Consider the following 115,343-nt stretch of genomic DNA (forward strand, 5'->3'; position numbering starts at 1 on the left):
TATAGCCTCATGGATTGTCTACCGGAGGTAAAGCACTGACAGAGCTAGGGGTCCTACCAGATTACCAAACTCTTTCAAACTCAGAATGCCGGTCAGATGTACCATGGGAGTCAGACAGTGGGTGCTAAGGTCCATTGTCGAGAGGGTAAGAGCCCAGATCAACAGCTAAGGTCTCCAAATCTATGCTCAGTGGTTAAGGTGGTGACGTTGTAGAGACACCCAGGACGTTGGCTTAGAAGCAGCCATCGTTTAAAGAAAGCGTAATAGCTCACTGGTCTAATGACGTTGCGCCGAAAATGTAACGGGGCTAAGCATAGTACCGAAGCTTTGAATTCCGCGTATGCGGTCTGGTAGGGGAGCGTTCTTCACGGGCTGAAGGTGTGTTGTAAAGCATGCTGGACTGTGGAGAAGTGATTATGCTGACATGAGTAACGATAAAACGGGTGAAAAACCCGTTCGCCGTAAACCCAAGGTTTCCTGGGTAAAGGTAATCTTCCCAGGGTTAGTCGGTCCCTAAGGCGAGGCTGAAAGGCGTAGTTGATGGGAAACGTGTTAATATTCACGTACTTGTATGTTCGCGCGATGGAGGGACGCAGAAAGGTAGATGGTCCGGGTGTTGGATTACCCGGTGCAAGCAGGTAGGCGTGAGGTGTAGGCAAATCCGCACTTCTTTACGCTGAGACGCGAGTCCGTGACCGTAAGGTCTGAAGCCATTGAGCCTATACTGCCTAGAAAAGCTTCTAAGTATAGAACATGCAAACCGTACCGAAAACCAACTCAGGTGGGTGGGATGAATAATCCAAGGCGCTCGAGAGAACTCTGGCCAAGGAACTCGGCAAAATAACCCCGTACCTTCGGAAGAAGGGGTGCTCCTTCGGGTGAAATTGATTCACTTAATGAGCCTGAGGGAGCCGCAGTGAAATGGTGGTGGCGACTGTTTACTAAAAACATAGGTCTGTGCGAAGTCCTAAAGACGACGTATACGGACTGACGCCTGCCCGGTGCCGGAAGGTTAAAAGGAGAGGTCAGCGCAAGCGAAGCTTTGAATTGAAGCCCCGGTAAACGGCGGCCGTAACTATAACGGTCCTAAGGTAGCGAAATTCCTTGTCGGGTAAGTTCCGACCTGCACGAATGGCGTAACGATCTCCACACTGTCTCGGCCAGAGACTCGGTGAAATTGAAGTCGCGGTGAAAATGCCGTGTACCCGCAGAAAGACGGAAAGACCCTGTGCACCTTTACTATAGCTTGACATTGGGATTTGGAACTGCATGTGTAGGATAGGTGGGAGACTGTGAACCCTGTACGCTAGTATGGGGGGAGTCATTGTTGAAATACCACCCTTGTTTTTTCAGGTCCCTAACCCTCTACCGTTATCCGGTGAGGGAACAGTGTCTGGTGGGTAGTTTGACTGGGGCGGTCGCCTCCTAAAGTGTAACGGAGGCATGCAAAGGTTCCCTCAGGCTGATTGGAAACCAGCCGTCGAGTGCAAACGCATAAGGGAGCTTGACTGCAAGAGAGACATCTCGAGCAGGTACGAAAGTAGGTGTTAGTGATCCGGTGGTCCCGAATGGAAGGGCCATCGCTCATTGGATAAAAGGTACGCCGGGGATAACAGGCTGATCGCATCCAAGAGTTCACATCGACGATGCGGTTTGGCACCTCGATGTCGGCTCATCACATCCTGGGGCTGAAGCAGGTCCCAAGGGTACGGCTGTTCGCCGTTTAAAGTGGTACGCGAGCTGGGTTTAAAACGTCGTGAGACAGTTTGGTCCCTATCTTCTGTGGGCGCTGGAGAATTGAAAGGGCCTGTCCCTAGTACGAGAGGACCGGGATGGACGCACCCCTGGTGGACCTGTTGTCGTGCCAACGGCACAGCAGGGTAGCTATGTGCGGAAGGGATAACCGCTGAAAGCATCTAAGCGGGAAGCCTGCCTTAAGATAAGTTCTCCCTGGAGCAATCCCTGAAGGGCCGAGGTAGACTACCTCGTTGATAGGCTGGAGGTGGAAGCGTCGCGAGATGCGGAGCTGACCAGTACTAATAGCCCGTGCGGCTTGTTTATGAAAAAAACTCCTTCCTTCCCTGTCAATTAAATATTTGACAACTTTGTTGGTAGCCATGGAGGAGAGGGTACACCCAATCCCATTCCGAACTTGGAAGTTAAGCTCTCCATCGCCGATGATACTGCATAACGTCATGTGGGAAAGTAGGCCGCTGCCAACATCTTTTAAAAAGCCCTTCGCTGCTACAGCGCGAAGGGCTTTTTGCTGTTCTGTAGCTAGATCTTCCTTTCATTTAATGCAGCCTGATTCCTTGCCGTTTCCCATATCCTTCATTTGGGCCGCCTGCGCGGCGGGCGGCAGAAGGGGCCTGTTAGGGGCTGTGTATACTGCCCCCCATTAACAAGGCCGTCCTGTTAAGGTAGTTTTCTTCCAGCCCTGGAGGAAACATGAAACGCCGTATCTGGGACAGTAAAAGCAAAGCTCGCATCGTGCTTGAAGGATTGCAGGGGCGTTCTGTGGCAAGCCTTTGCAGTGAGTATCAAATCACTCAGAGCATGTACTACCGCTGGCGAGATACGTTTTTGGCCAATGCCGCCCAAGCCTTCGAAACCGGCACGACAAACCGCCGGGAAGAGCGCCTCACGGCAGAGAACCAAAAACTTAAGCAGGCCGTTGGCGAGTTGACGCTGGAATTAAAAAAAAACGACTGGTAAGCGACAGGCGGCGAACCGGCCAGACTCAGCTTCAGCGCGATGCCGAGCTCTTGCCGCTGATCGAAGCCCTTAAAATGGAGCATCCTTTTTGGGGCTACCGCCGCGTGTGGGCTACTCTCCGGCATAAAAACGGCATGAACGTCAACGCCAAACGTGTGGAACGCTTGATGCGTCTGCATGGCCTGGGCGTTAGGAGAGCAACCTTGCGAGCAAAGCGAACCCCCGGCGGAAGCAAGCCGCGTCCTGTTCGGCCCTGCCAGTGGTGGGGCATCGATATGACCAAGGTCATGACGGAAGGTGGCTGGGTGTATGTTGTTCTGGTAGTGGACTGGTTTTCCAAAAAGATCGTCGGCCATCATGCTGGCTACCAAAGCCGAAGTCATGAGTGGCTGCAAGCCCTGGAGATGGGCATTCAAGCGCACTTTCCCGAAGGCGTCCGAGAACAGGGCTTGAGCCTGATGAGTGATAACGGCTGCCAACCGACAGGAAAGGCTTTTGTGCGTGAATGCGCGACATTAGGCATCACACAGGCATTCACCAGCTACAACAATCCCAAAGGAAACGCGGATACTGAACGGACAATGCGCACAATTAAGGAAGAACTCTTTTGGTTGCGCGAATGGCGCAGCCTTGAGCACCTGGCCGACGAGCTTTCTGACTGGATAGAACTTTTTAACACCACGTACCTGCACTCGGCGCTTGGCTGGAAGACCCCGCAATGCGTGCATCAGCAGGCTCGTAAAAACCGGAAGGATACTCCCTTAAAGGCTGCTTGATCCATGGGGGGCATTACATGTGCCCCTCCGAGGCCCCCTCTGCACTCCCCCCGGACGCCCCCCCGAGGCTTTCCAAAACTTTACGCCCGCGAGGGCTGCGCGGCCTCTGCTGCGGGAGCTTCCTCGTTACGCTCGGCGATCTCCCTCCGCGCCGCGCAACGCCAGCGAGCGCTTTTGCCTTGAATGGGAATTCGGTAAAGACATCTCCTTGATTGCTGGCTTCCACATCCATCCAGCATGACCGGTCTTTTTTTTTGAAGAGTTTCAGCGTATTCTGTATCCAACACAGCGTACGCATTGGAGTGATTTGGATGTCCATTTTCAGACAAAAAATACATATAGCCGACCATGATATCGACAGGCAGGGCCGGGTCAACAATGTTTGCTATGTGCAGTGGATGCAGGATCTGGCCACGGCGCACACTGCCGCCAAGGGATGGGACATGGCCCGCTATGAGGAACTGGCGCAGGGCTGGGTAGTGCGGCGTCATTCTGTTGTCTACAAGCGCCCGGCTGTACTTGGTGAGAACATTGTGGCGGCCACTTGGATAGCCTCATTCGCCTCTCGCCAGTGTGTACGCCGTTACCGCTTTGTGCGGGAATCTGATGATGCCGTGCTGGTTGAGGCCGAAACGCAGTGGGTATACATCGACCTCACCAGTGGGCGGCCGGTCAGAATACCCGATGAACTCAAGGCAGTGTTTGAATGCATTGCTGACGACAATGGGGCCAAAGATTTTTTGCTGACGTAAAGCGGTTTGCCTGTGGAACCACGCATCCGCAAAACTTGCTCGCCGGGTACGATTCCTGAACTCGCATGCGCATGCGGGATCTGTTCCCAACTGTAGACCCGGAAATAATGCGAACGGCTTTTGCGGACATGCAAAAATTGGTGGGGTCGCGGCAGCGTGGCGGCAGGTGGCTTCCGCCCGCTCCTCCTTGCTCTTTGTCGCATTTCTTGCGCCTGACTTGCTGTTGCCTCACAACTGCAGCCCTATTGTTTTGCGCCAGTTGAGTTTCGTTTGGTAAATACTGTAGCTGTTTTGCTTGCTTTTGTACTATTAAGCAACGAGGATAGGTGTTCCACGCAATTTCTTTTACTTCCGAAGGTGCAGCAATGAACACTGCCTACGCGCAAAGAATTTCAAATTTAAAAGCGTCTGAAATACGCGAGCTTTTAAAGATTACCGAACAGCCTGATGTTATATCCTTTGCTGGAGGCTTGCCCGCGCCGGAGCTTTTTCCCACTGAAGCCATTAGCGACATGTGTGTTTCAGTGCTTGCGCACGACGGACAAAGAGCTTTGCAGTATGCCACCACCGAAGGATACCTTCCTTTACGTCAATGGATAGCAGGCAGAATGAACGCCACATTGGGCACTGCTTTTGGTGAAGACAATATCTTGATAACCAATGGTTCGCAGCAGGGGCTGGATCTCAGCGGCAAGGTCTTTATTGATGAAGGCGACGTCATTCTGTGCGAAAGTCCGACCTATCTTGCGGCGATTACCGCCTTCAGGGCATATGGCTGCCGTTTTGTGGAAGTGCCCACCGATGAGGACGGCATGCGCATGGATGATCTTGCCAAACTTCTTGAAACCACCACGAGGGTCAAGGGGATTTATGTGATCCCCAATTTCCAGAATCCCACAGGGCGAACCATGAGTTTGGACCGTCGCCAGCGGCTTGCCGAACTGGCCGCCCAGCACAGGGTTGTGGTTCTGGAGGACAATCCCTATGGCGAACTGCGCTTTGAAGGTGAATTTCTTCCGTCAGTGCAGTCGTTTGACAGAGAAGGCTGGGTCATTTCTTTTGGGTCGTTCTCAAAAATACTCTGTCCGGGTTTTAGAATTGGTTGGGTAGCCGGCAACAAAAACATTGTGCAAAAATACGTTCTTGTTAAGCAAGGCGTTGATCTGCAAAGCAATACTTTTGTCCAGGCCGTAATCGCTGCCTATCTGGAAAAGCATGATATTGATGCTCACATCAAGAACATTCTTGGCGTGTATAAAAACAGGCGGGATGTTCTGCTTTCTGCTCTGGGGCGTCATTTTCCTCAGGGTGTTCGCTTCACGCGGCCCGAAGGAGGGCTTTTTGCCTGGGTGACCTTGCCAAAATCAATGGATTCCCGTGGTATCCTTGATGCCTGCATACAGCGCAAAGTCGCTTTTGTACCAGGCGGGCCATTTTTTCCAAACGGCGGGCAGGAAAATACCCTGCGCCTGAACTTTTCCAATATGGAAGAAGCCCGTATTGAAGAAGGCGTTGCCATCATTGCTGATGTGCTGAACGACCACCTGGCCGACGCGCAGTAAAAGTTGCACTCCCCCGGCAGGGTGCCGGGCCACGGCACAGGCGCACAAAAAACTGGAGGGCCATATGCCATTCGTGAATATCAAGGTGACAGGCGGCAAAGAGGCTCCAACTGCGGAGCAGAAGGCAGAACTCATCAAGGGCGTGACAGATCTGCTGGTTCGCGTGCTGAACAAAAATCCTGCCACCACCGTGGTCATTATTGAAGAGGTGGACATGGACAACTGGGGTATTGGCGGGCAGAGCATCACCGAACGAAGAAAGATGGGGTAGCTGTAACGGGGGCAGTACAGGCAAGCCCCTTTGTGTTTCCGGCAAGGATGCAGGGCAGCGTCAGGACTTTCGCCGTATGGCCCCCAGGGGCGCGACAAGGACGAGCTGCCCAAAGACTTCCGCCCTCTGCATGTGCGGCATGTCTATGCAAGCATGCTCATCAGCAGCGCCAGGTTGACATTTACAGCCTCAAAAGCTGCTCATGCACGAAAGCCCTGCCATGACCTAGTAGTATAGCCATTTGCGGGATGAGGCTTTGCGCAAGGCAGCCAGCGTAATTGATACCTGCATGGATATTAGCGCGGCAGGAACGGAGCTGAAAATTCACCCCTTGACGACTTACTAAAAAATAGTAAATAAAGGGCAAAAGGGGCAGGACATGAATTGGACTGTGACCATCCTGAAGCGTGCTCGGAAGCAAATTCAGGATTTGCCGCGACCTGCATACGATGCCTTGTTTCTTTTGATCGCCGACATACAACAATCCGGCCCGGTACAGGGCCAGTGGCCTAATTATAGCAAACTTTCTGACAGTCGCCATCATTGCCATATTAAAAAGGGCAAGCCCTGTTATGTGGCCGTATGGCAGGTGACGGATAAAAAGATCAAACTGATCGAGGTGCTTTATGCTGGAACGCACGAAAAAGCCCCCTATTGAAACTGTGAACCTTTCCTTCGCGGTTCCGCCGGCGCTGGTTTCAGAGGTGCGCGCCTTCATGCGCCTGAAGGGCATTGCCGAAGAAAAAGAAGCATATTCCATTGAGGAAGTGTTCCCCTTCAGCAAGGAGGAAAGGCCCACCGTTTATCTGAGGGGGGCGCGCTATCGGGAAGATTTGACCCAAGCGCAGCTTGCGGAAGCAACGGGCATTCCCGCCCGGCATATCAGCGAAATGGAAAACGGCAAGCGCCCCATTGGCAAGAAGAACGCCCGCCTGCTGGCCGATGCCCTGAACATTGATCCCCGCCGCCTGCTGACCGTATAGCATCAACATCACATAGTAGGTCTTTTGAAAGCCTTCTCGTTTCGTCGGGAAGGCTTTTTTGCGTTCTGTCAGTGCGTGGCGGGGGGATAGCATCCATCTATCTAAAAAAACTAAAACTTCTAGTTAGTGACAGCCAGGTAAGGAATTTCATTATAGCGTGTGTAATAGGGCGACTAAAAAGAAATGGGCAAAAGTCGGGAGAAGATTTCTGCTTAGTCGGCAGGTTAAAGCAATTACGCACGTAATGCCATGCTTGAAGTTATTTTTCATTGAGGAAAGTTGCGGATCTCAATGTGTGTCAAGCCTCCCTTTGACTCGGCATGCCTTGGAAACATTGCCGAGTCCGGCGGCGAGATTCAGAAGTCCGGTCTTGTGTTTGATGATGTTTTGATTGAAGCTTTTCATGTGAATTCTCCGTGGGCATGGTGCCTGACAGCAGACAACAGGCAAAATTGTGGAGTAATTTATGGATGGAATTAGCACAATGATTGGGCTGATTGTAGGAGCTATCGCTGGGGGATGCGTGATGCACGCGCGAGGCTACACACGCGGAAGACTTGACGAAATGAGCGGGAAAGATAGGCTGGATAGCATTGCCAATGAACTGCAAGAAGTAAAATCATCAATCGAAGACCTTAAGATCGGGCAAGAAGTTCTCGATATCATGGTTAAGGAAATCAAATCAGGTTGCTAATACTGCCGCCGGACAGATGGGTGGGGCAAAGGTGTTTGCGAACCTGCTGCAGGCAGGTTAGGTCAACCCTGCCCGAGCAATGGCGGGGCGTGTGGAATTGGACGGAAAAAAATGGGGAAGAAAGAGGGGACAGAAAAAGGGTTTACAGTTATATTACTGTAAACCCTTAATTTTATTGGCGCGCCCGAGAGGAATCGAACCCCTGACCAAGAGCTTAGAAGGCTCCTGCTCTGTCCAACTGAGCTACGGGCGCGTGATCCGCATGCATTGGCATCCGGCGATATGGCGCACCACTATAGGGACAGCGCCACTGCTCGTCAATATCTTACTCTGACGACAGGCATATTCGATCTTACCCTGACGAAAGGCATATGCGGGCAGCAGGCTGGCTGCAAGCAGCGATGCTTATAGGTTCTTCAAACCCTGACTCGCGGCTTGGGCTCTCCGGCCGGACAGACCTGCTTCGTTTTTCTGCCAGCCGTGCGTTGCCAGGCTTTGTTACTTGTTGAAAACAAGCGGCTCTTCAGCCAGGGTGGCCACCATCACGGCCTTGATGGTGTGCAGGCGGTTTTCCGCCTCTTCAAAGGCCATATTGCGCGGCGATTCAAAAACCTCGTCGTTGACTTCCATGCAATCAATGCCGAACCGCTGGAAGATTTCTTCGCCAACGGCCGTGCTGCGGTTGTGGAAGCTTGGCAGGCAATGCAGAAACTTGCAGTCGTCATTGCCCGTCAGGCGCATGGTGTCGCCAGTGATGCGGTAGGGGGTGAGCAGTTCTATGCGCTCTTTCCACACGTCGTCGGGTTCGCCCATGGAGACCCATACGTCCGTTGACAGAAAGTCGCAGTCGCGAACGCCATCTTCCACGCTCTCTGTGCGGCTGATACGGGCCCCGGTTTTTTGGGCGATCTGGCAGGCTATCTCATACACCTCGTCAGAGGTCCACAGCGCCCGAGGGGCCACAGAACGAAAGTCCACGCCCAGCAGGGCAGAGCCAACCATAAGCGAATTGCCCATATTATAGCGCGCGTCGCCGAGATAGGCCATGGTCTGACGGTTCAGCGGCTTGGGGCAGCATTCGCGCATGGTCAGTACGTCCGCCAGAAGCTGTGTGGGGTGCCATTCATTGGTCAGCCCGTTCCACACCGGCACAGAAGCATGTTCGGCCAGCGCTTCAACCCTTTCCTGGCCAAAGCCGCGGTATTCGATGCCGTCATAAAAACGGGAAAGCACACGGGCGGTGTCTGCCAGCGACTCTTTTTTGCCCATCTGCGAGCCGGAAGGTCCAAGATAGGTTATGTTCGCGCCCTGGTCATACGCAGCCACTTCAAAGGAACAGCGGGTTCTGGTGGAATCTTTTTCAAACAGGATGACAATGTTTTTGTCCCGCAAAAACTTTGGCTCCCGGCGCGCTTTCTTGGCCTGCTTGAGGTTGGCCGCCAGATCCAGCAGATAGGTGAGATCTTCCGGCGTGAAGTCAGTTTCCTTCAGAAAGTCTCTTTTTTGCAGTCTGTTCATGCGCTGTTCCGCCTTTGAATGGAGTGAGGGGCCTGCCTATGGTAAAACTGGCTGGCCCTGCTGTACTGATTAAAGCCGTTTTTTTCGTGCTGCCGGTCGCGCCGTCAAAACGGCGCGGTACGTCATAGCGGCAGAAGCATGGCTATTTCGTCACAGCAGTAGAATTTGGGGCATTTGCTGCATTCGACCCAAACGCTTGGGGGCATGTCGTCCCTGTCAAATTCCTTGAAGCCGCATTTGGCGAAGAAGTCCGGCACGAGAGTAAAAACAAAGACCCTCGGCAGTGCAAGGCTGCGGCAACGCTCCACCAGCATTGACACAAGGCGCTTGCCAAAACCCTGTCCCTGGCAGGACGGATGCACCGCCACAGAGCGGATTTCGCCCAGGTCGGCCCAGAGAACGTGCACGGCGCCACAGGCCACGATGACATCGCGGCCGCCGTCCGCTGCGGGAGCTGTGGCCACCATGTAGTCCTGTATGTGCTGGTACAGGTACTGGGGGCCACGGGCCAGCATGACGTTAGCTGAAGCATACTGGTTGATAAGCGCCGACATGCCGTGCACATCCTCGACCGTAGCGGACCGGATGACCAGCTTTGAAAGGTCGCTTATGCAGACATCGGGAACAATGGGCCTATCATCAGCGCCTGAGCGCGGAATGGCGATGGGCATCTTTTTTGCCTCTGTTTCTGGGGGGTAAAGAATTGAAAACCGCCAGCCTGGGAATGCCCGGCGGCAGGCACAACCTGAAAAACGCAAGCCGTATACGGCGAAATTTTGAAACAAAGATTTTACATAGCACTATTGGTTTTCGGGCGCAAGATACTTTTGGGCTGCGGGGTACTGGCGGGGTATTGGCCAGCGGCTGTGTGTGCAGGGCGAACCGCATGGCGTAAACTGGCCGGATGGGAAGGAGGGACAAGAGCAAAGTGGGCGTGCCGTAAAACAGCACTGCATGCGCTGTTGTGACGTGCCATGCGCAAAGATGCAGACAGCCTGCGGCTGCGCCGTGAGGCAATCGGCGCGCTCAGGCGTGCATGCCTAACGGGCGACTATGCGCAGACGCAGCAGCTTGGAGCATTCTTCCATTGAAGAAAGAACATGCTCTCACGCGACACTCGTGTGCAGCGTGAGGGCATGTTAACGTATTTCAAAGTGATAATGCGCTAGTTGCAGAAATTCAGGGCATGCTCGCAGATATCTTCAGTATAAAAGCGAAAAGTGCTTTCTTCCGCAGTTTTTGCCACAAGCAGGGCGATGCTGGCTCTGTTTAGCATTTCCATAAAGGGCAGCTCTTCTTCCTCAATGGTATCTGTCGTGTAAATGCCCGCATACAGGTGAAGGGAAAAACCATTGGAGGGCTGGTGTGCGCCGCTCTCTATCTCGCTGGCGGTTTGAGCGAAGGTGGCGACCATGTTTTCATGGCCTGTAAAAGGCATAATTCCGGCAAAAGTATCGCCCGTGATGTGGCAGCAGCGGGCAAGCGGGCCACGGCAGTTTTTTTCAAGTATGCGCGCGATACGCCGCAATTCTTTGTCGCCCGCCTCGCCCCCGAGCATTTTGTTGTAAAATTTGAAATTCTTTATGTCTGCCAGCCAAATGGCAAAGATCGTTTCCGGGTTTTTTTGCAAAAGTTCCGCTGCTTCCAGTTGCAGCCGATGACTGTTGATACCGCCGGTTACAGGGTCAACAAAAGCCAGCTTGTGCAGTTGGCGGTCGCGCCACTCGGTCAGCCGGTATACGCGCCAGGCCAGGAAGAGAAAGCAGATCAGCGCCAGAATGGTGACAATGCCTCCACCATACAGCAGCAGGGGAGAGACGAGATCCAGCGCGTCCAGCGGCACCGCGCAGAAAAGAAACCAGTTGTTGTTCTGAATGGGGTCAAACGCCGCCAGGTACTGCTTGTTTTCATCATGATACAAAAAATAGTGTCTATGCCCCTGAGTCAGCTTGTTCAAAGCGTCATGCTGGTCGGCCTCATTCATATGGCCAAGGTCAAAAATGCTCTCCACGCCGCTGGCGGGGCCAAGGTCTGAGGACAGAATAAAATGCCCCTGCGCGTCAATCAGCCCCGCAAAGCCTTTGGCATTGAAAAGGGGCGTGCTGAGAATGTTTAAAAAAACTTCCGCCCTGGTCAGCCCGATCAGCACATGGCTGACGTGCTCATCACTGGGCACGGGCACCGTGCAATAGATCACCTGACCTGGGCCGAAGGGATTTTTGCGCGGAGGGGAGAGCGCCGCTCCTCCCGCGAGGGCCGTGCGAAACGAATCCTCTTCGGAAAAGTCCACGTCGTGGGCGACAACGCCCTGCGCATCAGCCACATCGCCCCGACCCGAGGGCGCGATGAGTCCGATGTGGGTAAAGTTGCTGTTGTTGCTGATTTCTTTATGCAGCGGAAGCGTTTTTTGCTGCGGCATGTAGCTGACCGTGGTGGCGAGCCCGTGAAGGGTCTGAAAATTTTGCGCCAACTGGCGTTGCAGTAGTATTCGCAACTGCGTTGTGGTTTCATACAGGTGTATTATGTTTATCTGTTCGATTTGCCTGGTCGCGTGCCGCAGCAGCATGAGGCTGCAGACAAGGAAAAGGCCGCCGACAAGAAAGGCTATGGCGTAGATGCGTTTAATCTGCTGCTTGCTTCTGTACATGCCTATCCTCTACAGAATGATATGTATATTAAATACCTTAATCTATTTATTGGCAAGAAATAAAACAGCCGTGTCAAGTTATCGCCTGATATTCTGTTTTATTCCAATCTGTTAGTGTGTTTTTTTTAAAATTGTTCGAACCTGCGTGCGGCATCTGTTCAGGCGCGCGCAGGTGAGCTGCAGCGCCTGATTGTCCCGCTTTTGGGGCCAACTGGAAGGTGTGTGCGCGGAAGCATATGTTTTTGTTTTTTATTCAGGCAGATTTCATAAGGCTTGCCGTCCAGTATAAGCTTTGTGTCCCATTTTTGCGAACTACAAAAGTTTTAAAATTTTACTGGTAGGGCACTATGCGCCTTTTTTAGCATGAATTTTAATAGGTTTTCTTATAGGTGTTTTATTCAGGCGTGTTCTGAGAAGATGCCACAGAGAGGTTGGGATATTTTTGCCGGATGATTTTCATGCCAGAAAAAATTCTGTTCTTTTCCAGCACGTTATTAAGGCTATTTACTCTTAACCATGTGGTGCGGTAAGGTACAAGCAGTGTGAGCGACATGCTGTTTGATTGTGCAAACGGTCTGCAATGAACGGATGCCTCAGTCCTGCGGCCTGGCGGATATAAGGCATGGCCCCGCCCAGGTTGCCAGAGACATTCATTTACCTCTGAGGATTATTTTATGACGCAACAGTTTACCCGCAGAAAATTTCTGCAATCGGCCTGTATCACCCTCAGTGCGCTGACGGTGAGCGCCAGCGGCCTTGACAAGGCCCTGGCTGCCGTTACTGGTGTTGGCCCCATGGCCACATGTGACATCCTTATAATCGGCTCGGGCGGTGCGGGATTGCGCGCCGCTGTGGCCGCCATGAAAAAAAATCCCAAGCTCAACGTGGTGGTGGTCAGCAAATGCATGCCCTCCCGCAATGCCACCTGTATGGCCGAAGGCGGCATCAACGGGGTTACGGATTTCAGCAAGGGCGATTCCTACGATCTGCACTGCTATGACACCGTCAAAGGCGGCGACTACCTTGTGGACCAGGATGCCACGCTCAAGTTCTGCGAGCAGGCCGGCCCCACGATCCTGGAACTGGACTACCTGGGCATGCCTTTCTCTCGCACGGAAGACGGCAGGGTAAAGGCCCGGCCGTTTGGCGGCGCGTCCAAGGTGCGCTGCAACTATTCCGCCGACAAGACGGGCCATATTGTGGCCCATGTCTGTCTGGACGAGGCCCTGACCCATGGCGTGAAGTTCCTCATGGATTACGAACTGCTGGATCTTGGCGTTGACAGCGGCCGTTGCGAAGGCGCGGTGCTGCGCAACATCCGTACCGGAGAAATCGCCCCGGTGCGCGCCAAGGCCGTGGTGCTGGCCACGGGTGGATATACCCGCATCTTCTGGAACCGCACGTCCACCCCGTACATCGCCACCGGCGACGGCGTGGCGGCGGCCCTGCGCGCAGGCGTGCCTTTCGCGGATCCGGAAATGATCCAGTTCCACCCCACGGGCGTGGTGCACGGCGGCGTGCTTATCACCGAGGCGGCGCGTGGAGAGGGCGGCTATCTGCTCAACAACAAGGGCGAGCGCTTCATGAAAAACTATGCGGCGGCCAAGATGGAACTGGCCCCGCGCGACATCGTGGCCCGCGCCATTGAAACCGAAATCCGCGAAGGCCGTGGCTATGGCCATGGGCTGGAATCCTATGTGCTGCTGGATCTCGTGCATCTGGGCAGGAACAAGATCATCAATGACCTTCCCCAGATCCGCCACGTCGGCAAGCTGTTTGAAAACATAGATCTTGTGGACAAGCCCATGATCATCCGCCCCACGGCGCACTATTCCATGGGCGGTATTGCCGTGTCCAAGTTTGACGACATGTCCACCCCCATGCCCGGCCTGTTTACCGCTGGCGAGGCTTCCTGCGTGTCCATCCACGGCGCCAACCGCCTGGGCGGCAACTCTCTGGCCGATGCGGTGGTGACAGGAAAGATCGCCGGAAACGGCGCTGCCGCCTATGCGACCACGGCTGATCAGAGTGCGGGCAAGGGCCTGGCCGATCTGACGGACCAGTGGCAGAGCCGCTTCAGGAATGTCACAAGCGGAGGCGACGCCAAGGATCTGTATGCCCTGCGCGAAGAAATGGGCGCACAGCTCTGGGACAACATGGGCATCTTCCGTACCGAGGCCAAGCTTGCCTCTCTGGCTGGCACCTTGGACGAGATGCGCGCGCGCTATGATGCCCTGCGCGTGCCCAACGCCAACCCTGTCTTCAACTCCGTGTTCACGGAATACGTGGAGCTGGGGAATATGCTGCAACTGGCCCAGGCCGCCTGCCTTGCCGCCACAGAACGCAAAGAATCCCGTGGCGCCCACACGCGCGAGGACTATCCCAAGCGTGATGACGCCAACTACCTCAAGCACAGCATGGTCACCATGGATGAGGGCGGCAAGCTGCACATGGGCTGGAAAGATGTGCAAATCACCAAATTCAAGCCTGAGGAGCGGAAATACTGATGGCTACCCTTATTATTGACCGCTTTGACGGCAAAAAACACTATGAGCAGGCCTACACCCTTGCCACCGACGATGTGGCGGGCAAGACGGTGCTCAATACCCTGTTGTTCATCAAGCAGACCCAGGACCCCACGCTGAATTTCACGGCGTCCTGTCGTTGCGCCATTTGCGGCGCGTGCGGCGTGAGGGTCAACGGCCATGCCATTCTGGCCTGCGACACCAAGATGGACGACCTCATGAAAACCTATGGCACGGATACGTTCCGCATTTCGCCCCTGGCCAATTTCAAGGTCATTTCAGACCTGGTGGTGGACTGGGAACCCGCGGTGGACAACCTGCGTAAAATCCATCCCGGCATGGTGGCCAAGTCCGAATTCTCCGAGAAGGAAGGCTGCCGCCAGACCCAGGCGGAATTTGACCGCATCAAGAAGCAGTGGGACTGCATCATCTGCGGCTGCTGTGCTTCGGAGTGCAACAAGCTCACCGCCGACAACCGCGACTATATGGAACCCTTCGTGTTCACGCACGCCTGGCGTGTGGCCAATGACTCGCGCACCAAGGATCCCCTGCTGCACGGCAAGCCTTCTGTGGCTGGCGGCCTGTGGAACTGCGTGCACTGTCAGGAATGCGCCAACCGTTGCCCCAAGGGCATCAGCTCCGCCGACGACATCGCGGCCATGCGCGCCATGGTCATGTCCAAGGGCATGACCGAGGGCGTTGGCCCCGCCCATGCCAAGTCCTTCTATACGGACCTGGTGGACGATTCCGGCAGGCTTAATGAAGTGCGGCTTGCCCTGCGCACCGAGGGCGTCAGCACCCTGAGCAGAGCGGGCATGGCCATCACCCTGCTGCGGCAGGGCAAGATGAATCCGCTGGAAGTGTTCGGCGGCGAAACCATTGAGGGGCACGATGCCCTTGTGAAGATGATTGAGGCGGCGCACGCCGCTGCGAAGGAGTAACCGTATGCAGACCGAATATGCCTTTTTTCCCGGCTGCGTGCTGACTCAGGCCGCCAAGGAATCCAAGATGGCCCTTGAAGCTGTGGCCCCTGTCCTGGGCATCACGCTCAAGGAGATCCCCGGCTGGAGCTGTTGTGGCGCTTCGCAGGCTCAGGACGTGGACCACGTGGCAACCCTGGTGGCCAACGCGCGCAACCTGGCGCTGGCCGAACAGATGGGGCTGCCCATACTCACATCGTGCAGCACCTGTCTGCTCATGTTGCGCCGCGCCAAGGCGGAACTGGACGGCGGGCAGAAAGACCGCATCAATACCTTTCTGGCCAAGGGCAACATGGCCTACAAAGGCACCAGCGATGTGACCAGCCTGCTTTGGGTGCTGGCCCAGAATGCCGACGTGCTCAAGTCCAAGGTCGTCAAACCGCTCACAGGGCTTAAAGTGGCGGCGTTCTATGGCTGCCACAGCCTGCGGCCGGAATCGGCCCTCGGCTTCGAAAGCTCCGTGAATCCCTCAAGCTTTGAAACCATTGTCAGCGCCGTGGGCGCACAGACCGCGCCCTTTGCCAAGCGGCTGGACTGCTGCGGTTTTCATGCCGTCTACCCGGCGGAAAAATCCGTCATGCACATGACCAGCGAAATCGTCAACGACGCCGCTGCCGGCGGCGCAAACTGCATTGTCACCCCTTGTCCCCTCTGCCAGATGCAGCTGGACATCTATCAGGACAACGCACAGGAAATAAGCAAGTCCAAGGCTCGCGTGCCCGTGCTGCACCTTTCGCAGTTTGTGGGCCTGGCCCTTGGCATCCCCGGCAAGCAGCTGGGGCTTGATTACAACGTCATTGACGCCACCAAGCTCGGCTAAGGAAACGCTGATGTATTTCCTTTGGCGGCATTGCTTCATTTTTTTGAAACAGTGGAGGACGGAAGAGTCCACTGCCTGCTTCAAAATAAGATCGCGCCTTGCCAAAGGAAATACCAGCGCGTTTCCAGGAGGCTCTTTAATCAGTGCTTCCCTGACACCTTAGAGTTGACGGCGTTTTTAGAGCAGTTGACTCATGAAATGAGTTAACTGTTCTGCAAGGATTTTTCTGAAAATCCTTGCCACGAAATGCGAGTAGGCAGGCTTTTGCCTGCCGCACGCGAGCATTTCAGGTGTAAATGGTCTAGAGCCGCAATGTCAGGCGGTCCTTTTCATCCGGCAAGCGCGGCAATACCCGCTTCCGGCATGAAAAGGGCCGCCTTTGTGTTTTAACGCAAAAGGGGTACATGAGTGGCAGGTTTAGGGTCTGAATGGGGTGGGCGTCACGTTGCAGTGCTTTGTGGGGGAGGAGACCCTTTTGAAAAGAGTCTCCTCCCCCACGCCCCCACCCCTGAAACTTTTATGGTATTTTAGTATATTATAACGCTGGTTCCAATTTAAATGGGGATGTTGCAGACAGTCCCTTGCAGACAGCCGGAATCTCAACGTGTATCAGCTCCCTTCCGGCGCAAGGCGCATGCGCCGGAAGGACAGTGCACAGAACGTAAAAAATCAGACCGAAGCGCTGTACTTTCGTTCACTGCACAGATGAAACTGGCGGCGTGAGCATTTTTTTTCTGAACTGTGTCATGCTGCATCACTCTGTTAGGGCAACTGTTGCACGTAGGGCTGGACTGTACTTATTGTCACATGAACCGCCAGGATAGAGTTTGCGCGAAATGCCATTTGCACGACACTATGACCACAAAGTAACTTTTGAGGCAGGGCGGGAAAAGAAGCGCAGAGGGGAGCAGTGCAGGACGCGCTGTTTTGAAAGCAAAAAAAAGCAAGGCGTATTAAGCGAAGGGCAAGTAACGACACGAAATTTTTATGGACTGTTTAATCAATGAATGAAGAAATTTTCTTTCTTATTGACGCAAAATGCCAGTTCGTTTAACTCTAGAAAACGTGAAATGTATTGGGAAGGAAGGAGGAAGAACATTAGTTTTATGTTGTGAGAAACGATTTTAGGGTGAATATTTTCACAACTCGCAATGTAGTGGGGCAAAAATTATGAATACACTTGTTTTTTGCTGTGTGGCGCTGCCTTTCATTGTAGCGCTTGTACTCTATTTCACACAGCTTGACCGCACCCGCAAGCTTCTCGTGCCTGCAGCGGTTGCGGTAATGGCGCTGGCAGCCGTGATCATGGGATCTTACGGCACGTTCCGCCTGGAGGCGGAATCATTCTGCGGCATACCGCTGGACAGCCTGTTCAGCCTGCTTGATCTGTTGTTGCTGCTCTATATTCTGGGACTGGGCTGGAAACTCGGCAGCAGAACGGTCATGGGCATGACGGCGCTGCAACTGGTGGGCCTGCTCTATCTGAAGTTCGTTCTCGCGGACGGAGCAGCCCCCATCACGGCTTTTGCGCCTGATGGCCTTTCGCTTATCATGGTTATCATCATCTCCGTCGTGGGTGGTCTTATCACCATTTACGGCCTGGGCTATATGGATATTCATGAAGAACATCTGCATTTGCGCGTATCGCGCAAACCCCGTTTTTTCGCCATTATATTCTGTTTTCTTGGGGCCATGAATGGCCTGGTACTTTCCAACAATCTTTCGTGGATGTTCTTTTTCTGGGAAGTAACGACGCTCTGTTCCTATTTGCTTATCAGTCATGATCAGACGCAAGAAGCCAATGCCAATGCTTATCGCGCCTTGTGGATGAACGTTCTTGGTGGCCTCGCCTTTGTTTCGGCCATGCTTTTTGTCCAGAAGAGCCTCGGCACGCTGTCCACTGAAATCGTCCTGCAAAAAATGACGGCCATGGATGTAAAGAGCACGGCCATGCTGCTGCCTTTCGCCTTTTTCTGTCTGGCAGCCTTTACAAAGTCGGCCCAGGTGCCGTTTGAAAGCTGGCTGTGCGGAGCCATGGTGGCTCCCACTCCGGTTTCGGCCCTGCTGCACTCCGCCACCATGGTCAAGGCTGGCACCTATCTTTTGCTGCGCATGGCCCCGGCCTTTGCAGATACCACCATGTCCACCATTGTGGCGCTGTTCGGCGCATTCACCTTTGTGGGCACCTGCATTCTCGCGGTCAGTCAGAGTAACGCCAAAAAGATTCTGGCCTATTCCACCATCGCCAACCTTGGCCTGATTATCGCCTGTGTGGGCATAAACACCGCAGCGTCCATGATGGCGGCCACAACCATCATTATCTACCACTCCGTGTCCAAAGGCCTGCTCTTCATGTGCGTGGGCGCCATTGAACAGCGCATCGGTTCGCGCGATATCGAAGACATGCGCGGTCTGTACAGCAAGATGCCCCGCACGGCCATTATTACGGCCATTGGCATCTTTACAATGATGCTGCCGCCCTTCGGCATGCTCATAGGCAAGTGGATGGCCATTGAGGCCATCGCGCGCGCTACCCAGGCCATGACGCCCATCATCTTCTTCATTGCGCTGGGGTCGGCCTTCACGGTGCTGTTCTGGGCACGCTGGGCCGGCATTCTGGTTTCTTCGGCCAATCTGCACGAACGGCCGGTGCACGGTAATCCCAAGGCTTCGGTCATGTTCGCGCTGCGTTCGCTCTGCGGCCTTGCCATCGTGTTCTCCTTCTTTTCCCCGATGGTGCTGAAGACCTTTGTGGAACCTTCCGTTGCTGGCGTGTACGCCCGTTTCGGCCTCAAGCCCGAAGGCTTCATCCCCGGCGCGTCGCTCACGGGCGGTGCGGGGTATTTCTGGATATATATGCTCTTCATCCTGCTGGGCCTCGGAGCCTGGCTCGCCTGGCGGGTTGCCAGAAAGGTGCCCAACGGGGCGCACACGCAACCGTACTTCTCCGGCCTGACGCAGGAGCAGGCAGGGCAGATAGGCTTCAAGGGGCCCATGAACGCCTTTGAACCCGTGCGCCTGTCCAACTTCTATCTGTCTCAGTACTTTGGCGAAGGCACCATCACAAGGGCCATTGATATTATTTCCACGGCCTTTCTCATCGTCCTGGTAGGAGGTCTGCTCTGATGCTGTCCATCCTCAGTGCTATCGGCGGATTGATCTTGTCGCCCCTGGTAGGGGGGCTGCTGACCGGGGTGGACCGTCGCGTCACGGCGCGCCTGCAATCGCGTCTTGGGCCGCCTCTGCTTCAGCCTTTTTATGATGTGCTCAAACTGTTCGGCAAAGAAGCCTACGTCACCAACGCGTGGCTGGTTTTCAGCGCCTATATGACGCTTATTTCCTCGGCTCTGGCCCTGCTCATCTTCTTTATGGGCGGCGACCTGCTGTTGTTGTTCTTCGTGCTCACGGTGGGCGCGGTCTTTCAGGTGGTGGGCGCGCTGTGCGTGCCCTCGCCGTACAGCAACATTGGCGCACAGCGCGAACTTTTGCTCATGCTGGCCTATGAGCCCATTCTCATTCTGGTGTTTGTGGGCTTTGCCATGTGCACGGGTTCCTTCTCAATTGAAGCCGTCTTTGCGCAGGATCAGCCCCTGCTGCTCAAGATGCCCTTGCTGTTCCTGGCTCTCGGCTATGCCCTGACCATCAAGCTGCGCAAGTCGCCCTTTGATATCTCGGCCAGCCATCACGGCCATCAGGAACTGGTCAAGGGCGTGCAGACCGAATATTCGGGGCCGTTCCTGGGCATCATTGAAGTGGCCCACTGGCTTGACCTGATACTCATTCTCGGGCTTTGCGCCATGTTCTGGCATACCAGCGTCATTGGCATGGCCACGCTGGTGGTCGCCTCGCTGTTCACGGAAATTCTCATCGATAACGTCACGGCCCGGCTCACCTGGCAGTGGATGGTGCAGAAGAAGTCTCTGCTGCTCGGCATGGGATTGGCCCTGGTTAATCTGTTATGGCTGTATGTGGCGTAAGGAGGCAGGCATATGGGTTTTGTAGATAAGATGATAAAGCAGAGCCGTCTGAAGTCTCCCTGGATAGTCCACTTCGACTGCGGCTCCTGCAATGGTTGCGATATTGAAGTTCTGGCCTGCCTCACGCCCATTTATGACGTGGAGCGCTTTGGCGTGGTCAATGCGGGCAACCCCAAGCATGCTGACGTTCTGCTGGTCACCGGCACGGTCAACCACCGCAACCGTCACGTGCTCAAGCAGATATATGACCAGATGCCTTCACCCAAGGCCGTGGTTTCCATAGGCGCGTGCAACCTTTCCGGCGGCGTCTTCAAGGACACCTACAACGTGCTTAACGGCGCGTACAACATCATCCCCGTGGATGTCTTTGTGCCGGGCTGCCCGCCCAAGCCCGAAGCCATCATTGACGGCGTGGTGGAAGCGCTGGCAGTGCTCAAGGCCAAGATGGGCATGGGGCCCATGCCCGAAGCGACCTTCATGCCTGGTGACGAAGACGGAACGCCCGCTGGCGCGCGAGATGAACAAGCGCCCGTTGCCGAAGGCGACAAGTCACAGCAAAACGCGGGTTAGCCCGGAGAGGATGCAATCATGTTTTTTGAAGCCAAAGACGTGACGCCCGAGACGCTGCTTGCTGAAGTGCAGCGCCTGGCCAACGCCAAATGTCGTTTTGTCACCATGTCGCAGACGGTTGTTGACGAGAACACCCTGCGGCTGTTCTATCACTTTGACGAAAACCTCACCATGTCCGACCTGCGCCACAATGCGGAACTGTGCATGTGGGCGCCCACGGACGCCAAGGGCATGGTGCATCTGCGTATGGACGTGAACAAGGACGCGCCCATCCCGAGCATCAGTTCCATATACTTTTGCGCGGTGCTCATTGAAAACGAGACTCAGGACCAGTTTGGCGTGCGTTTTGCGGGCCTGCCCCTGGACTACCAGGGCGGCATGTATCTGGAAGGCGAAGTGACCCACGCCCCGTATTTCACTATGACCACCGTCCGGCGTCCCGCCGCGGCTGCCAAGGATGACGCCAAGGCAGAATCCGCCAAAGGAGATCAGGCATGAGCAACCGCACCACAGTGATTCCTTTCGGGCCGCAGCATCCTGTGCTGCCCGAACCTCTGCACATCAAGTTTGTGGTGGAGGACGAAACCGTTGTGGGGGCCATTCCCCAGCTCGGCTTCGTGCACCGCGGCCTGGAAAGCCTCGTGCGCACCAAGGACTATAACCAGATGGTTTTTGTGGTGGAGCGTATTTGCGGCATCTGTTCCTGCATCCACGCCAACTGCTACTGCAACGCCATTGAAGACATGATGGGCATCACGGCGCCGCCGCGCGCCCAGTTTTTGCGGGTCATCTGGTCGGAACTGCACCGCATCCATTCGCATCTCTTGTGGCTGGGCCTTTTTGCGGACTCCTTCGGCTTTGAAAGCGTGTTCCAGCAGTTCTGGCGCATCCGCGAGCATGTCATGGATATTTGCGAGGCCACGGCGGGCAACCGCGTGATCCTGTCGGTCAACGTGGTGGGCGGCGTGCGCCGCGACCTCGCCCCCGACCAGATCCGCTGGATGCTTGGCCGCCTGGACGAACTGCAAAAGGGCATGCGCGAACTCACCAGCACCATGCTGGATGACTATACCGTGCAGGAACGCACACGCGGCATAGGCTACCTCAGCAAGGAAGACGCCCGCCTGCTGGGCGCTGCCGGCCCCACCCTGCGCGGCAGCGGATGGGAAATCGACGAACGCATGCACGGCTACGCAGCTTACAGCGACCTCAACTTCATCCCTGTGGTGGAAAACGACGGCGACTGCTACGCACGTTCCAAGGTGCGCTTCTATGAAGTGCTGCACGCAATGGATCTTATCCGCGAAGCACTGAACCGCCTGCCGGAGAGCGAGCTTACCGTCAAGGTGCCCGGCAATCCTGATGGTGAATCCGTCTTCCGCGTGGAACAGCCCAGAGGCGAACTGTTCTACTACATTCGCGCCAACGGCACCAAGTATCTGGAACGCATGCGGGTGCGTACGCCAACATTCGCCAACGTCCCGCCCCTGTTGCACATGTTGCCGGGCTGCAAACTGCCCGACGTGCCGGTCATAGTGCTCAGCATAGACCCGTGCATCTCCTGCACAGAGAGGTAGCCATGTACATGCTTAAAAACGTATTGCGCAACCTGTCGGGCAAGCCCTCCACGCGGTTGTATCCGCTGGAAGAGCGTGAACCCTTCCCGGCTTACAGGGGCGTAATAACCAATGATGTTGAAAGGTGCATATTCTGCAGTACCTGCGCAAAGGTTTGTCCCACGGACGCCATCACCGTGGACGCCAAGGCAGGACAATGGGTGTATGACCCCTTCCTGTGCGTATACTGCTCGGCCTGTGTGGAAAAATGCCCCACCAAATGCCTGATGCAGGTTCCAACGCACCGCAAACCCTCGGTAACCAAGTTCCGGGTCTTGCGCACGGGCACGCCGCGCGTCAAGAAAAGCGCCGGAGCCAAGGCCAAGGGAGAGGGCAGCGCCAAGGACAAGACTGAAAGCGAATAGCGCCACGGCACCACCCATGCCGTAGCCGGATACAAAAAAAGACCGCCTTTACATGGCGGTCTTTTTTTGTTTTTACTATCGGCCCGCACAATTTCCGGCAGAATGACAAATTGAAATGCAAGCATTTCAAAGGGAATCCGCATCCAGGGCTGAAACGCGCGAGTCCTGCTGGCAAATCCCTGGCCTGGGCGCGCAAGGCCCGGGGCTGGCATGCCCAGGCACTATGTGAATTTCAGCCCGCATGGATTGGCGGCGCGACAGCCGCAAAGGGGCAGCCGACGCTTGATCGTAAAAATATCTATTACTTATACTGGCGGGTACTGGTGCAAAGGGCATTGCTTTGTCTCAAATTTTCACGTGCACATATATTGATGTTTATGGTGAAGCACTAAAGCAAAATTGTAAAAATAAATATAATTACTATATTTTTATTTTTTTATATAACAGGAGAAAAATGATAAATACCTGTTAGATTTTAGTCTGCAATTTTGTATATAAAATGATATAAAAAATGCATTGCGTATATTTAATCTCCAATATGTAAATACTGTATTTGATGGACATGCACTGCCCACGTGGTCGTGATAATGTTTTTCGGCAATATGGTATTGCAAAATGAATGTTTATGCACGATACTTTGGAAAGCACCCCTGTACCTCAAACACCGTGACCGACTCTGGCACCACAGGTTTGCGGCAGTGCTTGCCTTTTACAGGGCGAGTGCTGATTTTTCAGTTATCCCATGTGAATTGTTTAACTTTTATCCAATGATTCTGGGCTTGGGATCATATCTGCGCTGCCTGAACTCGGGCGCGCATGATCTGGTGTATATAAAGTAAACCTGGAGGAGAAACTTTATGAAAAACAGATGGATGGTTGGCGGCAGTCTGGTTTTGTTGTTGCTGTTTACCGTAGGTCAGGTCTTTGCGGCTGAAGGACAGGCCCCGGCTGCCGATCCTGCTGCTCCGGCTGCTGAGGCCCCCAAGGCTCCGGCCATTGATCCTGCCATCGCCGCACAGATGCAGTCGGCGCCGGCCGGGCTGAAAAAAGCCATTGCCGAGCAGCTCAAGGTCGCCCCCGAAACCTACAATGCCACCGCCGAGCCTGGCTACCTGGGCATCCCCGGTGGCCCCAAGGTTAACATCATACTGGCCTTTGGCTGGGCCCTGTGGGTGGGCTGGATATTCTCCACCGTGGGCGCTTTTGGCGGCGTTATGGCGGGCGTGGGCCACATGACCGTGCACGGCCTTGGCAACTACGCAAAGTCGTTTGGCAAAACACCCCTCAACAAGGCTGTTACCGACTCTGTGCGCGCCTCCAACCAGATGCTTGCCGGTCTTTCAGCCGTTATCAGTACCTTCAGCTACTACCGCATGAAGCGCCTGGTGCTGCCCCTGGGTATTGCCCTGGGTCTTGGCTCCATCGTGGGCGCGTACCTGTCCACCTCGCTTACTGCGGGCAAGCTGAACTTCTCGTCCTATCAGGGCTATTTCGGCATGTTCGTCCTGGCCCTTGGCCTGTACCTGATATGGGAAACCTCACCCATAGGGCAGCGCTCCAAAGCCAAGGCCAAAGAAGCCGCCAAGGCTTTTGAAGCCGCTGCCAAGAGCAAAAACACCGGTGACAAGGCGCCCACTGGCGTGAGCATGATTTCCTTCAGCATCACCCGTTGTGTGTTCACCTTCTGTGGCGTCGAGTTTTCTTTCAACCCGCTTTTGCCCTTCTTCGGTGGCGTCGTTATCGCCAGTATCGCGGCCTTCCTTGGCGTGGGCGGCGGCTTCCTGCTGGTTCCCTTTATCACCAGCGTAACCCAGCTTCCGATGTATCTGGCTGCAGGCACTTCCGCCCTGGCCGTTCTGGTGAGCATGATCACGGGTATCACGACCCTCATGCTGCACGGCGCCCTGGTGGACTGGAACCTGGTGAGCATCGAATTTCTTGGTATCGCGGTAGGCTCCATCGTTGGCCCCTATACCTCTCGCTTCTTCTCTGAAATCTGGCTCAAGCGCCTCTTTATCGTGCTGGCTCTCTATGTGGGCACAGACTACGTGCTGCGTGGCTTCTTCCAGATCAAGATGTTTGGCTAGAGAGAGCGCGGCCGCCGAGGAACGCGAAATTCTCAAGGTCGGTGACCCGGCAGTTGGTCAGCCCGACCCAGAGGTTCAAGTATAACGGCAGCCCCGGTTCCGGATGCAAAAATAATGGCGCGGCGGAGAATTGTCTCCACCGCGCCATTGCGCTATGGTGTGGGCATACCGTTTCAATCACCAGCAAAGCCTGAATGCGTAAGGGGCTACCGAACACCTCATGATAGATACTTTTCTTGTTTGGCTCGATCCTGTCCTGGTTCTGCCTTTCCGTGTGATACCGCACCCGGAAGTGGGCTACTTTTTTGGCGTGGGCTGTCTGGCGCTCATTACCGTGCTTCTTGGTCTTGTCACCCTGAGCGTGGCCAACAGGCTGCATGCCAAACGTCTGAAGAAGTATCAGGATCAGATGCAGCACTATCACACGCTGAGCGAACAGGCCCTGTCCACCGGAAGCAAGGAAACGTTCAAAGCCGTCAACCGTCAGGGGCACGAAGCCTTTGGATACCATTTTTCCTTGAGCGGGGCGCTTTTTGTGGCCTCACTATGGCCGATTCCCATTGTGTTTGCCTGGATGCAACTGCGGTTCGGCCTGTTAAGTCCGGTTCTGCCCTTTAATCTGCCGCTCTTCGGCAACCAGCCGGGCATGGTTTTCTGGTTTCTGCTGTATTACATTCCGCTGCGCATGTATTTTTCGAAAGTCTGGCGTAAGCTGCAACTGCGCCAAAGGGAACCACTTTCAGAGCAAAAGGTCATGTACCCCTAGAGTATTTAACACTTGAAATGCTCGCGTACGGCAGGCAAAAGCCCGCCTACTCGCATTTCGTGGCAAGGATTTTCAGAAAAATCCTTGCAGAGCATTTAACTCATTTCATTCGTAAACTGCTCTAGAGCAGATTAACTTTGAAATGCTTCACATTTCAAAATTTTCATTCAGTCGAAAAATGCGATTTGCGACAGCCATCTGCAGGCTGTACATTCTATTAATTAATTGCTGTCTTTGCGGCAGCCGTTGCCGCAGGGCTTGCCTGAACCGTTGGCGGGAACCGCCTTACGGGGCAGGACAGCATCGCTACGGATGGCGACAGCGATTGTATAGGACAAGACGTGTCGTTACACATGCTGTCTTCGCGGCAGTCGTTGGCGAGTCTGCGAGCCTTACGAATGGCGACAGCGATTGCACAAAACAAAATTGATAGTTACTCATGCTGTCTTTATCCGTAGCTTCCTTCGTCGCAACGGCTAAAGCTCAGCTGAATCCACGCCACGTTGTGGCGCGCTGTACTTCCGTACAGCGGTAGAGCAGTTACACTTTTTCAAAGTTAAAATGCTCTAACGGCTCTCCCTGCTATCCCCACCTGAGGAGGACGTCGTGCTACGCGACACCGTGACGAGATTTTTGTCGCAAAATCTGTTAGTTGGCTGACTTCTTGAGATGCGGCGATTGGTCCAGTGGTCAGTGTTTTCCGTGACGTAAGCTTGTTTGGCTGGAAGAATGAGGGTACAGTAGAGCTGCAATGTTGAACGGTTGTTCCGCATGTATTTTATGTTGACAATGAAATTCGTTTTCATAATGATGGGGCACGCCGCGCGAACCGGCTTTGCCCCGGCTCGTCACCATAAGGAGATCCCGCATGTACACACGTTTTGGCACGACAGAAGAAATGGTCATCCAGACTGTTGAAGAAAACAACGCAACCTTTCTGCTGGCCATCGACAGCACCGGCCTGTATATGACGACGCCCAATTACGTGGGCAAACAACTTGCCGATACCAATCGATACAGCGCCGCGCGCCAGAATGTTAACGAGAGGCTGCGCGCCCTGGGGTTGAATCCCGAAGAACTGTGGGCCAACAACCAGAATCTTATCAAGAGCGAAACCGTGTCCGCCAAGAAGGTCAACCCGCTCAAGGCTTCCAAGCGCGGTTCCAAGGCCTAGGCAATTTTGGTTTGAGCTGCTTTGTGGGGGAGGGCCCCTACGGAAACGCTGATTTATTCCGTTTGGCGGACTTGCTTCACTTTTTTTGAAACAGTCGAGGACGAAAGAGTCCACTCCTGCTTCAAAAAAAGATCGCGCCTTGCCAAGCGAAATAACTGCGCGTTTCCAGGAGGCTCTTTAATCCGTGCTTCTCTTTTGCACATAAAAAGGCGGGTTCGTACGAACCCGCCTTTTGCGTGATATAGAAGTGGGTTCACTTCTTATAGAGAGCCGACAGCCTTCATGATGGCGTGATGTCCGGGAGGCGCATTTTTATGGCTGCACTCAGGAACAGGTGGCTTACCTGTTGCCGACTGACGTATGAATAAAAGTTTTAGGGGGTGGGGGTGTGGGGGAGGAGACTCTTTTACAAAAGGGTCCCTCCCCCACAAAACATCATCCACAACGTTACAAAAGGGTCCCACCCCCACAAAACACTATCCATAACCCTCCAACTCTACAAAACAACTATACAAACAGGGTTTTCAGTTTGTGCGGTTGGCAGCGCAGATATTGCGAGGGTGCATCGGCAATGGACGCGCCAAGGGCTGCCGCCGCATGCCAGGGCCAGCGGGGGTCGTACAGCATGGCGCGGCCGATGGCCACCATGTCGGCCTGTCCGCTGACAATAATGCCCGAAGCCAGTTCAGGTTCGGTAATGAGCCCGACGGCAATGACGGGCAGGGTTGTGACCGCCTGCTTGATGGCCTGGGCAAAGCCGACCTGATAACCGGGGGCCAGGTTGATCTGCTGATCCGGCGAAAGTCCGCCACCGGACACGTGAATGTAGGCTGCCCCGGCCTTTTCAAGTTCCTGCGCCAGGATGGCGCACTCCGCCACATCCCATCCGCCGGGGACAAAGTCCGAGCCCGAAACGCGCATGCCGACGGGAACGCTGGCGGGCAGGGCCTTGCGCACAGCCGCGAACACACGCAGGGGAAAGCGCATTCTGTTTTCCAGGCTGCCGCCGTAGGCATCGTCCCTTTTGTTGGACAGGGGCGAGAGAAACTCGTGCAGCAGATAGCCGTGGGCCGCATGCAGTTCAATGGCCTTGTAGCCCGCGCGAACGGCGCGCTGCGCGGTTGCCACAAAGGCTTCCAGCAGGCGGTCGATGTCGGCCTCGGTGAGCGCCAGGGGCGTTTGCGAGGCAGCGTCAAAGGGCAGCGCGGAGGGCGCGTACACGGGCCAGCCGCCATCCTGCGGGGTGATGGGGCCGCGTCCTTCCCATGGGCGGCCTGTGGAGCCCTTGCGGCCTGCGTGTCCTATCTGAACGGCCACAGGTATGGAGGAAAATGTGCCGATAAATTCCAGCATGCGGCGGTGCAGGTCTTCCTGCTCGTCGTTCCACAGACCCAGGTCCCCCTGAGAGATTCTGCCCTCAGGCTCCACGGCGGTGGCTTCGACAATAAGCAGGCCTGCGCCCGAAACGGCCAAATTACCGTAGTGCATATGGTGCCACTGCGTCGGGCGTCCTTCATCCGCGGAGTATTGGTCCATGGGGGGAATAACGATACGGTTGGCGAGCATGAGCCCGCCGAGAGTGATGGGAGAGAAAAGGGTATTCATGCAGACTCCTGCCTTACGGCTACGAGGCCGTAAATGCGTTGTCCCTGGCTCTTCCGTGTCTGGTACAGCCAGGGTAAACAGGCGCACGCCCGCTGTCGCGGGTCAATGCGGTTTCAGTATGCGCTCAGGCCCTGCCCAGGGCAAGTGCGACGCCAGGCTGCCTGTGGACGCGGATTTTTGCAGCAGGGTCAAAGAGTTACGCTGCTGCAGGATCTGAATGCGTCACGTTGCAGGCGTTTTGTGCGTGGCATGTTTCAGGGACGCTACGGGATTTCTTTTGCACCTTGTTTGTAATGGTGGTATACTAGCTAAAATTATTTGCGATTGTGTCAAGCCCGCAAAACGCTAAAGGTGGATGTCATTGGCGGTGGCATGTCGGCTACGCCAGGCTGCTATACCAGGCAGCTACGCCAAGTGCCACGGCGGCTTGTTGTAAACAGATATGCGGCTACGGACGCTTGCGCCCGCACGACGCCAACGGAGGCTTGCGTTAAGCAGCACTTGGGGGCCGTCGCAGAAACGGGGGAAGAAGGGGCGCGCCTTCTTCCCCCGCAGCTATTTGAACCCCACAGATATTTCAGGCCTGCCGCTATTTCTGCCTTGTCGCCCGCCGCTCGATAACTCTGGCGGGAAGCCACCGGGAAACTCTTTGCCTGTGCCCTTTGATGGCCTATTCCCTGCGGTTGACAGCCCCACCAGCGGTGTTGCGTCTCGCGCACGGAGGCCTTTGCCCCCCCCAAAAAAAAATATCTTGTAATTTCAGTCAATGAGCTGTGTTGCAAAAAAGCACTGCCACAAAGCGGGCAGTGCTTTTTGCTTATGGGCTGCGCAATGACCGCCGCCAGAATAATTCCGTGTGGAAATTGCTCTGGTGGCTGCGTGAACAGACGCCCGCCGCGCTAACATAATATACCAAGAGTTTTAGGGGGTGGGGGTGTGGGGGAGGAGACCCTTTTGCAAAAGGGTCCCTCCCCCACAAGGTCTTTCAAAAAAACTGTTCTAGCCTTTATTGGCGGCGTTCTGGGCGGCGCTGAGCGCAGCCTGGAGGCGGCTTTCATCTTCATGCGACAGTGAAGACTGAATGATTTCACCGCCGGAACCGCGCAGTTCGGCCAGCACCTTGTCGGTAATTTCAGAATCCACCAGCACGAAGAGCGCTGACGAACCCGGCTTGAGCTTTTCGCCAAGCTGCTTCATGAAATCGTCGTTGATGCCCACATCGCTCAGCGCGCCGCCCACAGCGCCCGCGCCCGCGCCCACCACCAGGCCCAGCAGGGGATTCAGAAAGATCAGGCCGATAAGGGTTCCCCAGAAGCCGCCGCTCAGTGCGCCGGTGGCCGTGAGGTTGAAAAGCTGATGCAGCTTGACCTTGCCGTCCTGTTTACGGATCACTACCACCGCGTCTTCGAGGTCCACAAGGTAGGATTTCTGCATCTTCAAAAACTTAACGCGTTCTTCACTGGCCTGGGTTTCGTTGGGATAGGCTACAGCAATAAGTGTACGCATGAATGCTCCTTGGTTGTCAACGTCGCCGCGCAAAAGGCGCAGCAGTAAGCAATCATTATGATAATTAATGATTATGGTTAGTAGTGTACCCCGACCCGCGAGGCAAGGCAACCGTAAGCGCCGGAGGCCGCCTTGGGTGCGCCTGTGGTGCCTAGGGGCCGCCTTGGGCGAGCCTGGGACTACAGTTTGTTCACAGGCAGCTTCACGTACTGGATGCCGTTGACCGCAGCGCCGAATCTGCCGGTGCGCATGTTGGCCTGGATGGACGGCAACAACAGGGCGGGCACGGCTTTGCCTGTGTCATCGGCCTTGCGCTGCGCGACGAAGCTGTTTTTATCAATACCGGTATGCAACCTGATGTTTTTTGATTTCTGTTCGCCGACGGTGGTCATGCACTCGGGGCCGCGCGTGCCTTCAGGCGGATAGTCGTGCCCCACATAGATGCGGTAGTGATCGGGCAGGGCAAAGAGCTTGCGCGACGAATCGTAGGAATCCTCGGCGCTGCCGTTGGGGAAGTCGCAACGGCCCGAGCCGACGTCCGGCAAAAAGATGGTGTCGCCCACAAAGACGGTGTCTTCAATGATGTAGGTCGTGTCCGCCGGGGTGTGCCCAGGTGTGTGGATCATTCTGGCCTTGAGATCGGCTATGGTGAATTCTTCATTATTGTCAAATAGATAGTCGAAGTCTGAACCATCGGCGGGGGTGTCGGCGGCCGTCTGAAAAATGGGAACCCAGGTGCTGATAATGTCCAGAATATGCTTGCTGATGGCAATTTTACCGCCCAGTTTTTCCTTGATGTAGCTGGCGGCGGTAAGGTGGTCGGCGTGGATGTGGGTTTCAAGAATCCACTCAACCTGCAACTGTTTCTGTTGCACAAAGGCGATGACGGCGTCGGCGGACATAGTGGTCGTGCGGCTTGAGGGCATGTCGTAATCAAGAACGCTGTCAATGATGGCGCAACGCTTTTGGGTATCTGTATCGGACCAGACCACGTAGGTCCAGGTAGCGGTAATGGGATCAAAGAATCCGCGCACATTAGGTGCAGCCATGGTAAACTCCTTGGGCATCGGCGGTACTTTGCCGGAACGGGAACGTTTGAGTGACCTTGCAGACAGGGGCTTTATGCCGGTCTGCCAACTGCCGGAGAAAGGGCGTGGGCTCCCGCCTACTGGCAGCTCGCGCCGGGGCTTTTGCCGCCCTTGCTGCCGCCGATGGCGCATGTGCCGCCACTGGAGCACGAAGCCCCCTGCCGGTTCCACGGCGCATACATGAGCAGCATGGCCATGCCGCACCAGTTGGTGAGGCCCGAAACGGTCAGCCCCGCGCCGACAAACAGCGCTCCAAGATAGAAGGCCCCATGGACAAAGAAGCCCATCAGCACAAAGAACAGGATAAGGAGTCCCGCCGCGAGGCGCACCTGCTTTTCCAGCGAAGGAACAGAACCACTGGTTGCGGCAGGGGCCGCGCCCACGGTGGCGAATCCTTCTTTCTGGCAGGCGTCCAGGCCGCCCTCAAGAAAACGGACATTGTTGAAGCCGGATTCGGCGAATTTTTCAGCGGCGGTTTTGGCGCGCGAGCCAGAGTGGCACAACGTGATAATGGGCGTATCGGCGAGCACGCCGTTGCGCAGGGCCGTATCGCGCGGGGCCAGGTCCAGCAGAGGAGCAAGGGCCGTTGGCATGGCCAGGCGTTTTTCAGCGTATTCCATAGGCGTGCGCACATCCACAATGAGCGTCTGTCGCAGGTCCATGCTGTGCAGCTCTTTTGCGGTGATGCTTTGAACAGTAGACATATCATCTCCTTTGACGATTATGCCGGGATGTATGTGGCGTGAAGGGGTTTCAGGATAAGGCAGAGAGGTTTTTCGAGGTAGTATCCTTTAGAGCATTTTCGCATTGAGAATATTCATTCTCAATGCTTCCAAGACGCTCGCTTCGGCGCATAACAGCACAAATAAATAGCGGTGCTGTCTTCATCCGTAGCGATGCTGTCCTGCCCCGTAAGGCGGTTCCCGCCAACGGTTCAGGCAAGCCCTGCGGGCAACGGCTGAAGCTGCGCTTACGTCTCTGCGGCGGGCGTCTGCTTTCGCATCCGCCAAGGCAATTTCAAAGTGAAATTGCTCTAAATATAGTGATATAGTTTGCACGGGATTGCAACAGCGGTACGGACTGTTCTTCATGTGAAGAAAATGGCGTACCGCAGTGGCGGCATGATTGTCCCATTTTACAATAAATAAATTGTAATATCGAGTTGTAAAGTATGATTTGAAGCGATACCGCTTTGAACCATTCGGCGAGCGCGGGAAGAGACATTGGGCTTCGGCCGTGCGGACAGCGGGAACGGCGCAGCGCCAGACAGGCAGCGCTGCGGGAGTTTGCGGGGAGCACGCGTACGTGCGCGAGGGCGGGCGAGACGGGGCGGCGGGGTCCGCGCCTCCAGGGGCAGTCTGTCTACGTGATCTGTGCGCGTTCACGCATGGCCATGCGCAGCCTGTCGGCCAGCATGCAGCAGCCGCACAAGAATACGGAAATGGCGGTGGCCGTGAACACGCCCCTGTAGCCAAAGCCCGCGTTGACCACCATGCCGCCAATGAGCGGGGCCAGCATGCCGCTGGCGTCAAAGGTCGCCATCATCACGTTGGAGTTGATGGAGCGCGTGGACGGCGTGGAACGATCGTACACGGCGGCGGCCAGCAGCGGGTAGAGCAGCCCGAGACCAAGGCCGTACAGGCATGTGAGGGGCACAAAGGCCCACAGCGGCCCCCAGGCCAGCCCCAGCATGCAGAACGTCAGCACAAGGCTGCACAGGAGCGTCACCCGGTAGCGGGGCAGCGCGTCCAGCCTGTTGCTGCCCGCAAGGCGCACCAGAATGATGGTGATGGTGTACACGGAAAAGAACCATGCAGGGTGCGCGCCCGTGACCGCACACAGGCCCTTGATGAAAAATATGGCCAGGATGGTCATGATGCTGAAGGTCAGACAGGCCATATAGACGAAGAACAGGCCGGAATGGCTTACGGACTGCCACAGCGCCCGGCGGGAAACGCCGCCGCAGTCCTCGGAGGACATTTCGGGCGTTTTCAGGCGGGGGGCCAGGGGAATGAGCATGAGCAGCGAGGGCAGGCCCAGCAGGGCGGAAACGGCAAAAAGGCCCGACTCGCCGCCCAGGAGGGGCAGGAGCGGTTCCGCCGCAGCGGGTATGATGGAATAGGGCAGCAGCATGGTGAGCGAAAAGATGGCAAAGCCTCGGGCGCTTTGCCCCCTGGGGATGCAGCTTACCAGCACGGCCACGGTGCAGCTTGAAAAAACGGCCAGGGCAATGCCCTGCACAATGCGCAGTATCCAGATCAGGCCGATGACGTGCGGGCCGCCCACATGCGCATAAGCCAGCATGACGCAGCTTGACACGAGGATGGAAAGGGTCATGGCCATGAGCTTGCCGCGCCGCAGCAGAAACACGCTGGCCAGCGGGCGGAACAGCAATACCATGGCAAACATTGACGACAACAGCACGCCGCGCCAGTTGGGGCTGATGGTCATGGCCTCGAGCCACTGCTCAAAGCAGTAGAAAACGGCGATAAAGCTGTTGCAGAACATGGTCATGCAAAACAGCAGAATAAAATCACGGCTCAAAAGCGTTTGCGGCGGCTCCGGGGATACGGGGCGGCACTCGGGCGGCAGGGGCGAAGCGGCAACGGACGGCATGGGGCCTCAACGGGTTTATGTCGCGACCGCCGCAGCCACAGGCTGTTGGCGGCTGCTTCGGGTGAAGCTGCGACGAGACCAGATTACCTTTGAAATGTTTTACATTTCAAATTGTCATTCTGCCGAAACATGCGATTTGCGGTAGAATCTGCTCTAATGATACTCGCCCTTGAGAAATTTATCGGCGCAGACGGCAACAGCCGTCTCATCCACCATCAACATGTCCATCTGGCGAGTCATGATAAGCAAACGCCCCAACTGATCCAGCCGGGAACACAGTTCGGGCTTGGGATACTTCTGGTAGCGTGCGCGTATCCTATCACCCGTAAGCTCAACGGTAAAGCCGAGTTCTTTGAGTATCAGGCCGATACAGCGAACCCTGCGCACCCTTTGTTCATCGCTGGCCGCTCCGCCCGCAAACTCGAAGCGTATGTAGTTTTTGCTCAGGGAGTCGCCGCACCATGTGTCCAGAATGGCGTAATGGTAGCCCACACGGGAGGAAAAATTCAGATATCGGTCGGAAACAATGGCGTAACTGCGCTGGCCAAAGCGTGAACAGCCTTCCTGATTGCCGCCGATAACGCTTTGCCCCATGACGGACAAAAAGCCTCGCATGTTTACGGGGCGTGGGCCGCGCGCCTGCACAGCGGGATTGAGCATGCCGTCAAGGACATGCCTGAAGGGCACGCTGGTCACATCGTCAGGGTGTACGCGGCGCGATTCCGGGTTGCGCAGCCCGCCGCCGAGATCGATGACATACAGGTCCAGTGGTATGGAACTCACAAGCTCGCTGGCTACACCCGCGCTGTTGTCGGTGACGCTGTCGGATATCTTGAACATCTCGGAATAGCTCATTTCATGAGCATAGCGCATGATGTCGTGCAGCGAGGTGCAGTGCCTGGGGGTAAAGGTATCGGCTCTGGGGTCCACCAGATGCAGGGGCAGAATATAGGGAGTAATGCGGCGCAACAGCATAAGGGCGGGGCTGTCGGCCCTGACTTGTGGGCGGGTAAGCCGCAGTTCCAGCAGTTCCGGCACTTCGCCGTCAAATATGCGGCCCATGAGGGCGTCAACCGTTACGATCTGGCCAGCGGCAAGCACGCCGGTGACGCCGGGGATGTTCATGAGCGTGGGCACGCCGAATTCCCGGCATATGGACGCCATGTGCCCCGTGAGGCTGCCTGTCTGGGCAATGATGGCCGAGGCCCGGCGCATGACCGACATGGCGCTGGGCGAGGAGTGATCCATAAGCATCACGGCGCCTTCAGGAAAATGCGTAATGTCCTCGCCGTCGCCCACAAATACCACGGGGCCGCAGCCCACGCCCCTGGCCGCCACATCCGCTCCTGAAAGCAGGGGCCGCAGATGCCCCAAAATGGGGGCCGTCTTTTCTTCCGCCATGCTGTCGAGCCCCATGGGGCGCGTTTGCAGCAGCACAATCTGGTCGTCCTCGTCCACGGCCCATTCCATATCCTGCGGATACTGGTAATGGCGTTCCAGCTCCATAACCATGTCCGCAAGCCGACGCACCTGGTCGTCGCTGAGGCACGGCACGTCCTGCAGGTCTTCCGGCACGGGCGTGAGTTCGCTTTCCACCCCGGCTTCGGTTCGCACCAGCCGCAGCCGCACGGCCTTGTGCGCGATGGCGGCCTTGGTGATCTTGCCCGTGGCCCGCGACACAAGCCACTGGTCGGGCGTGCCGGAGCCGTCCACCACCATTTCGCCCAATCCCCACAGGCCGTTGATGACAATGCTGTTGGAGCGCAGGTCCACGGGGTGGCGCGAAAAAGCCACCCCGGCTGCGCGTGAACGCACCATCTCGAGACAGCACAGGCCCATGCCCGTGGCGTCCAGGGCATAGCCGTGCTCGGAGCGATAGGCCAGGGCACGGGGAGAAAACAGGCTGGCCACCACAGACTTGAAGGCGGGTATCAGTTCATGGCGGGTAACGCCAAGCAGACTGCGGTATTGCCCGGCAAAGGATTGCACCCCGTCTTCGGCTATGGCGCTCGAGCGCAGGGCCGCGACCATCTGTGGAGCGTCGCCGTAGGCCATGTCCCAGGCCTTGAGCAGGGCCTCCTCGACCTCCTGCGGCACAGGCGCTTCACAAATGATCTGTTCCACCTGACGGGCAATGGCGTTGATGCTTTCCGGTTTTTCCGGGTCTATGGAGCGCAGCAGGGAATATATGCTCTTGAAAAGCCCGGGAGTGCGCAAAAGAAAAATGCTCCCGGCCCTGATGGTGATGGCGAATCCGCGCGGTACCGGCATATCCAGCATGTTGCGCAGTTCGCCCAGGTTGGCGTTTTTGCCGCCCACGCTGTAGGCCATGCTGGCGTCTACTTCAGTGAGATCAAGGGTGAGGGTGGGCACATCGCCGCTGGCGCGCTGGTCCAGCTCTTTTTCAATGCGCCTGGCAATGTTTTGCAAGGCGGCATGCAAGTCCTGATGCCGTTGATTGGAAATGTCATTGAGCGTGGTCGCCATGCGGTCGCAGCGAAAGATGGCCCGTCGGGCCTCCTTGCGCACCTGGCTGGTTTCCATATGGCGCTCGCCCTGCTGCGTGGCGTTGAGGCCGGCCAGAATGCCAGCAAGATCGGCGTTGGCCTGCAGCAATTCCTTGAACGAGGCGTACCGCCGGTGAAAGGCGACCATGGCCTGCTCGCGCGTGATGCGCGGCTTGCGGCCAAAAAGTTTTTGCAGCTTGCTGACCACGAAAACACCCTTGGTATGCTGTTTGAGGCGTTGTATCAGCCTTCGGAAAGAGATGCGCCCACAACCACATAACGCTGTGCCGGGCCGCGGCCTTCCTTGCGCACAAGGCCCATCTGCACGAAGAGTTGCAGATCGTACTGCGCCGTACGCATGGAAATGTCCTTGCCCAGCATCTGCTGATATTCCTGGCGGCTTATGCTGCCCATGGCCACAAGGCGCGGCCACATCTCCGTCTGGCGGGAGTTGAGGCGGGCCATGGCCGTGTTCGTCATGCCGCCTGCGGCCTCAGCGGTGTTCGCGCTCATGCCCGAGGCCGATGCAAACGCTGATTCCTGACCGGGAGCGCGCTCAAAGCCAGGGGCGTACTGCGGCGTCTGGCGTGGCGGGCTGGCGGACGCGGTGAAGCCCGATATGGGCGCCGCAGAGCCAGACATGGAAGAAAAAGTCTGCCCTGTGGTCTGGTTTTCTGTGGCATCCGCAGGGGCCATGGCGGCTGTCCCATTGGACGACTGCGGGTCGCCCCTGGTTGCAGCGCCGTTGCCGTCGCTCTCCGCGCCATCGTCAATCCGGCCTTGCAGACCGTCGCGGCCGTCCTGCATCTGCGGGTCAGCCATATGGGCGGCCGTCTGCTTTCCGTGGACGTCAGCGGTCTTGCCCCCATTGGACAGGGTCATGGACCCCAACTGGATATTTTCGGCATAAAGGATGTTTTCTTCGCAGAACGTCAGGGCGCGGGTCAGCGTATTTTTCAGTTCGCGCACATTGCCGGGCCAGGAGTAGGCCACGAGTTTGGCCAGCGCGCCCCTGCTTAGTTGCGGCATCTGCGCCGCCTGGGCCATCCTCGCCCCCTTGGTCATGCGGGACGGCGTCGCGGGCAAAGAATCGTTGCTTTCGGCATCGGCGTCGTTTGCCGTATCCATCTCTTCCGCCTTGGCTCTGGCCTTTACGGCTTCTGTGAGAAAATACACGGTCAGCTCAGGAATGTCGCTCTTTCGCTCCCGCAGGGGAGGCGTGTGGATGGTAATGACGGCAAGGCGGTAATACAGGTCTTCGCGGAAGGAACCCTCGCGCGCGTCTTCAAGCAGGGAGGCGTTGGTGGCGGCGATGATGCGCGTGTCAAAGGGAACCTCCTGGTCGCTGCCAAGGGGGCGTATGCGCCGGGTGGACAGTGCGCGGAGCAGCGCCTGCTGCACCTTGGGCGCGGCGTTGCCCACTTCGTCCAGCATGAGGGTGCCGCCTTCCGCCGCCAGAAACGCGCCTTTTCTGGCTTGCCGGGCCTCGGTGAAGGCTCCTTTCACGTGGCCGAACAGGGTGTCCATAAGCAGGTTTTCATCCAGCGCGCCGCAGTTGATGGTGATGAACGGGCCGGAGGCCCGCGAACTCAGGCGGTGTATGGCTTCGGACACCAGTTCCTTTCCTGTGCCGGTTTCACCGATGACAAGCACGTCGGCCAGAACCTGAGAGGCTTTGCGCACCTGATCATACAGGATCTGCATGGCGGGTGACGTTCCCACAAGACCGCTGGCGGGCAGGTCTTCGGGGTGGGGCAGGTCGGGCGTGGGTTCGCGCTGCCATTGGGCGTCCTGCAGGGCCTCGTGGCTGAGGCGCTGTATCCTGGCCTGGCGCAGGCGTCCCAGCAGGGCGTTGATGTCCGTCTTCACGCCCTCCAGTTCTCTGGGCAGGGGCGGCAGGTCAAGGTCGTCGGAAACCCCCGTGATGTTGCTCTTGTGCAGCGCCCACCCCAGGGTGTTGAGCGATTTGCTCATCTGGCGCGCCAGCCACCACAGGCTCAGCGTCAAAAGCAGCATGCCCCCAAGAAAACTGACGGCGTATGTGCCCATGACCTGCATGCCGGTGCGGGTGGTCGTAAAGCTGGTATCCAGAACGGCCAGGCCGCCGAGCACAATGGGCGCGCCGCCAGAGCCGGGCGTAAAGCTTATGGGCACGTAGCTGACCCGCTCCACCCGCATCTGACCGTTGCTCCATACGGTGCTGCTCTCTGTCATGGGCAGCTGGCTGGCCTGCCCCGCCTGAACGTCGGCAACCATGCTCCAGTAATTGATATGTTCCGGACTTGGTCGAAAAGCCATGCTGAAGCCGGGACGCCCGTAGTCTCCCCAAAATCCCGCCCGCACGGCGTCGTTGGCCAGGCTTTTGCCCGCCAGAGCCGCGTCGGGCGTTTCGGACTGAAACAGCATCCAGCCGTCCCTGTCGAAAAACAGGCTGCGCACGCGGGTTTCGGCTCCTGACGCGGCTATGGGGGCCTCGGGAGATGAATAGCGCGAGACGATGTCCCGCAGGTCCTTCATATCAAGGGACAACAGCAGGTAGCCTTTGAAGTTGCCCTCGCGGTCCTGCACGGCCGTAAAAAAGCGCAGCACATGAAGGGACAGGCTTTGCAGGGATTTGTTGACCGGCACCATTGAGTACACGGCCTCCATGGGTTGCCCCACATTGACATAGCCCGGCTGCTGTTCGCCGCTGAGGTTGTGAAACGGGCTTGAGGGGCTGTCCAGCGCCACATGCATGGGCACATTGATGACCTGCCCCTCGTGGTTGAGCAGAAGATAGCGGTTTTCGGGGGCAAGGCCCACGTAGGCCACCTCGCGGTAATGCAGACCGTTGGCTCTCGCGCGGAACTCCAGCCTGCTTTTCATGTCAGCCGGCTCCATAGATCCGGCGGCCAGAATAAGGAGCTGGTTGCGTGTTTCTGCCAGCGCGTGCTCAAGGGCCAGCCTCATGCCCTGGGCCTGAAGCTGCGCGTTGCGCGCTATTGCGCGATTGACGATGTTTTCGATGCTGCTGCCGGTGGCGACAAAGATAAGAAGCAGGACCACGGCCAGCAGGGGGAGGCCCAGTATGAGCATGCGGCTGACAAGGCTGCGGTTCATCAAAAAGGAGGTGATATCCAACGTGCTGCCGCCGGGAAGCGTTCTGTAGAAGCGCATCAGGGAGCCCCCTTTTGTGGTTGCGCAAAAAAGCGCAATCTTTGTGGCGACTATAGGGCAGTTGCGAAAAAGTGGCAAGATATTTCGTGCAAACGGAGGAAAAAACGGCCAATTACGCCAAATATCATGCAATGGCACGGGTATTGCTAACTTTTTCACATTCACTGCGTGACAGTCGGTGTGGCCCGGTGTGGGAACAGCCGAAGAGAGTCCAAGGGAACGCAAACAGAGTGGAGGGTTTTATGAAAAAGATGCGCAAGCTCATGACGTGGCTGGCAGGCTGCGCGCTCATGCTTGCCGCCATGCCTGGCCTGGCCCTGGCAGCTGGCGGCAAGGCATCGTCGGTGGTTATTGTGGCCGATACGCGCAAGCTGGACGGCATCCTGTACTGGTGGGCCGAAATGTACAATGAAAGCCATCTGTTTTTCGCCATCCTGACCATGCTCATCATTCCCATCGTGGGGTGCATTCTGGGTTGGCTGGCCGACATCGTCATGACGCACATCGGCATTGACCTCAAGCACCGCGAACTGGCCGAAAAGTAAGGGGGCACAATATGGAATGGCTGTATATTTTGATGCCCATTTCCGGCGTGAATATTTTTTGGCCGGGACTGATCATTCTTGGATTCGGCGTGGGTATTATCGGCGGCTTCTTCGGTCTGGGCGGCGCATGGATGGTGACCCCCGGTCTGAACATCCTGGGCTTCCCAATGGCTTTTGCCATCGGCACCGACGTTGCGCAGATGGCCGGTAAATCACTTATTTCGACCATGCGTCACGGCAAGTTCGGCAACGTTGACTATATGCTGGGCATCACCATGCTCATCGGTACGGTCATCGGCGTTGAAATCGGCGCGCAGATGGTCATGTGGCTTGAGCGCATAGGTTCGGTGGACAAGGTCGTTCGCTGGCTCTACGTGGTGCTGCTCATCTCCATTGCATGGCTGGTCTTCCACGACGCCGCCGTGCGCCGCCGTAAGGAGCGCGAGGCCAAGGCGCAGCACAAGGAACTGGACGCCACCGCCGTGGGTATAGACTGGGCTTCACGCCTTCAAGCTATCAGGATTCCTCCCGTTGTACACTACAAGCACGCCAACATCACCTGCTCTGCGTGGCTGCCCATCACGGTCAGCTTTTTCACGGGCTGGCTGGCCGGTATCCTCGGTATCGGCGGCGGTCTCATCCGTATGCCCGCTCTCGTCTATCTTGTGGGCTGCCCCACCCATCTGGCAGTGGGCACGGACCTCTTTGAAGTTGCCATTTCCGGCCTGTACGGCACGGCGTCCTACGCGTACAAGGGTCGCGTGGAGCTCCTGGCCGCCCTCATCATGCTGGCTGGGGCTGCCGTTGGAGCGCAGATAGGCGTGGTGGCCACCAAGTACGTCAAGGGTTACGGCATCCGTTTTGTCTTTGGTCTGGCCGTGCTCGGCTGCCTTATGTCAGTCGTGCTCAAGCTCCTTCAGGCTGAATTTCCGTCCTGGGGCTGGCTGCTTGGCCCTCTGGCCACAGTTGAAGTGCTTGGTTTCGTGAGCGCCATTTCCATCTACATCGCGGTGAAGATGGTGCAGGGCGCCAAGGCGGAATTGGCCGCCAAGAAGATGCGGGCAGCGAACAGCTAGGAGGAACACAGCCATGAAGATTCGTAGTTTGCTGCTTATAATGGTTCTTGGACTGACCACCTTTCTCGCCGCCTGCAACTTTGAAGGCGGAGTGGAGCAGGGCCGCTGTGTGGCCTTCAATCCCGAAGCCAAAACAATAACTATCATTGTTGACGTTACCCATGACCAGTTCAACCCCCATTACAGTGGCGGCGCGCACACGTACAAGTTGCCCGCATCCCCCGACGAAATGGGCCCCACTCCCGTAGTGGGCGGTCGTCTGATGATCGATCTGGCCAAGAACACAGTGCTCATTTATGACAACAACGCCAACGCTGTGCGTGAAATACCCGTGCAGTTCGTGGACGTGGAAAAGAACATCCAGCCCAAGCATCCCAAGGTGGCTGGCAAGACGTTCCCCATCGTGGACAAGGAACAGCAGACCGTTACGGTGTATTCCAGCCGTCTGAGCGCCCTGATCACCTTCAAGGTGCCTGCCAGCGAAATCGACCTGCCGGTCTATGCCTGGACGGCCGGCAACGAGATGCGCATCGCCTTCCGCACCAGCGCCAAGGATCAGGCCATCCGCATCATGAACGTAAGCAAGACCAACATCTTCAGCAAGTAAGCATATACAGCGTCACACTGCCGGGGCGGGCCATAAGCCTGCCCCGGCAAAAGCCTTTGGAGAGCAGAATGAACAGCTACAAGCAGCACCTGTATATCAGTGGCATCCGTATAACGGCCAATGCGCTCATGGTGGCGGCGGTCTTTGCGGCCATGTATCAATCGTCGCACAGCTTTAATTCTGCTGAACTGGTATTTTGCGTCTGGTTTTTTGGCATCACTATCCCCCTGTGGGCCGGCGCTTTCTGGCTGACGCGGCTGGTGCGGCGGCGTTTTCCCGCTGAAGGGGAGAGCATGGTGGAGTTGCCGCGCAAGGGGCTCAGTCTGGTCAGCTGGCGCGTGCTGGAGTCTTCGCGGCATTCCTTGACGGTGCAGCGCTCATGATTGCCGCCCCCACGTGCAGAGGATATGATGTGCCCATGCAGACCGTTCTTGACGCCAGCATCTGGGAATCCTGCCAGGACATCCGCCAGCGCCAGCACAAGCTGGGGATGGTCTGCGCGGTTTTTCTGGTTGTGGCCCTGCTGGGACTGGTGGACGGGCTTCAGGGGCTCATGCGGTCAGGGGCAACGACGCTTGAGCTTTTGCCGGGAAAAACAGCGGCGCTTTCAGGCCAGCTGACGATCAAAAATCCCGTGATGCGGGATATCGAAGTAAGTTTCACCCCGGCGGACGCCCCACTGAGGTTCAATCTGGAAGGGTTTTTTGCGGGCTACTGGTTTGGCAACGGCATGTGGCGCGGCGCGGTAACCGCCGAAAATCAGGCGGAACCCGGTGAATACCACATGCGGGTGGCCTTCAGGGGCGCTGCCGCCAGCACCTTTCAAAACTATACCGTGCTGGTGCATGCCGATGCCAATGATATGCGCGCCCAGTCCACGTCCTTTGTCCTGCGGTTGACCGGGGTCAATCCTTTTGTGCTGGCGGTGGGCTTTGTGGGCCTGGCGCTCCTGGTTGGCGTGGGCGTCTACCGGCAGGGCAGCAGGCTCATACGTATGCTGGTACGCATGGGCTGCGGCGAGGTTGTGCGCGTGCAGGAAGAAAAGGACGGCGTGCGTTTGTGGTGCCTCCTTTACGGCTCACGGCCGCCGTATGAGGGCACCGTCTGCGCTGTCATCACCGCCGAAGGCGGGGTGCTGGCCCATGCCCGCGCAGGCACGGCGGCCAAGGGGCTTCTGCAGCTTTTCATCTCGCGGCGAGCCCCCGAAAAAAATGAATCCGGCCCTGTGCACAATGAATCCGGCCCTGTGCAAAAAGAAAAATATTTCGCCGTGCGGCCTGGCTGCCTTGTCTGCCTGCGACCTCCGTGTCCGCAGTCTCCTCCGGCCCCTACAAGCTGAGCCAACCGGCGTTGAGCGGCATGCACATACGCGCCTTTGTGCATGCCGCATTTACCATCTCCTGTCCGCCCTGGAGAGGCTGTTCCTGCGAGGGAGCGCCGCCAGGGCGGTTTTTTTGCGCTTTTGCCGGTAAAGCCCGTCGCAAACCCGAAGCCCTGCCCCTTCCCGCTCTTGCCGCCCGAGCGGGCATGCGTTAATATTTGTGGGTTATATGCCCATTGCGGGCGCAAAACCAAGGCGGATTTCATGCTACAACAGTGCCCTTGCGGCAGCGGACGGTCTTTGGACCAGTGCTGTGCCCCCCATATGGATGGGTCGGTCTGGCCCAACGATGCCGAAACACTTATGCGTTCACGGTATTCGGCCTATGTATTGGGCCGTTATCAATGGCTTGTGGACAGCACGCACCCGGACTACCGGGATGACATTTCTGTGCAAAAGCTGACGGAACAGGCCAAGGATGTCCACTGGCTGCGCCTGGATATCGGGCGGGTGGAAGACGGCGTGCCCGCAGGGCGAAACGGCGAACTTTTCGATGTGGTGGAATTTCACGCCTACTACGAAATGGACGGCGTACCCCGGCAGCTTGGCGAACGCAGTTTCTTTGCCCGGCACGAAGACAAGATTTATTATGTGGACGGCGTCGGCCTGCGGCCGGAAGCCTACCGCAGGCCGGAGGTCAAGGTCGGGCGTAATGATCCCTGCCCCTGCGGCAGCGGCAAAAAATACAAAAAATGCTGTGGAGCCGAAAAAGCTTGAACCAGCGAAGCACAGATACGTCTGCCCGGAGCGGCGGCAAAAGCGGGCCGCTGACGGCCATCCGCCAGTTCTGTCTTGAATGCCAGGGCGCATCGGGCAGGGCTGTGCGCGCCTGCGCGGACAGGCACTGCCCCCTTTGGGAATGGCGTCTTGCATCCTTGCCTGACGAGCCCTGCCCCGCGCCCGAGGCGGAGGCGGGGCTTCAGGCTTTGCGCGCCATCCGGCGGCAGTGCATGCTGTGCGCTGGCGACAGGGAAGAAGTGCGCGCCTGCGCCACCCGTGAGGCCTGCGCGCTGTGGCGTTACCGTTTCGGCGTGCGCCCCCAGACCTACAAGCTGGTACGCCGCCGTTTTTTTGCCCCCAAGCCGCTGAGTCTGCTGTGAAACGCGCTCCGCACGCGGGCTGCGGACAAACTGGCTACGCCCAGGTGGATTGCGGTCAGCAATCGTGCGCTGGCCGTGGTGCAGACGCGGGCTGCGCCAGGCAAATACAAGCCGCGCCGCTCTTTTTCAGGGCGCCAGCCCACGGAGCCGACAAAACAGTTGAGTTATGAAATTGCTTTAAGGAAACGCTGATTTATTCCGTTTGGCGGCGTTGCTTCACTTTTTTTGAAACAGTCGAGGACGGAAGAGTCCACTCCTGCTTCAAAAAAAGAGCGCACCTTGCCAAACGAAACAACTGCGCGTTTCCAACAGGCTCTTTAATCAGTGTTTTCTTAAACCTTGGGCTGTTATAACCACAGGCAAATGGTATAAGGGAGAAGCCTATGTCTCATTATCTTGAATGGTCACGGGCCTACAGCCACAGGCTGAACGCGGCGGACGCCGCCCCCCTTCGGGCCAGGGCCGCCGAACTGGGCGTCCGCTTGGAGCGTGAGCTGGCTCAGGGCACCCTGCCTTTTCTTTCAATGCCGTACAGGGCGACGCTTGAGCGGGATCTGCCGCCGGTTCTTGAAAAGGTGCGCACCCGCAAACACATGGTTGTTCTGGGCATAGGCGGTTCGGCTCTGGGCGCGCGGGCACTGCAAAAAGCCTTTGCGCCGGGGCAGGACAGGCCGGGACATGACGGCCCGTGCCTGTGGATTGCCGACAACGTGTGCGCTGAAGAATTTGAAGCCCTGCTTGGCAGTCTTGACGCGGCGGACACGTCCGTGGTCTGCATCAGCAAGTCTGGCGGCACCATTGAAACTCTGGCCCAGTATTTTCTTGTGCGCCAGTGGCTTCAGGACGCTCTGGGCCAGGGCTGGCATGACCACATGGTGGTGGTTACCGACGCCACATCCGGCTATCTGCGGCAGGAGGCCACCCAGCACGGTCTGGCTTCGCTGGAAGTTCCGGACTATCTGGGCGGGCGCTATTCGGTGCTTTCCGCCGTGGGGCTGCTGCCCGCTGGATTTCTGGGCATTGACTGGCAGGCCCTCCTGGACGGCGCGGCCAGTGTGGCCCGTCATCTGGTGGAAAACCCGCGCGCCCTGGGGCAGCACCCGTCCTTTGCGCTTGCCTGCTGGGCCAGGGCGCTGGAACTGCAGGAATACAGCCAGCTCATCCTGTTCTGCTACGTGCCGCAATGGGCGGCCCTTGGCCCGTGGTTTGCGCAACTGTGGGCCGAAAGTCTGGGCAAGGACGGCCAGGGCATTCTGCCAGTGGCTGCCACTGGGGTTACGGATCAGCATTCGGTCAACCAGATGTTTTTGAGCGGCCCGCGCAACAAGGGCTGCATCTTTTTGACCAGCCGGGGGCAGGCTGCGGGCCGCGTCTTTGGTCAGGATCTGCCGCAGGAATGGGCCTGGCTGCGGGGCAAGCCCCTGGGCGCGCTGCTTGAGGCCGAGGCCCTGGGCACGCGCATGGCCCTTTGCATGAATGCGGTGCCGCTGGTGCACATTGATATGGACGGCACGGGCCCCAGGGCCGCCGGGGCCTTTATGCTGCTCATGGAGGCGGCGACCCTGTTTACTGGCTGGCTTATGGACGTGAACCCTCTGGATCAGCCTGCGGTGGAACTGGGCAAGCGCCTGGCCAACGCCCGTCTGGGCGCGCCCGGCTATGCGGCCGAGCATGCGGATCTGGATACTTTTATGGCCGTGCCCACGCAAGAGCAGGCATTTTAAGGAAAGCAGATGTTCTTCAAAAAAAAGCGGAGCGCAACGAACAGTGATTCGGGCTGCGCGCCGCGCGGCCCGCAGGCTGAAGACGGCGCACAGACGTATGCGGGCGGCGTTCAGGACTGGAGCCCGAGCAATCCTTGCGGGCCTGTTCCCACTGCACAGGGCGACGCTGACGGCGGCCTGCCGCTGAGCTACGCCCGTCCTTTGTCGTGGCTTTCACTGGTGGTCATTTTGCTCACCAGTCTGGGGCTTTCTTTCTTTATCTCCAATTCGGCGCGCGAAACGCTGCTGACCCGGCAGGAAGGCTTTGCCCGCCTGCTGGTGGAAAACCTCAACAGCCAGATATTCCGGCGTTTCGCCCTGCCGACGCTGATGGGCTACGGGCGCATCGCCCTGCGCCAGCCCGCCCAGTACGAAAGACTTGACCAGGTCGTGCAGTCCGTTCTTCAAGGGCTGCCGGTGGAGCGTCTGCGCATTTACGACTTTTCCCGGCTGGTGGCCTATTCCACCCACAAGGAAGAAGTGGGCCGGGCCGGACTTTCCCCCGACAATCTCGAAGACATACTGTACGGCGGAGCGCCTTCGTCTGAAATAGTCTCAACCATACCCGCTTGGCAGGCCCCTTTCAGGTTGCCGCTGGAGGAGGGCACCTTTGTTCTGCGCGTGCTCTATCCCCTGAAAGGCGAACCCCTGCAGCCAGGACTGGAGGCTCCCATCATGGGCGCTCTGGAACTCACGCAGGATATTACGGGCGACTATGAACAGGTGCTGACCTTTCAGGGCATCATTGTGGTCATGTGCCTCATGTCTTCCGTGGTGCTTTTCGGCCTGCTGCTCATGCTTATCCACCGTTCGGAGCGCGTACTGGCCGAGCGCATGCAAAAAAACCGGCAGCTTGAAAAACAGTTGCACAGCAACGAGCGTTTTGTGAGCATGGGGCGCGTCATCGCCAGCATTGCCCACGAAATACGCAATCCCCTCGGTATCATCCGCTCCAGCGCCGAATTGCTGCAACGCCGCACAGACAAGGCCGATGCAAGCACGCGGCGTATTCTGGGCGCGATTTTTGACGAATCTGTGCGCCTGTCGCAGACGGTAAACGATTTTCTGGACTACGCCCGTCCCCGTCAACCCAAGCAGGATCTCGTTGATGTGAGCCTTGTGCTGGATCAGCTGCTGGCTTTTCTTGAAGGAGACATGGCCCGGCGCGGCGTGGCTGTGGAGCGTGAGACTGAAGAATCGCTCTTTGTACACGGCGACAAGGATTTGCTGTACCGCGCATTTTACAATATCCTGGTTAACGGACAACAGGCGATGGACGGGCCGGGCATCCTGCGCATCAGCGCCAACCACGACGGCGACGGCCATGTGCGGCTGGAATTTCTTGATTCCGGGCCGGGCTTTGACGCAGCCATAGTGGGCAACCTGCTGGATCCCTTCTTTACGACCAAAGACGGGGGCACAGGCTTGGGCCTGCCCATTGTACAGTCCATTATCACCAGCCACGGCGGCGAGATCCAGCTGGAAAACGGCCCGGAAGGCGGCGCTCTTGTACGTGTGCTGCTGCCCGAGGCTCATACCGGGGCACAGGAATAGTCTTATGAGCGAAAAAGCGCATATTCTTATTATCGACGACGAAAAAAACTATCTGCTTGTTCTGCAGACCCTGCTGGAAGACGAAGGATACGTAGTCACCGCCATCAGCGACCCCGAAACCGCCCTGGCCTTTCTTGAAGAAAGCGAGGTGGATGTGGTGGTGACGGATATGAAGATGCCCAAGGTCACCGGGCGTGAGGTGCTTGAAAGAGTAAAGAAACGCTGGCCCTATATTCCGGTGCTCATCATGACGGCCTTTGGGTCCATCGAAAGCGCTGTGGACGTGATGAAGTACGGGGCATTCGACTATATTACCAAGCCTTTTTCCAACGACGAGCTTTTGCTTTCCATCCATAACGCCGTGGAACTCGCCCGTGCTCACAGGCAGTACCGCCTCTTGCAGGAAGTTATGGAAGACCGCTACGGCGTGCACAAGATCGTGGGGCGCAGCCGCGCCATACGCGACGTGCTTGTCATGGTTGAGCGGGCCGCGCCCAGCCGCTCCACGGTGCTCATCACCGGCGAATCGGGCACCGGCAAGGAACTTGTGGCGCGTGCCATACACTATACAAGCCCCCGCAAGGACAATCCCTTCGTGTCCGTCAACTGCATGGCCCTCAACCCCGGCGTGCTGGAAAGCGAGCTTTTCGGGCACGAAAAAGGCTCCTTCACCGGCGCTGTGGCCATGCGGCGCGGCCGCTTTGAACAGGCCGACGGGGGCACGCTTTTTCTGGACGAAATAGCCGAACTCACGCCCGACCTTCAGGTCAAGCTTTTGCGTGTGCTTCAGGAACGGCGGTTCGAGCGCGTGGGCGGCGGCGAAGAAATTGAGGTGGACATCCGCGTGGTGGCAGCCACAAACAAGGATCTTGCCGCCCTGGTGGAAAAGGGCGCGTTTCGTGATGACCTGTATTACAGGCTCAACGTTGTGCAGGTTCCCCTGCCGCCCCTGCGCGAGCGCCGCGAGGACATCCCGCTGCTGGTGGCCCACTTTGTGGAAAAAGTCTGCACCGATAACAGCATGCCCCCCAAAACCTTCAGCACCGAGGCCCTCAATTACCTGACGGGCTACGAGTGGCCGGGCAATATCCGGCAGCTTGAAAATGTGGTGGAGAGCTGTCTTGTGCTGGTGCCCGGTTCGGTCATCAATGTGGACAATCTGCCCGCAGAGATTCGCGATGAAGAATCGCAGTTCAAAAGCGCCGTAGACCTTCTGCCCGTGCAGCTCGACCTTGCCGACACCCTGGAAAAAATCGAAGCCGCCCTCATACGCAGGGCGCTGGTGCGGGCTGATCTCGTTCAGGTCAAAGCTGCGGAATATCTTGGTATTTCAAAAAGCTTGCTGCAATATAAGCTGAAAAAGTACGCCATAACAGGGCATTAGGATATTTTTAAAACGCTTTGTGGGGGAGGGACCCTCCTTAAAACTTTTTTTGGGTTTTTGTTGTGCGATGACGCGAACAGGCCTGCCTTCTGTGGAAGACGGGCCTGTTCGCGTGTGGGCGTGGTAAAAGCGCCCATAAGTAATGGCGTGACGACTTGTGATCAGGAAACACGCTACTGAAGAAATTTATATAGAATTATATTCTCAAAGATGCCCCGCTATTGAGGCTGAACAAGGATGGCATGACCTGCTGCAGTTGCTGGCGGAGGGGCCAGTGGTATCCTTATTTAACTTGTCAAATCTGATTTTTTACGTAAGGATACCACCAATACATATATTTCGGTCAGGACTGCGCCATTGGAACGTGGCTTTGGGAGCGCTTGTGCCGGGTGGCAACCGCCCAAGATTGCTGATTGATTGAACAGCTAGAGCATGTTTACTTTGAAACGGCTCTGGCGACCACGCGAGCAGCCGCCAGCAGCGAAGGCATAAGCACAGCTTCAGCTTTTGCAAAAATGTCGCCGTGTGCCTGAGCCTGTCTGCAAGCGGCCTCAGGTCTGGGAATGACAGGACGCCCAGTTTTCTGTCCGGCGGCTGCCCTTGGCAGCCGCCGGAATTGCAGAACGTCTGCGCGGTCAGGCCCGATGCATCAGCCTTTGCGGTTGGCCAGGCGCTTTTTGAGGTTTTGGGCCACAACTTCCGGGTCCATCGGCTTGCGGGCGATGCCGCTTTCCATGGCAGCCTTGGCGGTGGCAGCGGCCACTCGCGGCGCTACTTCGGGGTTGAGCGTGGAGGGGATGATAAATTCCTGGTTCAGCTCTTCCGGCTTGACCAGATCGGCTATGGCATAGGCCGCCGCGATCTTCATGGCATCGTTGATATCCGTGGCGGCCACGTCCAGAGCTCCCCGGAAGATGCCGGGGAAGGCCAGCACGTTGTTGATCTGGTTGGGGCAATCGGAACGGCCCGTGGCAATCACTTTGGCCCCGGCGTCCCTGGCGCGCTGCAGCGGCCAGATTTCAGGTATGGGGTTGGCCTGCGCGAAGACGATGGGGTCTTTGGCCATGCTGCGTATCATGTCTTCAGTAAGGGTGTCCGGTGCGGACACGCCGATGAAGACGTCCGCGCCCTTGATGGCGTCGGCTAGGCCGCCCTTGATTTTTTGGGGATTGGTGCGGCGGGCGATGTCTTCCTTGTAGGAATTCATGCCCTCGGGGCGGCCTTCCCAGATGGGGCCGCGCGAGTCGCACATGATGACGTTTTTCAGGCCAAGCGCCATGAGCAGCTTGATGATGGCAATGCCCGCTGCCCCTGCGCCGCTGGTGACGACGGTGATGTCTTCCAGTTTCTTGTTCACGATCTTGAGCGCGCTGATAAGCCCGGCCAAGGTGACAACGGCTGTGCCGTGCTGGTCATCGTGAAAGATGGGGCCTTTGAAGATGCCGTTCTTTTTCAGGCTGTCTTCAATGACAAAGCACTCGGGAGCCTTGATATCCTCAAGGTTCACGCCGCCGAAGGTGGGCGACATGAGTTCCACCAGTTCAACGATTTTCGCGGTATCCTTGGTGTTGACGCAAACGGGGAAGGCATCCACATCGCCAAAGGTTTTGAAGAGCAGGGATTTGCCCTCCATAACCGGCATGGCGGCGGCAGGGCCGATGTCCCCCAGGCCCAGCACTGCTGTGCCGTTGGAAACCACGCAGACAAAGTTGGAGTGGTTTGTGTAGACATCAAGCGTTTCGGGCTGACGGAAGATTTCCATGCAGGGCTCGGCAACGCCGGGGGAATAGGCCAGGGTAAGGTCATCGGCGTCATTCACGGGCACTTTGACGCGCACCTCTATCTTGCCCTGATACTCCTTGTGCATGGCCAGGGCTTCATCCCGCAGATTCTTGATACGAGACATGATACACTCCTTGACTGACGTGTTTCTGCCTGGGGGGTCGAAATAAACGGCCTCGCGGGCGGTTAGAGCAATTTCACTTTGAAATTGCTCTGGCGGATGCGGAAGCAGACGCCCGCCGCAGAGGTGTAAGCGCAGTTTATCTGCGCGGTTAAGCACCAAAGCGAGCGTATCTTAAACTTTGAGAATGTACATTCTCAAAGTTAATCTGCTCTAAGACGAAAAAAAACGGCAAGGAGCGCTGGACGCCATAAACCCTTGCAGTGCCGTAGGTATACAGGAAGATCCGTGGCAAGCAAACAGCTTCTTTGCCCCAATATTGGCAAGCAGGGGAGCCCTGATCCTGTGATACCAGTTGTTTTTCGAAAACCCGCATGGCAAGGTTATCCATGCCATGGTTTATTTACTGTATAAAGGAGATAGAGAGCGCCATGACGACCACCAATGCGAATAATGGCAGTGCGGAACGGCTGCAGGGCAGAAGACGCAGCATCCAGCGTCCGCGCGTGCATGTGGAGGTGCTGTCCTGCCTGTTGGAAGATATACAATCTGGCGTATACCAGGTGGGGCAAAAGCTGCCTTCCGAACGTGAACTTATGGATGAATTCGGCGTTGGTCGGCCTGCCGTGCGCGAGGCGCTTTCAGCCCTGGCGCGCATGGGCCTTATAGAGGTGTCGCCCGGCATGCGCGCGCGGGTGTGTCGGCTTACGCTCAATCCCCTGCTGCGCGAAATGCGCGCCACCATGGAAATTTACTCCAGCACGAATGACGGCTGGCGGCAGATGCACGATCTGCGGCAGTTCTTTGAAACGGCGGTGGCGCGTCATGCGGCCCGGCATATGACAGACGAGCATCTGGGCGAACTTGAGCGCATACTGCAACGGCAGCGCGCTTTGCTGGACAATTCTGAAATACGGGAATTTGCCGAGGCGGACATTGATTTTCACCGCTATCTTGTCCACTGCGTCTCAAACAGTTTTCTGGATATCATTTCCAACGGGTTCTCGGGCTGGCTGATCACGCCTCTGTATGCCTCCATGCAGGTGCGCAAGCAGAGTGAACTGGCATACAAGGCCCATGTGCGGATTTACGAAGCGTTGCAGCAGCGTGACGCCGACGCTGCGGAAGAGGCCATGCGCGCCCACCTGGGAGAAATGCGCGGCATTTATCAGGTGGATGTCATGTCTGACACGGAAAAAAACCGCTAGCGCAGTTTGCGAATGCAATGAGTCAGCTGCCCTGCAAGGATTTTTCTGAAGATCCTTGCCACAAAATGCGGGCAGGCAGGCTTTTTGCCTGCCATAGGCGAGCAGTGCAGTGCTCAATGTCAAAAAAAGTAAAAGCCGCAACGGAGATTCCGTTGCGGCTTTTATAGGCCGGACACCCGGCAACGTCTGTTGCCGCTGCTTCCTTTCGGACCTGACGGAGTTGGCAGTGTTGCCGCCGCCCGGCCTGGCAAATGCTTTACCTGCAAAGATGTGGGCTGTCAATGCCCGGCCAGTGTCGTTCCCTTTGGCACGCAGCGCTGTTCTTTCGTTCTTTCGCCGGAGCAGCGACAACGCGATCCTGTTTTATCCTGCGGCCCCGATGCGGGTTTTTTCCCTCTCCAGAAGGCCGGGCAGGGCAGTGGCGTTGCTCAATATCCTGTCCATCATGCTGTCGCTCAGGCCGCCCATCTGCTGTATGCGCTGGCGTTCTTCCAGCGGGTCGTAAAGGGGCCAGTCCGTGCCGAAGAGTATCCTTTCCGGGGGGCAGGCCGCCAACAGCTTTTTGACCAGCATGGGAGTCGCAAAGGGCGTTGTGCTGGACGTGTCGAACCAGAGGTTGGGCCGCTCCCTGACCATAAGGGTTTTGAGCGCGTGCGCCCACATGCGGTAGCCGCCAAAATGCGCGGCAATGACCTGAAGCCGGGGGAAGGCGTCCAGAATGGCCGCAAGCTTGTAGGGGCAGGAGGGGTTTTTTTCAGGGGAGATTCTGTCGCCGATGTGCATCTCAAACACAAAGCGCCCTTGAGACGCCTCAAAGATGGGCAAAAGGCGCGGGTCGCTGAGCCAGAATCCCTGAAAATCAGGGTGCAGCTTTATGCCGCGTATGCCGGCCGCTTCCAGGCGGTCCAGCTCCGCTTCCCATTGCTCATACCCGGGGTGTACCGTGCCAAAAGCGATGACATGGTCGGGGTAGGCCCGTTGCAGGCTGATGGCGTAACTGTTTGCCGGAATGACCTGTGCGGGCGCTGTGGCGGCGCACAACACCACGCACCTGTCAATTCCGGCCTTGCGTTCGCGTTCCAGCAGGTTGTCTATAGTGCCATTGCCAGCGCAGGCAACGTCATAATGCCCGTTAAGGTGTTCCACGGCCTTGTGCGCAATCTTGGGATGAAAGGCGTGGGTATGGATGTCGATGTACATGGCTAGGCGTTGCTCACCCCGTTTACGACGTTGACGGGCGTGCCCGCGCTCCAGCGGCGGATGTTTTCCGCAGTGAGGTCAATGATGTTCTGCCGCGCCCTGGTAGTGGCCCAGGCGATATGCGGCGTAATAAGCGTATTGGGGGCCGTGAGCAGGGGGTTGTCCGCGCTGGGCGGTTCTTCGGAAAGAACGTCCGTGCCAAGTCCGCCCAACTGGCCGCTTTTGAGGGCTGCGGCGGCTGCGGCCTCGTCCACAAGCGGCCCACGGGACGTATTGAGCAGTATGGCGCCCTTGCGCATGTTGGCCAGGGTTTTCGCGTTGATAATGTGCTGCGTTTCCTTGGTCAGGGGGCAGTGCAGGGAAATGACGTTTGATGCGCAGAGGAGGTGCTCAAGCGTGGCAAAAGCAAAGGGGCTGTAAGTGGGCGGATCCTTGGGGACACGGCAGTAAGCAAGAACGCTCATGCCGAAAGCGTGCGCCAGTTCGCCCATGCGGCGGCCGATGGAGCCAAAACCGATAAGCCCCATGGTCAGCCCTTCAAGGCAGACGGGCGGGAGCTTCCAGTAGCACCATTGTTTTGATTTCAGCCAGTCGCCGTTTTTTACGCTCTCGGTGTGCAGGCTGGTGTGGCGGCACAGTTCCAGCAGCAAGGCCATGGCGTGCTGCGCAACGTCGCTCACGCCGTAGGCCACCACATTGCACACGGGTATGCCGCGCTGGGCCAGCGCGTCCACATCGATGATATTGTAACCGGTGGCCAGCACGCCCACCATACGCACGCCTTCAATGGCGGGCAGGTCTTCTTTGAGAAGCGGGGTCTTGTTGGTCAGCAGGACATCGGCGCCCTTGGAGCGTTCAGCCAGCTGTTCCCTGCTGGTAGACTCGTACACGGTTACATCGCCCAGGGCCTTGATGGGGCCCCAATCCACATCGCCGGGGTTGAGTACCCCACCGTCAAGAATGACAATCTTCATTGAAATATCCTCGCTTGCGCACAGTGTAGCCCGAGCCGGAAGCCTCCGCAAGTGCCCCGGGTCAGGGTGGCTTCTGTTGGCCGACAGTACGTGAGCAAGTCCGCCATAGAGCAACGTCACTTTGAAGTTGCTCTGGCGGTTGCGTGAGCAGCCGTCCGGCACGGCCTGTGCCCGCCGGAATGAAGTCCGTCTGGCGAAGTGCGCCTGGACTTGTGGCTGTCGATCACGCAGGCACAGATGATGTTTGCGCGATGTCAGCTTAAAGAGCCGCCAAGAAACGCGCAGTTATTTCGTTTGGCGGCGTTGCTTCACTTTTTTTGAAACAGTCAAGGACGGAAGAGTCCACTCCTGCTTCAAAAAAAGATCGCGCCTTGCCAAACGAAATAACTGCGCGTTTCATGAGCGCGAGCGCACCGAAGCATGTTTTATGGGGATGGCTGGAAGCAGAATACAAAGAAGGCCACCCTTGCGGATGGCCTTCAAGTTCGTCACACAGACCAGAGGTCTAGTGGGCGATCACGCGGAAGTCGTCGCGGCGGTTCTTGGCCCAAGCGGCTTCGTTGTTGCCCTGCACGGCGGGGTTTTCCTTGCCGTAGCTGATCATTTCAAGCTGGTTGGGGTTCACGCCAAGCATAACCAGGTATTCGTACGCAGCGCGGGCGCGGCGTTCGCCAAGGGCGAGGTTGTATTCCTGGGTGCCACGATCGTCGCAGTTGCCTTCGATGCGAACGCGGATGCTGGGGAACTGCTTCATCAGATCAGACTTCTGCTTCAGCATTTCTTTGTACTGGTTTTCAACGTTGAATTTGTCGAAAGCGAAGTACACGCGGCCATCAGTGATCTGCTGGACAGCAGCGCGCATTTCAGGGGTCATGCCACCATCGTCATAGCCGGGTTCGCCAGTGGTCTTTTTTGCACAACCAAAACCGGCGGCCAGAGCCATAACCAGAGCGAGAATAAGAGCGTAGCGTTTCATTGTGTCCTCCTGAACAGCTCATTCTCCAAGAAATTAATACCTTTCCTTTCTGCACACATAAGGGCGCATTGCCCTTGCATAACAGATGGTATCTGCACCGTAATTTTTGTCAAGAAGTGTGTTGGGTTTTCGGCCCACTTTCGTAAAATATTTTTTACCCGGTATGGCGTGAAATCGTTGAAAACCGGGTGAAAAATATTTTTATCCAATCAATCAACCGTAATAATTATTTTTGCACCCCAGGCATGCCCCAGCGGGGAAATGACGCATTTCCACCACCGGTGGGCACCCGTTTGGCGTCGCCGCCATGCCGTGTGATCAGGTAAACGCCGCGTCCGCCGCCGCGTGAGGACGCAAATGCGATAAAGTAGCTGTCCGCACAGAAGGCGGGCTGCTCGTCACTGCCGGGGCCAAAGGTCACCTGGCGCTCCATGCCCGTGAGCATGTCCTGCACAAAGATGCGGTGACCGTAATCCGTCATGCGGCTGTATACCACAAGGGTTCCGTCAGGCGAGAGGTTGGCTTCGGAATTGTAGGCGCCGTTTTTGCTCACCCGCGTAATGGAACCGCTGTTGAGGTCTTTGAGGAAGATCTGGGGACCGCCCAGCCGCGAGGAGGTAAAGGCCATCTTGGTGCCTGTGGCGTCAAAGGTCGGCGATACGTTGATGGAGTCGCCCTGCTCAAGCACTTTTTCTTTCTGGAAAACGTGGTTGAGCTGGAAGATAACGGGGTATTTGCCGTTGGAAAGAGCCACGGCCACCTTGTTGTCGGGCATGAACGCAGGCCCGATGACCACGTTGCCGGGGAAGCGGATACGCTGCACTTTGCCGGTGGCGCGGTCCCACACGCCCAGGGCGTGCGACTGGGGGTCGATCTGGGTAAAGACCACAAAGCGGCCATCAGGGGACCATGCCGGAGACATGGCCTCGCCGGGCATATTGGTGATCTGGCGCAGATCGCGGCCCGTGGGCTTGACCAGCCAGACGTTGGAGTCCATCTTGCCGTTTTTCTTGACGAAGGCCAGCGTGGAGCGGAAGAAGGAACCGTTGCCCGTCAGGGCCTCCAGCAGGTCGGCACAGAAGCGGTCCGCCACTTCGGGCAGATCGCGGGAGCTGACCTTGGGATATTCCTTGCCAAAAAGGCGGCCGCCGGTGTTGGTTTCAAAGGCGCGGATCTGCACAGGGCGGGTGCCGCTGTCGCCTTCAGGCCAGAATGTGGTCACCACAATGTCGGACCCGGCAAGCTGAAAGCGCTTGAAATCCAGTGCGGGCGGTTCGTAACCGGCCAGAACCGCGCCACCGAGCACGGCTTTGGGATCGGTCAGGCGCATGAAGGGCAAAAAGCTCAGGTTTTCCTGAACAATCTTTTGCAGGTCTGCGCCCATGCCCGTGGCCGGAGTCTGCGGGCCTTTGAGGGGCGCGGCCAGCGCCAGGTTGACGATGTTTTGGCCCGGACCATAAATGTCCACGCGCATGGCGGCCTGTGCCCCGCTTCCCAGGGCCAGCCAAAGCCCCAGAGCCAGGAGAAGAAGCAGTTTTTTCATGGCGTCAGCAGTCCTTGTTGCATCGGCGCGCTAACGGCGCACCAGAGTAAGAGTTATATCCAGCGTTGCGTCAAGCCCTTCGGGAAGCGGCGGTATGCTGCCAACCTTGCCGATGCCTTTGCGCACGAAGGAATCAAGCATTTTGTCGCCGCTTTTCTCAAGAAGGGCGGCATCCTCAATGGCCCCTGTTTTGGGGTTCACCTTCAGACGCACCGTAGGATAATAGGTACCGGGCGGGGTTTCAACCGGTATAATGATGGACCCGGCAAGCTGCCGTGTCACAGTGGAAAAATATTTGCCGTAACTTTTGCCGTATTTGTCCTGAGCTTTGTTTTCCGGGCCGTACAGCTGTTTTTCACCCGAAACAGGCTTGGAAATGGCCGGGGCCGGGGCTACGATGCGGCCTGTGGGCGCTACGACGCTGCCTGTGGCGGACGGCTTTGGCCCCGCATCGGCAACGGTCGGCAGGGGCGTTGGCGCGATGGTCAGGGGTGACGCCTGCGCAGCCGGGGCGCTTTTGGCCTCGCCTGCCGTATCCTTGCCCTGATCCTTGTTCTGGTCCTTTTTCGCCTGCGAGTTCCCCAGGCTTACCTTGGCCGGGGTGCTGTCCTGACTGCGGCCCGCCATTGGCGCGGCTTTTTCGGCATTTTTGGCGGTCTTGCTGCCCGAGTTGTCCTTGGCGGGCGGAGCCGGGGCCACAACCGTCGGCCTGATAGCGGGCAGATCCTTGCCAGTGGCCTTGGCGGCCTCTTCCGCCCTTTGGCGTGCGCGCTCTTCCGCGCCAGCGGCCATGTTGTCGCTCATGGCGGCCTCGGCCTTGACGCGGGCCCGCTCCTCAAGGCGCAGCGATTCCGCATCGTCCGGGATCTGGTTGCGCGTCTTGCCCTTGGGCGTGCCTGTCCAGAAGGACAGGTGCACTTCCAGCGGCTTTTCATGCGGCGGTTTGCCAAAGGAGCCGATCTGGCGCACCGCGCCGCAGGCGGAACTGTCCAGGGCTTCCATGCCCGATGGGCGCACCGGAGTGCAGTTCAGCACATGGCCTTTGCCGTCCACCCCCACTTTCAGCTGAACCTGAAAGTCGCCTTTCAGGGCCGGGGGCGGGGCCCAGATGTCCACTATCCTATCAAGCATTTTTCCGGCATAGCCGCCAGAAGCGTCAGCCGTGGCCATGGCCGCGGCAAAGGCCCCCGTCGCCGTGAGGCTCAGGGCCAGCATGCCAAAAAACTGCAACAGTCTGCGGGAAAAAGAAAGAAGCGACGTGCGCTGCGCGGATGGCATGGTGACCTCCTGTAGGCACAGAATAGCCTGTATGTTAAAACGGACGTTGCGTATCCCCGTCCATCGTGAAGAAAAAATCTATCTGACAATCCTGACCAGAGGGAGGCGGCGCAAAACCTCCTTCCCTGTCCGTGCGTATGATGGCGTTGCGCGCCGAGGCGTCAAACTGTTCGTTGCCAGAGTGCTGCACCATTGTAATCTGCTGCACTTTGCCGCTCTTGTCCACTGCTACGACGAGCAGACATTGGAGCCAAACGGGATGCGCCGATGTGAAGCCCCAGTTGGCACGCACCTTTTCAGGTATTTGCTCCCAGGGGGTCTTGGATTTATCCTGGGAGGGCGCGTTTTCTGAGGCTTTTGCGGCTCCGGCCGGGATCGGAGGGGCTGATGCCGCACCAGTGCATGAAGTCAGCAGCAACGCAAGGCAGAGCGAACAGAGCATACGCACCAGAACGCGACCTGTCGTCATGCGCAAAAGCGGCATTGCGGCCTCAGCTCCCTTGGTGGGTATGAATTGCTGGCGTTATCTGCCCATCAGCTCGTCATAGGTGAACACAAGATCCATGTCGCCGTATTCCGCGGAAGGCGGGACGGGGAAGTCCCCGCTCTGGCTGGTGCGGATGATGGCGTTCACCGTGGAGGCGTCAAACTGGGAGTTGCCAGAGCTTTGTGAAATGACGGCCTGCTGCACCTTGCCCTGCATGTCCACGCGCACGTGCACGACGCAACTCAGGTTTCTTCGACTTGCCGAGGTAAAGCCCCAGTTGGGCCGCACAGCCAGCATGACCTGCCCCTGATAGACGTCGCCGAGTCCGCCGCCGCCAGGGCCAGACCCTTCGCCGCCGCCGCCGCCGCGATGGCCGCCGGCCCGCTTCTGGGCCTGGGCAAGGGCCTGCTCAACGGCATTGCCCCTGTCGCCGGAATCGGCACGGGACGTGGCGTTACGCTTGGCTTGCTGCAGGGCTGCGGCCACCGGATCTTCCGCTGACTTCTGGGGGCCTTTCTTGTCGTCTTTTTTGGCAGGTTCCGGTTTTTTCTGCTCCTTGGACTTTTCAGCTTCCTTGGGTTTGTCCGGTTCCTTGGGCTTGTTTTCTTTTTTGGCGGCCACGGGCGTAGCTTCCGGCTTGGGCTCGGGCTTGGGTTCCGGTTTTGGTTCCGGCTTGGGCTCGGGCTTCTTGACCGGGGCCACATCGTGCTTGGGCGGCGGCGTCACGGGAGAAGGCTGTTTTACTTCAACCCTTTCCGGGGCGGCGACTTCTGCCTTGGGCGCAGGCGGAGTGGGCGCAAGAGGCCCGTCGCCAGGCGCGCCCATATGCCCGAGAATGGGGGAAGGCGTACGGTTGCCGCCAGGCGCGCCCTCCACCAGGCTGATCATGACAGGAGGCGCGTCAAGCCGGACAGGCGGCGTGCTGGGCCAGAACCAGATGAGCAGAAAAGCCGCCAGGTGCAGGCACAGGGAAAGAACATACGAGGCCAGACGCATACAAAAACCTACTTCGGGGCACGGGCAGGAGCGGTTTTGCCGCCCTTGGCCGGGGCTTGATCTGGCTGTTCGGCGATGACGCCGAGCTTTTCAATGCCGACGGCCTTGATATGTCCCATAACTTCCACCACAGTGCCGTAAGGCACGGCCTTGTCTGCCTGAAGGAAGAGCGTTTTATTTTTTTCTTTGACCAGGCGCTGCAGGTAGCCTTCAAGGTCTTCCATACTGTCCACGCCGTATTCGTCCAGGTAGATCTTGCCGTCGTTGCGCACGGTAAGCACCATATGATCGGCTTCAGTGGGCAGCACTTCAACCTGCGTGGTCTGGGGCAGGTCAACCTCAAGCCCCTGGCTCATCATGGGCGTTGCCACCATAAAAATGATGAGCAGCACCAGCATGACGTCCACAAAGGGCGTGACGTTGATATCCGAAACGAATTTGTTGCCGCCTCCGACGTTGGCTCCCATGCTACATCTCCGTGGCGCCGGTGCGCTGCACGGGCCGGTGGGCATTGAGTTCGCGCTGTACGCGGTTCAGGAAGACGCCCGCAAAGTTCACCAGCAGCGTGTCTACCTGAGAAAGCTTGCCCATAAAGATGTTGAAACCGATGGTGGCGGGCACGGCCACAGCAAGGCCGATGGCGGTGGCGACCAGGGCTTCGGAAATGCCGGGGGCCACGGTGGCCAGCGAGGCGGATTTGAGCATGCCGATGGAGTGGAAGGAACTCATGATGCCCCACACCGTGCCGAACAGGCCGATAAAGGGCGCGGTATTGGCCGTGGTGGCCAAAAGCGAGAGCGAGCGCTGCAAGCGCGCCAGTTCGCTGCCCACACCCTGACGCAAGGCGCGACGGACGTTGTCCACCACAACTTCGCTGCTGTTGCCAAGCTCCTTGGAGCGGTTGAATTCCAGCACCCCCTGGTGCGCTATATAGTAGAGGGGAGATGCGGGATCAGCGCCCAGAGACTGTACGGCTTCACGCAGGTTGGAGGCTTTTTCAAAACCTTCCGTGCCGTTGAGCGCCTTGTTGTTGGCGGCGCTGAGCGAGAAAAATTTCTGAATCATCAGGCCCCAACTGATAATGGACATAACGACCAGAAGAGCCAGCACCGCCTTGGCCACCAGGCTCGCCTGGGCAATCATTGAAAAGAAACTGAATTCCATGAAGTTCTCCATAAGTGCGCAGCAGCCGTGTTTTTCACAAATCGCCGCAAGTAGTGCCGGAACGCAGGGCGCAAAAAAACGCCGGTCATGACGGTAGCGCCGTCACAGCCGCATAAGGCTCTGGCGGAGAATGCAACGAGTGGGGCAAAGTTTCAAGATTTTTTTTAGACCTTTTGCCCCTGGCCAGCTTTAGGCGGGGTTTTACCCCTGCACGCCGGAACGGAATGCACCTGTCCGGGCGGTTCGTCAAGTCCAATGATTGCCGCCTGTCGGGTCTGCGCCCGCGCGGCGCAGTGTTGGACAGCCATGCGTGCGCCAGTTATGTGCGGCAGTTATGTGCGGCAGTCGCGACCAGTCATGCGCGCCAGTTGCGCCAATTATGTGCGCCAGTTATGTGCGCCAGATATATGCGGCAGCCACGTAGAGCAGTGGCGTCTGGCAATCGCCTTGTCCGCCGCCGCTTGCCTGAAAAAGCAGGGCGTGAAGGCCAGCAGCGCGTGCCCGGCGGCCTGAATGCAGCCGGTTTTCGTGAGGCCCGCTGCGCCGCGTCCAATACCAATAGTATAGGAAGAAGATATTTTGGCAAGCCAGGTGAAAAAAAGCCAGAACTGCGCCGGACAGTGGGTGGATTCCGCCCGGCGGCATGAAATATTTTATATTTATCTTTTTCATTGAGTCCTATATGCTTGGGCGCGTATTGCCAAGCCGGCCGGGTCATGCCTGGCCGGCCAGAGCGTCACGTCAAGGGTGTGCCGGGCCGTATTGCCAATGACGTTTGCGCGTTGTATGCAGGCAATGCAAGAGCTACCTTCCCATACGCCGCTTTCAGGGCGCGTGCCACATCTCAATTACGGCGGTTTCAGTGATTCGCTCGTCCATCCTTTTTCTTGCGCTTGCGGTGATCTTTTTTTGCTCCCCCTCCACTGCGGCACAGCGCGGCACGGGGCCTGGGGCCGCTGTGCCCCTTTTTCAGGGGCAGCGCAGCCTTGGGCAGCAGGGCGGAACAACGGCAGACACGGGAAAAGATGATGGCAGGTCCCTGCGCATCACCATGCGTGATGCCGTGAACCGCTCTCTGGAGTTTAACCCCAGTCTCGGTTCTCAGGAGGCGCAGGGGCGCTCGTCGGAGGAAAGCCGCAAGTCCGCGCGCGGCGCTTTCGGCCCCAGGCTTGGCATGACCTATTCAACGGCCAAGCAGGAAAGGAAGAGCAATCCCTCCACGGTCAAGCCGCCAACGATGGGCTCGTACAGCTGGGGCGTGGAAATTTCGCAACCGGTGTTTCAGGGCTTCAAGCTGCTGGCGAACTACCAGAAGGCCGCTCTCCAGGCCGACAGCGACAAGGCTGCCCTGCGCAATGCCGAACTGTCCATGACGGAACAGGTGCAGGCGCAGTTCCTGAATCTTTTGCGCTATGAAGAGAGCGTGCGCAGCGAGCGTGACGCCCTGGCGCGGCTGCGTGATCAGTTGCGCATCACCACGGCCTTTTTTGATGTTGGGCTGCGCCCCAGGCTGGATGTGCTGCAGGCCGAAGTTGACGTGTACCAGGCGGAAAATTCGGTAATTATCGCCGAAAACAATCGTGAGACCAGCCATGCGTTGCTGAACACGCTGCTGGGGCTTCCGGCCACCGCGCAGGTAAACTACACGGGTCAGCTTGCCCACGTGCCTTTTTCACGGTCGCTGGAGCAATGCCTTGAGGCTGCCTACCGCCAGCGTCCCGATCTGTATATGGCCGCCAAGTCGGTGGAAATTGCCGGCAAGAACCAGCAGGCGGTACAGAGCGACTATTATCCGCAGGTAGAGGGCTACTATAATGTAACCCAGAGCGGCAACACGCCCGACCTGCAAAAGGACGGCAGCAACGGCTCGCGTTCGCAGACCTGGGAGGTGGGCGCGCGCGCCACCTGGAATGTTTTTCAGTGGGGCACCACCTATTACGCTGACAAGGAAGCCGGATGGCTTGTCACCAAGATGCGCTATGAGGCGGAAAACCTGAAGCTCAGCGTGGGCTACGACATCAAGTCCAAGCTGCTGGCCGTGCGCGAAGCAGAAAAACGCATTAACGTGGCGGAAAAAACCGTGGAGCAGGCCACCGAGGCCTACCATGTGGCCTTGGCCCGCTACCAGGAACAGGTGGGCACCAACTTTGACGTACTGGACGCATCGTCCAAGCTCACCACGGCCCAGGCAGCCCTTACGGGAGCCAAGGCCGACTATCTTACTGCCCTGTCGCAATTGTATGTGGCCATGGGCGAATTTCAACCGGACCTTATGAGGCGTTGACCCGAATGCCTGGAGCGCCCAAGCACAAGCGAAAGAGGAATGAAAGAATCCTACCTTACTATTACGCCCCTGGGGGGCCTTGGGGAAATCGGCCTTAACTGTCAGTTGTGGGAAACCGCAGGCGGCGTGGTCATGGTGGACTGCGGCCTTATGTTTCCTGACGACGCCCATCTGGGCGTGGACGTGGTTATCCCCCATTTTGGCGCTGTCTGCGCCATAAAAGATAAATTGCTCGGCATTGTGCTCACGCACGGGCACGAAGACCACATCGGGGCTCTGCCCTGGCTTTTGCCCGAACTCAAGGGCACGCGCATCTTTGGTTCGCGTTTTACCCTTGCCCTTGTGGAACACAAACTGCGTGAGCGTGAAATCCTCGACTGGGCGGAACTGTGCCCCGTGGACGCGCAGACGGTTTTGCCTCTGGGCGATCTGACCTTTCATTTTTTTCCGGTCTGCCACTCCATTCCCGAAGGCTTTGGCCTGGGAGTGGAAACGCCCATAGGGCGCGTCGTCCACAGCGGCGACTTCAAGATTGATCCGCATCCTCTTGACGGCACGGGCACGGACCTGGGCGTTTTTCGCGATTTCGCCGGGCCCAAGGGCGCGCGTCTTCTGCTTTCAGACTCCACAAACGTCATGCGTGAAGGGCATTCCCTCACGGAACGGGAAGTGAAGGACTCGCTGGAGAAGATTTTTGCCAGGGCGGAAGGGCGCATCGTCATTACGCTTTTTTCAAGTCATATCCAGAGAATACAGGAAGTATTCGACCTTGCGCGCGAATTCGGGCGCACTGTGGTCATCAGCGGAAAATCCCTGGCCAACAATATAGAGATGGCCCGCGATCTTGGCATCGCCAAGCTGCCGCCGTCCTTTTTCAACGCCCACAACGGCGTGCCCGACCTTCCTGACAACGAGCAGGTGCTTGTGGTCACGGGCGCGCAGGGCGAACCCATGTCGGCCTTGTCGCGCATGGTGCTTGGCGGCCACCGCCAGCTCGAGATCCGCAAGGGCGATACCGTGGTCATGAGTTCGCGCATGATTCCGGGCAATGCCAAGGCCGTGTCCAAGCTCATCAATGAAATGTACCGCATGGGTGCGGAAGTGCTGTACGAAAGCGTCCACGCCATACACGCCTCGGGCCACGCCCAGCGCGAAGAACTGCGGGCAATGTTCGAGGCCGTGCGCCCCGAGCTCTTTGTGCCCGTGCACGGCGAGTACCAGCACCTTGTAAAGCATGGCCGCCTGGCTGTGGAGTGTGGCGTCAAAGAAGAGAACGTCATTCTTCTGGAAGACGGGCTGCCCCTGACCCTGCTCGAAGATTCGTTCAGGCTGGAGCAGAAGGTGTCCGTGGAGTGTACGCTCGTGGACGGCAAGGGCGTTGGCGATGTGGGTTACGCCGTGTTGCGTGAGCGTCGCATCCTTGGCGATGAGGGCATGGTCATTGTCGTGCTTGTGGTGGATTCGGAAACCGGCAGCGTGCTGCATGGGCCGGAGATGATTTCCAAGGGATTTGTGTTCGAGCAGCACTACAGCCATTTGCTTGAAGACGCCAAATGTCTTGTGCTGGACGAAATTGAGGCGGCCCGTCCCGGACAGCTCAACCGCATGCAGGAAGGCATACGCTCGTCACTGCGCCGGTTCTTCCGCCGCATACTTGAGCGCGATCCTGTGGTGGTGGCCATTATCAGCGAAGTCTGAGGAAGCACTGATTAAAGAGCCTCCTGGGAACGCGCAGGTATTTCTTTTGCCAAAGCGCTCTGGCGGCAGCGGAGGCAGACCGGGAAAATCCGGGTGTTGCCTTCGGCCCGTGCGGGACGAAGACAGGGGTTCTGGCGCGCCCTTAGGTGATGCTATGCCCTCGGGCGCAGGCTGGATTGGGGCATGTGCCCAAAATTCGTATTGTCCGGTGCGGGGTTGAGGTGCGGCTGCTCGTCCTTGTTCGGAAGCATGCCGGGTTTTTTCGCGCCACATGCGTCGTGACGGCATGGATATTGCTTTTTTCATGACAAGAAATTGGCGGCGGTAAAAACTGCCGCAAGGAGCTGTCATGAACAAGGCAATCGAGGCTGCCAGGTTTCCCTATATACTACTGTGCACCGCCCTTGTGGGTTGCGGGCTGTTTTTCGGCACGCTGCTCTGGCAGGAGGGCGGGGGGCAGAAAATCCGGGACGGTCTGCTGTATGCTCCCGGTTTTGTCGTTAAAGCTGAGGTGGTGGATGTGATGCGGGTTGTGCCCTTTGCCGGAGCCAGGCTGCGCAGCCCAAGCGTTGATGCCGATACGGGGTATGTGGTGCAACTGGCACATTGACGCTACGCGCATTGCGACATTGTCTCTGCGGGCAGAACACCCGGCGCGCCTTGTGGTATGCAACCGCAGCGCCGGCGGGTGCGTCTGGCCGCCTTTTTGCGGCCTTTGGCCGCGCTGAAGGCAGTCCTGAACTGACGTAACTTTCGGCAGTCCAATGATTTTTGCATAAAATACGCAAAAATTTTTAAAAATATTGCAAATGCAACGTCAGGCTCCGTCGATTTCGTATACCTTGCAGTTATGGAATGCCCGATTTTTTGAATTTCGTGAACGAGCTTTACGGTGTGAATAAAGGGTGAACGCGAAGGGCAGCAGGGTTGTCTAGTAAGTTACTAGGTAGTCTTGACGAAGAAAAGGCTATACCTTATCCAGTATGCACTTGTTTACGCAACTGGCACGGTGTTCTTGACCGCGCAGCATTCATGCCCTATTTTTACCACTTCACACCATACTAAAACGTAGGTGTTTCCAGGCTCCAAAAAGTCGGGAACGCGCCACGATGTAAAAAAAGGTAAAACTCCGTCATGAATTGGGATTGGGATAAGCTACAAGAAAAGCGGCAGCGGCAGCAGGGAGGCAATCCTCCCCCCCGACCACAACGAGAGACAGAACCTGACGATGAAGGGCAGGAACGCCAGCAGCCCCCCCGGGCAAAGCGTTCATCTTTTAATAGACCCGGCGGAGGGGACGAAAACCCCTTCAAGAAGCTTTCGCAGTTACGGTTCCCCAACGGGAAAGGGTTTTTGCTTGTCGGGCTTGGAGCGGTGATTCTTTGGCTGCTCTCAGGCATCTATATAATCAATCCGGATGAAGAGGGCGTTGTGTTGCGGTTTGGCAAATATAACCGCACAGAAGGCCCCGGGCCGCACTACGCGCTGCCCGTGCCCATTGAAAGCGTCTACAAGCCCCAGGTAACCCAGGTGCTCCGCAGTGAGGTCGGGTTCCGTTCCGTGGGGCAGAGCGCGACCTTCCAGCAGGGGCAAGTGCGCACCGTTTCGGAAGAAGCGTCCATGCTCACCGGGGATGAAAACATCGTCAACGTCCAGTTCAGCGTGCAGTACAAGATAGACGACCCGGTACAGTATCTTTTTAATGTCAGCGCGCCCACCGCTCTCGTCCGCAACGCCGCCGAGGCGGCCATGCGCGAGGTTATCGGCAACAGTCTGATCGATTCGGCCATCACCGACGGCAAGCTGAAGATCCAGAGCGAAGCCACCCAGCTTTTGCAGACGATTCTTAACCGGTACGGAGCGGGTATTCAGGTGCTGGCCGTGCAGTTGCAGGATGTGCACCCCCCGCAGGAAGTTATTGACGCATTCAAGGATGTGGCCAGCGCACGAGAGGACAAAAGCCGCATCATCAATGAGGCTGAAGCCTACCGCAACGAACTTCTGCCCAAGGCACGGGGTCAGGCGGCGGCCATGCTCAACGAGGCGGAAGCCTACCAGGCCACGCGCGTGCGCAACGCCGAAGGTGAAGCCGCCCGCTTCGACGCCCTGAGCGCGGAGCACAGCAAGGCTCCCAAGGTTACGGAACAGCGCCTTTATTATGAAGCAATGGAAGATATTCTTGCCAACGCGGACGAAAAGGTGCTTATGGACGGCCCTGCGGCGTCGCGGGCCCTGCCCTACCTGACCTTGCCCGGACTGAGCGCGCCTGCTGCCCCCAGGGTCTTGGAGAAGAAGTGATGCGTAATAATTCTTTGACAATAGTGATACTGCTGCTGGTTGTTGCGGTTGTGGGCAGTCAATGCTTTTTTACTGTGCACCAGACGCAGACAGCCCTGGTGCTGCAGTTGGGTGAACCCCTGAACAAGGTGTATGAACCCGGACTGCACTTCAAGATGCCTTTTATCCAGAATGTGGTGTACTTCGACTCGCGGGTGCTGGACTATGAAGCCCGCTCGCGTGAGGCCTTTACGGTAGATAAAAAGGCCATTGTGCTTGATAACTACGCCCGCTGGAAGATTATTAATCCTTTGCAGTTTTATCGTACCATGCGCACCATCCCTGGCGCGCAAGCACGACTTGACGACGTTGTCTATTCCCAGTTGCGGGCCCTGGTGGGCGCATACACGCTTACAGAAGTTGTATCGTCCCACCGCGCGGCCATCATGAAGGAAGTGACAAATAAAGTTTCAGCCCTGATGCACAGTTACGGTGTCGAAGTGCTGGACGTGCGCATCAAGCGCACAGACCTGCCGCCGGAAAACCAGCGTGCCATCTTTGGGCGCATGCGGGCCGAGCGTGAACGCCAGGCCAAGCAGTACCGCTCTGAAGGTGAGGAAGAATCCACGCGCATCCGGTCTGATGCAGACCGCCAGCGCGCTGTCATTCTGGCTGAAGCTGCGCGAGAAGCGCAGATAACGCGAGGCACGGGCGATGCCAAAGCCGCCTCTGTCTATGCACAATCCTATAACAAGGCTCCCCAGTTTTACGCGTACCAACGCTGGCTGGAAGCCATGCGAAAATCTCTCAAGGAGAATAGCAAGATGGTGCTGGCCAACGAAGCGCCTCTTCTTAATCCTCAACATTGATGACGCGGTTTCGCCGCGTTACGGAGTTCAAGACCATGCCTGCCTTTGCAGAAATATACGAACGTATCAAGCTGGCGACAAACAGCCGCACGCAGGTTGAACTAGCCGAAGTGCTGGATATACGTCAGTCGAGCATCTCCGATGCCAAACGACGCAATTCCGTGCCTGGCGACTGGTTTATGAAACTGTTTGAAAAGTTCGGGCTGAATCCCGACTGGCTCAAACAGGGCATAGGCCCCATGTACCTGCGTACCGAACAGGGCTATATGCCGCAGGACGCCCCTGCCTCCCTGGCTGAAAGCGCCGCCCACTACGGCGATACGCTGGCCAGAGGAATAGTGGTTTCCATCTATCAGATGCGCTCTGATTACAGTGATGACCAGCCACGGCCGTCCCTGGATATAGCGGGCAAGATATCCCTGCCGCATTCGTTCACACGCGACGGACTTTGCGTGTTGCGCATGCGTGGAACCAACATGATCCCCACGGTGATGTCCGACGCTCTGCTTGGAGTGGACACCCTGGAGAAAGACGTGATTTCGGGGCGCATATACGCGCTTTTCGCCCCCAATGAGGGCGTGATCCTGCGGCGTGTGTTCCTGAATGGCTCCCAGGATGGCTATATACTGCGCTCTGATTCGTCGGACTTTCCTGAAACTGCACTCACGCCGGACCTGCTGGCCAAGCGTCTGTTGGGCCGGGTGGTATGGATTTTTCAGGAACTTTAAAAATGCGTCCGGGCCCGGTTGGTGACGTGGCTTTGCCTTTGATCAAGACTGTCTGGTTGGTCTGCTGTCTGACGTGCTGTATGCTTGCGGCTGCCTGTGGCGGTGCGCACACCGAGCCCGTGTCCCCCCCAGACCAGGCCAGCCCGGCATCGGCGGGATATGGCAACACCACTGCCACTGACCTTCAGGCAAAGGGCCTTGTGCCGGGCGTTCCGCAAAGCGGCGATGCCGCTGTGACGCCCTTTGGCCAAACTCTGCAACCTCCGTCCGGCAGCCCTGCCGGACAGAGCCTTGAAGGGCTCCCCCTCGTGTGGCAGCCGCTGGCCCAGCGGCTTGCCGCTGAGGGGCTTCCAGGCCCCAAGGTGAACGCCCTGCTGGCCACCCTCGCGCCCGTGCCCAGCCAGTCTCCCATGGGGCGCAAAATGCTTGAGCTGTATAAAAGCCGCTTCATGCCCAAGCCCCCCTCCGTCACGCCTCCGACACAGCAATACTACAAGGGCGTCGTCACTGAACAGAACGCGCGCCTGTGCCGCGAGTTTGTGGCCGCGCACACGCTGGCCTTCAGCCAGGCCCAGGCCAGGTTTGGGGTGCCCTCGTCTGTGGCTGTGGCCCTTCTGTTTGTGGAAACGCGCCTTGGCAAGGTTCTTGCCGATGTGCCCGAAAACGCGCTGTTCACTTTGGCGAGCATGGCGGTAAGCCGTCAGCCTGACGATATCAGCCAATGGCTGCCGCGCATGCCCGGCTATGAAGAGCATCTGCCCTGGTTTGACGAAACCATGCCCAAGCGCGCCGACTGGGCCTATAAGGAAGTGCGCGCTCTTGTGACCCATATTTTGCGGGATGATCTTGACCCCCGGTATCTGCCGAGTTCCATTTACGGGGCCGTGGGGCTTTGCCAGTTCATGCCTTCCAATATCGCGGCCTATGGCGCGGATGGCGACGGAGACGGCAAGGTGGATCTCTTTCACGTGCCTGACGCCGTGGCCAGCTTGTCCAACTATCTTGCGCGGCATGGCTGGAAGCCGGGCATCAACCGCGCCCAGCAGCACAAAGTGCTTATGGCCTATAATAAATCGGTGGTCTACGCCAACACCATTCTGGCCCTGGCGGATCTCGTGGCCAAGCCCGCAGCTCCCGTCAAAACCGACGGCCCTGGCACACCGGGAAAAACCGCGCAAAAGGCCAAGGCCACCAACAGCAACGCCACCGGACAGGGCGGAAAATCCCTGCCCACGGGCAAGGCCCCATCCGGCGGCGTGCCGTCGGGCGGCCAGAAAACGCCCCGATAACGGTGTTCTGCTGCCTGAACGGCCCCTTTCATGAGGGCTGGCGGCGGTATGCGAAATCCTGTATAGATGACCTTCGAAGCCGTGTCGTCCTGAAAGCTGCCACCTTCAGCCTGAGCGGACGTCGGCGGTGCAGGGGCCGGAACAACGGCAGCGCCCAAGGCCCAAAACCTGCGTTTGCTCGCGCTTGCACGCGCCGCATGGGGCGTGACATGTTATCGAAAAACTTATATTCACAAGGGTAACGCGCTTCACGGGCGTCAGTTTATCTCAAGAAATTCTTTCATCAGTCGATAAACAAGATATGGGGCTTTGCCCCATGCGTGGCTGCCTGTTCCGTCAACAGGAACATTTCTGGACCGTTTTGTGTGCAGAAATGCCAAAGCCACGACGCCGGGCTGTGCCCGGCTCAGGCCCGTTCATTCACCGCAGCGTCGGCGCAAGCCGGGCATGGCGCATGAAGAGGGTATTTGCGGTAGTGTGCCCGCAAATCGTCCGGCGTTCTAACGAGCGCCGGACGCACTTTTTGGGGCAGGCGCGCGTTAGGATCGTATGTTCCCCGCAGCTTTTCTTGCCATCGCGCCCCTCGGGTGGCATACTTTCGACATGAAGTGCTCAACGCGGTCTGACTCCTGCACGGCAGGGACGCCACGTCCCCTGGCCGATCTTCCACGGTTGCCCGGCCTGGGGCGTCAGGCCAACGCTGTTCCCAGTGACGAAGCCTGTTTCGCTCTTTGGGACAAATATGACATGCTGCCCAATATCCGGCGGCATTCTTTGCTGGTGGCTCATATCGCCACGTCTCTGGCTGCCAGGGCCGCAGATCTGGGCTTTGGCGTCAATGTGGACGAAGTGCGCGCCGGGGGCTTGCTGCACGACATCGCCAAGACCTATTGCGTGCGCCACGGCGGCAGCCATGCCCAGGTGGGCGCAGCCTGGACCGTGGCTGAAACCGGCAATTACGCCATCGCCCAGGGCGTTATGATGCATGTCTGGTGGCCGTGGCCGCTCCCTGAAGGAAGCGCCATCTGCGCCCTGCCTTTTTTCGTGATGTATGCTGACAAAAGGGTCAGGCATGACGCCTGCGTCAGCCTGGAAGAGCGGTACGATGACCTGCTGGGCCGCTATGGTCGCAGCGAGGCTGCCCGTGAAGGGATTTACGCCGCCTTCCATCAGGGGAAAAATATTGAAAGCGCGCTTTCGGCGCAGTTGGGGTGGACTCTGTATGAAGATTCTTTTGATTGCGGGCGGCTGGTCCCCTGAACGTCAGGTTTCACTGAACGGCGCGCGGGCCATGGTTCCGGCTCTGGAAGCGCGCGGCCATCAAGTCACCTTTTTTGACCTTCTTGCCGACTTCAACCGCTTGCTGGATGAAGCCAAAAAGCATGATTTCGCCCTCATCAACCTGCACGGCGCTCCTGGCGAAGACGGCCTTGTGCAGGCCATGCTTGACCGCGTGGGCTGCCCCTATCAGGGCTCCGACCCGGCGGGTTCTTTTCTGGCGCTCAACAAATGCGCGGCCAAGCAACTGTTCCGTCTGGCGGGCCTGCCCACCGCCGATTGGGAATTTGTGCCCGTGCCGCCCGAAAAAGACTGGCAGCCGAGCCTGCCGTATCCTCTTTTCGTCAAAAGCAATACCGGCGGATCTTCCCTGCGGCTTGGCCGCGCCACCAACCGCGCCGAACTTGACGACGTCATGGGCCAGATATTCGCCGCCGGTGAAGAGGTCATTATGGAGCCGGTGCTGCACGGCAAGGAAGTGACGTGCGGCATCCTGGGCGAAGAGCCTCTGCCTCCCATTCTTATCGAGCCTGTGGCTGGCGACTTTTTCGACTACGAAAGCAAGTACGCCCAGGACGGCGCGCGCGAAATATGCCCGGCGCCCATTGGCGACGAGATTACGGCGCGCGTGCAGGAGATGACCCTGGCCGCGCACAGGGTGCTTGGCCTCAGGGGCTACAGCCGGGCAGATTTCATTCTTGGCCCGGATGAAAGCCTGACGCTTCTGGAAGTCAATACGCTGCCCGGCATGACCGCGACCAGCCTTGTGCCGCGTGAAGCCAGAACCATCGGTCTGGATTTTGGCCAGTTGCTTGAGCGCCTTATACATCTGGGCCTGGCGGACTGCGGCAAAAAATAGTTTTTGGCAGCGTGGGGCGCGGTCGCTCGCCCTCGGCGCAGCGCAGACTCTCTGCTCTGGCACGCGCCGAATCTGGCGAGGACAGCCTTTGGAATGCGTATGTTCAAAGGCAAGCCCCTCCAGAGCAGCTTTTGCAGGCAGTCGCGTTGCCTGCACAGAAATATGGCAAGAACGTATGGCACTGATCGGCCCGCCACGGCATACCGTGGCGGGCTGTGAATTACCTGACGCAGATCGTGCTGTGCAACGGCAGATTACAGCGCCTTTATGACGGCTATCCTCCAACAGTTACGGTCCTATGTCTGATAGTAAAAAATTGCCCGGCCATCTGGCGGCTCTGTTCTGCACCCTTGTATGGGGTACCACCTTCATTTCAACCAAGGTGCTGCTGCGGGACTTCAACCCCATCGAGATACTTTTTTTCCGTTTCGCCCTGGGTTTTGTGGCCCTGTGGCTGGCCTGTCCGCATGCCTTGCGGCTTACGGAGCGCAAGCAGGAGTGGCTGTTCGCAGGGGCCGGGCTTGCTGGCGTAACCCTGTATTTTCTTCTGGAAAATATCGCCCTTACCCACACGTTCGCATCCAATGTGGGCGTTATTGTGGCCGTGTCGCCGTTTTTCACGGCCCTGCTGTCCTTCTGGCTGCTGAAGGCCGAAAGACCTGGCCTCAACTTTTTTCTCGGCTTCGCGGCGGCCATTGCGGGCATCGGACTCATAAGCTTCAGCGGCAGCACGCAGTTGCAGCTCAACCCCCTTGGAGACCTGCTGGCAGTGCTGGCAGGGCTGGCCTGGTCGTTTTACTCCATACTTACCCGCAAGATTCTGGCCCTTGGCTACAAAAGCCTTCAGGTGACACGGCGCTGTTTTTTCTACGGCCTGCTGTTCATGCTTCCCTGTCTGCCCTTCATGAATTTTCACTGGGATCTGGCCCGGTTTAACGCTTTTGTGAACTGGAGCAACGTGGTCTTTCTGGGCCTCGGCGCGTCGGCCCTGTGCTTTGTGGCCTGGACCTTCGCCATCAAGCGGCTGGGAGCCGTGCAGAGCAGCGTGTATATCTATCTTGTGCCGGTAGTGACGGTCATTACCGCCGCCCTCATACTGCAGGAGCACATAACCTGGATGGCGGCACTGGGTACGGCCCTGACCCTGGCAGGCCTTGTGGTGTCCGAAATTCGGCAGTTCGGCGTGCGAAAAAAAGCCGAGGCCCTGCAACGTCGGGGACAGGGCAGCACGTAGTGCCGAGCAAAAGCTGTGCGGGCCAGGCACGGAGTTTTTGTGTGTGGGGGACTGTTTGCCCACATCGGCGGTTAGTTGAAAAGCTTTGTGGGGGAGGGGCCCTTTTGTAAAAGGGTCCCTCCCCCACGCCCCCACCCCCTAAAACTCTTATTATAATATATTGCCAAGAGCTTGCTGATCCCGGGCGGCGCTTCAGAGGCGGCTTGGTCCTGGCATCGCGCCATTATAGAGCATCTTCAAAGCGAACTTGTTCTAATATATCAGCTTTTGCGCGGCGTCAGCGGCAGCGGAGCGGCTTGCCTTCGCAGTCGCCGGACGATTGCCCGTGAGTGTGTTGATGTAGCAGTCATGTGACATTGACATTCATTTTCAAATGGGGCAGTGTGCAGGTATTCTAACCCTCTGCCTGAAACGCACACAGGATTATCATGACCCCTTCGCAAATAGTCTCAGCCCTGAACTCTCTTCTTTCCATCCGGCAGCCGGTTTTCATCTGGGGTGCGCCGGGGGTAGGCAAAAGCCAGATAGTCGCCCAGGTGGCCAAAGCCAGGGGGCTGGCCCTGCGCGACATCCGCGCCGTACTGCTTGACCCTGTGGATCTGCGCGGGCTGCCGCGCATTACCGATCAGGGGCTTTCGGTATGGTGCCCGCCAGCCTTTCTGCCCACGCCTTCAGACCCGCAAGAGGGCATTATTTTTCTGGATGAACTCAACGCCGCGCCCCCTCTGGTGCAGGCCGCCTGCTACCAGCTCATCCTCGACCGCGCCATCGGGGAGTACCGCCTGCCCGACGGTTGGTCCATCGTGGCGGCGGGCAACAGGGAAAAGGACAAGGCCGTGTCGTACCGCATGCCCTCGGCCCTGGCCAATCGCCTGGTGCATCTGGAGTGCGACGCCCATCTGGACGACTGGCTTTCCTGGGCGCAGGGGGCTGGCATACGCGCGGAGGTTTGCGCGTTTTTGCGCTTTCGGCCCCGTTTGTTGCACGACTTTGACCCGCTGAAAGCGGAAAAGGCCTTTGCCTCGCCGCGCTCCTGGGAGTTTGTATCGCGCATTCTGGACGCCCGGCCCGATGCCGATGTGGAGTACGAACTGTTTCAGGGCACGGTGGGTTCGGCTGGCGCTGCGGAATTTATGGGCTTTCTTTCCGTATGGCGCGAACTGCCCACGGTGGATGAGGTGCTGTCCGCTCCGGCTTCGGCCATGGTTCCTCTGGAACCCGCCGCCCTTTACGCCATGTGCGAGGCCTTGAGCCTCAGGGCCAGCGCGGAAACCATCGAAGCTCTGACGGCCTATGCCGAGCGCCTGCCCTCGGAGTTCGGCGTGCTGCTCATGCGCGACGCCGTGTGTCAGGATACGGATCTTGTGCGCACCGAGGCCTTTTCACGCTGGGCCGAAAAAAATGCCGAAGTGCTGATGTAGGCCATGAAGGAAAACGTCAGTGCCGTAAGCCCCGTTTCCGCGCTTGCCGTTGTCGGGCCTGGCGCGAGCGCTTCCGCCGTTATGGGGCCGGACGCGCTCTTCCGCAAGGCGGATCTGGCCATGAAAAAAGCCAGAACAGCTCTTGTGCTGGATCATCCTTTTTTCGGTTCCCTGGCCCTGCGCCTGCGCTTCAAGCAAGATTCGTCCTGCGCCGACATGTGGACAGACGGCAAACATCTGGGCTTCAATCCCGCATACGCAGCCACCTTGCCCGATGCCAAACTTGTGGCGGCCCAGGCCCATGAAGTGATGCACCTGGCTTTCGGGCACCATCTGCGCCGCAAGAGCCGCGAAGAAAAGCTGTGGAACCGCGCCTGCGATCTGGCCATAAACCATATTCTGCTTGAAGCGGGTTTTGATCTGCCCGAAGGCTTTGCGCACGATCCGGCCTACGCGGGCATGTCTGCGGATGATATTTATGAGGCCCTTGCGGCCCTTCAGGAAAGCGCCTCCAAAGGCGAGGCCGACAATGATTCCGCCCGTGCCGACGGTCAGGATGAAGCGGGCGCGGGGGCCATGAATTTTGAAGGCGGTAAGGAGCTGAGCGGCAAAAGCGCCGCGCGTTCCCAGGGCGGCAAAAAAGAAAATCCCGGGCAGGATGGAGAAGATCAGGCTCAGGCCGGAACAAAGGCGGCAAAAAACAAAAAGCCGGGTGCTCCGGTAAAAGGGGAGGGCAAAACCTCCTTTACCGGTGAGGTGCGCGACCATCCCGACCTGCAGGGTCTGGAGAATGATCACGCCCTGAAACTGATGGAGCAGGAGGCCGACGTGGCCCTTTCGCAAGCGGTGCAGAGGGCCAGACATATGGGCAGCCTGCCTGCGGGCTTCACGCGGCTGCTCAAAAAAGGGCGCCGTCCGGAACTGGACTGGCGCGAACTCTTGCGGCGTTTTCTTGAGCAGTGCGCGGACAATGACTATGCGTGGTCCACCCCCAACAGGCGCTACCTGTACCAGCATATCTATCTGCCCGCCCGGCGCGAGGCGCGCCTGCCCCATGTGGTTCTGGCTGTGGACTGTTCCGGCTCCGTGGATGAGGCGGCCCTGTCGCTGTTCTGCTCCGAACTGTTTTCCGTGTTGGATGCCTTTGACACCACGCTCACCGTGCTGTTCCACGATACAAAGGTTCAGGGCGAAATGACCTTTGACCGCATGAGCATGCCCTCAAGCCTGACGCCCGTTGGCGGCGGCGGCACGGATTACCGCCCCATCTGCGCGCATATTGAGGAGCGGCAATTGCAACCCACCTGCCTTGTGTGGTTTACGGACCTTGAATGCAGCCGTTTCCCTGACGAACCGGACTACCCCGTCTTGTGGGTGTGCAGCGAATCCCGGCCCGACGCGCCGCCTTTTGGCGAGCTTGTAACGCTGACGGGCCATACGCCGAGGGTATCGGATCAACAACCGGGCACGTCTGTGCCCTTGCGAGCAAACCATGCAGATTGAATGGAAAATAACCAAGAAACGCGGGAACCTGCGGCCTGTTCTCAGTTACTGCGTCCACCTTGAAGATCACGAGAAGGCCCTGGCTCTGCCCGTGGTGAGCATTGTTTCGCGCATTCCCAAACCCGAGGAAGACAGGCAGGACTATTGCTATCCCGGACTGCTGGAACGCGCCGCAAGCTACAGCCCCCAAAATTTTCATGTGCTGGAAGCCCCTTCGCACAAGGGACATGCCTGGACGCGCACCTTGCTGCTCCCCTGGCGTGAAGACAACAGCTACCCCGAAGTGGAGGCTTCTTTCGATCTTTTGCGTCAGGCCATGGAGGAAGCCTTGCGGGGCGCGTACAACAGTGAGCCTATGGAGCTTGCGGGCAGCGTGCGCACCTCGTCCGGGGCCAAGGCGAAGATCGCGCCCGGCGTACTGGGCGAAAAGTTTTTGCGTATCGCGGCCAGGGCTGCTGCGCATAGGGAGAGCGCCGCTTCCTAGAGCAATTTCACTTTGAAATTGCTCTGCTGACGCGAAGGCGGCAGCCGCCACGAAGTGGCGTGGATTCTGGCGAAAACCACGTTTTTCGCCAGAATGATGTGTTGAAACAAGGAGCGTTGCAAAAGCAAAATGCTCTCTAGGCAGAGTGGTCGCGAGCGCCTTTTCAGGCATCTCTGCGTCGAACTTCGCCTTTTATCCCGTTCAAGTACCATCGGAGTACACTGCCTGCATTAAAGGCTCGTTCTCCATGATATGACGGGTATGACTGAAAATTCATCTCGTGACCGCACTGTCTGGGGCCTTTCAACTTTGAAAAAGTGTAGCTGCGCCAACGTTGCGCCAACCTTGCACGAAGTCGCGGCGCAACATGACGTGGGTTCAGCCATCCGTGCCCTGACCTCGTTCAACACCGCCACGCATGTGAAAAAAAATAAGCCCGCGCAAGAGACAGTTCTTTGCGCGGGCTTTTTTACGCGAGCTTTTTGCGGCGCGGCGGCTACATGCCGCCGTCAGCTTCCATAACTACCTTGATATCCGCTGGTTTGCCGAAATAGGGCCAGGTTGTCACCAGCACGTCCACGCCCGTGGCCGCGTACTCCGCAGCGTTTTCGCCCGTAACGCCCCCGGCGGCCAGAATGAGAATGTCAGGGCGCGTGCCCCGCAACGCGCCCACCGTGGCAGCCAGGGCTTCGCAGGAGAATTTTTCGCACTGAACAATGTCTACGCCGGCGGCGGCAGTGAGCAGGGCGTCCTCAAGGTTGTCCACCTCAGCAGAAAGCTTTTTTTCAGGCATGCTGGCGCGCAGGTCCTGCACGCGGCGGGCGAAAAATTCCATCTGCGTCTGCTGTGCGTCATTGGCGAAAAACTGCAGATGCTGGGAAAAAACCAGGATGGAGTCTGAAAGGTTCTGACGGTGGATAACAGCGCCGCCGTTCATTGCCGCCTCGAGGCACAGGGCTTTGGCTCCGGGAAAACTTTTGCGCGTTACGGCCACCCGTATGCCAGGGCGCACGGCGGAGGCGCGCTCCACCATAAAGGCGCAACGCCGTGCAATGCCCGACATGTATTCCACAAGGGTCTGGCTTGCCTTCCAGCCACGGTGCAGGCCCGCGGCGCTTCCCCTGGCCTCAAGAAAAACCTGGCCCGCCTCGGCGACGTCGCCATTGTTGATCTGTCGTGCGACAGAAAGGCCGCAACGCACCAGGAGCTGTTCGGCTTCTTCCACACCGCTGATAACGCCTTGCTGGCGAGGGCTGAAAAACATGGCCCCGGTATGGGCTCCGATGCCCAGCATTTCGACAGTGAGATCCGGGCCGGGACAATCGTCGGCCAGCAGGCCGTCAAACCATGAAGAAGATTTGGGAATTTGCATGAGGGCTGCCTTTTTTAGTGAGCGCGTCGGGCTGTAGCGAGAGGGCTAACACGGTTTGATTTTTGAGCATTTTACCCTTGAAAAAGTGTAAATGCTCTAACGCTGCACGAAAGTGCAGCGCGCCACAACGTGGCCTGAATGAAAACTTTGAAATGTGAAGCATTTTAAAGTTAATCTGCTCTAAAATGCCCGGCGGCAGCGTGAGCGGGCTTTGCCGTAAAGGCGCACGCTCAGTGCGTTCGCACGGTTGTGCTGCGCATCCGTCCGGTCACGTGCCGCATATCCGCACTGTCGCGCGAGCAACCTTGCCACGGCGTTATTGGTAAAGACAATCTGCTTTACAGGAGCAACAAATCCGGCTCGGTATACGTATTCTTGCCGCTGTTCATGACCACCATGCCGCAAAAGCCCGCTTTTTGCCAGTGGGTTGCACCCTGCCGGCCGGCACCCTGCGCATGACGCGGGCGGGAAGGGCTGGCAGCGGCTCAGGCCATGGCTGCACCCCGCGCCTGCGCGGGCGCAGGGCTGGCCGGTCGGCAGGGCAGGAGGCTCCGGGCTGCCCGCAAAGGGCGCAGAATTGGCCTACGAAGGGTTCAAGGCTGGCCTGCGCGCCTTACCCCTGTTTCATCTCCGTGATAAGCTGGTTCAGGGCCTGAGCCTGTCGCGCCAGTTCAGCCACGGCCTGCGCGGCTTCACCCATGGCCTGGGCCGTCTGGTTGGACATCTCGTTGACCTGCGTTATGGAATGGTTGATTTCTTCGCTGGCGGCGGACTGCTCTTCACTGGCCGTGGCGATTGCGCCCACCTGATCCGCCGAGGCTTCAACATTGGTCACAATTTGCCGCAAGGCGTCGCCGGACTGATTGGCAAAGAGGGTGGCTGTCTCCACTTCGTGCAGGGCCTTGTCCATGGCGGCAATGCTCTGGGAAACGCTCTGCTGTATGGCGCCAATGGCGCCGCCCACGTCGTGGGTTGAGGCCATGGTTTTTTCGGCCAGCTTGCGCACTTCATCGGCGACCACGGCAAAGCCCCGTCCGGCGTCACCGGCGCGGGCCGCTTCAATGGCGGCGTTAAGCGCCAGCAGGTTGGTCTGGTCGGCTATGTCCGAAATGACGCTCATGATGCGGTTGATGGCCTGTGCGTGTTCGTTGAGCTTTGCCATGTCTTCTTTGAGATCAAGCGAAACCTTGTGCACCTGATCTATGCTCTGCAGGGCGCTTTGTACGATTTTTGCCCCGGCCTCGGCATTGGCTCTGGTTTCGGCTGACACGGACGCGGCGGCGGATGCGTTGCGGGCAACCTCCTGCACGGTGGCGTTCATTTCATTCATGGCTGTGGCGGCTTCGCCCAGGCGCTGGGCCGAGCCCACCGCCGTGTGGTCGGACTGCTCGATCTGGGCGGAAAGCTGGCTGGAGGCGGAGAAAATGATGGAAACCACCCCTTCCAGCTGTTCGGCGGCGGCAAGCATGCCCTCGCGCTTGGCGCGTTCGGCGCGCTGGGCCGCCTCTTCGGCCCGTGCGGTGGCCTGCTGCGCCGCATCGGCGGCCTGCTCGGCGGCCAGGGTTTTTTGTTCGCTTTCCTGAAGCAGGCTTTTTATGTTGCCCACCATATGTTCCATACCCTGCCCAAGAACACTGAATTCGTCCTTGCGGTTTTGGGCGCGCGTAAGCAGAAGTTTCTCTTCCGCGTCCGTGTCCAGCCGTCCTCCGGCCACGGCCTCCGCCATGCGAGAAAAGCCGCTCGCCATGCGCGCTATGCCGCGCGCCGAAATAATGATCATGAACCCCACAATCAGCACACAGCCCCCTGCCAGCAGCAGGGCATTGGTGAACAACTGCTGCACCGGAGCCAGAACTTCATCGCGGTCGAGTTCAAGGCCGATAACCCAGTTTTCTTGAGGCAACTGCTGAAAATAGACGATTTTGGCCTCACCCTTGGCATCGGTGTAGGTCACGCGGCCATGCTTTGTGCTGACCATTTCCCGCACATGGGCCAGCGTGCCGTCCTCGCGGGAGCGCGCCTTGGGGTCCGGGTGCATGATCATCTTGCCGTTCATGTCATAGATAAAGGCAAAGCCCTTTTCTCCCACCTTGACGAGGTTGGTCGTGTCATCCGCGAGATTGGCGTCGTCAATACCCACGGTGACGACGCCGACGATCTTGCCTTCGCGTTTAACCGGAATGGCAATAACCGTGGTGGGCTGCCCTGTGGTGAGGCTGACGACGTCCGAGATGCTGGTATTGCCCTTCAAGGCTTCGGGAAAATAGGGGCGCTTGGAAAAATCCGTCCCGACGGTCTTGCTGGGGCCGTTCTGCCCTCTGACATGATGGGCGATCACCTTTCCGTCTGGAGCGATAAGCGCGCTGTAGATGATGTTGTCGCTGACCTCGGTGAACTCGCGCAAGGCGTTATCCACCGCTACGGCCTGCGGTGAGGAAAGGGCATCGGGAGCGTCGGTATTGTAGAGATTGATGTACTGCGTAATTCTGTTGTTCTGAGATACTATGGCAAGGGAATCTCTCAAGCCCATAATAACGGCGTGTATGCCCGACGCCTGGGTCTGCAACACCGTTGTCATATCCGTTTCAATCTGTGTGCGCAGGATTTTTTCTGACATTTTGTAACTCATGCCTGCAAGCAGCACCAGACCAAGAATCGCCGGAACAAGGATGAAAAGGATCATTTTGGTCATCAAACCACGTTTCATGAGTCCACTCCTTATAATAAACTTGATAACTGCCTGTTGTGCGCAGTTGATCGCTGACGACGCATGCAGGCTCTACAGAGCACATGCATAAGCATATAACTGCTTGCTAATATGTACTATTAACTGTTTGAAGCGTTATAGTGTGGCAAGCTTGAGAAAAATCATGCTCCCGCAAGTGTGGTGAGTATGATAACATACTGGTTTATTGAAGTTTGTTAGGCGTGATGTTGGTGTGTTGGCGCAGTCCGACGGGGCATGCCATCCGCCTGGCAAGATGGCCGCACACTGTGGATGCAAACAGCGTTCATGCCGTTGTCTGCCTGCCAATGCGCAGTCTGGAACCACTATACCAGATTACCTTTTGGAGTGTAAGCATTTTCAATGTGTCTGACACAGCAATTATGGCAAGCAGCCGCCAGGGTATTTTCGGGGAAAGCGTGCGGTGCGGGACAGATCGCCCCGGAGGAAGGAAGAGAGTCGCGCGGGCCGTGCATGGGTGAGGCGTGCGTGGCGGGCCGTGCATGGGCACGGAGGCGTGCGTGACGGGCCGTGCGGCAGTGGATGTCTTATGGAACGGGCGCTTGAACGGCAAGGCCGTCCGTTCACACAGCGGTGAACGGACGGCCTGTATATGCGGCAGCGGGGCGGTTGCGCCAGAGCTTATTACCTTTGGAAACGCTGATTTATTCCGTTTGGCGGCGTTGCTTCATTTTTTTGAAACAGTCGAGGACGGAAGAGTCCACTCCTGCTTCAAAAAAAGATCGCGCCTTGCCAAACGAAATAACTGTGCGTTTCCAGGAGCTCTTTACTCAGTGCTTCCCTTTAAAAACGGTTGGATGCTCTCAAGGTATTCTGAACTGTTAATCGTCGCGGTCGCCTAAAAAGCCACGCGGTTTTTTGGTGTACCGGGCTGGCGGCTGGCGGCGTGAACCCACCACTGCGCCGGGCTTGCGGGGACGGGGGGTTCCCGGCCTGCCGCTGTCCATTTTTGCAATCACGCGCGTTCCTGCGATGAACACGCCCTTGTTGAGCACGGTCATCACATCTTCCGCCAGGTCCGAAGCTATTTCCACAAGGCTGAAGCCTTTCTGGATGCTGATGGCGCCGATGTTGCGGCTTGAAATGCCCGTTTCGCCCGTGATGGCGCCGACAAGTTCGCGGGGGCTGGCCTTGTGCATGTGGCCGACATTGATGTGGATCTTTGTCATGGGGCCGTCATTTTCGCGCCGTGGCGACCTTGTGTCGGGCCTGTCCCCATCACGCCTGCCGGACGGCTCGTTCGGCGAACGGCGGGGCATCATGGTCAAGGGGTCCTGTTCAAGGGGCTTGTCCTGATCGCCAAAATCCCTCTGCATCAAAAGTTTGAGCAGGGCCGCAGATATGTCGCGGTTGGTGACTTCGCCGTCGGGAAACTGCGCGGACAAGAAATCTTCCACCAGTACCAGCCAGCGTTCAAGGGTGCCGCTTTCAACGGTCTGCTTCACTTCATCCAGCAAGCGGGAAGTACGGATGCTGTCCACATCCCGCAGGCTTGGCAGGCGGCCCTCGGTAATGCGGGCCTTGGTGCAGCGGATGATGTCGCGCATCTTGTAGTGCTCGCGCATGGTCACAAAGGTGAAGGCGCTGCCCACACGGCCAGCGCGGCCCGTGCGGCCGATGCGGTGTACGTATTTTTCCACATCGTGGGGGATGTCATAGTTGACGACGGCGTCCACGTCATCCACGTCAAGGCCGCGCGCCGCCACGTCCGTGGCCACAAGCACGTCCAGGCCGTCTGAGCGGAAGCGCTGCATCACGCGGTCACGCTGCGACTGGGCGAGATTGCCGTGCAGGCCGTCTGCCTGATAGCCACGCTGTTGCAGGTGCAGGGTGACCTCGTCAACGCTGCGTTTGGTGGAACAGAAAACAAGAGCCTTGCGAAAGCCCTGCGAATCGAGCAGGCGACAGAGCGCGTCCATTTTCTGGTGCGGCCGCACTTCGTAATAGACCTGCTCAATGGCGGGAACCGTAAGCATTTTTTGGGCGACGGTGAGCATTTCAGGGTCGCGCAAAAAGCGCTTGCACAGTTCGCGGATGGGGCCGGGCACTGTGGCTGAAAACAGCACGCGCTGGCAATCGGCCGGGGTCTGCTCCAGAATGGCTTCAATATCTTCACGAAAGCCCATGTCCAGCATTTCGTCGGCTTCGTCCAGCACGGCCACACGGATGGAATTCAGATTAAGGGTGCCGCGCTTCATGTGATCCATGACGCGGCCCGGCGTGCCCACCACGACCTGCACGCCCTTGGCCAGGGCGCGGAGTTGCCGTTCAATGGGCTGGCCGCCATAAATGGGCAGAATGGCGACGCCGCGCTTGCGGGCGGCGAGCTTGTTCAGTTCTTCTGACACCTGGATGGCCAGTTCGCGCGTGGGGCAAAGCACCAGAGCCTGCACGTTTTTGCCGGACGTCAGTTTTTCAAGAATGGGCAGGCCAAAGGCCGCCGTTTTACCGGTGCCTGTCTGTGCCTGGCCAAGCGCATCCCGCCCTGCAAGCAAGGAGGGAATAGCCAGAATCTGTATGGGGGAGGGCTCTTCAAAGCCCAGATCTTCAACGGCTTTCAATAATTCGCGGGATAAACCCAGATCTTCAAACGATGCGGTCATGCTGTTCCTGAGATAAGATTTTAACGGAAGAAAATTTCGTGGGAAAAAATATAGCCTCATCCGGGGCAATACACAATGAGTATCATACGGGCGAATATACGTTTTTTTGCCACGCCGCGCATAAAAAAATCAGAAGTAGGCCATAATCAATGGTTTCTGGCTGTTTGCTTTTGTTTCGTGAGAGAGTATAATCTTGAAAATGGCTGAATGTAGGGGGCTGCTCCGGCAGCCAACTTACGGCCTTTAACAGGAAGGACGGTTTTTATGGGCGCATTGAGTATACAGCATTTGCTGGTCGTGCTGGTAGTGGTACTGTTGTTGTTTGGCTCTAAAAAATTGCCCGAAATAGGCGGCGGACTTGGCAGGGCTATCAAAAATTTCAAGAAGGCGACCACGGAGCCGGATGAAATTGACATAACCGCTCGCAATAACGGAAACGATCACAATAAGTCTGCCTAACAGGCCGGATTGAACGTCTTTTAACCGGTTTTGCGTAGCCCCGGGCCTTGGCCCGGGGCTTTTGCGTGGCTGACGCCATATGAACAGACAAAGCCCCGGTCAAGGCCGGGGTTTTGTCTGTGTTGGCGGGCCACAGCGTGCTGCCCGTAGTGACTGTCTTTAGGGCTGGCTGCATGGCCGCTCTGCGAGACCTGCCAACCGTTGTCAATGCTGCTTTCATCATTTCCTTCAATGTGGCACGCCTTTTCTGGCGCGTGCTGGCCCGTTGCTGCCGCATGTTGCCGCAGCAAGCGGGTATGCCTTCCCGGCCCGCTCCCTCACAAAGCATTTCTCCCTTTCCCCCACAAGGCGTTTCAACGTGACGCAGTCCTGAAGCCTAAAACGCGGGGATGAGCTTTGCGTCAGTGAACTTGAGATTCTTGAGCAGGGTTTTTCCCGTGTTCAGGTCAGGGCCGACAATGGAGGTCACCGCAAAGGTCTTGCCGTTGGAGCCGAAGTACGAAATGCCCTTGGCCCCGTCCTGTTCGAAACTCGACACGTAGAAGCCGTTTTCCTCGTGGGGGGCGCTGGCGGCAATGCCGCCGCTCTTCATGCCCTTGACGGTTTGCTCGGCCACATCCTTGGCGCTCATGGGGGCGTCTACCACTGTAACGGTCACTGCGGTGCCGTCAGTGGTGTTCTGGAACAACACTACGCTGGAACCCTGCTGGCTGATGATTTCGTTGGGTTGTGTCCAATCATCGGGGAGCGTGATGGAAAAATGGGGGGTCTTCACCTCGTTGGCCAGAGCAAGGGTGGCGCAGAGGGTAAGGGCGGCGGTGAGAGCAAGGCCGAGAATGTTTTTCATATAAGAATTCTCCTGGGTCATACAGACGTTTTTACGCAACTGTGGGTTTTATTTGGTATGTTGTGGAATGACTGGTGCGGTTTAGAGCAATTTCACTAGCGATGCTGTCGCCAACCGTAAGGCTTCTTCGTCGCCTAAAGGCTGCCGCTTGAAACTGCTCTGCTGACGCGAAGGCGCAGACGCCACGAAGTGGCGTGGATTCTGGCGAGCTTTAGCCGTTGCGGCGAAGGAAGCTACGGCTAAAGCTCGCCCCAGAATGATGCGTTGAAACAAGGAGTATTTCAAAAGCAAAATGCTCCAGAGTATTTTACCTTTGAGAAAAGCTGCATGTTCTGATGCTGCACGAGAGCGCGGAGCGCCATAATGCAGGGTGGACTCTGCCGAAGATCACGTTTTTCGGCAATAAAAACGGAAGTATGAAGTATCTCAACGGCAATCTGGTCTGGAGCCTCGCACAAGTACAAAAAAATTTGTCAGGGCTGTAACTCATGACTGACTGCTATCCGCATCTGCGGGAACAGCGTCGGGGAGGTGTTATGGGGCGTAGCACTGGGGCGGCATGCGCGGGCAGGCCCCATGGATCCTTTGGGTCGCCGTATGGTGGCATGCCCATACAAAAGGTGATGCGGGGGCTCAAACCAAAAAGGGGGCATGCCAAACGTGCCCCCTTGTTTCAGATCGTCTCAAGAGGGTCAGCCTTTAAAATTTTTGGCTGCGAAGTCCCAGTTAACCAGCTTTTCCAAAAAAGCTTCAATAAACTTGGGGCGGGCATTCCTGTAGTCAATATAATAAGCGTGTTCCCATACATCAATGGTCATGACAGGGGTATCACCGGTGCGCAGCGGGTTGCCTGCGGCCCCCAGGTTCTGGATTTCCAGCGCGCCGCCGGGTTTTTTAACAAGATAGGTCCAGCCTGAGCCAAAGTTGCCGGCGGCTTTGGCCGAAAATTCTTCCTTGAATTTGTCGAAGCTTCCCCATTGTACGGTAATGGCATCAGCCAGCGCGCCCTCGGGTTTTCCGCCGCCATGGGGCTTCATACAGTTCCAGAAAAACGTATGATTCCATACCTGCGCGGCATTGTTGTAAATGGGCGAATCCGGGGCTTTTTTGATAATCTCTTCCAGCGGCATGTCCTTGTAGTCTGTGCCTTCCTGAAGATTATTCAGATTGGTGACATAGGCCCTGTGGTGTTTGCCATAATGATATTCCAGGGTTTCCTGTGAGATGGCGGGCGCAAGGGCGTTCATGGCATAGGGAAGTTCGGGTAGAATTCGTTCCATAGCTAACTCCTTATGGTATGTTTTGGGGCTGCAAAACAGACAGGCCGATGCCTCCTCCCCAAAAAGTACTCAGACCAAGCATAGCAGTTGCCAATAGATAGTTCAATATTGTTTGCCGCCCAAAACGGCAGCAATAATTTGTTGCAGGAAATGATGAAAAACAGGTGTTTTAATTAAATAGTGGCTGCAATTTGATTGCGGGCTGTACCGCTCCTGCCATAATTCTATTTGGAGGGCCAGGGTTTCAAATTGATAGCGCGGGGTGTGCAAGCCAATAAACAGCCCTGTCACCTGGCTTGTTATGGTTGCGGTGGCTTATGGAGGTCTAGCGGGTTTGGAGCAGTTTACGAATCAAAGGAGTTAACTGCTCTGCAAGGATTTTCAGGACAATCCTGCCAAGAAATGTGAACAGACAGGTTTTTTTGCCTGCCGTACGCGAGTCTTTCAACGTGTACCTTGGCAAACCGTTTCGGAACGCTGTTTTCCGAGTTCGATTTGGCCGCATCGGCCCCGATCGTCAGTTGAACGCCGTGGCCGCGTCCGCAAGCGAGCGGTACCGCCTGCTCGCGAAAACAAAGACCGCCAGGCCCATGCACGGAGCAACGGCCAGGGCCAAAAACGCCGCATTGTAACTGATGTAGTGTGCGAACAGGCCGCCGTACGTAGTGCTGAACGCCGCGCCGAGTCCTTGAATGGTAAGCACGAAGCCCAGACCCAGGTTGACGTGTCCGCTGCCGCGCAAGATCCTGGCCACAATGCCGGGCGTGGCTACGCCCATCAGGCCGCTGCTTATGCCGTCCAGAATCTGCACGGGCACAACGCTCCAGGGGCTGTCGTAAAAACCGGCCACAAGGCCCCGCACCGGCAGCGCCAGCAATGCAATCAAGAACAGCATGCCATAACCGCGTCGAAGGGCTGTCCAGGCTCCGAGAAGCGCGGTGGCAATCATGGTCACCTGGGCGATGATGACGGTCACCCCGGTGTAGGCCGCAGGATTCACGTCAAAACGGGCGACGGCCGATTGCCCCAGAAGGGGAAGCATGGCCGCGTTGCCAAGATGAAAAAACGCCAGGGTGATTGCTATGGCCAGCAGGGCGCGGTCTGAAAAAAGCGCCCGCAGGGGTATGGGCGCGGCATCGGGTTTTCCCTGATTTTCTTCAAGGCCGCGCGCCGTTGCATTGTTGATGTGCGCAGGGTTGATGCCTCCAAGGCACATGATGCAGAGCACCCCCATGACTGCCATGACAAAAAAGACGCCAGGAATGCCGTAGTAATAGCCGACAACTGTTCCGAGAACAGCCGTTGCGCCGTTGCCAAAATGGTTCCATGCCTCATTTTTGCCAAGGCGTGCCGGTAGGCCCTTCTGGCCGACCATGCCCAGGGTTATGCCTGAAAGGGTCGGAGCAATGGCCGCTGCCAGAGCGCCCTGCAGTATTCTGGACGTCCAGACTGAAAAGGTGTTGAACCATAAAAAGATGCCGCCGCAAGCCACCACAATCATAATAACCGTGGCGCCAAGGAGCAGCCGTTTTTTGTCGGCCCTGTCTGCAAGCGCGCCCAGGGGGGTGGTGCAAAGCATACCGGCAAGGCCTCCGGCTGTCATGACATATCCGATTTCGTCCGGTAGCCAGCCCTTGCCTTGCAAAAAAACTCCAACAAAAGGCCCCAAACCGTCACGTACGTCGGCCAGTGCAAAGCAGAGCAGGGAAAGGAAGGTCAGGGATCGTGTCTTGGATTCGGCGTGCATAAGGACTCGAGTAGATGGGACATTATAGCCTATCTGCAAAGGATACTTCAGTTGGTGATGGCGCGCAAGATGTGGTGGCAACAAATAATGCTGGGATTCGTTCTGTGAGCATTGATTTATCTATACGCTCCCTACTGCTGTAAATAGCATCATATCTATCAAGCTGTATGCGGGTCTGGATTCACAATTGTCCGCCAGGTATTCTGCCAGCATCCATGCTTCCATGCATGCCTGTTATTGTATGCGCCACGTCTGTTTTTATGCATTGCTTGCAATGGCCTTCATGAGGAAACCTGGGCTGTTCAACGCGACTGCAGGCAGGTCTTTTGTGGATACATGTGATCAGCGCAACTGAAATGAGTATTATGCTATGGTGTAATGCCATGTTTTTTTACTGTATTAAAAATATTGTTTCATGATCTGGTATGGTGTGATAAGCTCTCTGTGGAAAAACACTTTCAATGAAAAAGCGCATTGCGTGTTTTTATATAGACTGTCTTATTTTTTTAGGCCAGGGACATGGTGCAGGAAGGTCCCTGCTATTTATTGAAGCCTCTAATCCTTTAAAAGAATCGACCGATTTGGAAATAAATACTTTCTTTAAGGTGAAAATATGAAAATTTCACATAAGCTTTTGTGCATCAGTTGCGTTCCTTTGCTGGCCTTTCTGGTTTTAAGCGTCATGTACGCCCGCATCTGGAGCAATGAAAAAAGTACCATTGTTGAAATCAGGCACAATATTGACCTGTTTATTCCCGTTTCGCGTCTCATCCACGAACTGCAGAAAGAGCGTGGCCTGACCAACGCCTTTCGGGCTGGCGCGAGCAGAAGCGACATGGACAGGCAGCGTGAGCAGGTGGATGCCATTCTTACCGAACTGCCCGCAGTCATCAGCGCCGCTTCCCTGAGTGCCGATCAGGCACAGGATTTCAATGCCACGCTCAAAGAGGTGGCGGCCGTACGGCAGAAGGTGGAGCAGGGCGGCAATACCGCGGATCTGCTGGCTGCCTATGGCGCGCTCATTGCCCGTCTGTTGGAACATGAGAAAACCGTTGCCAATCTGCGCAGTTTTCTCGGCATCGACAAAACATTCACCACGGTGGAGCTTCTGGAAAGCGCCAAAGAAAGCGCTGGCCGGTTGCGCGCCGCTCTTTCCGGCGTGCTCACCGCAGACAAGGGCATAACGCTGGAAACCTTCCAGCGCCTGGTGGCGCTCAAGGCCCAGATGGATGCCAATGTTTTTTCCAAAACAATGGTTCTGGCGCCCGAAGGGCGGCAAATCCTGACCGCCATGCAAAACTCCCAGCCCTGGCAGGACGCCGACAAGGCATTTTATGCCGTGCTGGCCCACTACGGTGAAGGCAATTTTGGTGTTTCCGGCGCGGTCTTCTTCAAGAACATGACGTCGATCATTGATGCCATGGCCAGCGTACGCGATATAGAGTTCGCCGCTCTGGAAAAAAACATGAACCAGACTTATGCGCAGGCATCCGCCACGCTCACCCGTCTGTATAGTGTCATGGGCAGTGCGGTGCTGCTGATCCTGCTTATGGTTGTTCTGGTCATACGCTCCATCAATGGGCCCATCAGGACGCTCATCAATTACGCCAACGAGGTTGCCTCCGGCAGGCTGGACGTGCCGCAGCTCACGGGCATGCGGCACGAACTGGGGGCCTTGTGCACGGCCCTCAATATAATGATCGCCAATCTGGAAAAGATGCTGCGCCAGTCCGAACAGGCCAGCCAGCGCGCCCATGAAGAATCGCAAAAAGCCCATGTGGCCATGGGGCAGGCCGAAGAGGCCAAGATCAGGGCCGAGCGGGCCAAGGCCGAAGGCATGCTGGCGGCGGCGGCCCAGCTTGAGGGTGTGGTGAAAGCCATGGGCGAAACCACGCAGACGCTTGAGGGGCACGTGCTTCGGGCTGAACGCGGAGCGGGCAAGCAGGCCTCGCATATTACAGAAACCGCAACCGCCATGGAAGAAATGAACGCCACCGTGCTGGAAGTGGCCCGAAACGCGGGGCAGGCATCCGACGCCTCCGGCGCCACCCGTGAAAAGGCGGGCAGCGGCGCTTCCGTTGTGCATGACGCCATTAACAGCATGGAAACCGTGCGTCAGCAATCGCTCAAGCTGCGTCAGAATATGGCGCAACTGGATGATGACGCCAAGGGCATCACACAGATTATGGGCGTCATTTCCGACATCGCGGACCAGACAAACCTGCTGGCCCTGAACGCCGCCATTGAGGCGGCCCGCGCTGGCGACGCCGGACGGGGCTTTGCCGTTGTGGCCGACGAGGTGCGCAAGCTGGCGGAAAAAACCATGGCCTCCACCACGGAGGTGGGCCGGACAATCGCGGCCATCCAGGCTTCGGCAAGAGAAAGCACCAGTCAGATGGATGAGGCTGTGGTCTCCATCGAAGAGGCGACCCGCCTGGTCAACCTGTCGGGCACAGCCTTGCAGGAAATCGTCAGCATGGCTGACGTCACGGCTGATCAGGTGCACGCCATTGCCACGGCCGCCGAGCAGCAGTCCGCCACGTCCGAGGAAATTAACCGCTCGCTGACGAATATCAACGGCATCTCCGGTGAAGTGGTTGACATCATGCACGAGTCTGCCAAGGCCGTGCAGGAGGTTTCCACCCAGGCTGACGTGCTCAATGGCCTGATGGAAGAAATGAAAAAATCAAGCTCGGTATAAGATTGAAAAGTGGCGAAGAAAGATAGAAAGGAAAGGGCGCTTAACAGCGCCCTTTCCATATTTGTGCCCCGAGGATGAAGCAGGCTCGCCCGCTTCCGGTTTGCTCCGAAAATGAAGTGCTTGCCGTGTTGCTAGCCCTGTTGGGACAAATAGTCCGTCACTTCCTTGAAGGCCGCCTTGCCGCCAAGCAGCGCGCCACCGTAACCCCCGCCCGGCGAACCCCAGGCGCTGGCAAGATACACGCCCGGCACCTTTGTTTTGTTGGGCAAACGGGTCATGAAGGAGTTGTCAATACTCTGGTTGTACCCATAGAGCGCGCCACCAGTATTGAGCGTGAAGCGGTAATTGGTCAATGGCGTGGAACTTTCGCTCATGATGATCATGCTGGAAAGACCGGGAATGGCCAGTTTTTCGGCCTGAGCGATAAGCAGGTCGGTCAATTCCTGTTTCTTTTTGGTATAGGCGGGGCTGTTGCCCGCCAGATAGTCCGCCTCCATTTCCTTCCACACGTCATATGAGCAACTGGCCACTATGCTTAGGCTCGAGCATCCCTCAGGGGAAAATCCCTGCTCAAGATTGTCGTACACCATGAGCGAAAAGCCTGACTTGTCAAAATGGGCCTGCATGGCTTCTTTGAAATTGGCGTCCAGGTCCAGGCTGGCGTAGTAGGAAACTTCGGGATGCGGGAATTGTTTGGTAATGTCCCGGTCAAGCCCAAGCCACACAATGACGCTGCCGGGGCTGAAGGTATAGGTATCCAGCTTGTCGGCATATTCTTTGGCGACGCTTCCCTGCGGCAGGAGCTTGTTGAAAACCTGCGGCGCGCTGGCGTTGCAGACCACGGACTTTGCCTTGAATTCCCGTCCGTCGGCGGTTTTGACCCCTGTCGCTTTTCCATTGGCAAGCGCTATGGATTCTACCCTGGCGCCATAGCGCACCTCGCCGCCGGCATCCGTGATGACCTTGGCCAGAGCGTTTGACAATGACTGCGACGTGCCCTTGATATAGGAACCGCCGTTTTCAATATAGTCGCCCGTGGGATCAAGGTAATAGAAAGCCGAGAGACGCGAAGGCGGCAGCCCGTAGTAGCTGCAGCTCTGCCCCAGAAGCGCCTTGAGCCGGGGGTCATGTATGTGTTTGTCCAAAAGCTGGCCCACCGTCTTGTCCCTGATGTCCCACAGGGTGGGAAATAATTGCGGAAAGCGCGCTTCGTCCGATGCGGACAGCCCTTTTTCCAGAGCTGCACATTCATCCATGACCCGTTGCCACATCGCAAAATAGGCAGTCAGCCCCTGGCGTTCGGCCGGAAACATGTCCGCCATTTGCCGTTCAAATCCTTTAAGACCGCATTTGGCGGGAATATCCACCGACAGGCCAGGAAACCGTGAAGACCATGCGTGCGGATGGTCGAGCAATTCCAGCTTGTTCCAGATGCCGAGGTCTTCCAATAGCGCCTTGGTGTCTCCAGCGGCGAGTACGGAAGAATGTAGAGACACCTCGCACAAAAAATCGCCTTTGTCCGACCCGCGCAGAAAAGACGTGGCATAGCCCCCGGGCACCTCATACTGTTCAAGCAACAGTACCTTGAATCCGTTTTTTGCCAGGTAGCCGGCGCAGGTCAATCCTCCCAATCCCGCTCCTACAACAATGGCATCGTAGACGCCGTCTTCCGGTTTGGGGGCTGCTCCTGCGAATTCCCATCCTACCAATGAGCTAGCAGCTGCAATGGCGGATAATTGAAGGAAAAATCTTCTGTCCATAATAACTCCTAGCATAATATTGGTATGGTCGTAGGGTATAAGAAATGCGTGGCATGTCAACGTTCTGAGATATGTAAATATATTATAAAAATAGTATGTTATAAGAGGTATTTTCTAAAAATAAAATTATCTTTTGATGGTGCATAACACCATTGTATGCAAAAAAATATAGTTATATTATAAATATTGATTTGTGTGCTTAAAATGCAGATATTATGCGCGCGTACAATTGTTAAAAAAATGTTGTTATAAAGTGTACAGTTGAAAAATTACTGTTCATGATGTCTGTATGCAAGAACATACAAAAGAATATTCATTTTATTTTTGTGAAGAAAAGCAAAAGCAAGAGCCCATGGACTGTTACAGGCATGCAGGACGCAGCTACAAGAGAGCGGCAAGCAGGATGCCTGGGCAAGGGATGAGCGGAGAGTGGGCAGGGCGGTCACTGGCCTGGGTGATACCTGGCAAAAAGCAAAAAAATACCCCTTTAAGCAGAGGCTCAAAGGGGTGGTGATCTCTTGGATGGATTATAAAAATAAACGGGATAAAACGGATAGGCCAAACAGCTTTGCGGGGCTTGGCCTGTATCAGCCCGATGACTGCAAAAGCAGCGTTTGGCGGAGACGTATAGGGGTCGAACCTACCACAGACCGTAAAGCCTGCCACCGGTTTTGAAGACCGGGCGCCACACCGGTGACGAAACGTCTCCGCGTAATATCCTGTATGATAAGCGAAAATGAAAAACCCCGCAAGTGGCAGGGGTGATATTTCAAAGAGTCTTTTTGCCATTGCCAAACCATAAGCAGGCATTATATGTGAAAAAAGGGTGTGCCGGTGAACGTGGAATCCGTCCATTTGACAGCGGCTATGCGCAGGTAGTATTTCTCTGCTTGCGTGGGCCTATGTTCGGGTCCTGGCCGTGCGTTGCTGCGCGCGGAAAACGTAATGGAGGCAATGTTGAACCAGATGAGTCGCAACCTGATGCTATGGGCTATTATCGTCCTGGCGATGGTTATGCTTTTTAATATGTTCCAGCAGCCGCAGGGCGTAATGCAAAGGGTGCCTTATTCAGACTTTCTGAATCAGGTGGAAGGCGGGCAGATACTGTCCGTTACGATGCAGGGCCACACGCTTACAGGTAAAACATCAGACGGCAAAACTGTTCAGACATATGCTCCGCAGGATTTGGGGCTCGTCAACCGCCTTATTGAAAAAAAGGTGGAAGTCAAGGCAGAGCCGCCTGAAGAACAGCCCTGGTATATGACCCTGCTGGTTTCGTGGTTCCCCATGCTGCTTCTTGTGGGCGTGTGGATTTTCTTTATGCGCCAGATGCAGGGCGGCGGCGGCAAGGCCATGAATTTTGGCCGTTCCAAAGCGCGTATGCTCAGTCAGGACAGTGTACGGGTCACTTTTGCCGATGTGGCCGGGATTGATGAGGCCAAGGACGAGTTGGCTGAAGTTGTGGAATTTCTGTCCAATCCCAAAAAGTTTACCCGCCTTGGCGGGCGCATTCCCAAGGGCGTTTTGCTCGTGGGGCCTCCCGGTACGGGTAAGACCCTTCTTGCGCGTGCCGTGGCCGGTGAGGCGGGGGTTCCCTTCTTTTCCATTTCCGGCTCGGACTTTGTGGAAATGTTTGTGGGCGTGGGCGCTTCGCGCGTGCGCGACCTTTTTGTGCAGGGCAAAAAAAATGCCCCCTGCCTTATCTTTATCGACGAAATTGACGCCGTGGGCCGTCAGCGTGGAGCCGGGCTCGGCGGCGGGCACGACGAACGCGAGCAGACGCTGAACCAGATGCTGGTTGAAATGGACGGCTTTGAAAGCAATGAGGGCGTCATCCTCATTGCCGCCACCAACCGTCCCGACGTGCTGGACCCGGCCTTGCTGCGCCCCGGCCGTTTCGACCGTCAGGTGGTCGTGCCCACGCCCGATCTGCGTGGCAGGCGCCGCATCCTTGAGGTGCACACCAAGCGCACGCCCCTGTCTGGCGACGTGGATCTTGACGTTCTGGCGCGCGGCACGCCCGGTTTCTCCGGTGCTGACCTGGAAAACCTGGTCAACGAAGCGGCTTTGCAGGCCGCCAAGCTGAATCAGGACAGACTGGACATGCACGATTTTGAATACGCCAAGGACAAGGTGCTCATGGGCCGCGAGCGTCGCAGCCTTATCCTGTCCGATGACGAAAAGCGCATCACCGCCTATCATGAGGGTGGTCACGCCCTGGCGGCCCGCCTGCTGCCCGGGGCGGATCCGGTGCACAAGGTCACCATCATCCCGCGTGGGCGCGCCCTTGGCGTGACCATGCAACTGCCCGAAGAAGACCGCCACGGCTATTCGCGCTCGTATCTGCGCAATACCCTTGTGGTGCTGCTGGGCGGCCGGGTGGCTGAAGAGCTTATTTTTGATGATATCACCACCGGCGCTTCCAACGACATCGAGCGCGTCACGCGTATGGCCCGCAAGATGGTATGCGAGTGGGGCATGAGCGAGGCTGTGGGCACGCTGGCCATCGGCGAAACCGGCGAAGAAGTCTTTATCGGGCGCGAATGGGTGCAGAACAAGAACTTCAGCGAAAGCACCGCGCGCCTGGTTGACGCCGAAGTCAAGCGCATTGTGGATGAAGCTCACTCACGCTGCACAGAACTGCTCAAGGACAATGTGGAAGTGCTGCACCGCATTGCGCAGGCCCTGCTTGACCGCGAAACCATCACGGGCGAAGAGCTTGATCTTCTGCTGGAAGACAAGGAACTGCCGCCTCTGGATACCAATGGCAAGCCCATGAAGTATTCCGAAGCGCCGAGCCGTCCCGGCAAGGGCAACGGCAAGGGCAAGAGCGCCGAAGCTGCCGCTGACGCTGGCGCAGGAACTTCCACGGGCGCTTCCGCCAGCAAGCCTGCCGAGTTTACTCTTGAACCTGACCCGGTGGACGGTTCCGTCGCGCCGCATGAAGCGCCCACATCGGCCGGGGGCGGAGAATCCCGGCCCCAAGAAGCCGCAGGTCAGGGCGAAAAAGACGACAACAAGCGACAGCAGTAATGAAAAATGCATTCCCGGCGGCGTCGGTAGAGGACGCAACCTGGTACGTTAAGGGGGGGCGGGCGTTAAAGACGCCTTCCCCCTTTGGCGTTATGGGTATTGTCAATCTTACGCCAGATTCCTTCTACGACGGGGGCGTGCATCACATGCCGCCCGCCGGTCTTGAGCATGCCCTGACCCTGCTCGAGCAGGGCGCGGATATTCTGGATCTTGGCGCGGAATCCTCACGGCCAGGCGCTGCCGAATTGCCGCCGGATGAAGAAATACAGCGTCTTGCGCCCGTGCTTATGGGATTGCGCCGCCAGGCCCCCTGGGCAAGCGTTTCTGTCGATACCTACCATGCGGCCACGGCTGCCGCTGTTCTGGAGCAGGGCGCGGTCATAATCAATGACATTTCAGCCTGCGCCTTTGATCCCGGTCTGTTGGACGTGCTTGTGCAGTACAAACCGGGCTATGTGCTTATGCACAGCCAGGGACGCCCGGAGACCATGCAGCATAATCCGCGCTACGAGGATGTCCGGCGTGAGGTTCGGGAATTCTTTGAGCGCAACCTCGCACGGCTGGTACGGGCAGGGCTGCCGGAAGATCGCATTGTGCTTGATCCCGGTATAGGCTTTGGCAAAACCCTGGCGCACAATCTCGAACTGCTGGCTCACCCCGAAGACTGGCTCGGCTTTGGAAGGCCCGTGCTCATGGCCTTGTCGATGAAGTCGGTCTTTGGCGGGCTGCTGTCTTTGCCGCCGGCGCGTCGTGGGGCCGCCACTGTGGCTGCCACGGCGCTTTTGCGGGCCAGGGGCATATTCTGGCACAGGGTGCACCATGTGGCTGACGCCAGGCAGGCGCTTGCGGTGGCCACAGCCTTTGGTGGAGCATAATCCCTGCCAATTCTTGCGCAAACAGGGTAAAAGCATGGCATGCGCCCGACGTCCTTCAAAAACACCCTTCGATGCCGTGCGAAAGTCCGGAACCTTTTTGGCGGTATTTGTGACGAGCCTGTGCTGCTGCCTGGTGGCGGTGTTTTTTCTCGTGCAGCGCCAGGCGCAGGTGGAGTTCTCCCGTCTGGAAAATATCATCCTGGCGCAAAGGGATGATCTAAAGGGGGATATCTCCGGTCTGCTGTTCAAAACGCGGGCCCTGGCCGCTCTTGTTGTCCATAGCGACGGGCACGTGGCCGACTTTGACGACGTTGCCCGGTATCTGGCCCATACCAGAAGCACGGATGTCCTGGCGCTGGCTCCAGCCGGTGTCATATCCCATGTGTATCCCCTGAAGGGGCATGAAGCCCTGTTGGGGATGAATCTGCTCGACTTCCCGTATGGCGAAGCCTCTGCCGCCTCTCACGACCATAATGGCATCAGCGTGTTCGGCCCGCTGCAGCTGCCTGACGGCACGACGGCGCTGGTGGGGATTCTGCCGGTGTTTTTGAAGGATGACGCCCATCAGGGGCAGTTCTGGGGCACGGCCTTCATTGCGCTCAGTTTTCCACAACTGCTTGATGTCGCCAATCTTGGCCTCATCGAAAAGCAGGGCCTGAGCTATGATATCCTGAGCTTTGATCGCCACAAAGATGCGTGGAGGCCCATTGCCGCCAGCGCCCGCCCTTTTGATGAAGACGCGCCGCATCTGAACATGCCCTTGCAGATATTTGACGCCAACTGGCAGCTTCGAATCTCCTATAATCAACCATGGCACGGGTTTTTTGAAAACTGGTTCTATATTTTTTCCGCCACGCTGCTCAGCCTTTTGCTTGCCTCGCTTGCCCAGAAAAACCGTGATTTGGCTGAGGCCCACTGCCGCCTTGAAGAAATGGTGTATAACGACACGCTTACCGGCGCCTTCAACAGACGCGGACTTTTTCATACCATGGCGGCCCGTGCGGCGGAAGGACAAGATAAAAAATTCATCTTGTATTACCTGGACTTAGATCGTTTTAAAGATATTAATGATACCTATGGACATAACGCTGGCGACCGAGTATTGCAACATTTCGCGGCTGTCATACAGTCCGTTGCGCCGCAAGGCAGCGTGTTTGCCCGCATGGGCGGCGACGAATTCATTCTGGTGCTGTTCAGCACAGACACAGATGTGCAGATGACTGCCGGGCTGGACAGGGCCGCCGCTACTCTGGCAAGGGGCCTGCCCCATGAGGGGCTGCCCGAGTCTATCCTTTTCAGCGTGGGCAGGGCAGGGTATCCTGAAAACGGGCAAACGCTCGACGAGCTGCTCTCACGGGCCGACAAGGCCATGTATCTGGATAAGGAACGCCGTCGGCGGCACACGCGGCAGGTCGCCCGGCAGGGCTGCGCCGCAGGCTGCCGTTGAGGCGAGAAAGTGTGAAAAACAGAAGGCCGAACCGCCCGGCGTCATGACCAGGGGGCGCGGCCGCACAAGCTCTGATATCTTCAGGTCAAGGATCATAAACGGTGCTGGACAATATACCCATTGAATGGCGCGATCTTCTGGATATAGGCGTGGTCAGCGTGCTTTTGTACCAGCTTATCCAGTTGGTGCGCGGTTCACGCGCCCTGGCTGTGCTGACCGGCCTTGGCGTGCTGACCCTTTTGTTCTTTTTTGCCAAGGCCATGGGGCTGTATACGCTGAACTGGCTTTTGCAGCACATCTTCAGCTCCCTTTTCATCCTTATCGTGGTCATTTTTCAATCCGATATCCGGCAGGCTCTGGGCGAAATGGGCACACGACGTCTGTTCCGCCGAAAGCAGCTTCTGAAGGACGGAGTGGAAGAAGTGGTCATGGCCTGCGTGGAAATGGCCCGCCTGCGTGTGGGCGCGCTTATTGTGGTTGAGCGCAGCATGCGCCTTGGCGATATGATCAAGCGTGAAGGCGTGCGCATTGACGCGCAGCTTTCTCGGCAGCTGCTCATGAACATTTTTTATCCCAAAGCCCCTCTGCACGACGGCGCAGTGGTCATCAGCAAGGGCAGGCTCATGGCCGCCGCCTGTATCCTTCCCCTGGCCGAGGCCAAGGGGCAGAGCTTCGGCACCCGTCACAGGGCGGCTCTCGGAGTGACCTTGGAAACGGACGCCGTAACCATAGTGGTGTCAGAAGAACGGGGCGAAATTTCTGTGGCCATGAAGGGCGAACTTATGCGCGCCCTGGATGCGGCCCGTTTGCGTGAGGTTCTCAATGAAGTCCTCTAGGTCTTCCCGGCGTTCGCCGCATCTTATGTCCATGCTGGTGGCCGTGCTGGCCGCCGTGAGCATGTGGTACGTGGTCAGCGTGCGTGAGCGCGTTGAAGCCCAGCTTGAAGTCACCCTGGACTACTACGGCATACCGGCCAATCTTGTGATTACCGATGGCCTCATAAACAAGGTGATGATTCGCCTGCGCGGGCCGGAAACCCTGTTGCGGTCGGTGACGCAGGGCAAGATGATTCAGGCTGTTGACCTTTCCCATCTCAAAAAGGGCGTCACTGTGGTGCCCCTGACCGCTGAACACCTGGGGCCGGGTTTCCGCGCTTTTGAGCTCATTGACGTACAGCCGCCGCGCATTGTGGTTAAGGCTGACAACCTCATAGAGCGCTCGGTGCCTGTGCGCGTCGCGGTGGGTTCGTCCCTGAGCAACGGCGCGCTGACGGTGGAAAACGTCAGCGTTACTCCGGCCAACGTCATTTTGCGCGGCCCTGAGGCCGTGGTGGAAGACATTGCCAGCGTGCCCGTGCCCATCCAGGCGGACCCCAAGGCCGCCGGCACCACCGTGCAGCAGGTGGTTACGCTGGACACGCCAGGGCTTGTCACCCCCATACCGCCGACGGTCAAGGTGCAGTACAGCATCACAAGCGGCCGCGCTGGAGTGACGCGGATCTGCAAGGTGGAAGTTCTGGCTGAAAACCGCCGTCAGTTCACGGTGACGCCAGCGGAAGTCAGCGTGCACGTTGAGGTGCCGGAGGCTCTGGTCAAAAACGTCCAGTACCTCAAGCAGCTGGAAGCTACGGTCAGCCCGCCCGATATGGCTGAAGGGGAGAGCCGTAAGGTTGAGATACGCTTTCGCCTGCCGGAAGGCATGACGCTCTTGAACCCTGGCACAGAAGAAGTTACGGTAAGCCGCAAGAAAAAATAGCCCGGCCTCCCGGCAGGTTGCAGGGGGTTGGAGGCCGCTTTGCGGCCAGAAGGAGATGGCATGGCCGATCGTCTTTTCGGCACCGATGGTTTGCGCGGCACGGTCAACAATTATCCGATGACCGTGGATGTGGCCTTGCGCCTGGGTCTGGCCGCCGGGGTGCGCTTCCGGCGGGGGCAGCATCAGCACAAGGTGGTTATCGGTAAGGATACACGGCTTTCGGGCTATATGTTCGAATCAGCCCTCACGGCCGGTCTGTGCGCGGCGGGTATGCAGGTCATCATGACCGGGCCGCTGCCAACGCCCGCCATATCGTTTTTGACGCGCAGCATGCGGGCCGACCTTGGCGTGGTTATCTCGGCTTCGCACAATCCTTTTCACGACAATGGCATCAAGTTTTTTGACGCCGACGGCTACAAGCTGCCCGACCTGGCCGAGGATGAAATCTCCGCCATGGTGCTGGACGAGGGCTTTTCCTGGCCCTATCCCGATTCCCGTGGCGTGGGCCGGGCCACCAAGATCGAGGACGCCGGCGGTCGGTATATCGTGTATACCAAGAGCTGTTTTCCGGCGCATCTGACGCTGTCCGGCCTCCGCATTGTGGTGGACTGCGCCAACGGCGCCAGCTACAAGGTCGCCCCTCTGGCTCTGGAAGAGCTGGGGGCCGAGGTCTTTCGCATCGGCACAAGTCCTGACGGCACCAATATCAACGAGCATTGCGGCTCGCTCCACCCTGAAGTGGTGGCCGCCAAGGTTCGCGAGGTGCGGGCAGACATCGGTCTGGCGCTGGATGGCGATGCCGACCGTCTTATTGTTGTGGATGAGCGCGGCGTCATTCTGGACGGCGACCAGCTCATGGCCCTGTGCGCTCAGGCCATGATGGCCAGGGGCGAGTTGCCAGGCAATCTGCTGGTGGCCACAGCCATGAGCAATATGGCCCTGGAAATCTTCATGAGTGAGCACGGCGGCCGACTTTTGCGCACCAAGGTGGGCGACAGGTACGTCATGGAATCCATGCGCCGTGAAGGAGCCATGCTCGGCGGCGAGCAGTCCGGGCACCTTATTTTCCACAAGTACAGCACCACGGGCGACGGCCTGCTGGCCGCCCTGCAGATACTGCGCATCATGCGCGAAAAAGAGCGCCCGCTCTCCGAACTGGCTGGCCTGCTGACGCCCTTTCCGCAAAAGCTCATCAACGTGCGGGTTGAAAAGCGTCTGCCCTTCGAGGAACGTCCGGCCATTGGCGAAGCCGTGGCACGGGTGGAGAAGGAACTGGGCGGGCGCGGCAGGGTGCTTTTGCGCTACTCCGGCACTGAAGCCCTCTGCCGTGTGATGGTGGAAGGCGAAAATGCGGACAAAGTGCGGGAATATGCCGAAGATCTGGCGCAGGTGGTTGCGCGCGAGTTGCGTTAAAGCCCATGCGCGTCGAGAAATTTTCTTAACACGTTCGGCGCATCCGTTGCGGCGCGTATCCCAATGATCCGTGCCGCTGCACCTGGGTTATTGCATCCGTTCCGGTTTTGACAGAATATATAGCAAGCTAAACAAACAGCGGAGGCGCGCATGAAGGATATTCGCAAGGTTATTATTCCCGTTGCCGGATGGGGCACGCGTTCATTGCCCGCGACCAAGAATATTCCCAAGGAAATGCTGCCCATCTACAACAAGCCCGTCATCCAGTATGTGGTTGAGGAGGCCCAGAAGGCCAATATCCAGGACGTGATCTTTGTAACCAACCGTGATAAGAGCGTTATTGAAGACCATTTTGATTACAACCTGCAGTTGGAGTCCGTGCTGGAACGCGCCGGAAAGCTGGACAAGCTTGCCGAAGTGCGCAAAGTGGCTGAAATGGTCAACATCATGTCCGTGCGCCAGAAAAAGCAGCTTGGCCTTGGACATGCGGTGCTCTGCGCGCGTGAGCTTGTGCGTGACGACCCCTTTGCCGTCATGGTGGGCGATGACCTCATGTTCGGCGGCGTGCCCGGCATCGCGCAGCTTATCGACGTGGCCATGGCGGAAAAAATGCCCGTCATTGGCGTGATGGAAGTGCCGTGGGAAAAGGTCAGCCGCTACGGCATCATCGACGGTGATGAAGTGGCCCCCGGCGTGTTCAGGGTCAAGAGCATGGTGGAAAAGCCCACCAGGGACAAAGCGCCCTCACGCATGGCCATTGTGGGACGCTACGTGCTTACGCCCGATATTTTTGACTATCTTGAAAAAGTCACCCCTGGTCATGGCGGTGAAATTCAGTTGACCGATGCCCTTCAGGCTCTGGCTCAGGACAAGGGCATGATGGCGGTGCGCATGTCGGGCATGCGCTTTGACGCTGGCGACTGGGCCGAATTCTTGACGGCCAATATTTATTTCGCCCTTCAGGATGAAGAACTGCGCTACGATTTGCTGAATTTGCTCAAGAATTTTGTCCAGTTTCACTAGACAGCGTCATCAGGAGAGCCTTTCCAGTTATTTCTGCGTCGAACTTCGCCTTTTATTCCGGTCGAGTACCATCAGAGTACACTCCCTGCATAAAAGGTTCGTTCTCCTTGATATGACTGGAAATTCATCTCGTGACGACACTGTCTAGACAGCGTTACGTTGAGACGCTTTGTGGGGGAGGGACCCTTTTGTAAAAGGGTCTCCTCCCCCACGCCCCCACCCCCTAAAACTTTTGGTGTGGTGTATATAGCTCCAGAGCGGTTCAAAATTGAAAGGCTCTGGCGGGTACAGCCCGCCGCCTGGGGCACTGCGCAGCCTGCAGCACGCCGCCCGATAAACGATCGTCCCTTTGGGAAGCACTGATTAAAGAGCTCTTTGGAAACGCGCAGTTGTTTCGTTTGGCAAGGAGCGCTCTTTTTTTGAAGCAGGAGTGGACTCTTCTATCCTCGACTGTTGCAAAAAAGTGACGCAACGCCGGCAAACGGAATAACTCGACGTTTCCCTTGGTATTCTCCCCCGACCGTAGCTTTGCGGCCGGGGGAGGCTTGCTTTCCCCCCGGTATTGGTTAACTCTGCCCCACATGTACGCCAGCATCGCTCTTCTGAGTCCACCCTACGCCACCTTGAGCTACGCTCTGCCGCCGGAATTTCCCCAAGATTTCTGGCGGCCCGGCCTGCGTGTGGCCATACCCCTTGGCCGGGGCGAAAAGGCCGCCCTGCGCGCGGGGGTGGTGCTTGAAACCAGCGACAGTCTTGATTTGCCAGCAGGCGTGGCCTGCAAGAGCGTTTGCTGGCCCCTTGAGGAGCAGCCCCTGCTCACGGCTGATCTTCTGGCCCTTGCCCAGGATCTCGCCCTCAGGCAGGCCCTGAGTCCGGGGCATATCCTTGGCCATGCGCTGCCGCAGGGCCTGCGTCTCACACGGGTACGGCTGCGGCTCCTGCATGAAAAGGGCGCGGCCTCATGGCCGCTGGCCCGCATCCGAGGGGCGGATGACGCCACGCGGCGCGAGCTTGCGCAGGCTTTGGCCCAGGGCGCGGCAAGGCTGCTGCCCCCGGGATCAGACGCTGCCAGCGAAGAATTTTGCGTCCTGCGTGTGGACCCGCCCTGGCCAGTGCGCCCTTCGGCGTCACGACAGATTGAGCTGCTGGAATATCTGCTCGAGCACGGGGCCGTGAGCCGTCGCAACCTCACCCGCGCCCTGGGGCAGGGCGTCGGCGCGCCCTTGCAGTCGCTGTTGACTGCGGGGCACGTTGCGCTGACGCGGCAGGACCTCGAAGATGAAGTGGAGGCCGTGGAGCAAAGCCTTTTGCCGCCTCCGCCAGCCCCCTTTACCCTCAATGACGATCAGGCAGCGGCCCTGAGCGACATGACAGCCGCGCTTGAGGCTGCCCAGAGGGAAAAACGGGCGGCTTCGCGTCTGCTCTATGGCGTGACGGGCAGCGGCAAAACCGCCGTATATCTTGATCTGGCCCGCGCGTGTCTGGCGGCGGGCAAAAGCGTGCTCCTGCTCGCGCCTGAAGTGGCGTTGGCCTATAAGCTGCGGCGGGACGCCAGTTGCGCCTTGCCGGACGTTCCGCTTTTTTTCCATCACGGCTATCAGTCACCGGCCCGGCGTGAGGCGACGTACAGGCAGCTGGCGGCCCGGCAGGAGCCCTGCCTTGTGGTGGGCACGCGCTCGGCCCTGTTTTTGCCTGTGCCGCATCTTGCCTGCGTGGTGCTGGACGAAGAGCATGACGCTTCCTTCAAGCAGGACGAGAGCCTGGCCTACCAGGCCAAGGAAGTGGCCTGGTTTCGCATGGCCCAGGCCCACGGCCTGCTGGTGCTGGGATCGGCCACGCCCGATCTGAAAACATTTCATGCAGCGGAAAGCGGTTTGCTGCCCGTGCTGCGTCTGCCCCGGCGCGTGGGCGGGCGCGACCTGCCCCCCGTTGAGCTGGTGGACATCAGTTTGCTTTCACCCGCCGCCACGGCAGAGGGCGGACTTCTGGCCCCGCAGAGCGAGCAGGCCCTGCAGGCGGTCATCAGCAGGGGAGAGCAGGCTGTGGTTCTGCTCAACCGCCGTGGCTATGCCCCGCTCATGTACTGTCTTGACTGCGGGCGCACACTGCGCTGCCCGCACTGCGAAATAGGGCTGACCTACCATAAGGGACGCGAAAAGCTGGTCTGCCACTATTGTGGCTACTCCCGGCCATTTCCGTCTCCCTGCCCGGAGTGCAAGGGCATGAATTTTCTGCCCATGGGCGAGGGCACAGAGCGTCTGGCCGAACGCCTGAGCGTGCTGGCAGGCGGGCCTGTGCTGCGCCTGGACAGGGACAGCACACGGCGTCCGGGGCGGATGGAAGAGATTCTGGCGGCCTTTGCCCGGCAGGAATCCCCCATTCTTGTGGGCACGCAGATGCTTTCCAAAGGACACCACTTTCCCAACGTGACCCTTGCGGTCATCGCGGACGGCGATCTCGGGCTCAACCTGCCCGACTACCGCGCGGCAGAGCGCACGTTCCAGTTGCTGGTGCAGTCGTCCGGCAGGGCGGGGCGGGGCGACAAGGCCGGACAGGTTCTTATCCAGACGCGCGATGTGAACCACTACTGCTGGCAATACGTGCGCGAGGCCGATTATGAGGGCTTTTACGCCGCCGAGCTGGCCCGTCGCAAACTGCGGAAGTATCCGCCCTTTGTGCGTCTGGCGCTCATCCGCATTTCCCACGCGGTGGAGGACAGCGGCGGCGCGGCTGCCCTGAGCGATCTGGCCGCCGCCATGCGCGGCCGGGCGGCGGAGCTTGGCCTGCAACTGCTGGGGCCCGCCCCTGCGCCTCTGGCCTTGCTGCGGGGCCGCCGCCGGTATTCCTGCCTTGTGAAAGGGCAGGATTGGCAGGCCATACGCGCCCTGTATTTTTTTGCCTCAACACAAAAATCTACCAAAAACCTACGACTTTTTCTTGACCTTGATCCTGTAAATATGTTGTGAATGGCAATTGCATTTTGCAGGCTGTTAGTGGGGCAGGCCGTCTTCCCGTACCGGGAAACAGGACGGCCGTTTATCCAGTGTTGTCCGCGCCCGTCTGAGGGCAAATTCAAACCGTTGGCGACGACGGCTTGTCTGGCGGCGTCTGGTGATTTCTTGAGTACAGGCCGTTGCGGCCCAAGGCCATGAGGGGGGAGGATGAAGGTTTTTCGCGCATTGGCGCTGGTGCTGGCGCTGGTTTTCTGCTGTTCGGCCACTGTCCGGGCCGAGGGTTTCGCGCTCAATGAATGGAGCGCGCGCGGCGTGTCCCTTGCTGGCGGCCTTATCGGGCGCGCCGACGATGTTTCCACCCTCGCCTACAACGCGGCGGGCATAACCCAGGTGCCCGGCACTCATGTTATGGGTGGCCTGGCCTTCATCGCGCCCATGGGCACCATTGTGTCCGATATGAGCGCAGGCGGGACAAAGTATACCTCCACCAAGCCCGATGTGTGGCTGGCCCCGCATGGCTTTGTCAGCCACCAGCTCAATGACAATGTCTGGCTGGGTTTTGCCTCTTTCAGCCGTTTTGGCCTGGGCAATTCCTTCGACAGCAATTGGGTCGGCAGATACAATATGTATGACATCGGCCTGAAAACCATCTCCTTTGTCCCCACCCTGGCCTACAAGGTCAACGATACGCTTTCCCTGTCCGTGGGCGCTGAAGTCATGAACGCCCATGTTTACAGGGGCAGCAAGATTCCCACGAAAACCTTTTGACAACGATCTGCAGCTTGAAGGCAGCGGCTGGGGGGTTGGCGCGCACCTGGGCATGCACATGCGCTTTAATGACCAGTGGTCCATGGGTCTGTCGTACAAGAGCCAGGTTACGCTCAATCTTTATGGCGACGTGGATTTCAGCTATGAGGGCGACAGCCTTCTTACCCGAGCAGGCACTCTGCCCGTGGCCCGGGACCGCAGCGCCAACGCCACCTTGCAGCTGCCCGATTCCATCGCCTGGGGGCTTTCGTATAAGCCACTGGAAAATCTGAGTTTTGAAGTGGGCACGGTCTTTACCCGCTGGTCCACCTACAATGCCCTGAACATCAACATGGGCAACGACTATTCCTCGGTCAACAACAAGGAATGGCGTGACGGCTGGAATTTCAACGGCAGCGTCGAGTACAAGCCTCTGGACTGGTGGAGCCTGCGCGCTGGCGTCGCCTATGAAACCCCGGTGGTCAACGAAAATTACAGTGATTACATGATGCCCACCAACGGCCGTACCGTCATGAGCCTTGGCACCGGCGTCACCTGGAACAACTGGACCGTTGATCTGGCCTATGCCCATTTGTGGATCTATCCTGTGGACTATGACACTACCAGTTCCTCCGGCATCCGCTCAATGGGCATCAAGGGCGGGCACTCTGAAAATGTGCAGGCCAATATTTACATGTTCTCGGTAGGTTATACTTTCTAGGCTTGTATCTTTTCTCCGGTTTTGAACCGGCTCTGAAAGGCCGCTTCAGACTCATCATGAATGCCCCGATCTGGCGTTGTCAGACCGGGGCATTCTTTTTTTGGGCTTTACTCAATCGCCATAGTCGTGTGAAACTGGGGCAAACTACCTTTGTGATATGTTCTCAAAGGTTGAAGGTCATTTCGGCGCAACCCCACGCTTCAAATGATGGATGGCGCTGGCGGCCACGCAACCCGAAACCAAAAGGATGATGTTGCCATGAGAAAGCACGTAAAAGCCAATGTCAGCTGGGTTGGCTATATTGACTGGGAACTAAAGCATTTTCACGGAGACGAATACTCCATCATCAATGGCTCAAGCCAGAACGCCTATCTGGTTGAAGAAGAAAAAACCGTGCTCATTGATACGGTATGGGCGCCGCATCGCTTTGAGTTTATTGAAAATCTCAAGTCAGAAATTGATCTTGCAAAACTGGATTTTGTGGTGGCCAATCACGGTGAAGTGGACCATTCCGGCGCGCTGACAGAGCTTATGAAGGCGCGTCCGGATTTGCCCATTTACTGCACAGCCAATGCCGTTAAAAGCCTTGAGGGGCAATACGGAAAGCACGGCTGGAATTTCAATGTGGTAAAAACCGGCGATACCCTTGATATAGGCAATGGAAAAACGCTCGTATTTGTGGAAATGCGCATGCTGCACTGGCCTGACAGCATGGCGACCTACCTTACGGGAGACAATATCCTTTTTTCCAATGACGCCTTTGGGCAGCACTTTGCCGTTGAAGGTCTTTTTAACGACAAGGCCGATCAATGCCTGCTCGAAAAAGAGGCAATGAAATACTATGCCAACATCCTGAATCCATTTTCTACCTTTGTAGCTAAAAAACTTGAAGAAATTTCCAGTCTGAACATTCCCATAGACATGATAGCCCCAAGCCATGGCGTCATTTGGCGCGACAAGCCCATGCAGATTGTCGAAAAATACGCGCAGTGGGCGCAGGACTATCAGGAAGATCAGCTGACCATTGTTTACGACACCATGTGGGAGGGCACCACGCGGCTTGCGCACGCCATTGCGGAGCAGGCCGGAAAGCTCAGCCCCGATACAGAGGTCAAGGTCTTCAACATTTCCAAAACAGACAAAAATGAAATCATGACCGAGGTGCTCAAGTCCCGTGCCATAGCCGTAGGGTCCCCAACGGTCAGCAGCACCATTTTGTCCAGTGTGGCTGGCTGGTTGCACTTCCTGGCGTCATTGAAGTTCAAAAATAAGAAGGCCGCAGTGTTCGGCTGCTATGGCTGGAGCGGCGAAGGCAACAAGGTGCTGCGTGAAGAACTCGCCAAGGCGGGCTTTCAGGTTGTGGACGAAAACATACGTTCTCAATGGAACCCGGAAAAAGAGGATCTTGATAAAAGTGAGGCCATTGTAAAGGCATTGCTGGCCTAGGGACTGTTTCTAAATAATTCTTTTGTCCAATTGGCTGCGTCAAAAGGCCATTTTTTACTCTCGTCATGTACCGCAAAAGTACACTCCTTTCGTAAAAAAGGCTTTTTCCTTGCCCTTGGCGCAAAATCATTAATTTAGAAACAGCCCCTAGAGCCCTTTAGCTTTCAAAAAATGTAAATGCTCCAAGGCTGCACGAAGGTGCAGCCTTGGAGCAATGTCCCCTTTTTTCAAAGGTAAAAGGCTTTAACGCGCTCAGGGGCGTACCAGAATTTTGATATGCTGGTCTTTGTTGTTGATGAGCTCCAGAAAGCCTTTATCGAGTATGTCCTTGAGCTCAATCTTGCCGGTAATGAGATTTTCAGCCCTGATGATGCCCTTGGCCATGAGAGCGGCCAGGCCTTTGAAATCGTCCAGCGTGTAGGCCAGGGTGCCCATGACGCGCTTGTCGGTGCCGCTGAGGCTGAAAAAGTTGAAGGAACTGGGTTCTTCAAAAATGCCCACAATAATAGCCAGCCCCGTGTTGCGAAGAACGTCAATGGCCAGAGGGCCGGTCATCTTGTTGCCGATGCACTCAAAGGATACGTCCGCGCCTGAACCGCCGGTGATTTCCTTGATGGCGGCCACCGGGTCGCATTCCTTGGGATTGATGATGACGTCCGCCCCGCATTCCTTGGCTTTTTCAATGCGCGCCTTGGACATTTCCACCACAATGATCTTGCCCGCGCCTGCGGCTCTGACGGCCATAATGGTGCCAAGGCCGATGGTGCCCGCGCCGAGCACAACCACGTTAAGCCCCAATATGCTGCCAGCCATGCGCACGGCCTTGAAGCCCGTGGCCAGCGGCTCCATGACGGCTCCGGCTTCGGCGCTGACGCCCTTGGGCAGAACGTAGCACAATTCGGCGGGCACGTTCACAAGAGAGGCAAAAGCTCCGTCATTATGCAGGCCGGTAAAGGCCAGTTTTTCGCAGACGTTGTAGCGCCCTTCGCGGCAGGGTTGGCATTCGCCGCAATGCTGACAGGCATCGGGGGCCACCATGTCGCCGACCTTGACCTCGGTGACGCCCTCGCCAACGGCCACAACCTTGCCGGTAAATTCATGACCCAGAATGACGCTTCCCTGTTTGCCGGTGAGCGGGTGGGGGGCGTTCACAGGAATAAAGATGGGGCCGGCCAGGTACTCATGCAGGTCAGACCCGCAAATGCCGCACCACTCAACCTTCACCTGCACCCAGCCGGGGGCCGGGGGGGAAGGAAGAGGCACCGTTTCAACCCGCACATCTTTTTTGCCGTGCCATACTGCGGCTTGCATGCTCTCTGCCATAACGACCTCTCTCGTAAAAGGGTGTATGATGCCCTTTCATTTGCACAGGTCGTGCCTTAGAGCGATTTCAGTTTGAAATCGCTCTGGCGGATGCGGGAGCAGACGCCCGCCGCAGAGGCGTAAGCGCAATTTATTTGCGCTGTTACGCACCGAAGCGGGCGTCTTGGAAGCATTGAGAAGGGATGTTCTCAATGCTAAAATGCTCTAAAGATGGCCGTTGGCGCGGATTTTTCGCAATTGGGCCGGGAGGTGGCGTGCTTCCTTGATAGGGAAAAAAAGCACATGTCGATTGTCATACCAGGTGCACAATTTTTGTTCCATGCCCGAACACAATACGGCCTGTGCTGTGCGGGTATGGAACAGCATATACGCCCCTCCGCCCGGAATTCCATTGTGCAAGATTCCGGGCGGAGCAGAAAATCGGGGAGCAGTCAGCAAAAAAAGATGGCGGATCGGCGGGATCAGTTGCAGTGATCTATTTTGCGCAGTTTCGCGTAAAGGGTGTTGCGCCCTATGCCCAGGGCCTTGGCCGCTTGCAGCATGTTGCCCTTGTAGTGGGCCAGGGCCGCCTTGATGGCGTGGGCCTCAATGCTGCCCAGGTTGAACTCCGTCATGCGGGGGAGGGCGGCCATGGTGCAGTCGCAGCCGCCAGCGGCCAGCGGCTCATGCCGGGCATGCAGGGTGGCGGGCAGGTGTTCGGGAAGGATACAGCCGCCCTGGGACATATTGACGGCAAATTCCATGCTGTGCACAAGCTGGCGCACGTTGCCGGGCCAGGCGTAGTCTTCCATGATGCGCAGGGCCTCGGCAGAAAGGCCGCCAAAAGGCTGGTTGTAGTTGCAGCACAGTCGGCGGCAGTGGTATTCCGCAATGAGGCCGATGTCGTCCTTGCGCTCGCGTAAGGGGGGAATCTCAAGCGCCAGCACATGGATGCGGTAAAAAAGATCCTGGCGAAAACTCCCCGAGGTCAAAAGCTGGTCGAGATCCCGGTTGGTGGCCGTGATAAGCCTGAAGTCCACCTTGATGTTCTGTTTGCCGCCCACACGTGTCACGCAGCGCTCTTCCAGCGGGCGCAGCAGGTTGACCTGCATCTCCAGGGGCATTTCCGATATTTCATCCAGAAAAAGCGTGCCTTTTTCAGCCAGTTCAAACTTGCCGGGGCGGCCTTTTTCCGACGCGCCGGTAAACGCGCCTTTTTCATAGCCAAAAAGTTCGCTCTGGATAAGCTCGCGGGGCAGGGCGCCGCAGTTGACTGCCACAAAGGGGCCGTCAGCCTGTGCGCTGGCCTGGTGGATGGCCCTGGCGAAAAGCTCCTTGCCTGTGCCGGTTTCGCCGTACAGCAGTATGGCTGCCGGGCTTTGGGCCATATGCCGGGCTCTGGCCACAACGCTGGCCATTTTTTCGCTGCGGTACAAGATGTCGCCAAAGGGGCGGGGCTCTTCGCGGTGGCTTCGCCGGGCGGGCGTCGGCAGAACGCGCGGGGCCTCGGCCTGCAAGGTAATTATGGAATGGCGGTTTTCAGTGCCGCTGGCCATAAATGACACGATCTGGGCGCTGAGTTCCGGGTTTGTCGTGCAGCGCAGCGGCACGCTTTCGACATTGTTCTGCCGCCAGTGCGCGGGCGCGGGGCTGCCGAAAAACATGTCGGCCCGGCAGTCGCGCAGATCGCCGGCATAGCGCAACATGCGGGCGGCGAGGGTATTGGCGTAGCTTATGCGGCCCTCATCGTCCACCATGAGTATGCCTATGGGCATGGAACTGAACAGGGTGTTCAAGAGGCTGCGCGACTTGTTTTCCATATTGGCCAGCGAGGCGTTGAGCAGAAGGCGCTCAATCTCGCGGGCAGCGCCCATGACCAGCCACAGGGCATGGCTGTGGTCGGCGCTGGTGGGGCCGGAAATGTCAAAGCAGCCCCACAGGTCGCCAAATGGCGTAAAAATGGGAGCCGCCGAACAGCCCCAGGACTGGTGGCTGTTGCAAAAGTGTTCCACTCCCATGACCTGGGCTGGCGTGCCGTCATTAATGGACAGACTGATGGCGTTGGTGCCCACGCTGAGTTCAGACCACACGGCCCCCGGCCCGAAATGCAGGCGGTCGGCCTCCAGCAGAACGTCCTTGCTGCCACAGGTGCGCAGGATGCGCCCCTCGGCGTCAGCCACCGTAATAAGCAGGCCCCGCTGCTTTATCTGATCATATATCTGCCGCTCCACATCCGCCGCCAGGTCCGCATAAATATCGGCCAGAGGCTCTATCTGCGTCATGGGCGTGAACTCGCAACACCGGGGCGAAAGGGGGTCTACGCCCATGTCGCGGCAACGCTGCCAGGATGCGGCGATGGGCTGGGGAAGTGTGGGGTCGTCAATATGGCCCGTTCTGATGAATGTTTCCCATACATCTCGCCTCTGTTTGCCGCTTGAGGAGCCGCCGCCAAGCAAAAGTCCGGGGCGTGGGGATTTGGATGTTCCTCTGGGTTCCTGCCGCATTTCAAAAACATCACCATTGCGCTGCAATACGTACATACCCTTCTCCTCTTGCCGCATTCATGTGGCGTAAACCGCCTGCGGATGACCGCATTGTGGCTTGTTCCGCGTGACCGTCACGCGCCCTGCCAGGATGGCCGGACAGGCCCACCGCATGTGACGGTTCTGTGTACGCTGGAACAAATCTAGTTGGGGTAAGTAATACCTTAGTATTTTGAAAAAATGAATAGGGTATTCACAGGATTTTACTAGATAACCACAACTATCATGGCAGAATTATGTCATGTTTTTATATTGAAGTGTCCTGTATTTGGTATGTTGTCATGTAAAAATGTTCCATTTTTGAACACTTTAACTGTGTATTGGTGGTGCTGAATAAAATTATATTAAATTTTAGTATGTTATAAGATGGCATCAGAGTTGCACCACTTGGACAAGAGCAGCAAATGGATGGGCCGGATCGGGGGTAGTGCCGAAAGTCGAATGCTTTACGGCGGGCGTTGGCCGCTCCGGAATCCGAACGTACCGTCTGTCATAAAAAATCGCTCCACATGAGGAGGTTTGAGGATGGCCTACGAAGTGCAGATGCCCAAATGGGGCCTGACCATGAAAACCGGCAAGATAGCGCGCTGGCTTGTGTCAGAAGGCGGCGCGGTGGAAACGGGGCAGCCGCTTTTGGAAGTGGAGACCGACAAGATTACCAATGTGGTGGAATCTCCCGCCAGTGGCGTGCTTTTACAGATAGTTTCCCCTCAGGGCGAAGTGGTGCCGGTCATGCAGGTCATCGGCGTCATTGGCGCAGCCGGTGAAGCCGTGGCGGCGCAGCCTTCCGCCAGTGCCGCCGCCACCTCCGCAGCCCCTGCCAAAACGGAAAAAGCTCCGGCCTCCGCCGCCGCCAAAGCCTCCGGCGAGCCGGTACGGGCCATGCCCGCCGCGCGCAGACTGGCTGCGGAACTGGGCGTGGACCTTGCCTCGGTGCAAGGGTCCGGGCGTGACGGCGCCGTGACCGAAAAAGACGTGCGGGCAGCCCACGAAGCAGCCCAAAAGGCTCCTGCCGCCGGGGGGGCCGCCCCGGCAGCTTCCGGCTCCTGCACGGGTTCCGCGTCTTCCGGCCCCTGCTGCGAAGACGAAATCGTGCCCATGGACGGCCTGCGCAAGCTCATAGCCGACAATATGATGGCCAGCCTTCAGGGTGCTGCCCAGCTCACGGTTTTTGTGGAAGCCGACGTGACCGAAATGGTGGCCCTGCGCGACAGCATGCTGGCCCGCAACAAAAAGAACCCCGACTACCGTCTTTCCTACAACGACATCATCGCCTTTGCCGTGTGCCGCGCCCTGTTGCGCCACCCCGTCATGAACAGCACCCTGCGGGAAGACGGCATCCATCTGCACAAACACGTCAATCTGGGCATGGCCGTATCTCTGGATACGGGCCTCATCGTGCCCAATGTGAAAAACGCCGACACCTTCAGCCTTGAGCAGCTCAAGGAAAAGGTGCGCGACGCGGCTTCACGCGCCCGCAAGGGCGGACTTTCCATGGACGAGATATCCGGCGGCACCTTCACCATCTCCAACGTGAGCATGCTTGGTGTTGACGGCTTTACGCCCATCCTGAATCCGCCGGAAACGGGCATCCTTGGGGTTGGCCGCGTGGTGGAAAAACCGGGCGTATTCGAGGGTGAAGTGTGCGTGCGCAAGATGATGACGCTTTCGCTCACCTTCAACCACATGGTCACCGACGGCGGCCCGGCCATGAGCTTTTTGCGCACCCTTGCCGACATGCTGGAAAAACCGGTGCGCATGCTGGGCTAAGCCCGAGCGGACAAAGCGAGGAAACCATGCTTCAACGCTACATTGTTGAACTCGGCACCGGAGCGGACCTGCACGGCGCGGACATGACCAAGGCCGCCAGGCGCGCCGTGAAAGACGCCATTTCGCGGTCCTGTCTCTGCGGACTGGTTGAAGTGCTCGGCCGCTCGTCTTTTCAGGGAGTACACGTGCACGCTGAAATCGCCGTGCCCGACCCTGCGGGCGTGGATGTGGAGGCCGTAAAAGCCGCCATACCCATTGGCGATAAAAGCGTGACCATTGTTTCCGGCGGAATGCGCGTTCCTGGTCTGGAAGTGCCCATTTTCGGACCGGGATGCAGCGATATTGTGATGGCCTGCGCGGCTCTTACCGTGTCGGTCTATGTGGATTGAACAGGCAACTGATCAAGTAAAGGAGGAGAGCATCATGAAACATCCCGACAAGAAGGTCTTGCTGGAAATGTTCAGCACCATGACCAAGATCCGCCTTTTTGAAACGGAACTGCAAAAGTTCTTCGCGGCGGGCAAGATTCCCGGGTTTGTTCACCTGTATCTCGGCGAAGAAGCCGTGGCCACGGGAGCCTGCGCGGCTCTTAAAAAGACGGACATGATCACGAGCACCCACCGTGGGCACGGTCACTGTCTGGCCAAGGGCGGCGACCTCAAGCTCATGATGGCCGAAATCTTCGGCCGTTCCACGGGCTACTGCAAGGGCAAGGGCGGATCCATGCACATCGCCGACTTCAACATCGGCATCCTTGGCGCCAACGGCATCGTTGGCGGCGGCGGCCCTCTGGCCGTGGGCGCGGCCCTGAGCTGCCAGTACAAGAACAACAAGGGCGTGTGCGCCTGCTTCTTCGGCGACGGCGCGTCCAACCAGGGAACCACCCAGGAAGCGCTCAACATGGCCAGCGCCTGGAAGCTTCCCGTGGTCTTCATCAATGAAAACAATGGATACGGCATCTCCTGCGCCCAGCACAGGGCCATGGCCATTACCGACATCGCCGACCGCGCCGCAGGGTATGACATGCCCGGCGTTGTGGTTGACGGCAACGACGTGCTGGCTGTCTACGAGGCCGTGACCGAAGCCGTGGAGCGGGCGCGCAAGGGCCATGGCCCCTCGCTTGTTGAATGCAAGACCTACCGCTGGCGCGGCCACTTTGAAGGTGATGCCTGCGTTTACCGTTCCGCGCAGGAACTGGAAGAATGGAAGGCCAAGGATCCCCTGCCGCGTTTCGCGGCCAAGCTGGTGGATGCCGGTCTGGCCACCCAGGCGGAACTGGACGCCATCACCGCCAAGGTGACCGCCGACGTGGATGAAGCCGTGAAGTTCGCCGAAGACAGCCCCTTCCCCACTGAGGCCGCTCTGCTGGAAGACGTATACGCCTGACGTTCCGGAGCATCATCCAGGACGGCAGAGTAATTTTAGGGAACCACCTTCATATTTTCATAATGGAGAAAGATATGGCCATCAAAACCTACCTGCAGGCGATCAACGATGCCATGCGCCAGGAGATGGAGCGGGACGAAAATGTGTTCATCATCGGTGAAGATGTGGGCAAGTTCGGCGGTTGTTTCGGCGTGACCCAGGGGCTTTTCGACAAATTCGGCGAACGCCGCGTTCGTGACACTCCCATTACCGAAAGCGCCATCGTGGGCGCTGCTGCGGGCGCTGCTGCGGCCGGTCTGCGGCCCATTGCCGAGCTCATGTTCGTGGACTTCATCGGCGTAGCCATGGACCAGCTTTTCAATCAGGCAGCCAAGATGCACTACATGTTCGGCGGCAAGGCCAAGGTGCCCATGGTGCTGCGTATGCCCCAGGGCGCGGGCGTCAGCGCCGCCGCCCAGCACTCCCAGTGCCTGGAAGCCTGGTTCATGCATATGCCAGGAATCAAGGTGTGCATCCCCTCCACCCCTGCGGACGCCAAGGGCATGCTCATCAGCGCCATCCGTGACGACAACCCCGTGGTCTTCCTTGAGCACAAGCTGCTCTACGGCGTGGAAGGCGAAGTGGACGACGCTGTCTATGAAATTCCCCTGGGTAAGGGCGAAATCAAGCGCGAAGGCACCGACGTGACCGTGGTGGCCACGTCCCTCATGGTGCACAAGGCTCTGGAAGCCGCCGAAAAGCTGGCCGCCGAAGGCATCAGCGTTGAAGTGGTGGACCCCCGCTGTCTCGTGCCGCTGGACAAGGACATCATCCTCAATTCCGTCAAAAAAACCCATGCGCTGGTGGTGGCTCAGGAAGCGGTGAAAACCGCCGGAGCTGGCGCTGAAATAGCCGCCATGGTGGCTGAAGAAGCTCTGGACTACCTGGACGCCCCAATCGCGCGCGTGGGCGCTCCGTACTGCCCCGTGCCCTTCAGCCCTCCGCTGGAAGCGGCCTACATTCCTTCTGCGGAACAGATTGTGGCTGCGGTCAAAGGCCTTCGCTAAGAGCGGATACGCCGAAGATGCGTTAGCA

The 115,343-nt window shown here is 57.5% G+C and carries 90 protein-coding genes, 2 tRNA genes, 2 rRNA genes, 1 other RNA gene and 1 pseudogene (1 of these 96 cut by a window edge); 63 read left to right on the forward strand and 33 right to left on the reverse strand.

The window, feature by feature from the left end:
* The 10 genes from DESU86_RS10720 to DESU86_RS10765 all read left to right on the forward strand — a co-directional run.
* Positions 1-2,061 (forward strand): 23S ribosomal RNA (locus DESU86_RS10720) (it extends 872 nt beyond the left edge of the window).
* A 46-nt stretch (positions 2,062-2,107) separates the two neighbouring features.
* Positions 2,108-2,222 (forward strand): 5S ribosomal RNA (gene rrf / locus DESU86_RS10725).
* A 226-nt stretch (positions 2,223-2,448) separates the two neighbouring features.
* On the forward strand, positions 2,449-2,715 hold the full coding sequence (locus tag DESU86_RS10730) for a transposase (RefSeq protein WP_179979275.1): 267 nt from the start codon (positions 2,449-2,451) through the stop codon (positions 2,713-2,715).
* Positions 2,709-3,491 carry an IS3 family transposase gene (locus DESU86_RS10735; RefSeq protein WP_232088390.1) on the forward strand — a complete coding sequence of 261 codons (783 nt, stop codon included), beginning with the start codon at positions 2,709-2,711 and terminating at the stop codon, positions 3,489-3,491. Before DESU86_RS10730 ends, DESU86_RS10735 begins: the two co-directional genes overlap by 7 nt.
* A gap of 311 nt (positions 3,492-3,802) precedes the next feature.
* Positions 3,803-4,243, forward strand: a complete 441-nt coding sequence (locus tag DESU86_RS10740; protein WP_179981033.1) for an acyl-CoA thioesterase — start codon at positions 3,803-3,805, stop codon at positions 4,241-4,243.
* Positions 4,244-4,755: 512 nt separating this feature from the next.
* Positions 4,756-5,805, forward strand: a complete 1,050-nt coding sequence (locus DESU86_RS10745; protein ID WP_232088424.1) for an aminotransferase-like domain-containing protein — start codon at positions 4,756-4,758, stop codon at positions 5,803-5,805.
* A gap of 64 nt (positions 5,806-5,869) precedes the next feature.
* Positions 5,870-6,076, forward strand: coding sequence for a tautomerase family protein (locus DESU86_RS10750; RefSeq protein WP_179981035.1), 207 nt, complete (start codon positions 5,870-5,872; stop codon positions 6,074-6,076).
* A 379-nt stretch (positions 6,077-6,455) separates the two neighbouring features.
* Positions 6,456-6,734, forward strand: coding sequence for a type II toxin-antitoxin system RelE family toxin (locus DESU86_RS10755; protein ID WP_179981036.1), 279 nt, complete (start codon positions 6,456-6,458; stop codon positions 6,732-6,734).
* The gene (locus tag DESU86_RS10760) at positions 6,703-7,059 is read left to right on the forward strand and encodes a helix-turn-helix domain-containing protein (protein WP_179981037.1); all 357 of its coding nucleotides are present in this window, start codon (positions 6,703-6,705) and stop codon (positions 7,057-7,059) included. The genes DESU86_RS10755 and DESU86_RS10760 overlap by 32 nt, the downstream gene beginning before the upstream one ends.
* Positions 7,060-7,525: 466 nt before the next feature.
* On the forward strand, positions 7,526-7,753 hold the full coding sequence (locus DESU86_RS10765) for a hypothetical protein (RefSeq protein WP_179981038.1): 228 nt from the start codon (positions 7,526-7,528) through the stop codon (positions 7,751-7,753).
* A gap of 176 nt (positions 7,754-7,929) precedes the next feature.
* On the opposite strand, the gene DESU86_RS10770 is transcribed toward DESU86_RS10765, so the two are convergent.
* The 4 genes from DESU86_RS10770 to DESU86_RS10785 all read right to left on the reverse strand — a co-directional run bounded on the left by DESU86_RS10770 (position 7,930) and on the right by DESU86_RS10785 (position 11,918).
* Positions 7,930-8,006 (reverse strand) — tRNA-Arg (locus DESU86_RS10770).
* A gap of 245 nt (positions 8,007-8,251) precedes the next feature.
* On the reverse strand, positions 8,252-9,271 hold the full coding sequence (gene argF / locus DESU86_RS10775) for an ornithine carbamoyltransferase (RefSeq protein ID WP_179981039.1): 1,020 nt from the start codon (positions 9,269-9,271) through the stop codon (positions 8,252-8,254).
* A gap of 122 nt (positions 9,272-9,393) precedes the next feature.
* Positions 9,394-9,942 (reverse strand): N-acetyltransferase, encoded by a 549-nt coding sequence (locus DESU86_RS10780; RefSeq protein WP_179981040.1) that lies wholly within the window; start codon positions 9,940-9,942, stop codon positions 9,394-9,396.
* Positions 9,943-10,436: 494 nt separating this feature from the next.
* Positions 10,437-11,918, reverse strand: a complete 1,482-nt coding sequence (locus DESU86_RS10785) for a sensor domain-containing diguanylate cyclase (protein ID WP_179981041.1) — start codon at positions 11,916-11,918, stop codon at positions 10,437-10,439.
* Between the two features lie 674 nt (positions 11,919-12,592).
* Between DESU86_RS10785 and sdhA the strand changes: the two genes are divergently transcribed.
* From sdhA to DESU86_RS10845, 12 genes and pseudogenes are all read left to right on the forward strand, one after another.
* On the forward strand, positions 12,593-14,425 hold the full coding sequence (gene sdhA / locus DESU86_RS10790) for an 8-methylmenaquinol:fumarate reductase flavoprotein subunit (protein ID WP_179981042.1): 1,833 nt from the start codon (positions 12,593-12,595) through the stop codon (positions 14,423-14,425).
* Entirely contained in the window at positions 14,425-15,384 is a 960-nt protein-coding gene (sdhB, locus tag DESU86_RS10795; protein ID WP_179981043.1) for an 8-methylmenaquinol:fumarate reductase iron-sulfur subunit, read from the forward strand. Before sdhA ends, sdhB begins: the two co-directional genes overlap by 1 nt.
* 4 nt (positions 15,385-15,388) lie before the next feature.
* Positions 15,389-16,243 (forward strand): 8-methylmenaquinol:fumarate reductase membrane anchor subunit, encoded by an 855-nt coding sequence (gene sdhE, locus DESU86_RS10800; protein ID WP_179981044.1) that lies wholly within the window; start codon positions 15,389-15,391, stop codon positions 16,241-16,243.
* Between the two features lie 1,170 nt (positions 16,244-17,413).
* Complete coding sequence (locus DESU86_RS10805; protein ID WP_179981045.1) at positions 17,414-19,369, forward strand: NADH-quinone oxidoreductase subunit 5 family protein; 1,956 nt, start codon at positions 17,414-17,416, stop codon at positions 19,367-19,369.
* Positions 19,369-20,220 (forward strand): respiratory chain complex I subunit 1 family protein, encoded by an 852-nt coding sequence (locus DESU86_RS10810; RefSeq protein ID WP_179981046.1) that lies wholly within the window; start codon positions 19,369-19,371, stop codon positions 20,218-20,220. The genes DESU86_RS10805 and DESU86_RS10810 overlap by 1 nt, the downstream gene beginning before the upstream one ends.
* A gap of 12 nt (positions 20,221-20,232) precedes the next feature.
* Positions 20,233-20,673 (forward strand): annotated as a pseudogene (locus DESU86_RS10815) (NADH-quinone oxidoreductase subunit B family protein); the annotation flags it as partial.
* Between the two features lie 135 nt (positions 20,674-20,808).
* Positions 20,809-21,288 (forward strand): NADH-quinone oxidoreductase subunit C, encoded by a 480-nt coding sequence (locus DESU86_RS10820; protein ID WP_179981048.1) that lies wholly within the window; start codon positions 20,809-20,811, stop codon positions 21,286-21,288.
* Positions 21,285-22,367: a hydrogenase large subunit gene (locus DESU86_RS10825; protein ID WP_179981049.1), complete on the forward strand. Its 1,083-nt coding sequence runs from the start codon at positions 21,285-21,287 to the stop codon at positions 22,365-22,367. The genes DESU86_RS10820 and DESU86_RS10825 overlap by 4 nt, the downstream gene beginning before the upstream one ends.
* Positions 22,368-22,369: 2 nt before the next feature.
* Positions 22,370-22,771, forward strand: coding sequence for a 4Fe-4S binding protein (locus tag DESU86_RS10830; protein WP_179981050.1), 402 nt, complete (start codon positions 22,370-22,372; stop codon positions 22,769-22,771).
* 857 nt (positions 22,772-23,628) lie between these two features.
* Positions 23,629-24,858, forward strand: a complete 1,230-nt coding sequence (locus DESU86_RS10835) for a sulfite exporter TauE/SafE family protein (protein ID WP_232088338.1) — start codon at positions 23,629-23,631, stop codon at positions 24,856-24,858.
* 220 nt (positions 24,859-25,078) lie between these two features.
* A complete protein-coding gene (locus DESU86_RS10840) occupies positions 25,079-25,624 on the forward strand; it encodes a hypothetical protein (protein WP_232088339.1) in 546 nt (181 codons plus the stop codon).
* Between the two features lie 868 nt (positions 25,625-26,492).
* Positions 26,493-26,798, forward strand: coding sequence for a hypothetical protein (locus tag DESU86_RS10845; RefSeq protein WP_179981051.1), 306 nt, complete (start codon positions 26,493-26,495; stop codon positions 26,796-26,798).
* A gap of 507 nt (positions 26,799-27,305) precedes the next feature.
* On the opposite strand, the gene DESU86_RS10850 is transcribed toward DESU86_RS10845, so the two are convergent.
* The 7 genes from DESU86_RS10850 to DESU86_RS10880 all read right to left on the reverse strand — a co-directional run bounded on the left by DESU86_RS10850 (position 27,306) and on the right by DESU86_RS10880 (position 39,276).
* Positions 27,306-28,403, reverse strand: a complete 1,098-nt coding sequence (locus tag DESU86_RS10850) for an NADH:flavin oxidoreductase/NADH oxidase (RefSeq protein ID WP_179981052.1) — start codon at positions 28,401-28,403, stop codon at positions 27,306-27,308.
* A 999-nt stretch (positions 28,404-29,402) separates the two neighbouring features.
* On the reverse strand, positions 29,403-29,909 hold the full coding sequence (locus tag DESU86_RS10855) for a DUF1269 domain-containing protein (RefSeq protein WP_179981053.1): 507 nt from the start codon (positions 29,907-29,909) through the stop codon (positions 29,403-29,405).
* 179 nt (positions 29,910-30,088) lie between these two features.
* Positions 30,089-30,958, reverse strand: a complete 870-nt coding sequence (locus DESU86_RS10860) for an MBL fold metallo-hydrolase (RefSeq protein WP_179981054.1) — start codon at positions 30,956-30,958, stop codon at positions 30,089-30,091.
* A 116-nt stretch (positions 30,959-31,074) separates the two neighbouring features.
* Complete coding sequence (locus DESU86_RS10865) at positions 31,075-31,701, reverse strand: rhodanese-like domain-containing protein (RefSeq protein WP_179981055.1); 627 nt, start codon at positions 31,699-31,701, stop codon at positions 31,075-31,077.
* 658 nt (positions 31,702-32,359) lie between these two features.
* Positions 32,360-33,613 (reverse strand): MFS transporter, encoded by a 1,254-nt coding sequence (locus tag DESU86_RS10870; RefSeq protein WP_179981056.1) that lies wholly within the window; start codon positions 33,611-33,613, stop codon positions 32,360-32,362.
* 153 nt (positions 33,614-33,766) lie between these two features.
* Positions 33,767-36,328 (reverse strand): PEP/pyruvate-binding domain-containing protein, encoded by a 2,562-nt coding sequence (locus DESU86_RS10875; RefSeq protein WP_232088340.1) that lies wholly within the window; start codon positions 36,326-36,328, stop codon positions 33,767-33,769.
* A 35-nt stretch (positions 36,329-36,363) separates the two neighbouring features.
* Entirely contained in the window at positions 36,364-39,276 is a 2,913-nt protein-coding gene (locus DESU86_RS10880; RefSeq protein ID WP_179981057.1) for a sigma 54-interacting transcriptional regulator, read from the reverse strand.
* 242 nt (positions 39,277-39,518) lie between these two features.
* On the opposite strand from DESU86_RS10880, the gene DESU86_RS10885 reads away from it, so the two are divergent.
* The 10 genes from DESU86_RS10885 to DESU86_RS10930 all read left to right on the forward strand — a co-directional run bounded on the left by DESU86_RS10885 (position 39,519) and on the right by DESU86_RS10930 (position 48,686).
* Positions 39,519-39,821, forward strand: a complete 303-nt coding sequence (locus DESU86_RS10885) for a DVU0150 family protein (RefSeq protein ID WP_179981058.1) — start codon at positions 39,519-39,521, stop codon at positions 39,819-39,821.
* A gap of 11 nt (positions 39,822-39,832) precedes the next feature.
* Positions 39,833-40,897: a sulfite exporter TauE/SafE family protein gene (locus tag DESU86_RS10890; RefSeq protein WP_179981059.1), complete on the forward strand. Its 1,065-nt coding sequence runs from the start codon at positions 39,833-39,835 to the stop codon at positions 40,895-40,897.
* A 13-nt stretch (positions 40,898-40,910) separates the two neighbouring features.
* Positions 40,911-41,504 carry a DUF4881 domain-containing protein gene (locus tag DESU86_RS10895; RefSeq protein ID WP_179981060.1) on the forward strand — a complete coding sequence of 198 codons (594 nt, stop codon included), beginning with the start codon at positions 40,911-40,913 and terminating at the stop codon, positions 41,502-41,504.
* A 68-nt stretch (positions 41,505-41,572) separates the two neighbouring features.
* Positions 41,573-41,887, forward strand: coding sequence for a hypothetical protein (locus DESU86_RS10900; RefSeq protein ID WP_179981061.1), 315 nt, complete (start codon positions 41,573-41,575; stop codon positions 41,885-41,887).
* Positions 41,888-41,916: 29 nt separating this feature from the next.
* Positions 41,917-42,843 (forward strand): hypothetical protein, encoded by a 927-nt coding sequence (locus DESU86_RS10905; RefSeq protein WP_179981062.1) that lies wholly within the window; start codon positions 41,917-41,919, stop codon positions 42,841-42,843.
* Between the two features lie 246 nt (positions 42,844-43,089).
* The gene (locus tag DESU86_RS10910; RefSeq protein ID WP_179981063.1) at positions 43,090-43,602 is read left to right on the forward strand and encodes a YchJ family protein; all 513 of its coding nucleotides are present in this window, start codon (positions 43,090-43,092) and stop codon (positions 43,600-43,602) included.
* Positions 43,599-43,985: a hypothetical protein gene (locus DESU86_RS10915; protein ID WP_179981064.1), complete on the forward strand. Its 387-nt coding sequence runs from the start codon at positions 43,599-43,601 to the stop codon at positions 43,983-43,985. Before DESU86_RS10910 ends, DESU86_RS10915 begins: the two co-directional genes overlap by 4 nt.
* A gap of 383 nt (positions 43,986-44,368) precedes the next feature.
* Entirely contained in the window at positions 44,369-45,709 is a 1,341-nt protein-coding gene (locus DESU86_RS10920; RefSeq protein WP_179981065.1) for a glucose-6-phosphate isomerase, read from the forward strand.
* Positions 45,710-45,718: 9 nt separating this feature from the next.
* Positions 45,719-47,302 (forward strand): sensor histidine kinase, encoded by a 1,584-nt coding sequence (locus DESU86_RS10925; protein ID WP_179981066.1) that lies wholly within the window; start codon positions 45,719-45,721, stop codon positions 47,300-47,302.
* Between the two features lie 4 nt (positions 47,303-47,306).
* Positions 47,307-48,686, forward strand: coding sequence for a sigma-54-dependent transcriptional regulator (locus DESU86_RS10930; RefSeq protein ID WP_179981067.1), 1,380 nt, complete (start codon positions 47,307-47,309; stop codon positions 48,684-48,686).
* 649 nt (positions 48,687-49,335) lie between these two features.
* Here DESU86_RS10930 and DESU86_RS10935 read toward each other — a convergent pair.
* On the reverse strand, positions 49,336-50,592 hold the full coding sequence (locus tag DESU86_RS10935) for an NAD(P)-dependent malic enzyme (protein WP_179981068.1): 1,257 nt from the start codon (positions 50,590-50,592) through the stop codon (positions 49,336-49,338).
* A gap of 428 nt (positions 50,593-51,020) precedes the next feature.
* On the opposite strand from DESU86_RS10935, the gene DESU86_RS14635 reads away from it, so the two are divergent.
* Positions 51,021-51,797, forward strand: coding sequence for an FCD domain-containing protein (locus DESU86_RS14635; RefSeq protein ID WP_179981069.1), 777 nt, complete (start codon positions 51,021-51,023; stop codon positions 51,795-51,797).
* 159 nt (positions 51,798-51,956) lie between these two features.
* On the opposite strand, the gene ffs is transcribed toward DESU86_RS14635, so the two are convergent.
* From ffs to tolQ, 10 genes are all read right to left on the reverse strand, one after another.
* Positions 51,957-52,046, reverse strand: an RNA gene (ffs, locus tag DESU86_RS10945) — signal recognition particle sRNA small type.
* A 114-nt stretch (positions 52,047-52,160) separates the two neighbouring features.
* Positions 52,161-52,997 (reverse strand): amidohydrolase family protein, encoded by an 837-nt coding sequence (locus tag DESU86_RS10950; protein ID WP_179981070.1) that lies wholly within the window; start codon positions 52,995-52,997, stop codon positions 52,161-52,163.
* Positions 52,998-52,999: 2 nt separating this feature from the next.
* Positions 53,000-53,971: a D-2-hydroxyacid dehydrogenase gene (locus tag DESU86_RS10955; protein ID WP_179981071.1), complete on the reverse strand. Its 972-nt coding sequence runs from the start codon at positions 53,969-53,971 to the stop codon at positions 53,000-53,002.
* Between the two features lie 505 nt (positions 53,972-54,476).
* A complete protein-coding gene (gene pal, locus DESU86_RS10960) occupies positions 54,477-54,947 on the reverse strand; it encodes a peptidoglycan-associated lipoprotein Pal (RefSeq protein WP_179981072.1) in 471 nt (156 codons plus the stop codon).
* A gap of 226 nt (positions 54,948-55,173) precedes the next feature.
* Complete coding sequence (locus DESU86_RS10965; protein WP_179981073.1) at positions 55,174-56,490, reverse strand: PD40 domain-containing protein; 1,317 nt, start codon at positions 56,488-56,490, stop codon at positions 55,174-55,176.
* Between the two features lie 30 nt (positions 56,491-56,520).
* Positions 56,521-57,768 carry a TonB C-terminal domain-containing protein gene (locus tag DESU86_RS10970; RefSeq protein WP_179981074.1) on the reverse strand — a complete coding sequence of 416 codons (1,248 nt, stop codon included), beginning with the start codon at positions 57,766-57,768 and terminating at the stop codon, positions 56,521-56,523.
* A gap of 34 nt (positions 57,769-57,802) precedes the next feature.
* Positions 57,803-58,252, reverse strand: coding sequence for a TonB C-terminal domain-containing protein (locus DESU86_RS10975; protein ID WP_179981075.1), 450 nt, complete (start codon positions 58,250-58,252; stop codon positions 57,803-57,805).
* 39 nt (positions 58,253-58,291) lie between these two features.
* Positions 58,292-59,251, reverse strand: a complete 960-nt coding sequence (locus DESU86_RS10980; RefSeq protein ID WP_179981076.1) for a cell envelope integrity protein TolA — start codon at positions 59,249-59,251, stop codon at positions 58,292-58,294.
* 8 nt (positions 59,252-59,259) lie between these two features.
* The gene (locus DESU86_RS10985; protein ID WP_179981077.1) at positions 59,260-59,718 is read right to left on the reverse strand and encodes an ExbD/TolR family protein; all 459 of its coding nucleotides are present in this window, start codon (positions 59,716-59,718) and stop codon (positions 59,260-59,262) included.
* Position 59,719: 1 nt separating this feature from the next.
* Positions 59,720-60,415: a protein TolQ gene (gene tolQ / locus DESU86_RS10990; RefSeq protein WP_179981078.1), complete on the reverse strand. Its 696-nt coding sequence runs from the start codon at positions 60,413-60,415 to the stop codon at positions 59,720-59,722.
* 862 nt (positions 60,416-61,277) lie between these two features.
* On the opposite strand from tolQ, the gene DESU86_RS10995 reads away from it, so the two are divergent.
* The 13 genes from DESU86_RS10995 (at position 61,278) to DESU86_RS11055 (ending at position 76,339) form a co-directional block, all read left to right on the forward strand.
* Positions 61,278-62,699, forward strand: a complete 1,422-nt coding sequence (locus tag DESU86_RS10995; protein ID WP_179981079.1) for a TolC family protein — start codon at positions 61,278-61,280, stop codon at positions 62,697-62,699.
* 39 nt (positions 62,700-62,738) lie between these two features.
* On the forward strand, positions 62,739-64,397 hold the full coding sequence (locus tag DESU86_RS11000) for a ribonuclease J (protein ID WP_179981080.1): 1,659 nt from the start codon (positions 62,739-62,741) through the stop codon (positions 64,395-64,397).
* Between the two features lie 349 nt (positions 64,398-64,746).
* The gene (locus DESU86_RS11005; RefSeq protein WP_179981081.1) at positions 64,747-65,007 is read left to right on the forward strand and encodes a hypothetical protein; all 261 of its coding nucleotides are present in this window, start codon (positions 64,747-64,749) and stop codon (positions 65,005-65,007) included.
* Between the two features lie 524 nt (positions 65,008-65,531).
* Positions 65,532-66,695: an FtsH protease activity modulator HflK gene (gene hflK / locus DESU86_RS11010; RefSeq protein WP_179981082.1), complete on the forward strand. Its 1,164-nt coding sequence runs from the start codon at positions 65,532-65,534 to the stop codon at positions 66,693-66,695.
* Complete coding sequence (gene hflC, locus DESU86_RS11015; protein WP_179981083.1) at positions 66,695-67,543, forward strand: protease modulator HflC; 849 nt, start codon at positions 66,695-66,697, stop codon at positions 67,541-67,543. The genes hflK and hflC overlap by 1 nt, the downstream gene beginning before the upstream one ends.
* A gap of 35 nt (positions 67,544-67,578) precedes the next feature.
* Complete coding sequence (locus tag DESU86_RS11020) at positions 67,579-68,271, forward strand: LexA family transcriptional regulator (protein ID WP_232088341.1); 693 nt, start codon at positions 67,579-67,581, stop codon at positions 68,269-68,271.
* 26 nt (positions 68,272-68,297) lie between these two features.
* Complete coding sequence (locus tag DESU86_RS11025) at positions 68,298-69,560, forward strand: lytic murein transglycosylase (protein WP_232088342.1); 1,263 nt, start codon at positions 68,298-68,300, stop codon at positions 69,558-69,560.
* Positions 69,561-70,163: 603 nt separating this feature from the next.
* Entirely contained in the window at positions 70,164-70,820 is a 657-nt protein-coding gene (locus DESU86_RS11030) for an HDIG domain-containing metalloprotein (RefSeq protein WP_179981086.1), read from the forward strand.
* On the forward strand, positions 70,783-71,697 hold the full coding sequence (locus DESU86_RS11035) for a D-alanine--D-alanine ligase family protein (protein ID WP_179981087.1): 915 nt from the start codon (positions 70,783-70,785) through the stop codon (positions 71,695-71,697). The genes DESU86_RS11030 and DESU86_RS11035 overlap by 38 nt, the downstream gene beginning before the upstream one ends.
* A gap of 298 nt (positions 71,698-71,995) precedes the next feature.
* Positions 71,996-72,931, forward strand: coding sequence for a DMT family transporter (locus DESU86_RS11040; RefSeq protein WP_179981088.1), 936 nt, complete (start codon positions 71,996-71,998; stop codon positions 72,929-72,931).
* Between the two features lie 428 nt (positions 72,932-73,359).
* Positions 73,360-74,352 carry an AAA family ATPase gene (locus tag DESU86_RS11045; protein WP_179981089.1) on the forward strand — a complete coding sequence of 331 codons (993 nt, stop codon included), beginning with the start codon at positions 73,360-73,362 and terminating at the stop codon, positions 74,350-74,352.
* Between the two features lie 3 nt (positions 74,353-74,355).
* Positions 74,356-75,855: a vWA domain-containing protein gene (locus tag DESU86_RS11050; protein WP_232088343.1), complete on the forward strand. Its 1,500-nt coding sequence runs from the start codon at positions 74,356-74,358 to the stop codon at positions 75,853-75,855.
* The gene (locus tag DESU86_RS11055) at positions 75,845-76,339 is read left to right on the forward strand and encodes a hypothetical protein (protein ID WP_179981090.1); all 495 of its coding nucleotides are present in this window, start codon (positions 75,845-75,847) and stop codon (positions 76,337-76,339) included. Before DESU86_RS11050 ends, DESU86_RS11055 begins: the two co-directional genes overlap by 11 nt.
* Positions 76,340-76,835: 496 nt before the next feature.
* Here DESU86_RS11055 and modD read toward each other — a convergent pair whose 3' ends face one another.
* The 3 genes from modD to DESU86_RS11070 all read right to left on the reverse strand — a co-directional run bounded on the left by modD (position 76,836) and on the right by DESU86_RS11070 (position 83,060).
* Positions 76,836-77,711, reverse strand: coding sequence for a ModD protein (gene modD / locus DESU86_RS11060; protein ID WP_179981091.1), 876 nt, complete (start codon positions 77,709-77,711; stop codon positions 76,836-76,838).
* 613 nt (positions 77,712-78,324) lie between these two features.
* Entirely contained in the window at positions 78,325-80,418 is a 2,094-nt protein-coding gene (locus DESU86_RS11065; protein WP_179981092.1) for a methyl-accepting chemotaxis protein, read from the reverse strand.
* 860 nt (positions 80,419-81,278) lie between these two features.
* Entirely contained in the window at positions 81,279-83,060 is a 1,782-nt protein-coding gene (locus DESU86_RS11070) for a DEAD/DEAH box helicase (RefSeq protein WP_179981093.1), read from the reverse strand.
* 264 nt (positions 83,061-83,324) lie between these two features.
* Between DESU86_RS11070 and DESU86_RS11075 the strand changes: the two genes are divergently transcribed.
* The gene (locus DESU86_RS11075) at positions 83,325-83,519 is read left to right on the forward strand and encodes a twin-arginine translocase TatA/TatE family subunit (protein WP_179981094.1); all 195 of its coding nucleotides are present in this window, start codon (positions 83,325-83,327) and stop codon (positions 83,517-83,519) included.
* Positions 83,520-83,895: 376 nt separating this feature from the next.
* On the opposite strand, the gene DESU86_RS11080 is transcribed toward DESU86_RS11075, so the two are convergent.
* The 3 genes from DESU86_RS11080 to DESU86_RS11090 all read right to left on the reverse strand — a co-directional run bounded on the left by DESU86_RS11080 (position 83,896) and on the right by DESU86_RS11090 (position 87,393).
* The gene (locus DESU86_RS11080) at positions 83,896-84,366 is read right to left on the reverse strand and encodes a hypothetical protein (RefSeq protein ID WP_179981095.1); all 471 of its coding nucleotides are present in this window, start codon (positions 84,364-84,366) and stop codon (positions 83,896-83,898) included.
* 692 nt (positions 84,367-85,058) lie between these two features.
* Complete coding sequence (locus tag DESU86_RS11085; protein ID WP_179981096.1) at positions 85,059-85,646, reverse strand: superoxide dismutase; 588 nt, start codon at positions 85,644-85,646, stop codon at positions 85,059-85,061.
* A 517-nt stretch (positions 85,647-86,163) separates the two neighbouring features.
* The gene (locus DESU86_RS11090) at positions 86,164-87,393 is read right to left on the reverse strand and encodes an MFS transporter (protein ID WP_179981097.1); all 1,230 of its coding nucleotides are present in this window, start codon (positions 87,391-87,393) and stop codon (positions 86,164-86,166) included.
* Positions 87,394-88,006: 613 nt separating this feature from the next.
* Here DESU86_RS11090 and DESU86_RS11095 point away from each other — a divergent pair.
* Positions 88,007-90,094 carry a methyl-accepting chemotaxis protein gene (locus tag DESU86_RS11095; protein WP_179981098.1) on the forward strand — a complete coding sequence of 696 codons (2,088 nt, stop codon included), beginning with the start codon at positions 88,007-88,009 and terminating at the stop codon, positions 90,092-90,094.
* Between the two features lie 131 nt (positions 90,095-90,225).
* Here DESU86_RS11095 and DESU86_RS11100 read toward each other — a convergent pair whose 3' ends face one another.
* Both DESU86_RS11100 and DESU86_RS11105 read right to left on the reverse strand, forming a co-directional pair.
* Complete coding sequence (locus tag DESU86_RS11100; RefSeq protein ID WP_179981099.1) at positions 90,226-91,854, reverse strand: phytoene desaturase family protein; 1,629 nt, start codon at positions 91,852-91,854, stop codon at positions 90,226-90,228.
* A 615-nt stretch (positions 91,855-92,469) separates the two neighbouring features.
* Positions 92,470-92,563, reverse strand: a tRNA-Sec gene (locus DESU86_RS11105).
* Positions 92,564-92,811: 248 nt separating this feature from the next.
* Here DESU86_RS11105 and ftsH point away from each other — a divergent pair.
* The 11 genes from ftsH (at position 92,812) to DESU86_RS11155 (ending at position 107,268) form a co-directional block, all read left to right on the forward strand.
* The gene (gene ftsH / locus DESU86_RS11110; RefSeq protein ID WP_179981807.1) at positions 92,812-94,887 is read left to right on the forward strand and encodes an ATP-dependent zinc metalloprotease FtsH; all 2,076 of its coding nucleotides are present in this window, start codon (positions 92,812-92,814) and stop codon (positions 94,885-94,887) included.
* Positions 94,887-95,762, forward strand: a complete 876-nt coding sequence (gene folP, locus DESU86_RS11115; RefSeq protein WP_179981100.1) for a dihydropteroate synthase — start codon at positions 94,887-94,889, stop codon at positions 95,760-95,762. Before ftsH ends, folP begins: the two co-directional genes overlap by 1 nt.
* A gap of 34 nt (positions 95,763-95,796) precedes the next feature.
* The gene (locus tag DESU86_RS11120) at positions 95,797-97,209 is read left to right on the forward strand and encodes a GGDEF domain-containing protein (RefSeq protein ID WP_179981101.1); all 1,413 of its coding nucleotides are present in this window, start codon (positions 95,797-95,799) and stop codon (positions 97,207-97,209) included.
* Between the two features lie 104 nt (positions 97,210-97,313).
* The gene (cdaA, locus tag DESU86_RS11125) at positions 97,314-98,045 is read left to right on the forward strand and encodes a diadenylate cyclase CdaA (protein WP_442873490.1); all 732 of its coding nucleotides are present in this window, start codon (positions 97,314-97,316) and stop codon (positions 98,043-98,045) included.
* Positions 98,032-98,964: a CdaR family protein gene (locus DESU86_RS11130; RefSeq protein WP_179981102.1), complete on the forward strand. Its 933-nt coding sequence runs from the start codon at positions 98,032-98,034 to the stop codon at positions 98,962-98,964. Before cdaA ends, DESU86_RS11130 begins: the two co-directional genes overlap by 14 nt.
* A 60-nt stretch (positions 98,965-99,024) precedes the next feature.
* On the forward strand, positions 99,025-100,377 hold the full coding sequence (gene glmM / locus DESU86_RS11135) for a phosphoglucosamine mutase (RefSeq protein ID WP_179981103.1): 1,353 nt from the start codon (positions 99,025-99,027) through the stop codon (positions 100,375-100,377).
* A gap of 150 nt (positions 100,378-100,527) precedes the next feature.
* A complete protein-coding gene (gene galU / locus DESU86_RS11140) occupies positions 100,528-101,400 on the forward strand; it encodes a UTP--glucose-1-phosphate uridylyltransferase GalU (RefSeq protein ID WP_179981104.1) in 873 nt (290 codons plus the stop codon).
* A 581-nt stretch (positions 101,401-101,981) separates the two neighbouring features.
* Positions 101,982-104,366 (forward strand): replication restart helicase PriA, encoded by a 2,385-nt coding sequence (gene priA, locus DESU86_RS11145; protein ID WP_179981105.1) that lies wholly within the window; start codon positions 101,982-101,984, stop codon positions 104,364-104,366.
* 195 nt (positions 104,367-104,561) lie between these two features.
* Positions 104,562-105,122: an OmpP1/FadL family transporter gene (locus DESU86_RS14640; protein WP_269474315.1), complete on the forward strand. Its 561-nt coding sequence runs from the start codon at positions 104,562-104,564 to the stop codon at positions 105,120-105,122.
* Entirely contained in the window at positions 105,082-105,822 is a 741-nt protein-coding gene (locus DESU86_RS14645) for an OmpP1/FadL family transporter (RefSeq protein WP_269474316.1), read from the forward strand. Before DESU86_RS14640 ends, DESU86_RS14645 begins: the two co-directional genes overlap by 41 nt.
* 258 nt (positions 105,823-106,080) lie before the next feature.
* Complete coding sequence (locus DESU86_RS11155; RefSeq protein ID WP_179981106.1) at positions 106,081-107,268, forward strand: MBL fold metallo-hydrolase; 1,188 nt, start codon at positions 106,081-106,083, stop codon at positions 107,266-107,268.
* A 252-nt stretch (positions 107,269-107,520) separates the two neighbouring features.
* On the opposite strand, the gene DESU86_RS11160 is transcribed toward DESU86_RS11155, so the two are convergent.
* The 3 genes from DESU86_RS11160 to DESU86_RS11170 all read right to left on the reverse strand — a co-directional run bounded on the left by DESU86_RS11160 (position 107,521) and on the right by DESU86_RS11170 (position 111,110).
* The gene (locus tag DESU86_RS11160) at positions 107,521-108,579 is read right to left on the reverse strand and encodes a 2,3-butanediol dehydrogenase (protein ID WP_232088346.1); all 1,059 of its coding nucleotides are present in this window, start codon (positions 108,577-108,579) and stop codon (positions 107,521-107,523) included.
* Positions 108,580-108,795: 216 nt separating this feature from the next.
* Complete coding sequence (locus DESU86_RS11165) at positions 108,796-108,957, reverse strand: hypothetical protein (RefSeq protein WP_179981108.1); 162 nt, start codon at positions 108,955-108,957, stop codon at positions 108,796-108,798.
* A gap of 95 nt (positions 108,958-109,052) precedes the next feature.
* Positions 109,053-111,110 carry a sigma-54-dependent Fis family transcriptional regulator gene (locus DESU86_RS11170; RefSeq protein ID WP_179981109.1) on the reverse strand — a complete coding sequence of 686 codons (2,058 nt, stop codon included), beginning with the start codon at positions 111,108-111,110 and terminating at the stop codon, positions 109,053-109,055.
* 528 nt (positions 111,111-111,638) lie between these two features.
* Here DESU86_RS11170 and DESU86_RS11175 point away from each other — a divergent pair.
* The 4 genes from DESU86_RS11175 (at position 111,639) to DESU86_RS11190 (ending at position 115,315) form a co-directional block, all read left to right on the forward strand.
* On the forward strand, positions 111,639-112,883 hold the full coding sequence (locus tag DESU86_RS11175; protein ID WP_179981110.1) for a dihydrolipoamide acetyltransferase family protein: 1,245 nt from the start codon (positions 111,639-111,641) through the stop codon (positions 112,881-112,883).
* A gap of 26 nt (positions 112,884-112,909) precedes the next feature.
* Entirely contained in the window at positions 112,910-113,272 is a 363-nt protein-coding gene (locus tag DESU86_RS11180; RefSeq protein WP_179981111.1) for a Lin0512 family protein, read from the forward strand.
* Positions 113,273-113,306: 34 nt separating this feature from the next.
* Positions 113,307-114,269, forward strand: coding sequence for a thiamine pyrophosphate-dependent dehydrogenase E1 component subunit alpha (locus DESU86_RS11185; protein WP_179981112.1), 963 nt, complete (start codon positions 113,307-113,309; stop codon positions 114,267-114,269).
* A 74-nt stretch (positions 114,270-114,343) separates the two neighbouring features.
* On the forward strand, positions 114,344-115,315 hold the full coding sequence (locus tag DESU86_RS11190) for an alpha-ketoacid dehydrogenase subunit beta (RefSeq protein WP_269474317.1): 972 nt from the start codon (positions 114,344-114,346) through the stop codon (positions 115,313-115,315).
* The last annotated feature ends 28 nt before the right edge of the window (positions 115,316-115,343 follow it).

This window comes from Desulfovibrio sp. 86 (genome assembly GCF_902702915.1).
Taxonomy (GTDB): Bacteria; Desulfobacterota; Desulfovibrionia; order Desulfovibrionales; family Desulfovibrionaceae; genus Desulfovibrio.

Coding starts and splice junctions, on each gene's coding strand:
- DESU86_RS10730 (WP_179979275.1), top strand. CDS start 2,449: ATGAAACGCCGTATCTGGGACAGTAAAAGCAAAGCTCGCATCGTGCTT.
- DESU86_RS10740 (WP_179981033.1), top strand. CDS start 3,803: ATGTCCATTTTCAGACAAAAAATACATATAGCCGACCATGATATCGAC.
- DESU86_RS10745 (WP_232088424.1), top strand. CDS start 4,756: ATGTGTGTTTCAGTGCTTGCGCACGACGGACAAAGAGCTTTGCAGTAT.
- DESU86_RS10750 (WP_179981035.1), top strand. CDS start 5,870: ATGCCATTCGTGAATATCAAGGTGACAGGCGGCAAAGAGGCTCCAACT.
- DESU86_RS10755 (WP_179981036.1), top strand. CDS start 6,456: ATGAATTGGACTGTGACCATCCTGAAGCGTGCTCGGAAGCAAATTCAG.
- DESU86_RS10760 (WP_179981037.1), top strand. CDS start 6,703: ATGCTGGAACGCACGAAAAAGCCCCCTATTGAAACTGTGAACCTTTCC.
- DESU86_RS10765 (WP_179981038.1), top strand. CDS start 7,526: ATGGATGGAATTAGCACAATGATTGGGCTGATTGTAGGAGCTATCGCT.
- argF (WP_179981039.1), bottom strand. CDS start 9,271: ATGAACAGACTGCAAAAAAGAGACTTTCTGAAGGAAACTGACTTCACG.
- DESU86_RS10780 (WP_179981040.1), bottom strand. CDS start 9,942: ATGCCCATCGCCATTCCGCGCTCAGGCGCTGATGATAGGCCCATTGTT.
- DESU86_RS10785 (WP_179981041.1), bottom strand. CDS start 11,918: ATGTACAGAAGCAAGCAGCAGATTAAACGCATCTACGCCATAGCCTTT.
- sdhA (WP_179981042.1), top strand. CDS start 12,593: ATGACGCAACAGTTTACCCGCAGAAAATTTCTGCAATCGGCCTGTATC.
- sdhB (WP_179981043.1), top strand. CDS start 14,425: ATGGCTACCCTTATTATTGACCGCTTTGACGGCAAAAAACACTATGAG.
- sdhE (WP_179981044.1), top strand. CDS start 15,389: ATGCAGACCGAATATGCCTTTTTTCCCGGCTGCGTGCTGACTCAGGCC.
- DESU86_RS10805 (WP_179981045.1), top strand. CDS start 17,414: ATGAATACACTTGTTTTTTGCTGTGTGGCGCTGCCTTTCATTGTAGCG.
- DESU86_RS10810 (WP_179981046.1), top strand. CDS start 19,369: ATGCTGTCCATCCTCAGTGCTATCGGCGGATTGATCTTGTCGCCCCTG.
- DESU86_RS10820 (WP_179981048.1), top strand. CDS start 20,809: ATGTTTTTTGAAGCCAAAGACGTGACGCCCGAGACGCTGCTTGCTGAA.
- DESU86_RS10825 (WP_179981049.1), top strand. CDS start 21,285: ATGAGCAACCGCACCACAGTGATTCCTTTCGGGCCGCAGCATCCTGTG.
- DESU86_RS10830 (WP_179981050.1), top strand. CDS start 22,370: ATGTACATGCTTAAAAACGTATTGCGCAACCTGTCGGGCAAGCCCTCC.
- DESU86_RS10835 (WP_232088338.1), top strand. CDS start 23,629: ATGAAAAACAGATGGATGGTTGGCGGCAGTCTGGTTTTGTTGTTGCTG.
- DESU86_RS10840 (WP_232088339.1), top strand. CDS start 25,079: ATGATAGATACTTTTCTTGTTTGGCTCGATCCTGTCCTGGTTCTGCCT.
- DESU86_RS10845 (WP_179981051.1), top strand. CDS start 26,493: ATGTACACACGTTTTGGCACGACAGAAGAAATGGTCATCCAGACTGTT.
- DESU86_RS10850 (WP_179981052.1), bottom strand. CDS start 28,403: ATGAATACCCTTTTCTCTCCCATCACTCTCGGCGGGCTCATGCTCGCC.
- DESU86_RS10855 (WP_179981053.1), bottom strand. CDS start 29,909: ATGCGTACACTTATTGCTGTAGCCTATCCCAACGAAACCCAGGCCAGT.
- DESU86_RS10860 (WP_179981054.1), bottom strand. CDS start 30,958: ATGGCTGCACCTAATGTGCGCGGATTCTTTGATCCCATTACCGCTACC.
- DESU86_RS10865 (WP_179981055.1), bottom strand. CDS start 31,701: ATGTCTACTGTTCAAAGCATCACCGCAAAAGAGCTGCACAGCATGGAC.
- DESU86_RS10870 (WP_179981056.1), bottom strand. CDS start 33,613: ATGCCGTCCGTTGCCGCTTCGCCCCTGCCGCCCGAGTGCCGCCCCGTA.
- DESU86_RS10880 (WP_179981057.1), bottom strand. CDS start 39,276: ATGCGCTTCTACAGAACGCTTCCCGGCGGCAGCACGTTGGATATCACC.
- DESU86_RS10885 (WP_179981058.1), top strand. CDS start 39,519: ATGAAAAAGATGCGCAAGCTCATGACGTGGCTGGCAGGCTGCGCGCTC.
- DESU86_RS10890 (WP_179981059.1), top strand. CDS start 39,833: ATGGAATGGCTGTATATTTTGATGCCCATTTCCGGCGTGAATATTTTT.
- DESU86_RS10895 (WP_179981060.1), top strand. CDS start 40,911: ATGAAGATTCGTAGTTTGCTGCTTATAATGGTTCTTGGACTGACCACC.
- DESU86_RS10900 (WP_179981061.1), top strand. CDS start 41,573: ATGAACAGCTACAAGCAGCACCTGTATATCAGTGGCATCCGTATAACG.
- DESU86_RS10910 (WP_179981063.1), top strand. CDS start 43,090: ATGCTACAACAGTGCCCTTGCGGCAGCGGACGGTCTTTGGACCAGTGC.
- DESU86_RS10920 (WP_179981065.1), top strand. CDS start 44,369: ATGTCTCATTATCTTGAATGGTCACGGGCCTACAGCCACAGGCTGAAC.
- DESU86_RS10925 (WP_179981066.1), top strand. CDS start 45,719: ATGTTCTTCAAAAAAAAGCGGAGCGCAACGAACAGTGATTCGGGCTGC.
- DESU86_RS10930 (WP_179981067.1), top strand. CDS start 47,307: ATGAGCGAAAAAGCGCATATTCTTATTATCGACGACGAAAAAAACTAT.
- DESU86_RS10935 (WP_179981068.1), bottom strand. CDS start 50,592: ATGTCTCGTATCAAGAATCTGCGGGATGAAGCCCTGGCCATGCACAAG.
- DESU86_RS14635 (WP_179981069.1), top strand. CDS start 51,021: ATGACGACCACCAATGCGAATAATGGCAGTGCGGAACGGCTGCAGGGC.
- DESU86_RS10950 (WP_179981070.1), bottom strand. CDS start 52,997: ATGTACATCGACATCCATACCCACGCCTTTCATCCCAAGATTGCGCAC.
- DESU86_RS10955 (WP_179981071.1), bottom strand. CDS start 53,971: ATGAAGATTGTCATTCTTGACGGTGGGGTACTCAACCCCGGCGATGTG.
- pal (WP_179981072.1), bottom strand. CDS start 54,947: ATGAAACGCTACGCTCTTATTCTCGCTCTGGTTATGGCTCTGGCCGCC.
- DESU86_RS10965 (WP_179981073.1), bottom strand. CDS start 56,490: ATGAAAAAACTGCTTCTTCTCCTGGCTCTGGGGCTTTGGCTGGCCCTG.
- DESU86_RS10970 (WP_179981074.1), bottom strand. CDS start 57,768: ATGCCATCCGCGCAGCGCACGTCGCTTCTTTCTTTTTCCCGCAGACTG.
- DESU86_RS10975 (WP_179981075.1), bottom strand. CDS start 58,252: ATGCCGCTTTTGCGCATGACGACAGGTCGCGTTCTGGTGCGTATGCTC.
- DESU86_RS10980 (WP_179981076.1), bottom strand. CDS start 59,251: ATGCGTCTGGCCTCGTATGTTCTTTCCCTGTGCCTGCACCTGGCGGCT.
- DESU86_RS10985 (WP_179981077.1), bottom strand. CDS start 59,718: ATGGGAGCCAACGTCGGAGGCGGCAACAAATTCGTTTCGGATATCAAC.
- tolQ (WP_179981078.1), bottom strand. CDS start 60,415: ATGGAATTCAGTTTCTTTTCAATGATTGCCCAGGCGAGCCTGGTGGCC.
- DESU86_RS11000 (WP_179981080.1), top strand. CDS start 62,739: ATGAAAGAATCCTACCTTACTATTACGCCCCTGGGGGGCCTTGGGGAA.
- DESU86_RS11005 (WP_179981081.1), top strand. CDS start 64,747: ATGAACAAGGCAATCGAGGCTGCCAGGTTTCCCTATATACTACTGTGC.
- hflK (WP_179981082.1), top strand. CDS start 65,532: ATGAATTGGGATTGGGATAAGCTACAAGAAAAGCGGCAGCGGCAGCAG.
- hflC (WP_179981083.1), top strand. CDS start 66,695: ATGCGTAATAATTCTTTGACAATAGTGATACTGCTGCTGGTTGTTGCG.
- DESU86_RS11020 (WP_232088341.1), top strand. CDS start 67,579: ATGCCTGCCTTTGCAGAAATATACGAACGTATCAAGCTGGCGACAAAC.
- DESU86_RS11030 (WP_179981086.1), top strand. CDS start 70,164: ATGAAGTGCTCAACGCGGTCTGACTCCTGCACGGCAGGGACGCCACGT.
- DESU86_RS11035 (WP_179981087.1), top strand. CDS start 70,783: ATGAAGATTCTTTTGATTGCGGGCGGCTGGTCCCCTGAACGTCAGGTT.
- DESU86_RS11040 (WP_179981088.1), top strand. CDS start 71,996: ATGTCTGATAGTAAAAAATTGCCCGGCCATCTGGCGGCTCTGTTCTGC.
- DESU86_RS11045 (WP_179981089.1), top strand. CDS start 73,360: ATGACCCCTTCGCAAATAGTCTCAGCCCTGAACTCTCTTCTTTCCATC.
- DESU86_RS11050 (WP_232088343.1), top strand. CDS start 74,356: ATGAAGGAAAACGTCAGTGCCGTAAGCCCCGTTTCCGCGCTTGCCGTT.
- DESU86_RS11055 (WP_179981090.1), top strand. CDS start 75,845: ATGCAGATTGAATGGAAAATAACCAAGAAACGCGGGAACCTGCGGCCT.
- modD (WP_179981091.1), bottom strand. CDS start 77,711: ATGCAAATTCCCAAATCTTCTTCATGGTTTGACGGCCTGCTGGCCGAC.
- DESU86_RS11065 (WP_179981092.1), bottom strand. CDS start 80,418: ATGAAACGTGGTTTGATGACCAAAATGATCCTTTTCATCCTTGTTCCG.
- DESU86_RS11070 (WP_179981093.1), bottom strand. CDS start 83,060: ATGACCGCATCGTTTGAAGATCTGGGTTTATCCCGCGAATTATTGAAA.
- DESU86_RS11075 (WP_179981094.1), top strand. CDS start 83,325: ATGGGCGCATTGAGTATACAGCATTTGCTGGTCGTGCTGGTAGTGGTA.
- DESU86_RS11080 (WP_179981095.1), bottom strand. CDS start 84,366: ATGAAAAACATTCTCGGCCTTGCTCTCACCGCCGCCCTTACCCTCTGC.
- DESU86_RS11085 (WP_179981096.1), bottom strand. CDS start 85,646: ATGGAACGAATTCTACCCGAACTTCCCTATGCCATGAACGCCCTTGCG.
- DESU86_RS11090 (WP_179981097.1), bottom strand. CDS start 87,393: ATGCACGCCGAATCCAAGACACGATCCCTGACCTTCCTTTCCCTGCTC.
- DESU86_RS11095 (WP_179981098.1), top strand. CDS start 88,007: ATGAAAATTTCACATAAGCTTTTGTGCATCAGTTGCGTTCCTTTGCTG.
- DESU86_RS11100 (WP_179981099.1), bottom strand. CDS start 91,854: ATGGACAGAAGATTTTTCCTTCAATTATCCGCCATTGCAGCTGCTAGC.
- folP (WP_179981100.1), top strand. CDS start 94,887: ATGAAAAATGCATTCCCGGCGGCGTCGGTAGAGGACGCAACCTGGTAC.
- DESU86_RS11120 (WP_179981101.1), top strand. CDS start 95,797: ATGGCATGCGCCCGACGTCCTTCAAAAACACCCTTCGATGCCGTGCGA.
- DESU86_RS11130 (WP_179981102.1), top strand. CDS start 98,032: ATGAAGTCCTCTAGGTCTTCCCGGCGTTCGCCGCATCTTATGTCCATG.
- glmM (WP_179981103.1), top strand. CDS start 99,025: ATGGCCGATCGTCTTTTCGGCACCGATGGTTTGCGCGGCACGGTCAAC.
- galU (WP_179981104.1), top strand. CDS start 100,528: ATGAAGGATATTCGCAAGGTTATTATTCCCGTTGCCGGATGGGGCACG.
- priA (WP_179981105.1), top strand. CDS start 101,982: ATGTACGCCAGCATCGCTCTTCTGAGTCCACCCTACGCCACCTTGAGC.
- DESU86_RS14640 (WP_269474315.1), top strand. CDS start 104,562: ATGAAGGTTTTTCGCGCATTGGCGCTGGTGCTGGCGCTGGTTTTCTGC.
- DESU86_RS14645 (WP_269474316.1), top strand. CDS start 105,082: ATGTTTACAGGGGCAGCAAGATTCCCACGAAAACCTTTTGACAACGAT.
- DESU86_RS11155 (WP_179981106.1), top strand. CDS start 106,081: ATGAGAAAGCACGTAAAAGCCAATGTCAGCTGGGTTGGCTATATTGAC.
- DESU86_RS11160 (WP_232088346.1), bottom strand. CDS start 108,579: ATGCAAGCCGCAGTATGGCACGGCAAAAAAGATGTGCGGGTTGAAACG.
- DESU86_RS11165 (WP_179981108.1), bottom strand. CDS start 108,957: ATGCTGTTCCATACCCGCACAGCACAGGCCGTATTGTGTTCGGGCATG.
- DESU86_RS11170 (WP_179981109.1), bottom strand. CDS start 111,110: ATGTACGTATTGCAGCGCAATGGTGATGTTTTTGAAATGCGGCAGGAA.
- DESU86_RS11175 (WP_179981110.1), top strand. CDS start 111,639: ATGGCCTACGAAGTGCAGATGCCCAAATGGGGCCTGACCATGAAAACC.
- DESU86_RS11180 (WP_179981111.1), top strand. CDS start 112,910: ATGCTTCAACGCTACATTGTTGAACTCGGCACCGGAGCGGACCTGCAC.
- DESU86_RS11185 (WP_179981112.1), top strand. CDS start 113,307: ATGAAACATCCCGACAAGAAGGTCTTGCTGGAAATGTTCAGCACCATG.
- DESU86_RS11190 (WP_269474317.1), top strand. CDS start 114,344: ATGGCCATCAAAACCTACCTGCAGGCGATCAACGATGCCATGCGCCAG.